At 66.3% G+C, this 114,540-nt stretch carries 100 protein-coding genes and 4 pseudogenes (2 of these 104 running past the window's edge); 57 read left to right on the top strand and 47 right to left on the bottom strand.

Translation table 11 applies throughout. From position 1 onward, the window contains the following. The 4 genes and pseudogenes from HWX08_RS18865 to HWX08_RS18850 all read left to right on the top strand — a co-directional run. Window positions 1-1,791, top strand: the 3' portion of a protein-coding gene (locus tag HWX08_RS18865; protein WP_174920251.1) for a GH92 family glycosyl hydrolase. Its footprint begins 711 nt before the window's first position; the window shows 1,791 of its 2,502 coding nt (coding positions 712-2,502); the start codon falls outside the window, past its left edge; it ends in the stop codon at window positions 1,789-1,791. Between the two features lie 67 nt (window positions 1,792-1,858). After that, a complete protein-coding gene (locus HWX08_RS18860; RefSeq protein ID WP_174920252.1) occupies window positions 1,859-4,504 on the top strand; it encodes a GH92 family glycosyl hydrolase in 2,646 nt (881 codons plus the stop codon). 178 nt (window positions 4,505-4,682) lie between these two features. Beyond that, window positions 4,683-4,955 (top strand): annotated as a pseudogene (locus HWX08_RS18855) (MFS transporter); the annotation flags it as partial. 14 nt (window positions 4,956-4,969) lie between these two features. Beyond that, window positions 4,970-5,797 carry an SDR family NAD(P)-dependent oxidoreductase gene (locus HWX08_RS18850; protein ID WP_174920254.1) on the top strand — a complete coding sequence of 276 codons (828 nt, stop codon included), beginning with the start codon at window positions 4,970-4,972 and terminating at the stop codon, window positions 5,795-5,797. An 88-nt stretch (window positions 5,798-5,885) separates the two neighbouring features. Here the strand turns inward: HWX08_RS18850 and surE are convergent, their stop codons facing one another. The 3 genes from surE to HWX08_RS18835 form a co-directional block, all read right to left on the bottom strand. Then, window positions 5,886-6,665 carry a 5'/3'-nucleotidase SurE gene (surE, locus tag HWX08_RS18845; protein WP_069258998.1) on the bottom strand — a complete coding sequence of 260 codons (780 nt, stop codon included), beginning with the start codon at window positions 6,663-6,665 and terminating at the stop codon, window positions 5,886-5,888. 174 nt (window positions 6,666-6,839) lie between these two features. Continuing rightward, window positions 6,840-7,148, bottom strand: a complete 309-nt coding sequence (locus HWX08_RS18840) for an AzlD family protein (protein ID WP_174920256.1) — start codon at window positions 7,146-7,148, stop codon at window positions 6,840-6,842. After that, window positions 7,141-7,875, bottom strand: coding sequence for an AzlC family ABC transporter permease (locus HWX08_RS18835; RefSeq protein WP_011356490.1), 735 nt, complete (start codon window positions 7,873-7,875; stop codon window positions 7,141-7,143). The genes HWX08_RS18840 and HWX08_RS18835 overlap by 8 nt, the downstream gene beginning before the upstream one ends. A gap of 124 nt (window positions 7,876-7,999) precedes the next feature. Between HWX08_RS18835 and HWX08_RS18830 the strand changes: the two genes are divergently transcribed. Then, a complete protein-coding gene (locus tag HWX08_RS18830; protein ID WP_006749370.1) occupies window positions 8,000-8,458 on the top strand; it encodes an Lrp/AsnC family transcriptional regulator in 459 nt (152 codons plus the stop codon). Between the two features lie 219 nt (window positions 8,459-8,677). After that, window positions 8,678-9,247 carry a hypothetical protein gene (locus HWX08_RS18825; protein WP_174920258.1) on the top strand — a complete coding sequence of 190 codons (570 nt, stop codon included), beginning with the start codon at window positions 8,678-8,680 and terminating at the stop codon, window positions 9,245-9,247. 211 nt (window positions 9,248-9,458) lie between these two features. Here HWX08_RS18825 and HWX08_RS18820 read toward each other — a convergent pair whose 3' ends face one another. The 3 genes from HWX08_RS18820 to HWX08_RS18810 all read right to left on the bottom strand — a co-directional run bounded on the left by HWX08_RS18820 (window position 9,459) and on the right by HWX08_RS18810 (window position 10,922). Next, complete coding sequence (locus HWX08_RS18820) at window positions 9,459-9,746, bottom strand: helix-turn-helix domain-containing protein (RefSeq protein WP_012365189.1); 288 nt, start codon at window positions 9,744-9,746, stop codon at window positions 9,459-9,461. Next, window positions 9,733-10,074 (bottom strand): type II toxin-antitoxin system RelE/ParE family toxin, encoded by a 342-nt coding sequence (locus HWX08_RS18815; protein ID WP_174920260.1) that lies wholly within the window; start codon window positions 10,072-10,074, stop codon window positions 9,733-9,735. Before HWX08_RS18815 ends, HWX08_RS18820 begins: the two co-directional genes overlap by 14 nt. A gap of 215 nt (window positions 10,075-10,289) precedes the next feature. Beyond that, entirely contained in the window at window positions 10,290-10,922 is a 633-nt protein-coding gene (locus HWX08_RS18810; RefSeq protein WP_012365191.1) for a LysE family translocator, read from the bottom strand. Window positions 10,923-11,433: 511 nt separating this feature from the next. On the opposite strand from HWX08_RS18810, the gene HWX08_RS18805 reads away from it, so the two are divergent. The 5 genes from HWX08_RS18805 (at window position 11,434) to HWX08_RS18785 (ending at window position 24,557) form a co-directional block, all read left to right on the top strand. Then, complete coding sequence (locus tag HWX08_RS18805; protein ID WP_425128438.1) at window positions 11,434-12,990, top strand: ShlB/FhaC/HecB family hemolysin secretion/activation protein; 1,557 nt, start codon at window positions 11,434-11,436, stop codon at window positions 12,988-12,990. 63 nt (window positions 12,991-13,053) lie between these two features. After that, window positions 13,054-16,314 (top strand): two-partner secretion domain-containing protein, encoded by a 3,261-nt coding sequence (locus HWX08_RS18800; protein WP_174920330.1) that lies wholly within the window; start codon window positions 13,054-13,056, stop codon window positions 16,312-16,314. A 593-nt stretch (window positions 16,315-16,907) separates the two neighbouring features. Further along, window positions 16,908-20,012 (top strand): ATP-binding protein, encoded by a 3,105-nt coding sequence (locus HWX08_RS18795; RefSeq protein ID WP_174920262.1) that lies wholly within the window; start codon window positions 16,908-16,910, stop codon window positions 20,010-20,012. Window positions 20,013-20,629: 617 nt separating this feature from the next. Then, the gene (locus HWX08_RS18790; RefSeq protein WP_012365196.1) at window positions 20,630-21,301 is read left to right on the top strand and encodes a response regulator; all 672 of its coding nucleotides are present in this window, start codon (window positions 20,630-20,632) and stop codon (window positions 21,299-21,301) included. Window positions 21,302-21,482: 181 nt separating this feature from the next. Next, window positions 21,483-24,557, top strand: a complete 3,075-nt coding sequence (locus HWX08_RS18785; RefSeq protein ID WP_174920264.1) for a hybrid sensor histidine kinase/response regulator — start codon at window positions 21,483-21,485, stop codon at window positions 24,555-24,557. A 342-nt stretch (window positions 24,558-24,899) separates the two neighbouring features. Here HWX08_RS18785 and HWX08_RS18780 read toward each other — a convergent pair whose 3' ends face one another. The 5 genes from HWX08_RS18780 to HWX08_RS18760 all read right to left on the bottom strand — a co-directional run bounded on the left by HWX08_RS18780 (window position 24,900) and on the right by HWX08_RS18760 (window position 30,977). Beyond that, window positions 24,900-25,442, bottom strand: coding sequence for a fimbrial protein (locus HWX08_RS18780; protein WP_069259007.1), 543 nt, complete (start codon window positions 25,440-25,442; stop codon window positions 24,900-24,902). A 228-nt stretch (window positions 25,443-25,670) separates the two neighbouring features. After that, complete coding sequence (locus HWX08_RS18775; RefSeq protein WP_174920266.1) at window positions 25,671-26,720, bottom strand: fimbrial protein; 1,050 nt, start codon at window positions 26,718-26,720, stop codon at window positions 25,671-25,673. Between the two features lie 26 nt (window positions 26,721-26,746). Continuing rightward, the gene (locus HWX08_RS18770) at window positions 26,747-29,452 is read right to left on the bottom strand and encodes a fimbria/pilus outer membrane usher protein (protein WP_174920268.1); all 2,706 of its coding nucleotides are present in this window, start codon (window positions 29,450-29,452) and stop codon (window positions 26,747-26,749) included. 114 nt (window positions 29,453-29,566) lie between these two features. After that, entirely contained in the window at window positions 29,567-30,331 is a 765-nt protein-coding gene (locus HWX08_RS18765) for a fimbrial biogenesis chaperone (RefSeq protein WP_084636091.1), read from the bottom strand. 103 nt (window positions 30,332-30,434) lie between these two features. Beyond that, window positions 30,435-30,977, bottom strand: a complete 543-nt coding sequence (locus HWX08_RS18760; RefSeq protein WP_069259011.1) for a fimbrial protein — start codon at window positions 30,975-30,977, stop codon at window positions 30,435-30,437. A gap of 412 nt (window positions 30,978-31,389) precedes the next feature. Here HWX08_RS18760 and HWX08_RS34710 point away from each other — a divergent pair, with 412 nt between their 5' ends. The 7 genes from HWX08_RS34710 to HWX08_RS18735 all read left to right on the top strand — a co-directional run bounded on the left by HWX08_RS34710 (window position 31,390) and on the right by HWX08_RS18735 (window position 39,288). After that, window positions 31,390-31,854, top strand: a complete 465-nt coding sequence (locus tag HWX08_RS34710) for a hypothetical protein (RefSeq protein WP_341773837.1) — start codon at window positions 31,390-31,392, stop codon at window positions 31,852-31,854. Continuing rightward, complete coding sequence (locus HWX08_RS18755; protein ID WP_341773836.1) at window positions 31,839-32,762, top strand: response regulator; 924 nt, start codon at window positions 31,839-31,841, stop codon at window positions 32,760-32,762. The genes HWX08_RS34710 and HWX08_RS18755 overlap by 16 nt, the downstream gene beginning before the upstream one ends. Beyond that, window positions 32,722-32,985, top strand: coding sequence for an Hpt domain-containing protein (locus HWX08_RS34705; RefSeq protein WP_341773835.1), 264 nt, complete (start codon window positions 32,722-32,724; stop codon window positions 32,983-32,985). The genes HWX08_RS18755 and HWX08_RS34705 overlap by 41 nt, the downstream gene beginning before the upstream one ends. 1,192 nt (window positions 32,986-34,177) lie before the next feature. After that, window positions 34,178-34,771, top strand: a complete 594-nt coding sequence (locus HWX08_RS18750) for a fimbrial protein (protein WP_174920271.1) — start codon at window positions 34,178-34,180, stop codon at window positions 34,769-34,771. 56 nt (window positions 34,772-34,827) lie between these two features. Next, window positions 34,828-35,544 carry a fimbrial biogenesis chaperone gene (locus HWX08_RS18745; protein ID WP_174920273.1) on the top strand — a complete coding sequence of 239 codons (717 nt, stop codon included), beginning with the start codon at window positions 34,828-34,830 and terminating at the stop codon, window positions 35,542-35,544. A gap of 122 nt (window positions 35,545-35,666) precedes the next feature. Further along, complete coding sequence (locus HWX08_RS18740; protein WP_174920275.1) at window positions 35,667-38,174, top strand: fimbria/pilus outer membrane usher protein; 2,508 nt, start codon at window positions 35,667-35,669, stop codon at window positions 38,172-38,174. Between the two features lie 52 nt (window positions 38,175-38,226). Next, entirely contained in the window at window positions 38,227-39,288 is a 1,062-nt protein-coding gene (locus HWX08_RS18735) for a fimbrial protein (protein WP_174920277.1), read from the top strand. Window positions 39,289-39,356: 68 nt separating this feature from the next. On the opposite strand, the pseudogene HWX08_RS18730 reads toward HWX08_RS18735, so the two are convergent. The 3 genes and pseudogenes from HWX08_RS18730 to HWX08_RS18720 all read right to left on the bottom strand — a co-directional run. Continuing rightward, window positions 39,357-39,498: pseudogene (locus tag HWX08_RS18730) on the bottom strand (helix-turn-helix domain-containing protein); the annotation flags it as partial. A gap of 886 nt (window positions 39,499-40,384) precedes the next feature. Then, a complete protein-coding gene (locus HWX08_RS18725; protein ID WP_174920331.1) occupies window positions 40,385-40,717 on the bottom strand; it encodes a DUF2322 family protein in 333 nt (110 codons plus the stop codon). A gap of 117 nt (window positions 40,718-40,834) precedes the next feature. Then, window positions 40,835-41,278, bottom strand: a pseudogene (locus HWX08_RS18720) (flavin reductase family protein); the annotation flags it as partial. Window positions 41,279-41,476: 198 nt separating this feature from the next. Between HWX08_RS18720 and HWX08_RS18715 the strand changes: the two are divergent. Both HWX08_RS18715 and HWX08_RS18710 read left to right on the top strand, forming a co-directional pair. Then, on the top strand, window positions 41,477-41,803 hold the full coding sequence (locus tag HWX08_RS18715; RefSeq protein WP_069259026.1) for a thioredoxin family protein: 327 nt from the start codon (window positions 41,477-41,479) through the stop codon (window positions 41,801-41,803). 10 nt (window positions 41,804-41,813) lie between these two features. Then, complete coding sequence (locus HWX08_RS18710; protein WP_069259027.1) at window positions 41,814-42,233, top strand: secondary thiamine-phosphate synthase enzyme YjbQ; 420 nt, start codon at window positions 41,814-41,816, stop codon at window positions 42,231-42,233. 75 nt (window positions 42,234-42,308) lie between these two features. Here the strand turns inward: HWX08_RS18710 and atsR are convergent, their stop codons facing one another. The 3 genes from atsR to HWX08_RS18695 are packed head-to-tail and all read right to left on the bottom strand — an operon-like array spanning window position 42,309 to window position 45,544. After that, the gene (gene atsR / locus HWX08_RS18705) at window positions 42,309-44,129 is read right to left on the bottom strand and encodes a hybrid sensor histidine kinase/response regulator AtsR (protein ID WP_174920278.1); all 1,821 of its coding nucleotides are present in this window, start codon (window positions 44,127-44,129) and stop codon (window positions 42,309-42,311) included. After that, the gene (locus HWX08_RS18700; RefSeq protein WP_069259029.1) at window positions 44,126-44,629 is read right to left on the bottom strand and encodes a putative pterin-binding protein; all 504 of its coding nucleotides are present in this window, start codon (window positions 44,627-44,629) and stop codon (window positions 44,126-44,128) included. The genes atsR and HWX08_RS18700 overlap by 4 nt, the downstream gene beginning before the upstream one ends. A 42-nt stretch (window positions 44,630-44,671) precedes the next feature. Further along, entirely contained in the window at window positions 44,672-45,544 is an 873-nt protein-coding gene (locus HWX08_RS18695; RefSeq protein WP_069259030.1) for a response regulator, read from the bottom strand. Between the two features lie 360 nt (window positions 45,545-45,904). Between HWX08_RS18695 and HWX08_RS18690 the strand changes: the two genes are divergently transcribed. The 3 genes from HWX08_RS18690 (at window position 45,905) to HWX08_RS18680 (ending at window position 48,584) form a co-directional block, all read left to right on the top strand. Continuing rightward, entirely contained in the window at window positions 45,905-46,492 is a 588-nt protein-coding gene (locus tag HWX08_RS18690) for a tetratricopeptide repeat protein (protein ID WP_069259031.1), read from the top strand. 121 nt (window positions 46,493-46,613) lie between these two features. Then, entirely contained in the window at window positions 46,614-47,441 is an 828-nt protein-coding gene (locus tag HWX08_RS18685) for a hypothetical protein (RefSeq protein ID WP_069259032.1), read from the top strand. Window positions 47,442-47,564: 123 nt separating this feature from the next. Continuing rightward, entirely contained in the window at window positions 47,565-48,584 is a 1,020-nt protein-coding gene (locus HWX08_RS18680; protein WP_174920280.1) for a hypothetical protein, read from the top strand. A gap of 211 nt (window positions 48,585-48,795) precedes the next feature. On the opposite strand, the gene HWX08_RS18675 is transcribed toward HWX08_RS18680, so the two are convergent. Beyond that, window positions 48,796-49,116: a hypothetical protein gene (locus tag HWX08_RS18675; protein ID WP_175807021.1), complete on the bottom strand. Its 321-nt coding sequence runs from the start codon at window positions 49,114-49,116 to the stop codon at window positions 48,796-48,798. Between the two features lie 474 nt (window positions 49,117-49,590). Here HWX08_RS18675 and HWX08_RS18670 point away from each other — a divergent pair, with 474 nt between their 5' ends. The 11 genes from HWX08_RS18670 (at window position 49,591) to HWX08_RS18620 (ending at window position 62,572) form a co-directional block, all read left to right on the top strand. After that, entirely contained in the window at window positions 49,591-50,997 is a 1,407-nt protein-coding gene (locus HWX08_RS18670; protein WP_174920284.1) for an undecaprenyl-phosphate glucose phosphotransferase, read from the top strand. A 218-nt stretch (window positions 50,998-51,215) separates the two neighbouring features. After that, window positions 51,216-52,268, top strand: coding sequence for a polysaccharide biosynthesis/export family protein (locus HWX08_RS18665; protein WP_226239528.1), 1,053 nt, complete (start codon window positions 51,216-51,218; stop codon window positions 52,266-52,268). Further along, window positions 52,265-52,756 carry a low molecular weight protein-tyrosine-phosphatase gene (locus HWX08_RS18660; protein ID WP_174920286.1) on the top strand — a complete coding sequence of 164 codons (492 nt, stop codon included), beginning with the start codon at window positions 52,265-52,267 and terminating at the stop codon, window positions 52,754-52,756. The genes HWX08_RS18665 and HWX08_RS18660 overlap by 4 nt, the downstream gene beginning before the upstream one ends. 7 nt (window positions 52,757-52,763) lie before the next feature. Then, window positions 52,764-55,013 carry a polysaccharide biosynthesis tyrosine autokinase gene (locus HWX08_RS18655; protein ID WP_174920288.1) on the top strand — a complete coding sequence of 750 codons (2,250 nt, stop codon included), beginning with the start codon at window positions 52,764-52,766 and terminating at the stop codon, window positions 55,011-55,013. 19 nt (window positions 55,014-55,032) lie between these two features. Further along, a complete protein-coding gene (gene wecB / locus HWX08_RS18650; protein WP_174920290.1) occupies window positions 55,033-56,211 on the top strand; it encodes a non-hydrolyzing UDP-N-acetylglucosamine 2-epimerase in 1,179 nt (392 codons plus the stop codon). A gap of 28 nt (window positions 56,212-56,239) precedes the next feature. Beyond that, entirely contained in the window at window positions 56,240-57,484 is a 1,245-nt protein-coding gene (wecC, locus tag HWX08_RS18645; protein WP_174920291.1) for a UDP-N-acetyl-D-mannosamine dehydrogenase, read from the top strand. 20 nt (window positions 57,485-57,504) lie between these two features. After that, complete coding sequence (locus tag HWX08_RS18640) at window positions 57,505-58,791, top strand: hypothetical protein (protein ID WP_174920293.1); 1,287 nt, start codon at window positions 57,505-57,507, stop codon at window positions 58,789-58,791. After that, window positions 58,788-60,038: a hypothetical protein gene (locus tag HWX08_RS18635; protein ID WP_174920295.1), complete on the top strand. Its 1,251-nt coding sequence runs from the start codon at window positions 58,788-58,790 to the stop codon at window positions 60,036-60,038. Before HWX08_RS18640 ends, HWX08_RS18635 begins: the two co-directional genes overlap by 4 nt. After that, window positions 60,035-61,051, top strand: coding sequence for a glycosyltransferase (locus HWX08_RS18630; RefSeq protein ID WP_174920297.1), 1,017 nt, complete (start codon window positions 60,035-60,037; stop codon window positions 61,049-61,051). The genes HWX08_RS18635 and HWX08_RS18630 overlap by 4 nt, the downstream gene beginning before the upstream one ends. Continuing rightward, window positions 61,048-61,812: a WecB/TagA/CpsF family glycosyltransferase gene (locus HWX08_RS18625; RefSeq protein ID WP_174920299.1), complete on the top strand. Its 765-nt coding sequence runs from the start codon at window positions 61,048-61,050 to the stop codon at window positions 61,810-61,812. Before HWX08_RS18630 ends, HWX08_RS18625 begins: the two co-directional genes overlap by 4 nt. 139 nt (window positions 61,813-61,951) lie before the next feature. Further along, complete coding sequence (locus tag HWX08_RS18620; protein ID WP_174920301.1) at window positions 61,952-62,572, top strand: heparin lyase I family protein; 621 nt, start codon at window positions 61,952-61,954, stop codon at window positions 62,570-62,572. Window positions 62,573-62,651: 79 nt separating this feature from the next. Here the strand turns inward: HWX08_RS18620 and HWX08_RS18615 are convergent, their stop codons facing one another. Continuing rightward, window positions 62,652-63,668: a 1-aminocyclopropane-1-carboxylate deaminase gene (locus HWX08_RS18615; RefSeq protein WP_174920303.1), complete on the bottom strand. Its 1,017-nt coding sequence runs from the start codon at window positions 63,666-63,668 to the stop codon at window positions 62,652-62,654. Between the two features lie 200 nt (window positions 63,669-63,868). On the opposite strand from HWX08_RS18615, the gene HWX08_RS18610 reads away from it, so the two are divergent. The 3 genes from HWX08_RS18610 (at window position 63,869) to HWX08_RS18600 (ending at window position 67,380) form a co-directional block, all read left to right on the top strand. Next, window positions 63,869-64,369, top strand: coding sequence for an Lrp/AsnC family transcriptional regulator (locus HWX08_RS18610; protein ID WP_174920305.1), 501 nt, complete (start codon window positions 63,869-63,871; stop codon window positions 64,367-64,369). Between the two features lie 255 nt (window positions 64,370-64,624). After that, entirely contained in the window at window positions 64,625-66,346 is a 1,722-nt protein-coding gene (gene poxB / locus HWX08_RS18605; protein ID WP_107310780.1) for a ubiquinone-dependent pyruvate dehydrogenase, read from the top strand. Window positions 66,347-66,789: 443 nt separating this feature from the next. Then, on the top strand, window positions 66,790-67,380 hold the full coding sequence (locus HWX08_RS18600) for a class I SAM-dependent methyltransferase (protein ID WP_174920307.1): 591 nt from the start codon (window positions 66,790-66,792) through the stop codon (window positions 67,378-67,380). A gap of 177 nt (window positions 67,381-67,557) precedes the next feature. Here the strand turns inward: HWX08_RS18600 and HWX08_RS18595 are convergent, their stop codons facing one another. From HWX08_RS18595 to HWX08_RS18585, 3 genes are all read right to left on the bottom strand, one after another. After that, window positions 67,558-68,697 (bottom strand): acyltransferase family protein, encoded by a 1,140-nt coding sequence (locus HWX08_RS18595; protein WP_174920309.1) that lies wholly within the window; start codon window positions 68,695-68,697, stop codon window positions 67,558-67,560. A gap of 247 nt (window positions 68,698-68,944) precedes the next feature. Beyond that, complete coding sequence (locus tag HWX08_RS18590) at window positions 68,945-69,157, bottom strand: hypothetical protein (protein WP_174920311.1); 213 nt, start codon at window positions 69,155-69,157, stop codon at window positions 68,945-68,947. A gap of 224 nt (window positions 69,158-69,381) precedes the next feature. Continuing rightward, on the bottom strand, window positions 69,382-70,371 hold the full coding sequence (locus HWX08_RS18585) for an RDD family protein (protein WP_174920312.1): 990 nt from the start codon (window positions 70,369-70,371) through the stop codon (window positions 69,382-69,384). 205 nt (window positions 70,372-70,576) lie between these two features. On the opposite strand from HWX08_RS18585, the gene HWX08_RS18580 reads away from it, so the two are divergent. The 3 genes from HWX08_RS18580 to HWX08_RS18570 all read left to right on the top strand — a co-directional run bounded on the left by HWX08_RS18580 (window position 70,577) and on the right by HWX08_RS18570 (window position 72,072). Beyond that, window positions 70,577-70,795, top strand: a complete 219-nt coding sequence (locus HWX08_RS18580) for a hypothetical protein (RefSeq protein WP_244122718.1) — start codon at window positions 70,577-70,579, stop codon at window positions 70,793-70,795. A gap of 223 nt (window positions 70,796-71,018) precedes the next feature. Continuing rightward, entirely contained in the window at window positions 71,019-71,369 is a 351-nt protein-coding gene (locus HWX08_RS18575) for a hypothetical protein (protein ID WP_069259039.1), read from the top strand. 142 nt (window positions 71,370-71,511) lie between these two features. Then, window positions 71,512-72,072: a hypothetical protein gene (locus tag HWX08_RS18570; protein ID WP_107310783.1), complete on the top strand. Its 561-nt coding sequence runs from the start codon at window positions 71,512-71,514 to the stop codon at window positions 72,070-72,072. Here HWX08_RS18570 and HWX08_RS18565 read toward each other — a convergent pair whose 3' ends face one another. Then, window positions 72,073-72,948, bottom strand: coding sequence for a LysR family transcriptional regulator (locus tag HWX08_RS18565; RefSeq protein WP_069259041.1), 876 nt, complete (start codon window positions 72,946-72,948; stop codon window positions 72,073-72,075). A gap of 161 nt (window positions 72,949-73,109) precedes the next feature. Here HWX08_RS18565 and HWX08_RS18560 point away from each other — a divergent pair, with 161 nt between their 5' ends. Together HWX08_RS18560 and HWX08_RS18555 are read left to right on the top strand one after the other, a co-directional pair. Then, window positions 73,110-74,438, top strand: coding sequence for a DUF3422 family protein (locus HWX08_RS18560; RefSeq protein ID WP_174920313.1), 1,329 nt, complete (start codon window positions 73,110-73,112; stop codon window positions 74,436-74,438). Window positions 74,439-74,461: 23 nt separating this feature from the next. After that, on the top strand, window positions 74,462-74,665 hold the full coding sequence (locus tag HWX08_RS18555) for a hypothetical protein (protein WP_174920314.1): 204 nt from the start codon (window positions 74,462-74,464) through the stop codon (window positions 74,663-74,665). Between the two features lie 107 nt (window positions 74,666-74,772). Here HWX08_RS18555 and cynR read toward each other — a convergent pair whose 3' ends face one another. Next, a complete protein-coding gene (gene cynR, locus HWX08_RS18550) occupies window positions 74,773-75,702 on the bottom strand; it encodes a transcriptional regulator CynR (protein WP_107310786.1) in 930 nt (309 codons plus the stop codon). Window positions 75,703-75,815: 113 nt separating this feature from the next. Here cynR and HWX08_RS18545 point away from each other — a divergent pair, with 113 nt between their 5' ends. The 9 genes and pseudogenes from HWX08_RS18545 to HWX08_RS18510 all read left to right on the top strand — a co-directional run bounded on the left by HWX08_RS18545 (window position 75,816) and on the right by HWX08_RS18510 (window position 85,637). Further along, window positions 75,816-76,475, top strand: coding sequence for a carbonic anhydrase (locus HWX08_RS18545; protein WP_174920315.1), 660 nt, complete (start codon window positions 75,816-75,818; stop codon window positions 76,473-76,475). A 30-nt stretch (window positions 76,476-76,505) separates the two neighbouring features. Next, window positions 76,506-76,976, top strand: coding sequence for a cyanase (gene cynS / locus HWX08_RS18540; RefSeq protein WP_069259046.1), 471 nt, complete (start codon window positions 76,506-76,508; stop codon window positions 76,974-76,976). Window positions 76,977-77,614: 638 nt separating this feature from the next. Beyond that, the gene (locus tag HWX08_RS18535) at window positions 77,615-78,736 is read left to right on the top strand and encodes an ABC transporter ATP-binding protein (protein ID WP_244122728.1); all 1,122 of its coding nucleotides are present in this window, start codon (window positions 77,615-77,617) and stop codon (window positions 78,734-78,736) included. 10 nt (window positions 78,737-78,746) lie between these two features. Further along, window positions 78,747-79,613: pseudogene (locus tag HWX08_RS34405) on the top strand (ABC transporter permease subunit); the annotation flags it as partial. Window positions 79,614-79,709: 96 nt separating this feature from the next. Continuing rightward, a complete protein-coding gene (locus HWX08_RS34400) occupies window positions 79,710-80,351 on the top strand; it encodes an ABC transporter permease (protein ID WP_425128495.1) in 642 nt (213 codons plus the stop codon). Further along, a complete protein-coding gene (locus tag HWX08_RS18525; RefSeq protein WP_069257757.1) occupies window positions 80,348-81,187 on the top strand; it encodes an ABC transporter permease subunit in 840 nt (279 codons plus the stop codon). The genes HWX08_RS34400 and HWX08_RS18525 overlap by 4 nt, the downstream gene beginning before the upstream one ends. Window positions 81,188-81,304: 117 nt before the next feature. Beyond that, window positions 81,305-82,891 (top strand): DUF3138 family protein, encoded by a 1,587-nt coding sequence (locus HWX08_RS18520; protein WP_174923035.1) that lies wholly within the window; start codon window positions 81,305-81,307, stop codon window positions 82,889-82,891. A 98-nt stretch (window positions 82,892-82,989) separates the two neighbouring features. Further along, a complete protein-coding gene (locus HWX08_RS18515; RefSeq protein WP_174923037.1) occupies window positions 82,990-84,309 on the top strand; it encodes an NAD(P)/FAD-dependent oxidoreductase in 1,320 nt (439 codons plus the stop codon). 26 nt (window positions 84,310-84,335) lie between these two features. Continuing rightward, the gene (locus HWX08_RS18510) at window positions 84,336-85,637 is read left to right on the top strand and encodes an NAD(P)/FAD-dependent oxidoreductase (protein WP_174923039.1); all 1,302 of its coding nucleotides are present in this window, start codon (window positions 84,336-84,338) and stop codon (window positions 85,635-85,637) included. Between the two features lie 110 nt (window positions 85,638-85,747). Here the strand turns inward: HWX08_RS18510 and HWX08_RS18505 are convergent, their stop codons facing one another. The 7 genes from HWX08_RS18505 to HWX08_RS18475 all read right to left on the bottom strand — a co-directional run bounded on the left by HWX08_RS18505 (window position 85,748) and on the right by HWX08_RS18475 (window position 92,637). Continuing rightward, window positions 85,748-86,422, bottom strand: coding sequence for a DUF799 domain-containing protein (locus HWX08_RS18505; protein WP_069257761.1), 675 nt, complete (start codon window positions 86,420-86,422; stop codon window positions 85,748-85,750). Between the two features lie 14 nt (window positions 86,423-86,436). Next, on the bottom strand, window positions 86,437-86,868 hold the full coding sequence (locus tag HWX08_RS18500; protein ID WP_069257762.1) for a DUF4810 domain-containing protein: 432 nt from the start codon (window positions 86,866-86,868) through the stop codon (window positions 86,437-86,439). Between the two features lie 57 nt (window positions 86,869-86,925). Continuing rightward, a complete protein-coding gene (locus tag HWX08_RS18495; protein WP_199855937.1) occupies window positions 86,926-87,597 on the bottom strand; it encodes a CsgG/HfaB family protein in 672 nt (223 codons plus the stop codon). A gap of 666 nt (window positions 87,598-88,263) precedes the next feature. Then, on the bottom strand, window positions 88,264-89,622 hold the full coding sequence (gor, locus tag HWX08_RS18490; protein ID WP_069257764.1) for a glutathione-disulfide reductase: 1,359 nt from the start codon (window positions 89,620-89,622) through the stop codon (window positions 88,264-88,266). Between the two features lie 245 nt (window positions 89,623-89,867). Then, window positions 89,868-90,092 carry a hypothetical protein gene (locus HWX08_RS18485; protein ID WP_027788932.1) on the bottom strand — a complete coding sequence of 75 codons (225 nt, stop codon included), beginning with the start codon at window positions 90,090-90,092 and terminating at the stop codon, window positions 89,868-89,870. Window positions 90,093-90,466: 374 nt separating this feature from the next. Then, a complete protein-coding gene (locus HWX08_RS18480) occupies window positions 90,467-91,588 on the bottom strand; it encodes a porin (protein ID WP_107314348.1) in 1,122 nt (373 codons plus the stop codon). Between the two features lie 350 nt (window positions 91,589-91,938). Continuing rightward, on the bottom strand, window positions 91,939-92,637 hold the full coding sequence (locus HWX08_RS18475) for a YoaK family protein (protein WP_069257766.1): 699 nt from the start codon (window positions 92,635-92,637) through the stop codon (window positions 91,939-91,941). 288 nt (window positions 92,638-92,925) lie between these two features. On the opposite strand from HWX08_RS18475, the gene HWX08_RS18470 reads away from it, so the two are divergent. Beyond that, window positions 92,926-93,264 carry a hypothetical protein gene (locus tag HWX08_RS18470; RefSeq protein ID WP_174923040.1) on the top strand — a complete coding sequence of 113 codons (339 nt, stop codon included), beginning with the start codon at window positions 92,926-92,928 and terminating at the stop codon, window positions 93,262-93,264. A gap of 40 nt (window positions 93,265-93,304) precedes the next feature. Here HWX08_RS18470 and HWX08_RS18465 read toward each other — a convergent pair whose 3' ends face one another. Further along, entirely contained in the window at window positions 93,305-93,832 is a 528-nt protein-coding gene (locus HWX08_RS18465; protein WP_043184629.1) for a chromate transporter, read from the bottom strand. After that, window positions 93,829-94,452, bottom strand: coding sequence for a chromate transporter (locus HWX08_RS18460; protein WP_174923042.1), 624 nt, complete (start codon window positions 94,450-94,452; stop codon window positions 93,829-93,831). Before HWX08_RS18460 ends, HWX08_RS18465 begins: the two co-directional genes overlap by 4 nt. A 96-nt stretch (window positions 94,453-94,548) precedes the next feature. Between HWX08_RS18460 and HWX08_RS18455 the strand changes: the two genes are divergently transcribed. Then, window positions 94,549-95,433: a transcriptional regulator GcvA gene (locus tag HWX08_RS18455; RefSeq protein WP_174923044.1), complete on the top strand. Its 885-nt coding sequence runs from the start codon at window positions 94,549-94,551 to the stop codon at window positions 95,431-95,433. A gap of 59 nt (window positions 95,434-95,492) precedes the next feature. Here HWX08_RS18455 and HWX08_RS18450 read toward each other — a convergent pair whose 3' ends face one another. The 13 genes from HWX08_RS18450 to HWX08_RS18390 form a co-directional block, all read right to left on the bottom strand. Beyond that, window positions 95,493-96,800: a solute carrier family 23 protein gene (locus tag HWX08_RS18450; protein WP_069257769.1), complete on the bottom strand. Its 1,308-nt coding sequence runs from the start codon at window positions 96,798-96,800 to the stop codon at window positions 95,493-95,495. Between the two features lie 303 nt (window positions 96,801-97,103). Further along, window positions 97,104-98,345 (bottom strand): flagellar hook-associated protein FlgL, encoded by a 1,242-nt coding sequence (gene flgL / locus HWX08_RS18445; RefSeq protein ID WP_174923046.1) that lies wholly within the window; start codon window positions 98,343-98,345, stop codon window positions 97,104-97,106. A gap of 22 nt (window positions 98,346-98,367) precedes the next feature. Then, on the bottom strand, window positions 98,368-100,350 hold the full coding sequence (gene flgK / locus HWX08_RS18440) for a flagellar hook-associated protein FlgK (RefSeq protein ID WP_174923048.1): 1,983 nt from the start codon (window positions 100,348-100,350) through the stop codon (window positions 98,368-98,370). A 206-nt stretch (window positions 100,351-100,556) separates the two neighbouring features. Next, window positions 100,557-101,312: a flagellar brake protein gene (locus HWX08_RS18435; protein ID WP_069257772.1), complete on the bottom strand. Its 756-nt coding sequence runs from the start codon at window positions 101,310-101,312 to the stop codon at window positions 100,557-100,559. Between the two features lie 220 nt (window positions 101,313-101,532). After that, window positions 101,533-102,516: a flagellar assembly peptidoglycan hydrolase FlgJ gene (flgJ, locus tag HWX08_RS18430; protein WP_069257773.1), complete on the bottom strand. Its 984-nt coding sequence runs from the start codon at window positions 102,514-102,516 to the stop codon at window positions 101,533-101,535. After that, window positions 102,517-103,701 carry a flagellar basal body P-ring protein FlgI gene (locus tag HWX08_RS18425; protein WP_069258090.1) on the bottom strand — a complete coding sequence of 395 codons (1,185 nt, stop codon included), beginning with the start codon at window positions 103,699-103,701 and terminating at the stop codon, window positions 102,517-102,519. It lies immediately after the preceding gene. Window positions 103,702-103,706: 5 nt separating this feature from the next. Continuing rightward, window positions 103,707-104,399: a flagellar basal body L-ring protein FlgH gene (gene flgH / locus HWX08_RS18420; RefSeq protein WP_069257774.1), complete on the bottom strand. Its 693-nt coding sequence runs from the start codon at window positions 104,397-104,399 to the stop codon at window positions 103,707-103,709. A gap of 20 nt (window positions 104,400-104,419) precedes the next feature. Continuing rightward, on the bottom strand, window positions 104,420-105,208 hold the full coding sequence (flgG, locus tag HWX08_RS18415; RefSeq protein ID WP_069257775.1) for a flagellar basal-body rod protein FlgG: 789 nt from the start codon (window positions 105,206-105,208) through the stop codon (window positions 104,420-104,422). A gap of 40 nt (window positions 105,209-105,248) precedes the next feature. Further along, on the bottom strand, window positions 105,249-106,007 hold the full coding sequence (gene flgF, locus HWX08_RS18410; RefSeq protein ID WP_069257776.1) for a flagellar basal-body rod protein FlgF: 759 nt from the start codon (window positions 106,005-106,007) through the stop codon (window positions 105,249-105,251). A 19-nt stretch (window positions 106,008-106,026) separates the two neighbouring features. After that, complete coding sequence (gene flgE / locus HWX08_RS18405; RefSeq protein ID WP_174923233.1) at window positions 106,027-107,265, bottom strand: flagellar hook protein FlgE; 1,239 nt, start codon at window positions 107,263-107,265, stop codon at window positions 106,027-106,029. Between the two features lie 33 nt (window positions 107,266-107,298). After that, window positions 107,299-108,045 (bottom strand): flagellar hook assembly protein FlgD, encoded by a 747-nt coding sequence (locus HWX08_RS18400; protein ID WP_069257778.1) that lies wholly within the window; start codon window positions 108,043-108,045, stop codon window positions 107,299-107,301. A 64-nt stretch (window positions 108,046-108,109) separates the two neighbouring features. Continuing rightward, window positions 108,110-108,535, bottom strand: a complete 426-nt coding sequence (gene flgC / locus HWX08_RS18395) for a flagellar basal body rod protein FlgC (RefSeq protein WP_069257779.1) — start codon at window positions 108,533-108,535, stop codon at window positions 108,110-108,112. Between the two features lie 41 nt (window positions 108,536-108,576). Then, window positions 108,577-109,065, bottom strand: a complete 489-nt coding sequence (locus tag HWX08_RS18390) for a flagellar basal body rod protein FlgB (protein ID WP_069257780.1) — start codon at window positions 109,063-109,065, stop codon at window positions 108,577-108,579. 204 nt (window positions 109,066-109,269) lie between these two features. Here HWX08_RS18390 and flgA point away from each other — a divergent pair, with 204 nt between their 5' ends. From flgA to HWX08_RS18375, 3 genes are all read left to right on the top strand, one after another. After that, window positions 109,270-110,508 carry a flagellar basal body P-ring formation chaperone FlgA gene (flgA, locus tag HWX08_RS18385; RefSeq protein ID WP_175807103.1) on the top strand — a complete coding sequence of 413 codons (1,239 nt, stop codon included), beginning with the start codon at window positions 109,270-109,272 and terminating at the stop codon, window positions 110,506-110,508. 118 nt (window positions 110,509-110,626) lie between these two features. Beyond that, a complete protein-coding gene (gene flgM / locus HWX08_RS18380; RefSeq protein ID WP_069257782.1) occupies window positions 110,627-110,956 on the top strand; it encodes a flagellar biosynthesis anti-sigma factor FlgM in 330 nt (109 codons plus the stop codon). A gap of 69 nt (window positions 110,957-111,025) precedes the next feature. Continuing rightward, a complete protein-coding gene (locus HWX08_RS18375) occupies window positions 111,026-111,466 on the top strand; it encodes a flagella synthesis protein FlgN (protein ID WP_069258091.1) in 441 nt (146 codons plus the stop codon). A 289-nt stretch (window positions 111,467-111,755) separates the two neighbouring features. On the opposite strand, the gene HWX08_RS18370 is transcribed toward HWX08_RS18375, so the two are convergent. Further along, window positions 111,756-113,606, bottom strand: coding sequence for a M24 family metallopeptidase (locus HWX08_RS18370; RefSeq protein WP_174922835.1), 1,851 nt, complete (start codon window positions 113,604-113,606; stop codon window positions 111,756-111,758). A gap of 395 nt (window positions 113,607-114,001) precedes the next feature. Here HWX08_RS18370 and HWX08_RS18365 point away from each other — a divergent pair, with 395 nt between their 5' ends. Further along, window positions 114,002-114,540, top strand: partial view of a helix-turn-helix domain-containing protein gene (locus HWX08_RS18365; RefSeq protein WP_069257784.1) — the 5' portion only. The gene runs 229 nt beyond the window's last position; only the first 539 of its 768 coding nucleotides appear in the window; its start codon is at window positions 114,002-114,004; the stop codon falls past the right edge of the window.

Below are 114,540 nucleotides of genomic sequence, written 5' to 3'. Positions count from 1 at the left end.
GAGGCGACGATCGCACTCGATCCGACCGTGCAGAACAACCGGTCCCAGGGCTCGACGAACGACACGATCACGCAGCAAGGCGATCGCGCGCTGTCGGGCACGATCGCGGGCAGCGGATTCTGCTGGGCAGGGCATGCGGTGCCGCTGTACTACTACGCGGAATTCAGCCGGCCGTTCGCGACGAAGCCGACGCTCGCGAAAAACAGCCCGGTCGCGCTGACGTTCGCGGTCGACCGCCGGCATCCGGCCGTGACGATGAAGCTCGGCATCTCGTTCGTCAGCGAAGCGAACGCGAAGAAGAACCTCGATGCCGAGAACGGCGGCGGCGACGCGCAAGGCAACGCGAACGGGCATTTCGACAAGGTGCGCGCGGCGGCGAGCGATGCATGGAACGCGCGCCTGAACGCGATCCAGGTGACGGGCGGCAGCGATGCCGACAAGACGAAGTTCTACACCGCGCTGTATCACGCGTCGCTGCACCCGAACGTGTTCAACGACGTGAACGGCGAGTATCCGGACTTCTACGCGTCGAACGGTGCACCGGCCGCGCCGACCCGCCGGGTCGACAAGGGGCGCACGATGTACGCGAACTTCTCGGGCTGGGACATCGACCGCGCGTTCATCCAGTTGCAGGCGCTGCTCGATCCGGTGCGCACGAGCGACATCGTGCAGTCGCTGGTGCTCGATGCGAAGGCGTGCGGCGCGTTCCCGCGCTGGGCGTACTTCAATACGGAGACGGCCGTGATGCCGGGCGATGCGGGCTCGATCATCGTCGCGAACGCGCATGCGTTCGGCGCGACGAATTTCGACACGCGGGCGGCGCTGTCGATCATGAGACGCAGCACGGCGCCGGGCGCCGCGTGCGCCGGCACGCCGGTGATGGGCAGCCGCGCGGACTACGACCGGCTCGGCTACGTACCCGCGTCGGGCAGCGGCGACAACCAGACCGCGTCGAACACGCTCGAATACGCGGTGCGCGACTTCGCGGTATCGCGCTTCGCGGCAGCGCTCGGCGATGCGGCGACGGCCGGCACGCTGCTGAAATCGAGCGGCAACTGGCGGAACCTGTTCGACCAGGGCGCGATTCGACCGAAGACGTCGGCCGGCGCGTGGGTCACCGACGGCTCGGGCTTCATGGAAGGCAATGCCGAGCAATACACGTGGTACGTGCCGCACGATCTCGCGGGCGTGGTCGCGCAGGCAGGCGGTGCGGCACCGGTCGTCAAGCGGCTCGACACGTTCTTCACGCACCTGAACATCGGCACCGAGCAGCCGTACTTCTACGTCGGCAACGAAGTGACGATGGCCGTACCGTGGGTCTATGCGTGGGCCGGCGCGCCGTCGCATACGCAGCGCGTGCTGCACGCATCGCTCGCGAACGAGTTCGGCGCCGGCGCGGCTGGCTTGCCCGGCAATGACGATCTCGGCGCGGTGTCGGGCTGGTACGTGTGGGCCGCGCTCGGCCTCTATCCGGTCGTGCCGGGCGTGAGCGGCGTCGCGGTGTCGAGCCCGCAGTTCGAGAAGATCGACGTGCGCGTCGGGCAGCACGACGGCGGCTACCGTCTGCTGCACATCGTTGCGCCGGGGGCCGGTTCCGCCGATACCGCGTCGTTCTACGTGAAGTCGCTGGCGCTGAACGGCGTGTCGTGGCCTGGCGCATGGCTGCCGCTTGCGCAGATCGCGAAGGGCGCGACGCTGTCGTATGCGATGACCGCGGATGCGAGCGCGACGACGTGGGGCACCGACGCATCCGCGATGCCGTCGTTCCCGCAGGCGGCCGGCGCGCCGTAACGGGCGTGAAGATCAACGAGCGGTTCTTGCCGGCAGGATCGACGCCAGGAAACGGAGGGACGAACGGATGAAGCTGCGTCATGTGGTGGGTATCGGGTGCGTTGCCGTGTTGTCGGGTTGCGGCGGCGATCAGGGTTCGACGGATGCGAGCGTGCTCGCGCAGCGGCCGAACGCGCAAGGCAGCCAGAACGACCAGGGCGATCAGAACGAGCAGGGCGGGAACGGCGGCGCGGCCAGGCGATCGGTGCTGCGCAGCGTCGATCCGATGATCGGCACCGCGAATCTCGACATCAACGCGGACTGGAGCAGCGGCGTGCGCGGCCACGGCCACGTCTATCCAGGCGCGACCGTGCCGTTCGGGCTCGTGCAGCTCGGGCCGGACACGACCGGCGGCTCGCACACGCTGCCGTGGAACTGGGATCGCACGTCGGGCTACCAGTACGACGATCCGTTCATCACCGGCTTCACGCATACGCACCTGTCGGGTACCGGTATCGGCTCGGGCGGCGAAGTGCGGTTCCTGCCGACGCTCGCACCGGTCGATACCGCGACGCTGGCGAAGGTCGCGGCCGATGCGTCGATCACCTACGACGCGTCGTTCAGCCACGACGACGAAACCGCGAGCCCCGGCTACTACCGCGTGAAGATGGCGCCGGTCGGCCGCGGCAACACGCCGTGGAACGTGCAGGGCGCGAAGATCGTCGCGGAAATGACGGCCACCGCGCATGCGGGCGTGCATCGCTACACGTATTTCCCGAGCGCGGCCGCGCAGAAGCGCAGCATGATCGTCAGCATCGACAACCCGATCGGCGGCTCGACCGCGAGCGGCAAGATCCAGGTCGTCGATGCGCAGACGGTCGCCGGCTGGCAGTTCACGAACAACTGGGCGAACAACAAGCCGACGTATTTCGTCGCGCGTTTCTCGAAGCCGTTCGATACGAAGCATGTCGCGTTCAGTGCCGACGGCTTCAAGGCATACCTGACGTTCGCCGACGGTGGCGAGGGCGGCGCGGTCACGGTGAAGGTCGGCATCTCGCCGTCGAGCATCGTGGACGCGCACGCCAATCTCGCCGCGGAAGTCGGCGCGAAGTCGTTCGATCAGGTGCGCGGGGCGGCGGAGCGCGTGTGGAGCGCCGCGCTCGACCGGATCCGGATCAAGGGCGGCAGGGCCGACCAGCGGACGATGTTCTACACGTCGCTGTACCGCACGATGCTCGCGCCGACCGTCTACAACAACGCGGACGGCAGCTACGTCGGCACCGATTCGACCAACGACGGCACGACGTCGCCGCCGACCACGAGCAAGCATGCGAATCCGGGCTTCGACTATTCGTCGACGTTCTCGCTGTGGGACACGTTCCGCGCCGAGTCGCCGTTGATGACGCTGGTGCAGCCGGAGCGCGTCGACGGCTGGGTGAAGTCGCTGCTCACGCAGTTCAGGCAGAACGGCAAGGGCGAACTGCCGGTTTGGCCGCTCGCGCAGACGGAGACCTTCACGATGGCCGGCCACCCGTCGATCCCGTTGATCGCCGATGCGTACCTGAAGCACCTGACGAGCGCGAACGTCGACGACATCTGGACCGCGCTGACCGCCACGCAGCGCGCGAGCGCGCACGGTTTCGACCAGTATCGCCAGAGCGGCTACGTGTATGCGGGCGACAACGCATCGGTGTCGACGACGCAGGACTACGCGTTCGACGACTGGGCGACGGCCGCGGTCGGCAAGGCGGCGGGCAAGAGCACGGCCGACTACCGGCCGTACCTGCAGCGCAGCCAGAACTACCGGAACGTGTTCAACCCGACGTCGAACGACGGCTGGACGTTCTCGCAGCCGAAGGATTCGCAAGGCAACTGGACGGCGGGCTTCGACCCGACGGCGGCGGAGAAAACGGACTTCTCCGAATCGAATTCGTGGGTCGATACGTGGAACATCTTCCACGACTTCCCCGGCCTCGTTGCGTTGCTCGGCGGGAAAAACCGGTTCATCGCGCAGCTGGACCGCACGTTCGATTCGGCCAACCCGCTGACCTTCCTGGGGGGACAGGGTTTTCCGGACCTGACCGGGCGCAGCGGCCAGTTTTTCGCGGGCAACGAGCCGGCGAACCACCTGCCGTACCTGTACGACGTCGCGGGCATGCCGTCGAAGACGCAGGACCGCGTGCGCACGGTAATGGACGACATGTACTCGCTGACGCTGACGGCCGGCGATCGCGCGCTGCTGAGCGGCGACAGCCTGAAGGCCGCGCTCGCCGACCCGCGCCGCGTGCGCGATTCGGCGATTCCCGGTAACGACGACTGCGGGCAACTATCGGCATGGTACGTGCTGTCAGCGCTCGGCATCTACTCGCTGAATCCGGTGGGCGGCGTGTTCTACCTCGGCACTCCGCTGTTCGAGGAAGCGACGATCGACATGCCGGTTGCGACGGCAGGCGGGGACGGAAACGCATTGAAGTTCGGCGCGACGCGGCGCTTCAAGGTGACCGCGCATACGGCCGGAGGCGGCGCGCCGTCGTCGGTGAATCGCTACGTCCAGTCGGTCAGCCTGAACGGCACGCCGCTGCATCGGCCCTACATCACGTACGACGAGATGAAGGCCGGCGGTACGCTCGACTTCGTGATGGGGGCGACGCCGAACGACGCATGGGTAGGGCCGTGGAACGGCCAGGATCCGAACAGCGCGCTCGCGCCGTCGCTGGCGTTGGCGGGCAAGTAGCGGCAACCCACGATAACCAACGACAACCGGCGGCAAGCATGGGCAGGAATCGTCATGAAGGTCGACCTCGTCGGCCCGAACAAACCGCGGCTCGCGGTAGGGCTGAACGAATTCGCCGGCTGGATCGCGGTGGAGGCGCCTGCGTTCGCAACCGGTTGTCTCGCGAGCCGCTGTGGGCTGGCGGCGCGTGGCGTGCGTGCCGCTCGGCCTCGGGATGGCGATGGTCTATCCGAGCCGGATCGCGGCCGTTTCCGCCGTGTCCGAACCCGGCTGGTGCGCGCGTGCGCTGAGCGTGTACCGGTGCCGGCGCGATCCCGGCCACGCGATCGGCACGCTGTCGGCGGGCCTGATGGCCGACCGCTTCGGCTTTGCCGCCGCGATTCTCGCGGTGGCGGCCGTGACGTTCGCGTCAGCGGGCGTCGGCGCGATTATGATGCGGGAACGCCACTGACAGGGTTCCCCGCTATGGACGCACCACTTCCGCCGATCGCCGCCCCGATTCCCGAAACGGAACCGGACCCGGAAACCGAAGCCGTTGCCGAGCCGCGCGCGTCGCGGCTGCATCGGCCGGTCGCGCTCGTCACCGGATCGACGTCGGGGATCGGCGCGGCCGTCGCGCGCCGCCTCGCGGCGGACGGCTACGCGGTGATCCTGCACTCGCGCAGCTCGGCCGACGTGGGGCGCGCGATGGCGCGCGAACTCGGCGCGGCCTACGTGCAGGCCGATCTCGCCGACGATGCCGAACGCGTGCGGCTGATCCGCGAAGCCGTCGCCGTGCACGGGCGCCTCGACGTGCTCGTCAACAACGCGGGCGTGAGCCGCGTGATTCCGCATGACGACCTTGCCGCGGCGACCCCCGAGGTATGGCGCGACATGCACGAGGTCAACGTGATCGCACCGTTCCGGCTCGTCGCCGAGGCGGAGGCCGCGCTACGGGAGGCTGCGTCGCACGGGCGGGCCGGTTGCGTCGTGAACGTCAGCTCGCATGCGGGTGTGCGGCCGAAGGGCGCGTCGATTCCGTATGCGGCGGCGAAAGCCGCGCTCAATCACACGACGCGGCTGCTCGCGCGCACGCTCGCGCCGGCGATTCGCGTCAATGCGGTGGCGCCGGGGCTCGTCGATACGGCGCTCACGGCCGACTGGACGGACGCGCAGCAGCGCTGGCGCGAGCACGCGCCGATGCGCCGCGCGGCGACGCCGGACGACATCGCGCAGACGGTCGCGATGCTCGTCGCATCCGATTACGTGACGGGCGAGATCGTGATGCTCGACGGGGGAATGAACCTGACTTGACGTGGAGAAGCGGAGAAGCAGCCACGCATCCGCGCGCAGTCGTCATGCGCACGATTGCCGCAGCCGCTTGCCCGCCGGCGTCTGCCGATCAGCCGAGGCTCGACCGCAGCCGCGCGAGTGCCTGATCGTGCGTGCGCTCGAATTTCAGCGGCGTGACGGCGACATACCCTTCGCCGAGCGCGACCGTCTCCGAATCCGCATCGTCATCGCGCGGCGCGCGGGCGAGCTTCAGCCAGTGATACTCGATGTCGCGCGGGTCGCGCCCCGACACGATCTCGACGCCTTGCAGCGTGCCGGCGCCCTGGTTCGTCACCTTCAATCCGCGCGCCTCGTCGGCGGGCCGCGGCGGGAAATTCACGTTCAGGCACGCATCGCTGTCCCAGCCGGCGGCGACGAGCCGGCGGATCACGTCCGGCGCAAGCGCGCGTGCCGTATCCCACGGCACCGCGTTGCGATCGGTGAACGCCTGGCTCAGCGCGATGGCCGGCACACCGACCAGCATGCTCGTCATCGCCGCGCCGACCGTGCCGGAAAACACCGTTTCGGTGCCGAGGTTCGCGCCGCGATTCACGCCGGACAGCACGATGTCGGGCCGTGCGCCTTTCATCAGATGGCTGGTCGCGATCGCGACGCAGTCGCCCGGCGTGCCGCGCACCGCGAAGCGGCGCTCGCCCTTGCGATGCACGCGCAGCGGTTCGTGCAGGCTCAGCGAATGCGACGTGCCGCTCTGGTCTTCCGCCGGCGCGACGATCCACACTTCGCGGGCCAGTTGCGTGGCGACCTGTTCGAGCACTTCAAGGCCGGGGGCGTCGATGCCGTCGTCGTTGGTGAGCAGCACTCGGTCGAACAGCGGGCGGGTTTCTTGCATCGGGATGATCCTCGCGGAGATGAGCGATGAGAGAGGTGCAGCGTGGCGCAAGTCACAAGGCTAGCACTCCCGCGTGCGCATCGTCGTGTCGCGCGGCCGGCGCGGACGTGAAAACGGGCGCATCGCGCGCCCGTTCGTCGTGGCCATCCCGCGTGCGCGGCGGGTCGGAACCGCTCAGCCGAGCAGGTAGCGCAACAGGCCGGCCGACACGACGCCGACGATGACGGTCGGCAGGATCGACAGGCGCGTGGCCGCGATCACCGTGATCGCGAGCGCGAGCAGGTCGGCCGGGCGCGTCGACACGAAGGCCGGCGCGATCACCGAGATCAGCACGCAGCCGGGCACGTTCTCCATCACCGACGCCATCCGCGGGCTCAGCGTGCGGTTGCGCAGCAGCACGTAGCCGAGGACGCGCGACAGATACGTCGTCGACGCCATCAGCACGATCGTCACGACCGTGCTGAAATCCGGGAAATCAGGCATCGCGCGGCTCCCACAGCAACGCGGCGATCAGCCCCGCGCACGCGCCGGCCGCGACGTACCACGCGCCGGGCACGGCCAGATGCGTGGCGGCGGCGACGACGAGGCTCACGAACCACGGGCGGCTCGCGCGCATCCCTTTCCACATCCCGCGCAGCAGCACCAGAAACACGGCGGTGAACGCCATGTCGAAGCCGTACTGCTCGACGTTGCCGATCGTCGGGCCGACCGCCGCGCCGAGCGTGGTCATCGAGATCCACGTCAGGTAGAGCCCCACGCAGATGCCCGCGTAATAGGGCACGCTGATGTGCGTGGCCGAGCGCGCGCGGGCGTCGGCGAGCGACATCGCCCAGCTTTCGTCGCACATGAAGAACAGCGCGAAGAACGCGCGGCGGCGCGGCAGGCGGCGGATATACGGTTCGAATGCGGCGCCCATCAGGATGTGGCGCGAATTCACGAGGAACGACATCGCGACGATCAGCGCGATGTGCGGCGGCGACGACCACAGATGGATCGCCGCGAATTCGGAGCCGCCGCCGAAATTCATGCCGGTCATCATCGGCACTTCGAACAGGCTCAGTCCTTTCTGCGCGGCCTGCGCGCCCAGGACGAGCGCGAACGGCACGAAACCCAGCATGACGGGCAGCGCCGCGCGCAATCCGCGACCCATCTCGGCGACATAGGCGGGCTTGTCGCGAAGCCCTGACGACGTTGAAACGCTACTGCTCATTACTCCTCCTTCGGGGGAGGAATTGTCTGCTTTTTTGACTCGAATCGGGTTGCGTTGTGGCCAGATTTTTCTCAAAATTTGGCATTGAACTCGTGATACGCAAATTTTTTGGAATTGAATGCCAATGAAACTTGACGCCATCGACCGCCGGATCCTGAGCGCGCTCCAGCGCGACGGCCGCATGCAGAACGTGGAGCTCGCGCACGAGGTCGGGCTGTCGCCGTCGCCGTGCCTGCGGCGCGTGCGGCTCCTCGAGGAAGCCGGTGTGATCGAGAAATACGTGGCCGTGCTGAATCCCGCGAAAGTCGGCAAGGGGCTGACGATCTTCACGCGCGTGTGGCTGAAGGGGCAGGACGCGGAATCCGTGAACCGCTTCGCCGATGCCGTCCAGCAGATGCCGGAAGTCGTCGAATGCCACCTGATGGCGGGCGACTGCGATTTTCTGCTGCGCGTCGTCGCGGCCGATATCGACGACTATCGGCGCTTCCAGATGGAAACCCTGACGCGCATTCCCGGCGTGCTGAGCGTGAAGACCGACATTCCGATGCAGAAGGTCAAGCTCACGTCGGCGCTGCCGACCTAGCGCCGAGCGGGTGCGACGCGATCACTCGACGAACGGTCACGGCTCGGTGACAATCGCTCGGTAATCTGGCGAGTCACGCCGCTTCGAACGTATTGCTCGCGCTACGGTGCGACGTTCGATGCGCAAGCAACTAACGGTCAATGTCGACGCGACCGGGCAGGCGCCGCGCACACCGAATCATGCGCCGGCGCGGATGCGTTCCTTCTTGTCGGGCCATTCATGCAGCCATTCAACAATCCGTGGAATTCGCTGGAAATCGTCAAGCTCGTGCTCGGCGTGCTGACGCCGTTGTCGGTCGCGTGCCTCGGCTGGCTCGTCGCGCGCCGGCTGAAGCGGCTCGAACTCGTGCAGTGGACCAACCAGCGGCTGATCGAGAAGCGGCTCGCGCTGTACGACGCGGTGGCGCCCCAACTCAATGCGCTGCTGTGCTTCTATACGTGGATCGGCTACTGGAAGGACATCTCGCCGGACGACGTGATCCGCGCAAAGCGCGAGCTCGATCGCACGTTTCACATCTATCGCTACCTGTTCGACGACGACGTGTACGACGCGTACCACACGTACATCCACGCGCTGTTCGACATGCACACGGGTCCGGGCCGCGATGCGCGGATCCGTTCGCTGATCCAGGCACCTGACGGCGACCGCAGCGTACACGGCTCGTATGAATGGAAGCCGGCGTGGTCCGATCGTTTCGCGACCGCGAATGTCGTGCCCAAGGCGGACGTGCTGCGGCATTACACGCAACTGATGGAACGGCTGCGCGTGGCGCTTGGCGCGACGCGCTGACCGCTCGGCATCGCGCGCCCTCCATGGCAGCGCCGCACGGTGACGCCGGCGAGCTTGATGGGCAGCCGGGAACTGCGCGTGGTGGCGGATACGCGCGATCGTGCCGACGATGCATGCGCGGGCGGGGATTAGGCGGGATGCGGGGCAGGCGGGCCGTCGGTCGCTCGCGTAACAGACGGCCGATTCAACCTTGTCCGGGCCTTGGTGCGACTCAGGCGAAAGAGATCACGAGTTTCTTGCCGCACGCGGCGGCATACTTGCGCAGCGTGTCGATCGATGGAGAGTGCCGGCCTGTCGCGAGCGCGCGTTCGAGCCGCGTGACGGCAGGCGCCTTCGTGCCCATGCGCTCCGCCACATCGGCTTGCGAAAGACCGGCGGCTCGCCGGGCGGCTAGCATTGCATCGAGCAGCGCGAATTCCTCGCGGTTCAGCCGGTCGTATTCGGCGCGTACCTTCGGATCGGACAACGCGCGCTCGCGCAGTGCCTTATAGGTTGCCACAACGAATCTCCTTCAATCGGCGGCGCGCGGTTTTCAGCTCTTTCTGCGGCGTTTTCTGCGTCTTCTTCACGAAGCAGTGAAGCATGACGATCCGCCGGTTGACGACCGCACAGTAAAACACACGGGCGATACCTTCCTGGCCCTTCAAGCGCATTTCATACAGCCCGTCGCCGATCGGCCTGGTGTGAGGTTCGCCCAGATTCGGGCCGTACTGCTCCGTACGGTCAGCGAGTGCGAAGAACCTGGCGGTCAGCGTCTTCGGCAACGCAAACACGCCTGCCTCGACTTGCTCGCTGAAGAAATGGATTTCATACGCGACGGTTCGCATAGTAACAAATTTGTTATTTCCTTGCAAGAAGGAGCGCCGTCGTGTCTGTCATGAGGGCGGCTCGTCGAATGCACGGAAGCACCGGAGAAACGTCTGGACGTTTCTCCGGTGCTTCGTTGCCGATGTGCGAGCCAGATTGTTTGCCGGTGGGCTGAATTCGACTAGTTGACCGAATGGATATCAGGCCTGCCGGTGTGCTTCGGGAGGTGGAGAGATCAGTTCCGTCCTGCCACTGCGAGTCGCGCCGCGAGTCCCACGAAGACCGTGCCGAGCAGGTATTGCGGCAGCTTCGACGGACGGCGGCGCGCGCCGATCCGCTGGCTCAGCCGGCTCGCGGAGAGAATCACCGCGCCGTTCACGACGAGCCCGATCAGGTTGAGCACCGTCGCGAGCACGAGAATCTGCACGGCGATCGAACCGTGCCCGGGGCGCACGAACTGCGGAAACAGCGCGAGCACGAACAGCGCCATCTTCGGGTTCAGCAGGTTCGTCGTCAGCCCCTGGCGGAAGATCGCCGCGGTCGAGTGGCGACGTTGCGACGCGACGGGCGACAGCGCGGTCGCGTCCGAACGAAACGTCTTCCACGCCAGATAGAGCAGATAGGCGGCGCCGGCGAAACGCACGATGTCGTATGCGATCGGCACCGCGAGAAAGAGCTGCGACAGCCCGAGCGCAGCGGCGAGCGCATGACAGTAGGTGCCCGCCTGAATGCCGGCGAGCGTCGCAAAGCCCGCGCGCCGGCCCTGGCTCACGCTGCGGGATGCGATCAGCAGCATGTCGGGGCCCGGCGTGGCCGTCAGCGCGAGACATGCGCCGGAGAACAACGCGAGCGTGGAGAAGTCGATCATGGGAATCCTTTTTTGCGTGGGCGGCGTAAAAAGATGCGCCACTTTAGGCGTGCCGCCGCAGGTGGTCAACCGTGCTCGCGCCGGGATCCGGCCGACGGCCGACTCGCTTCCATCCTTTCGATAAAGCAGAAGCCGTTTCCCCGATTCGGGCATGTCGCGCGGCTGCACCAGCAATTAACAATTCCGTCACGAATTTTCGTACGTGATCTAAATACATGCGAAATGTCCGTCTGTAGCATTCGGCGCTTGAGTTACAGCTGGCAAGTGCCTTGCCGGCAAGGTCCGAATGTGTTCCATGTGGGTAGATCATATGCAAGTCGCCGACCGCCGTCGGGCCGACATCGGTCGCGTCGAAGCGGCACGGTCACGCGAGGTCGGTTCGCGTTCGGTGTCGCGCGACCTCGGCGTGGTCCTGCGGGTTCGCCACGTAATGTGTGTGGCGCTGATCTGCGGTGGTGTCGCGAGTCTTTTCGAGTCGGTCCATGCACAAGTGCCGGATGCGGGGCGAGCGATGCGCGATATCGAGGCGCCGCGGCCGGATCTGCCGCCGGAAGCCGCGCCCGAACTGACGGTGGCACCGTCGGATGAGGCTGCCGAGCGCGCGCCCGAGTCGGGGCCTCGCGTGCTCGTTCGCGCATTCGCGCTCGACGGTAATACCGTGTTCGGCAACGACGAGTTGCAGCCGCTCGTCGCCGATCTTGCGGGCAGCACGCTGGGTTTCGCCGACCTGCAACGCGCCGCCGCGCGCATCACTGCCTACTATCGTCGCCATGGCTACGTGCTGGCGCGTGCCTACCTGCCTCGCCAGGACATCGACGACGGCGTCGTGCGTATCGAAATCGCCGAAGGGCGCTACAGCGCAATCACGATCCAGAATCATTCGCGCGTGTTCGATGCCGCGCTGCGCCAGCCGCTCGCGGTGCTGCATCCGGGCGATGTCGTACGCGGGTCCGCTCTCGAGCGCAGCCTGTTGCTGCTCGACGACCTGGCCGGCGTCGCCGCGCGCGGCACGTTGCGTCCGGGCGATACGCCCGGCACCACCGATCTTGTCGTCGACGCCGACAAAGGGCCGCTCGCGTCCGGGTCGCTCGAATTCGACAACTTCGGTGACGTCGCGCTCGGGCGCTACCGTGTCGGCGGCAGCGTCGACGTCAATTCGCCGCTGCGGCTCGGCGATCGCCTGAGCCTGCGCGGGCTGCTCAGCAACGAACTGCAGCGCTACTACCGTGCCGCGTACCAGCTGCCGGTCGGCCCCGCGTCCACGCGAGTCGGCGTCGCGTATTCGTCGCTGCGCTACCGGCTCGGCGGAGCGTTCTCGGATCTCGATTCCAGCGGCCGGGCGAGCGTGCAGACCGCGTACGTGACGCAACCGCTCGTGCGCGCGCGAAACCTGAGCGTCACCGCGCAGGCCCAGTACGAAAACAAGAACCTGCGCGACGACTACGGGATATTTGATGTCCGGCGCGACAAGAACATCGGCCTGTGGACCTTCGGCGTCAGCGGCAACAGTCAGGACGGCTGGCTGGGCGGCGGCCGCAACGGGTTCTCGGTGATGTTCGGTGTCGGGCGGCTGCGCAGCAACGATCCGTTCGAAGCGGATGCGCTGAAAAAATCGATCGGCAGCTTCACGAAGCTGAACGTGAGCGCGCTGCGGGTGCAGGCGCTGGGGCGTCGGTTCGAGTTGTACACGCAATTCAGCGCGCAGCTCGCGTCGCGCAATCTCGACGAATCGGAGAAATTCAGTCTCGGCGGCCCGTACGGCGTGCGCGCGTACGCGCTCGGCTCTGGCAGCGGCGACCAAGGCTGGCAGGCCAGCGCGGAGTTGCGGTATCTCGTCGCGCCGGGCTGGCAGGTCAGCACGTTCGTCGACGCCGGGCGCGTGCAGGCCGACAAGTTCCCGTGGTCGCGTGAGCGAAACATGCAGCACATGCAGGCCGGCGGTGTTGGTGCGAGCTGGTTCGGCGCGAAGCGCCAGGTGGCGCTGACGGCCGCGTGGCCGCTCGGCGCGGCGTTCGGCTCGCCGACCCGCGCGCCGAGCGTATGGGTTCAAGCCGCTCAGTATTTCTGAGCGTGCGTGATCGGTCCGTCCGGCAGGGCGGGTTTTATATGGCAGATTGAAGAGGATACCAAAATGAACAAGGCCTATTCACTGGTGTGGAACGAAGCACAGGGTGGCTGGTGCGCGGTCGGGGAAACGGCGCGCCGTCGCGGCAAGTCGGGCGGCGGCAAGCGCCTGCTCGCGGCGGGCGTGTCGCTGCTGGGGCTGGCTGCTGCGTCGGGCGCATACGCGCTGCCGACGGGCAGCGAGATCATGTCGGGGCAGGCCGACATCGCGAAGTCGGCGGACAACAAGACGATGTCGATCAACCAGCATACGGACAAGCTGATCACGAACTGGCAGGACTTCAGCGTGGGTAGCGGCGAGCGGGTATCGTTCAAGCAGCCGACGAGCCAGTCGATTGCGCTGAACCGGGTGGTCGGCGCGAACGGCAGCCAGATTCACGGCCAGCTGGACGCGAACGGGCGGGTGTTCCTGGTGAACCCGAACGGCGTGATGTTCGGCGCGGGCGCGCAGGTGAACGTGGGCGGTCTGGTGGCGTCGACGCAGAACCTGTCGGATGCGGATTTCCTGGCGGGTCGCTACCGGTTCGCCGGAGCCTCGGGCCAGTCGGTGGAGAACGCCGGGACGATCGCGGCGGCGGATGGCGGCAGCGTGGCGCTGCTGGGCGCGCGGGTGTCGAACACGGGCGTGATCCGTGCGCAGATGGGGCGCGTGGCGCTGGGCGCGGGCAATGCGTTCAACGTGAACTTCGACGGCAACGGGCTGCTGAACCTGCAAGTCGAAAGCGGGGCGGTGGACGCACAGGCGCACAACGGCGGACTGCTGAAGGCGGACGGCGGGGAAGTGCTGATGACGGCGCGCGCGGCAGGCGATCTGCTGGGTTCGGTGGTCAGGAACAGCGGCACGATCGAGGCGAAGGGCCTGAGCAGCCGTGCCGGGAAGATCACGCTCGACGGCGGCGAGGTTCAGGTCGGCGGGAAGCTGGACGCGAGCGCGCAGGACGCCTCGACGGCAGGCGGCACGGTAACGACGCGCGGCGAGCGCGTGACGGTGTCGCGCGACGCGCAGGTGGATACGCGCGCGGCGTCGGGTCGCACGGGCCTGTGGACGATCGAGGCGGCCAACGCCGGAGTCGGCGGTAACGCCGCGATCGACGGCGAGACGCTGTCGCGCAACCTGGGCACGACGAACGTGGCGCTGACCAACACGTCGGGCGACCTGACGGTGGGCGACGCGGTGAACTGGGCGAGCGACAACGCGCTGGCGCTGACGTCGAAAAAGGGCAGCGTCGACCTGAAGCAGTCGCTGACGGCGAGCGGCGCGAACGCGGGCGTGACGATGAACGCGGCGCAACGCGTTCGCATCGGCAACAACGTGGCGCTGACCGGCGAAAACGCGAGCCTGGCGTTGAATTCGGGCAGCGGTCATACGCTGACGGACGATGCGGTAGTCACGCTGTCGGGTCGCAATGCGTCGTTCTCGGCGAACGGCGAAGCGTATCGCGTGATTCACGATCTCGCGGGGCTGCGCGGCGTCGATGCCAACATGAACGGCCGCTACGTGCTGGGTAACGCGATCGACGGCAAGGGGGCGCAATTCCGCAGCCTCGGCGGCGACAGTGCGTCGTTCAGCGGCGTGTTCGACGGTCTGGGCAATACCATCGGCAATCTGTCGGTCTCGAATCCCGGCAGTGCGGTCGTCGGGTTGTTTGCGGTCAACACCGGCCGCATCGCCAACCTCGGGCTCGACAAGATCACGGCGCGCACGCCGGCCGGGTACACGGCGTCGCCGGTCAGCGTCGGCGCATTGGCCGGCTACAACCTGGGCGACATCACCAACGTAAAGGCGAAAGACGTCCTGGTGAGCGGCAACGGCCGCGCGATCCTCGGTGGCCTGGTCGGCAGCAATATCAGCGGACGGATCGATCGCGCATCGGTTTCGGGCCGCGTCGAAGGCGGCAAGGACGCGCTGTACGTCGGCGGTCTGGTTGGAGAAAACCGCACGGCCCTCCTGCCGGATCTGGGCGACGCGACCATCAGCAACAGCCGCGCCGACGTCAAGGTCAGCAGCGAGTCGGCCGGTGATACGGGCGGCCTGGTCGGTGTCAACCGCGGTGTCAACCGCGGCGTCATCACGGCGTCGACGGTCGCGGGTAGCGTCACCGCCCTGGCCCGCGATGCGCGTGTCGGCGGCCTCGTCGGTTACAACGAAGGCGGGGTGATCAAGGCTGCTTCTTCGTCTGCGAGCGTGCGGGCCGGCCACGATGCGACGGCGGGCGGCCTCGTCGGCTACAACGCCGCGTTGATCGACGCATCCGACGCGACGGGCGACGTGACCGTGGGCGACAACGGGAAAGCGGGCGGCCTCGTCGGGGAAAATCGCGGCAAGATCGCCGCGTCGACGGCGGGCGGCAGCGTTCAGGCCGGCAACGGCGCGATGTCGGGCGGTCTCGTGGGATTGAACGAAGGCGCGATCCGCGCATCCACTGCGCTCGGTAATGTCTCCGCGGGCGCCGGCAGCCAGCTGGGCGGTCTCGTCGGCCATAACGCGGACAAGGCCGAGATCCTCGCATCGGACGCACATGGCAAGGTGGAAGGGCGCAACAACGTGAAGGCGGGCGGCCTCGTGGGCTCGAACATCGGCAAGGTGGACGGTTCGTCGGCCAGCGGCGCGGTCAAGGTCGGTGCGCAGAGCCAGGCAGGCGGTCTCGTCGGCGACAACAACGGCCTCGTGGCCGCTTCCTCGGCGGGCGGCAACGTCTCGGCCGGCGACGACAGCATCGCAGGTGGTCTCGTCGGCTGGAACGGCGCCCTCGGCAAGGTGGTGAGCGCCTACGCAAGCGGGGCCGTGAATGTCGCCGGCAGGGGCAGGGCAGGCGGCCTGGTCGGCCTCAACTGGGGCAGCGTGTCGTCGTCGGGCGCGTCGGGCGACGTCGTTGCCGGTGCGGGCAGCTACGTCGGCGGCCTGGTCGGCCACAACCACACGATTGCTTCGATCGATGCGTCCGACGCCTTCGGTTCGGCGAAGGGCGGCGATGGCAGTTCGGTTGGCGGCCTGGTCGGTAAAAACGACGGCAAGATCGCGTCGTCGTCGTCGTCAGGCTCGGTGTCCGGCGGGCGCAATGCACGGCTGGGTGGCGTCGCAGGCGAAAACTTCGGCAACGTCGATCGTTCGAGCTCGCGCAGCCGTATTGCCTATACGGCCGGCTACGACCAGTTGTACGGTGGGCTGGTCGGCCTCAACTTCGGCTGGATGAGCGGCAATGGCGTGAGCGGAAACGCGGCGGCGGTGCCGCTCGCGGGCCTCGATTTCGGCGAAATCCGGAACTGATCGGTCCCGTTCGGGGAGGCGTGGCGGGTTGCCGCGACGCCCGCCTCCCCGGCGCGTCGCGTTGTCGTGACTTTGGTCCAACGCCCGTTCGGCACGGGTGCCGTGCGGGTCGGCGGGCCGGCGATGGCGGCACGCGCGCCATCGTCGTATCTGCCTTCGTCGCAACGATGCTTTGCAAGGGTTCTTCGCGTCGATCCGCGAAGAACCCTTTCTTTTGGGTGGCTAGCCGGGCGCGGCCGGAAAGTCGCGGGACAGTCGGTATGCGGTGCCGTCGTTACGCATCAAGGTAGCCGCGCGACCGTGCTATCCCTGAAAAACGCCAACTCATCGTGTTGCCTGAGCGGCTAACCCGCCGAACGCGCTGTCAACGCAATGCGAAACAAACGGCTCATATTTCCTACGGCGAAGTTCGTTCAAGTCCGAAATTGTGAGGCCGTTCGATGTGACGTGTACGAAATGGTTCGTACGATGCGGACACCCCCGCAGGCCTTTGGCATGATCGGAATGCCCCTTCTTTCCAGGTGTTTTCCGAGGCGGTCACGGATGTCGGAACGATGTCGTTCCGGTCGCGTTCGCGATCGCCGCCGCGCGCCATGTCGCAGAGCCCGCTTCAATCCCTTCGTCGTTACCAGAGCATTTCGGTGTTCGGCGGCGGCATCGTCGTCACCATCCTTGTCCTGATCGCTTGCGGTCTCGGGATGGCGTCGATCGTTTCGGGATATGTCGAAGGGGAGCGGCGCAACTACCTGAACGGCCTGGAGCAGACGCTGAACGAAATCCAGGTGAGCGAAACCTCGTTCCGCAACGGCGTCGCGAACGCGCAACTGATCTGGCAGGAGGCCAGCGCCGCGCCGGCGGCGGTCGTCGACACATTCTTCCTCGACGACCAGCGCGTCGCGACCCGTCCGCATCCGTCGCTCGTCATCGGCGTACCCGCGCAAACAGGCGATCGGGCCGAAGTCGCGCGCTATCTGTCGCTGTCGATGCTGTTGGCACGCATCTGCGCGGCCAGTTCGATCAATCGCGGGCGCACGCTCGAGGGCTACCACTACAGCACGCGCACCGGTTTGTTCGCGCTGGTACCCCATCGAAACCGCGACGATCCGGCGCTGGTTTCACCCGAAAGCCGCGCACGCGTGCTGGACGCGCTGCGCGTCGATTTCGAACGCCCGTATCCGGGCATCACCGACTCGCGCCCGCACGTGCGCTGGCTGGCGCCGTTCACCGATCCCGTGTCGGGGCAGCCGCGCATCCGGCTCGCGGCCGAGGCGCGCGACAACGGCAAGCCGTTCGCGGTGCTCGTCACCGAATATCCGCCCGATTACCTGCTGTCCTGGCTCGCCGACTATCGTCCCGAAGGCATGTTCTACATCACGACGGCCGACGGCCGGCTCGTCACGATGGATCCCGCGGCGCGCGAAACCGGTCGCGTGGAAAGCCTGTTGAAGCTGAACCCGTCGCGGGGCGGTGCGTCGGCGTTGGGGGCGCCTGTGTTCCGCGACGGCTTCCTGCTGTTTCACGGCAAGCTCGAATCGACGGGCTGGACGCTTGCGTATGCGCTGTCGTGGACCGACATCGCGGCCGGCGTCGCGCGCTCGGCCGGTACGCTCGGCGCCGCGACGCTGCTCGCGCTCGTCGTCATGTGGGGGTTGCTGCTGCGCTTTCATCGGCGAGAGTTCGTGCCGCTCTACGCGCACTCGCAACGCGTGTTCGACAGCGAAGCGCTGTGCCGCAGCGTGATCGAGATGGCGCCGATCGGGCTCGGCCTGATCGCGCGCGACGACGGGCGTTGCATGCTCGTGAGCCCCGCGCTGACGGACATGATCGGGCGGATCGGCGGCGACTATCACGCGCTGTCGAGCCAGGTGGTCGACGCCTGGCAGGCGCGCGGCGATGCAGGTGGCGAGCAGCACGGCGGCCTGCTGCTGGGCGACGTGCAAGCTGCGCCGCTGCACCTCGAATTCATTGCGTGCGGCGCACGCTATCAGGGCACGGACGTGCTGATCGTCGCGGTTGCCGACGTGACCGCCAAGCGGCAGCTCGTGCAGCGGCTGGAAGAGGCCGTGCGCGCGGCCGATTCGGCCAATGCCGCGAAATCGTCGTTCCTCGCGGCGATGAGCCATGAGATCCGTACGCCGCTGAACGTGATTCTCGGCAACCTCGAACTGCTCGAGCGCTCGGCGCTCGACGCGACCCAGCATGGCCGCGTTCACACGCTGCGCACGTCGGCGACGAGCCTGCTCGCGCTCGTCAGCGACATTCTCGATTTCTCGAAGATCGAGGCCGGCGCGATGTCGGTCGAATCGATCGCGTTCGACGTGACCGCGGTGGTCGAGCGCGAGCTGAACGCGTTCGCGACGATCGCGAAGGCGAAGGGGGTGCAGCTGTTCTGCGAGATCCATGCGAGCAGTACGCAACAGATGCGCGGCGATCCAACCCGGTTCGCGCAAGTGCTCCGCAACCTGCTGGGCAACGCGCTCAAGTTTACCGACGTCGGCCGCGTGACCGTGCGCGTCGCGGTCGTTGCCGACAGGCACGACGCACCGGAATTGTCGGTCGAGGTTGAGGACACCGGCATCGGCATCGCCGCTGAACATCGACGCAAGCTGTTCAATGCATTTTCGCAGGTCGATACATCGATCACCCGACGTTACGGCGGCACGGGGCTCGGGCTTGCGCTGTGCGACCGGCTCGTCACGGCGATGGGCGGCCGCATCGCGGTGGAGAGCAAGCTGGGCGTCGGCAGCCGGTTCAGCGTGCTTCTGCCGCTCGGCATGGACGTCGTCGCGCTCGACCGGCCGCGCGCGGCGCACGCCTACGCGCTGGCGCTGATCGCCGCGCATCCCGGGTGGCGCGATTTTGCGTTGCCGCATCTACAGGCATGGGGATTCGACGTCAGCGTGTACGACAGCCCGTCGAGTCTGCCGGCCGGCATTGCACGACACGGCGCGGTCGTACTGTTCGGCGATTCCGACACGTGGTCGCGAGCGGATCTGAACAGCCTGAGCGATTGCGCGCCGCTGATACTCGCGACACCCGATGGCCCGCTCGAACCGTATCGCGCGGGCGACACGGTACGCATATCGAGTTATTCGCTCGGCGGCTTGCGCGCCGCGCTGGCGCTCGGCGGCCAGATGGACGATGAAAGCGGGATCGATGCCGTATCGGGCGACGACCCGCGGCGTGACGATTCGCATGCTCGCGATTTGGCAACGGTCGCCGCATCGCGCGACGCGGCCGCGCACGGGAGTCGCACATTGCGCGTGCTCGTCGCAGACGACGAAACCATCAACGACTCGATTTTCAGCGAGCAACTGAACGCGCTCGGCTGCGCGGCAACCGAGGTCGGATCGGGGCGCGCGGCACTCGAATCGCTGGCCGGCGACGACTGGGACGTGCTGCTGATCGGCGACGACCTGCCCGACATGCGCGCGCAGCAACTGGCGGAAGCGGCACGTGGCGTCGATCCCGCGTGCGACGTGCTGGTCGTGACGTCGCATTTGACGCCCGAGGGCATGCACCGCTGCACGACAGCCGGTGTCCGACGCGTATTGACGAAACCCGTGACGCTCGGCCACCTGCGCGGCGCGCTTGCGCATGCGTGGCAGCGCCGTAACGCGACTTCGGCGAAGGAGCCGTGCGCGGCCATGTGCACATCGAGATCAACCAATCATGAAACAGCTTTGCATGACAAGTAACCGACAGCATCGTACGCGTCAACGCGTATCCAACATAACAAAGGCAGGGTGCCGACGCACGTTCACGTTGCGCGGCAGATTTCAAATCAATACTGGAGGGGAACATCGTGCGTCATGTAGGGAAGATATTCGCACTGTTGCTCGATTTCGCCGCACTTTCTGAGAAGTCTCGTCGGGAATTCCTGACGATGATGAACGAGTTTCTGCTCATGTCGCCGGTTCAGCGGCGCCGTACCCTGATCGAGTGGAAAAACAGGGTGGATGACAATACGCATGACCTACCAGGCGATTCGAGCCACCGATAGCGCGCCGTGCAGCGGCCCAGCCGAGCTGCGTGAGAGCGCGGCCGTCATCCCGTAACGGCTCCGAGCCGTCGTGATCTTCGGACAATCTGCACGGTGCGGCCGTGCGGACACGTCGTGTGCACGGCGAGCGCCGGCACATCGTCCGCCGTGCGGCCACGCGTTGATCGAAGGGTAAGCCGGGATTTATCTTAAAATTGAGGCATTATTTGTCCGGTGCGCCGAATATGGCTAGCCATCGACACGATGGCGCGAGCATGCTCCCGTCGCGGCGGGGACCGGATGCGTGACTGAAAGCCTCGGGGAAACAGGAACATGGACGAATTCTTTGTACGCGTGATGGTAGCCGACGATCATCCGGCGTCCGCGCTCGGTATCTCGCAGGCATTGCAGGGCAACAGCACGATCAAGCTCGTGGGCACCGTTTCGAATTCGACGGACCTGGTCGCGGCGCTCGACGCGCAGCAGAGCGACGTGCTCGTGCTCGACTACGTGATGCCGGGCGGCAAGTACGGCGACGGGCTCGTGCTGCTGTCGTTCCTGCAGCGCCGCTATCCCGCGCTGCATATCGTGACGATCACGATGATCGACAATCCGAGCGTGCTGCGCGCGATCCACAAGCAGGGCGTGAGTTGCATCCTCAGCAAGTCCGATGCGATCTCGCACCTGATCGGCGCCGTGCATGCCGCGTACGTCGGTGCGAACTACATGTCGCCGTATATCAAGCAACTCCTGCAGGATATCGAATCCGAGCCCGCCACTCGCGCGCTGACCACGCGCGAGATCGAGGTCGTCCGCTTGTTCGGCGCAGGCTACACGGTGGGGGAGATTGCCGCGCAGCTCCATCGCAGCAAGCAAACCATCAGTTCGCAGAAGTCGAGCGCAATGAAGAAACTCGGGATCGTCCGCGATGCGGATCTGATCCGCTATAACGACGAGCAGAATCTCTCCGGCGCGCCTGACGGCGATGCGTCGTCGTCGACGTGACGCGCGCGCGAGCCGGTTGCCGCTCTGGATCGGCTTCAGCGCGGACGCCGTCGAAGTGAGGCCCTACGTGTGGGTGGCGGCACGCCACGCCACGTGACTGCCCTGTTTGACAGGGAGGCGATGCGCCGGCATCGGCGAATGACGCGGCATGCCCGGCCACGAGCAACGAGATCGATACGACATGCCCGCAAAGCTCAAGAGACTTGTTTCGTACCCCGCCGTGGCCGGTCGCAAGCCATTCGAGCCAGGTCGCGTCCGGCGGCAGCAGCAGTTCCTGCTATATGCCAGCGGCGCGGCGATCTCGGTGTTCATTCTGGTGTGCGCGGCGCTCGTATTGTTGCTCGACGTGCAGGAGTCCCTCGAGCGCTTCCGGGTCGAGTTCACGCGGCGCAGGGCCGAACTCGTTGCCGAGGTGGAGATCATGAGGGCGCTCCGGAATCGCTACGTCGAGGACATGGAACTGCAATGGGCCAGCGTCGTTGAAAATCCGCGAAGCCTGCCCGGGGTGCTCGCCGGCAGGCACGGCAAGCAGACGTTCATCGGGCGCAAGGGGCGAATTGCGATCGCCGCGTTCGCCGATATCCCGCCGGTCGCATCAGCGAACAGTCACTTGGCTTACCTCGCGCGCTATCTCGAGCCGGTCGAGTTGACGGGCGTCCTGCCGCCGCCACAACCGGCCGATCCGGGCGGTACTTCCTATCTGATCGATCCGAACGGCGATTTCATCGTTGCGGCAGGGCGTCCGTTGGTGAAGCGAGCGCTTGCACTGCCAGGCGGTTTCGATGTGAGGGCCCTCGTCGAGCAATTGCGACCGATGACGAACGATACATCCGTATCGATGGCGCCCGTCGCTCGTCAAAACACGATTGCGCTCGAGCGGCGATTCGATCCGGTGCTCGGACGCTCCGTGCTGCGGATGGTGCAATGGGCACTTGGGGCGAACGGCAGGCCGGTCGTCTGGTTCGTCATCAACAGCCCGCCGCTGATCGAGGGGATACTGCGCTCGCCGGGTGCCGGCAGGGAATATGCGCTCGTCGATTCCGGCGGAAATCTCCTGCTCGGGCGGCAACCCGACAGCACGATGGTGGCTCGCGCACTCGAGCATGCGCGCCACGACGATGGCGAGCGAGCGGCCGCACATCGCGTCGGCATCAACTTCGTCGTCAGCGACAGGGTACCGCGATCGGACGACGTGGTGATGGCGACCATCTCGTGGCGTGCCGTTCTGAGCGACGTAGCGTTGCGCGCGAGCCTGACCGTCGCGCCCGCGCTCTTCGCAATCGTGCTGCTGTGGGTCGCAATCGTGGCGTTCGACCGGCGCGCACTGCGTCCGGCGAATCGGCGTGCGATTCGCCTGATCGAAAGCGAGGCGCTCAACCGGACGCTGATCCGCACGGCGCCGGCGGGGCTCGTGTTGCTGTCGTTTGTCGACGGCGAAACGATCATGCGCAACGACGCGCTGCTCGCATACGAGCAGGACGTGTCGGGCGAGCCGCTCGGCAAGCGCTTGTGGCGCGCGTACCGGGACGGCGCGCCCACGGGCAACGCGCGTACGCGCGTGACGCGGGAGCTGGCCGTCGAGCGCCCGGGGCACGGCACCGTTTATCTCGACGCGCACATCGTGCGCACCCGGTATCGCGGGATCGACGTGCTGCTGTGCACGTTGCTCGACATCACGGCCCGCAAGCTGGCGGAGGAGAAGCTGCGCGAGGCGCGCGAGGCCGCCGAGTTCGCGAACAAGGCGAAGTCGACGTTCCTCGCGACGATGAGCCACGAGATTCGCACGCCGCTCAACGCGATCATCGGCAACCTGGAACTGATGGAGCGCGCGCAGATGGCGGCGCCGCTGCGGCGCCGGCTGGGGACGATCATGTCGTCGTCCGATGCGCTGCTGCGTGTGATCAACGACGTGCTCGACCTGTCGAAAGCCGAATCGAACCAGATGGCGCTGGAAAGCATCCCGTTCGACCTGCGTCGTGTCGTGAACGACGTGGCCGCGATCTTCCGCCCGCTCGCGGATGCGAAGAACCTGGCGCTGACGTGCCGTATTGCACCGGATCTTGCCGACGGTTACGTGGGCGACTCGACCCGGCTGCGGCAACTGGTGTCGAACCTGGTCAGCAATGCGATCAAGTTTACGAAGCGCGGCGGCGTGACGATCGACGTGCGGCTTGCAAAGGCGAGCCCGGTCGGCCGTGGCGTCGAGATCGCGGTAAGCGATACGGGCATCGGCATTCCCGAAGACAGCCTGCCAACGCTGTTCGACGTCTATGTCCAGACCGATGCGTCGATCTACCGGCGCTTCGGCGGCACGGGGCTCGGGCTGCCGCTGTGTCGGCGCATCGTGACGCTGATGGGCGGCGCGTTGAAGGTCGACAGCCGTCTTGGCGAAGGCACGGTTTTCGTGGCTGCATTGCCGTTGCCCGAAGCGCCGTCCGGCTGGCGAGACGATGCGCCGGAACCCGGGACGTTCGTGGATGCCGCGCGCGGATACGACACGGAGATGGACGCCGAAGCAGGCGCGGAGTCCGACGATGAAGAACCGCTGCAAGTGCTCGTCGCCGAGGATCATCCGGCAAGCCGGGCGTTGCTGCGAGACCAGCTCGACGCGTTGGGCTACGACGCGACGATCGTCTCCAACGGCATCGAGGCGATGCGCGCCTTCTTCGAGCGACCGTACGACGTCGTGCTGACCGATCTCGGCATGCCTGAACTCGACGGCTTCGCGCTCGCGAACTTCCTGCGCGAGCAGGGTGCGCGGGTGCCCGTGATCGCGATGACGGCGCACGCGACCGACGAGGACCGCCGGCGCTGCGAACAGGCCGGCGCGGTGGAAGTCGTGCTCAAGCCGCTGTCGATCGAGACACTCGACGCTGCGTTGCGGCGGCATGCGGGACGCGATGCGACGTCGCCCGCAGCGGCGGCCGAGCGAATACCTGTCGCGCCCGCGATGACCGATGAGGTACGGCATCGGCTGCACGAGGCCACGCTGCATTCGCTCGCGGCGATCGGTGACGCGCTCGCGAGCGGCGACGTGGATACGTTGCGCATCGAACTGCATTCGATGCGCGGTGGTTTTGCGCTGGCGGGCGATGTCGATGCGCGTGACGCGTGCGCGCGCGCCGAACATGCGATGCAGGAAGGCGGCCCGGCAGCATTGACGCGCATCTGGCATTCGGTCGAGGATGCTGTTCGGCTGGCACTCGGACGGCTGTCGACGGGTGACGGGACAGGTTCGGATGGGGCGGAAAAATAATCCGGCGTATTGATCGTCGGATCGGGGCTCGTGGCCGTCGTATCCGGCATCGCTGTTTGAGCAGCACGACGCTCGCCGCGCGGACGCAAACGCGTTCCTACCTGTTCAAGCAAGGCTGAATCCCCGCGATAGCCGCGAGAAATGCCGAGGTGCGTGGCGGGGTTCGGCGTGAAGGATTGTCTTCCTGATCGACCACCGGCACATTGGAAACACGCATCGTTTTCGCCAGGATAACGGGCAATCGCCGCCTCGTTCCGGCGGGGTGTACTCCGAGTACGCGGACTGCGGCGAGCCCGCGCATCGGTAATACCCCGGCGCGCGAGGGGCGCGCCGGGGCATCGATTACTGATACATGATCGAGTACATGACCGACGTGTTCACCGTGCCCTGACCTGCGGCGCCGCCCGTCGCGACGTACTGCGCGTAGTACGGGAGTTCCGCCGCGCCGTTCGCCAGCGGGACGATCTTCGAGTTTTCGTCGGCCTTGCCGACCCCGATGTTGGTCGTGTCGCCGTTAAGCAGGCCGACTTCGACGTTTTTCGCCGTTCCCGATGCGTTGATCAGTTGACCGGTCGTCGAGTTGACCGTGGTACCCGGCTCGAAGTGCGTGTAAACATTGCCCGTCGCCGGCGAGCAGTTCTTCAGGCCGATCTTGAACGGCGTGCGGCCGGCCGTCGACCCACCCGAAGCGAGCGACGACGTCGACACCTTCGGCAGCGCGACGGTGAAGTCCTTGCCGCCGGTGCCGTTACCATCGATCGTGCAGGTCTGCGTTCCGATCTTGCCGTTGATCGTGATCGTGCCGTCCGCGGCGTGCGACACGGCCGGCAGTGCTGCCGCGGCAGCGATGGTGAGAGCGGCGATGCTGGAGAATGCGAGTTTCATATCAATTCCTCTAGTACTAGGAGATTTAAAAACGGACTCCGCCGTCGAGCCGTCCGTATGCCGTGACCGGCCGTACGGGCGACACCCGACTTCGTCCGTCAATGATCTTCCGATGCAATCCTGAAGGATTGCGAAACAGAAGCCTGCTTCAGCCATCGATCGAGCGATGACCGCCGTAGTGCACCGGCCGTTCGCGATTGCCTGACGACCGGTACGCTACCGAATCACTTACTGGTAGCTCATCGTGAACGTCGCGACACCCTTGACCGTTCCGCCAGACACCTGGCCGGTCGCGATGTATTGCGCGGACAGCGGAATGCTGGTCGTTGTCGCGGACGGCCCGACCAACCATTGGTTGGTATTGCCAGGCGCGATGGAATCCGGACCGTAACCGACGGGTTGTCCGTTTCTCAGGATGCGAAGCTTCACGCCTTTCGCCGACGAATCGGGCGTGAGGGTCAATTGATTGCCGGTATTGCTCTGATCGGTCAAATCGGTCAGTGTCACGTAAACTTTCGACCCGGATTTGCAGTTCAAACCGATATTGAATTCCTTATCCCCCGCTGTCATGCCAACAGCATTGAGTTTGCTTGCCGCGATGGGCTGTAATGGCACATTGACCGACGGCGTGGTGATCGTGCAAGTATTCGGCATGATGATCAGTTTTCCGGTTTTGTTGAACCAGTAGAACTGATACCTGACTCCGGAATGGGGGGCTCCCCGGCTTACTATACCTACGCTCCAAATGCCGGCGGGAAAGGTTGTTGGGAGCGATGCGTTATATATTTCGTCACTGAGCTTGATCAATTCGACTTTGACGCGAAATTGCCCATCAATCGGCTTGGTAGTCGGATTCGCGGGCGCCCAATCCTGTTGGGCACCGCCATACACCATCATGACCTCTCCAGTATCAAGATTGGTAAAGCGCAATCCTAGCGAGCGCGAAGTTGCAGAGTACGGAATGTAAACCACGCCAGGGATGTTGGATGGGGATCCGCGATCAACGAAATAGGTTTGATAGCCTCCGGGCGGGGTTGTGTTGGCTCCGCAGACATAATCCATTGGTTCCACCGTCGTTGTTGCCAAGACGGCACCGTTCGGTGTGTCATAGGAGACGTATACATTGCCGAAGGTGAAGATGCGTTGGTAATCGCTCGAATTTCCGTTGCCGAAACGGCAAAGATTGGTTTGCGCCAGGCTGGGGTTTGAATTAAACCAGCTTGCAAGGAAAATAATGGAAATAAAAAGATATTTGAATCTCATGTTTTCATGTTCCATTTATCGTGATTTCGATTGGATTCGACTCAGTGAAAGGCGGCGCTCAGTTGCGAGTCATCGCTCGAGCGGACCGTCGCGTCGCCGGTTTGATCTGAATCGGTGAAATGCCCGCGCGCCTCCGTTGCGACGGCGGCTTGCGGGAGCGTATTCCCCGGCACGGTGCGCGCGCATATCGCGTCGACCCGCGCGTACACTTCGGCCTTGTCGTGTTTGGTCGGCAAGCGGTAGCTGAGCGAGCAGACTTCGGTTGCGCGATTGCCCCATTTCGCCGTCAGCACACCGGTTTCGCCCAGGCCGCGGGCGAACAACATGCCGCCCTGTCCGGAAAATCCGATGGTCTTGCCTTCTGCATCGACCACCGTGCTCCCGAACGGCACCGGTTCGCCGTCCGGCTGACGCATCGTCAGCAGCACGGCTCGACCGGTCACCGTCTCGAACTTGAGCTTGACCACCGAGTTCGCTCGCGGCGCGATCTGCTGACTGGTCGTCAGCATTTCGACGTCGCTCGGAATGCCTTTCGGATCGAGCTCGATGGTGTTCATCTTGTACGGCGTCAGATACGGGAGCACCGCATAGCCGCGCCCGTCGATCCGTACGTCCGTGCCATTCGTGATGCGCGCGCCGACGGCGTCCTTCGCCTCGATGATCGCGGCCGTTTCGCCGAGGTCGTTGGCGAGCGTGATGCCGCCCGCATGGCCGACGATCGCGCCCGACACGCCGGCGGACACACTCGAGTAACCGCTGCCGCCGCTCGCGCTAGCGGAGAGCGTCGCGTACGGGCTGCGATACTGCGCATTGCCGCCACCGGACGTCGCGCCCCCGCCGGCGTTGACGTTCACGCCATACGAGAATGCATTGGCCGTTCCGACGGTACCGGTCAGCGCCATCTGCCCGGTTGCACCGTTGCTGTCGTGCGTGACGCTCGTGGTCAGTGTCGGCGCGTACGACCGCCTGCCGAGTGGAACCGTCACGTTGGCGTACACCTGGTTGTTCAGGCGGCCCGTATAGCCGTCGCGCTGCCTCGAAACGGACAGGTTGTAGCTCAGGTTGACGCCGCCGATCCGCAGGTTGTTGTTGTAGCCGAGCTGGAATTGCGTCGTCGTGCCCTGGCGGTTCCAGTAGCTGGCTGTCGAGCCCACTGCGAACAGGCTGCCGCGACCTTCGCCGAGCGTCTGGTTCAGCGTCAACTGAACCTGGTTGCGTTGCCGGTATGCGATGTTCGGATCCGCGCCGGCCGCGGCCCGCTCGCGGGCGTACGTCGCGTCGCGCAGTTCCCAGTAGCCGCGCGACGAGTAGCGATACGCGGCGACCGCGATGTTCGTGCCGGTTGCCTCGACGGATTTGCTGTAGCTCAAGCGCACACTCTGGCCGCTCGTCGCCGACACGCCCGGGATACGCGCGCTGGCGTGCGTGACGTCGATGGCGAGCGCGCCGGCCGGCGTGTTGAATGCCGCGCCGACCAGCCCGGCCAGATAGTTTTCCGCGACGATCGCGCCGACGTAACCCGTCAGCAGGTTGCTGATGCCGCGCTGATACGTGGCCTGTGCAAAACTCGGATGACGCTCGAGTTGCGGCTCGCGCAACTGGCCGAGCGCGACGCCGAAACGCGAGATGCCGGGACGCAGCGATTGCACGACAGCCGAGTACGGCACCGTGAAGCTGCGCTTTTTGCCGTCGGCCTCCGTGACGGTGACGAGCAGGTTGCCGCCGTAGCCCGTCGCGTACAGATCGTTGATTTCGAACGGACCCGGCGCGACGTTCGTTTCGTACAGCACGGCACCGTTCTGCGTGACCTGGACGTGTGCGTTGCTCGTTGCGACGCCGCGAATCACCGGTGCATAGCCGCGCATCGAATCGGGCAGCATCCGGTCGTCCGTTTCGAGCGTGACGCCGCGCATGCCCACGCTGTTGAACAGCGTGCCGTCGGTGTACGTCTCGCCGATCTTCAGCTGGCTGCGCCAGGCCGGCAGGTCGCGCTGCACGTAGGTATTGAGGCTTTGATAGCGGCTGTCGCCCTGCGATTGCGCGGTATAGGTGCCGTTGTGCCGGAAGTGCCAGTTTCCGATGTTGACGCCGGCATTCAGCCCCGCGTACGCCTGCGTGCTTGCATAACCCGACGACGCGTTGCGGTACACGTTCGTGTTGTACTTGAGCGTCGCGCTCGGTACGCCGTCGTCCCACAGTTCCGGACTCACGTAGCCGCGCGGATTGCGCAGCAGCGCCGCCTGCGGAATGCTCACGTTGAGGCGGAGTTCCGACATGTCGAATTCGTACGTGGCGTCGGCGACCAGCTTGTCGACGTCCGTGCACGCGCCGGCCCGAACCTGTGCCAACTCGGCGCGCGCGGTGTCGGTCAGTGCCTGGTCGTCGAGGCCGAGCCGGGTCACGAGCGTGCGATCGAAACACGGCCGTGCGTCGTCCGCTCCCGCTTCCGCGCTGAAGCGTACCGTCGAGCGGCCGCTCCATGTGTTGTTGACGTAGAGATCGACCAGATAGTCGCCCGCCGGGACCGGATTGCCTTTCGCGAAGCGGCCGAGATCGAGTCGCTGCCCGCGCGGCTTCATCATCAGCGTGTCGTTGAACTGAACCTGCGCTACGTCGAAACGATCTGCCGGTGCGGCCAGCGCGCCGACAGTCCAACTGCCGAGCGTTGCCATGACGAGCAGATAGCTCGGCTTGAGCGCGAAACGCGCCGGTGCCTCCAGTGTTCGATTGTGATGATCTGTTCGCATGAATTCGATGTATTAATGCCGCATCTGCATGATGCGAACGACGGATTGCCAGTGCCGGTGCGATTGCCACGCCGGCCGGTCAGCTACGAGTGATTCAGGGATGGTCGGGCGGCGTCAGTGCGCTTTTTTCGGCGCGTAGTTGCCTTCGATGCCTGCGCCGTAGTCGTTGAGGAACGTGTAGTCGACCTCGATCGGCCCCGCTGGCATCGACGGCACGTTACCGAGGTCGAATTGCTCGGTCGAGCCGGGTTTGACCATGCCGCCCTTGTCGTTGGTCCACGTGGCGCCGCCGGACTTGACGGTCAGCTTCGTGAACGTCACGTGGTAAGGCGTCGGATTCTTCGCTTGCAGTGCATAGCCGCCGCCGGCCTTCGGCGCGAAATTCCAGGTGACCTTCTCGGCCGACTCGTCGGCCACGCCCTGCAGCGCGGCGGGACGGAAGAACAACTTGATGCGCGAGCGGAACGCGAGCTGCAACAGGTTGGGGGCGTCCGGATCGTTGGCCGCCTGCGGCGGGACGTCGAGCACGTTGAGCCAGTACAGTGTTTCCTTGTCCTGTGCGAGCGGCGCCTTCGTGTAGATCAGCCGCAGGCTTTGGCCTTTCTGCGGATCGAGGCGGAACAACGGCGGTGTCAGCATGAACGGCACCTTCGACTCGTCAGGCAGCGCGTTCGCGTTGCCGTCGTCCAGCCAGGCCTGCACGAGCGAGGGCCTGTCGCCATCGTTGGTCAGCTTGACCGTGACCTCGCGCTCCTGTTCCGGATAGACCACGCGCGTTCCGTTGATTACCACGCTCGCATTCGCTGCGCCAATGCCGGACAGCGACGCGACCAGTGCCGCAGCGCCCACGCTCGAGCGCCAGTTCATTGACTTCCCCATCGCCGATTTCTCCTTGTAAATAGACAGATCACATACCGTCGGTCGGACGCGGCCCGTGCGCCGCGTTGCTCCGCGAGCCCGGGCCGCTGGTCGCGAGACCGGATTACTGATACGAGACCGAGTACATGACCGACGTGCCGACCGTGCCGGCCGTGGCGCTGCCGCCGGTCGCGACGTATTGCGCGTAGTAATCGAGGGTTGCCGCGCCACCCGAGATCGGCACGACCTGCGAGTTCTGCTGTGCCTGGGCCGCTCCGAGTTTGATGTTCGAACCGTCCTTGTTCAGCAGGCCGACCTCGACGTTCCTCGCGTCACCCGTCGCATTGAAAAGCTGGCCCGTCTGTGCGTTGACCGTCGTGCCAGGTTCGAAGTACACCGAAGCATTGCCCGAGTTCGGCGAGCAGTTGGACAGTGCGATGCGGAACGGCTTGCGACCGGCCGTCGACCCCGGCGTGGACAGCGACGACGTCGACACGTTGGGCAGCGTGACGGTGAAGTCCTTGCCGCCGCCGTCGCCCGAGATGTTGCAGGTCTGGGCGGTGATCTCGCCGGTGATCGTGATCGTGCCGTCCGCCGCATGGGCCGACGACGCAGCGGCGAGGAGACCCGCTGTCGCCATCAGGATGGAAAGTGCTTTTTTGGACATGTGATTACCTGTGGTTAATGGTCTTGCGTCGAGAGATGACGCACCGACGTTTCCTTTGCACTGCTGTTGCCGTTGCTGAGACACGCCGGTCGCAGCGGCAGGAAACAGGTGACATTGTTTCCGAGTAAGAGGGTTGAAAGAATTGGTCGAGTCCCAATGGATTGGTAAATGAGCTCGTTCTCGTACGAAATTTTTGTCAAACAACATCAGGTGCGAGGTGGTCGCACGAGTCGCACGAGTCGCACAAGTGACTGGCGTGAGATCAAGCTTGCGGCGCTACTGCGCGTCTTGATCTAGCATTTTTTGATCACGGGAAATTGATTCGGAATGCGTATGAGTTGGCTGATGTGTCGAGAGCGGAATGTGCCGGTTGACGGGTATGCCATTCGGCAAAGACCGATGGCCTGCTCGTATGAGCTATGCCAAACGAAACTTCCCGGCCTTGCCTGACATCTGTCTTAACCTGCTCGAGGCAGATACGACCATCAACGAAGACATCATGAATCGAAGACTCGAGACCAGCGCAGATGGCGGAAGCGTGCTTCCGTCGAGGCACGTCCGCAGGCAGTGCGCGTACATGCGTGATGCCGGCGCGTGCGGTCGAGCGCGCGAGATACGGCACCGTCTATCTCGATGCGCATTTCGTGCGCACCAGGTGCCGCGGGATCGATGTGCTGCCGTGCGGGCGCTGAAGTCAGAGTCGAACCGGATGGTGTTGGGACGCACCCCGTTCGACCTGCGGTGTGTTGTAAACGCCATCGCTTCGATTTTTCACCCGCTCGCGGATGCGAAAAACTTCGCGCTGACGTGCGGCATTGCACCGGATCTCACCGACGGTTACGGGGTTGATCCGATCTGGCTGTGCAACTTGTTTTGACAATCGTTGGCAATGCGATCAAGTTTGAGGGGTGCGGCGGCGTGACGCTCGACGTGCGGCTTGCAAAGGTTGGCCCGGCCGGCCGTTGCGTCGAAATCGCGGTAAGCGATACGGGTATCGGCATTCCTGAAGACAGCCTGCCGACGCTGTTTGGCGGCTATGCCCAGACCGATGCGTTGATCGACCGGCGCTTCGGTGGCATGGGGCTCGGGCTGCCGCTGTGCCGGCGCATCGTGACGCTGACAGTTGGGGCGTTGATTGCCGACAGCCGGCTGTGCGAAGGCGCGGTTTTCGTGGCTGCGCTGCCGCAGCCCGAAGCGCCGTCCGGCTGGCGAGACGATGCGCCGGAACCCGGGACGTTCGTGGATGCCGCGCGCGGATACGACACGGAGATGGACGCCGAAGCAGGTGCGGAGTCCGACGATGAAGAACCGCTGAAAGTGCTCGTCGCCGAGGATCATCCGGCAAGCCGGGCGTTGCTGCGCGACCAGCTCGACGCGTTGGGCGACGACGCGACGATCGTCTCCAACGGCATCGAGGCGATGCGCGCCTGCTTCGAGCGACCGTACCACGTCGTTCTGACCGATCTCGACATGCCTGTGCGCGGCGGCTTCGCGCTCGCGAACTTCCTGCGCGAACAGGGCGCGCGGGTGCCCGTGATCGCGATGACGGCACACGCGACCGACGAGGATCGACGGCGCTGCGAACAGGCCGGCGCGGTGGAAGTCGTGCTCAAGCCGCTGTCGATCGAGACACTCGATGCTGCGTTGCGACGGCATGCGGGGCGTCCCGGATCCATGAGTCGGGGGCGTCTCGATCAAGTCGCGCCTCCCGTCATGACGGACGAGATTGTGCGAACGTTGTACGTTGCATTCGCTGACGGCGATCGATACCGCGCTGTCGAATGACGATGCCGATCTGGTCAAGATCGAACTGCACTCGATGCGCGGCGGCTTCGCACTAGCGGGTGCCACGGAGGCGAGGTATGCGTGCGCGCATGCCAAAAAGGTCATGACAGAAGGCGGCATCGAAGCAATGAAGGCCGCGTGGCCGCCGCTCGAGCGGCAGATCGAATGTGCGCTCGAACGGCTGTCCGGGGTCGGACCGAGTGGATTTGGCGAGCCGGTCTGATTCGGGAACGGGCGTCGCGCCGCTGCGGGTCGGTATGGTGGCCACCGACCCAGGATCTTCATTGTGGGGGCGAGCTACTCGAACATTCGTGCGGTACGGTTCCGGGAGCGGCCGTCGGGCCGGCTGTGTCGACGCGTGCCCGTGTTGCAGTCGACGTTGTCGCGTTCCTGCAGTGTTTCATCAAACCATCCGTTGTCGTCCGGTGTGCATCGGGGCGCAATTTGACGCCCGGCAGGTATCTACATATCACCGTTTTCGTCCAGAGCGCGGTACTCGTCAATGCGATTCAAACCAAAACATCAATGGATCATTGACGCAATACTTAGCTCACGGGATCAGTCTCCGGTTCGTTCGGACGCTGAAGTCGACGGCCAGGCCGGATGGCTCAAGGAGCGCCCGTGAAAGATCGAAGGCCTTGATACACCGGCAGTGACAGGGTGCATCGCCGGGTCGATGCCGTCCCCGATATCCGCGTTGCAGGCAAAGAGGTAACTGAAATCGCGAAGGCAAGATCCGGCACAAGAGCGTGCCCGTGGCCTTCACGACGCACGGCTATGCGAGCCATGCGACGAAAGATGCAATCGGCAGTTCGTGCATTTTGTTAAATCCATTTGTCGATTGACGACCTGAATCCGCGGGATAAATAGATTAGTACATGTACTAGGCGAATGCGTCGAGCATATAGAACTTGTCCTATTTTTGGGTTGCTGCTTGGTTGATATTATTGTCACACCGGTTGAGTCCTATAAAAGCACAAGATTCAGATGAGAGGTTTTAATATTTATGAATTCGTCAATCTTGTGATTGTGATCTGGTCGGTGTTGCATTGTGTGAATGTTGACCTGTGGATTCGTCGGATCGTCAATCAGTCAATCAGACGAGACGAACTGATTCCTGAGTCTCCGCACTGAGCGTGACGAAAATCCCGGTGTGAAGTGTCGTGTCGCACACGACCCAATATGCGATCTGTCTTGACCAGCTCGTCGGTATCGTGAGGTGCCGCGGCAACGTGTCTGCGTATTCACGATTTTTAGAGCCTCGATCGGAGTGGAGATCGAACCTTTTTCTCAAAATAGTCGGGAGGTTATCGGCTGACAAATTCAACGAAGATTAGTTATGAAAATGATTTGTGTGAAGATTTGACTTTGGCGGATGGCCAGAGTTTATTTATTGAATAAAGGATAGGTTGGAAATGAAAAAAATCACGATGATGATGGCTGCCGCTGGTTTCGCATTCACGGCGATGAACGCAGCCCACGCTGCGGACGGCACGATCAACTTCACGGGCGAGATCGTTGCTGCATCGTGCGGCATTGCGGGTGGTAACGGGACTTCGGTGACCGGTGAAAAGGGCAAGCAGTCGATCGACGTCAAGCTGGGCAAGGTCAGTGTGGACGCGCTGTCCGGTAGCGCCGCCGGTGGGATTGCCGCTGGTACTGCGATCAACCTCAGTCTCGACTGCGGCGCGACCGCCAAGGGTCTGACGACGGTCAAGGTTCGCTTCGACCCTGCCAGTGGTTCGGGTGTGGACGGTAGCGACAACCGGCTGTTGAAGACGACCGGTACGGCCAAGGGCGTGGGCATTGGCATCTATAACACCGCAGGCACGCTGCTGAACCTGAACGCCAACGAGACGTTCGATGCGGATCTGGTCAATACCGGCACCCCGGAGGCGCCGGTCTATAAGGCCGACCTGGCGCTGCGCGCTGCCTACGTGAAAGCCGGTGCCGAGGTCGTGGCCGGTCAAGCAAACGGCACGCTGCCGTTCACGCTGACCTACGAGTAATCCACCTTCGGGCGGGGGGGCACATCCCTCGCCCGATCAACGATTTTCCATTCGATATGAAACGATTCCACTTTGCCGGGCTGGCCCTGGTCAGTTCGCTGTTGTTGTCTACTGGCGCTTCGTTCGCCGGCGTCACGCTCGACGGAACCCGCGTCGTGCTGGCCGCGCCGAGCAAGGAGGCGTCGATTCTGGTCCGCAACCGTGCGCCGGACGACGTGATGATTCAGTCGTGGATGGATGCGAGCGACGGAAAGTCGGATGTGCCGTTTGCGATCACGCCGGCGCTCGGCCGTCTCGGTGCCGAGAAGCAGCAGACGCTGCGTGTCCTTTACTACGGTCAGGGCCTGCCGGCCGATCGCGAGTCGGTGTTCTGGCTCAACGTGCAGGAGATCCCGCAGAAAGCCAAGACCGACAATACGCTGCAGATTGCCGTGCGTCAGCGCATCAAGTTCTTCTACCGGCCCGCCGGCTTGCCCGGCAAAGTCGAGGAGGCACCCGCGCAACTTCGCTGGCGGCTCGTTCAGCGCGATGGCAGCACGCAGCTCGAAGTCACCAATCCATCGGCCTACTTCGTCTCGCTGGCGTCAGCCAAGGTGCAAAGCGGTGGCCGGGACTATGCCGCGGCCGCCGAGATGGTACCGCCGTCCGCCACCCGCCATTTTGCCGTCAAGGATCTACCCGCTGGCGCCGTCGCAGCGGGTGCCAAGGTCCACTTCGAATCGATCAACGACTACGGCGCCGTCGAACCGCACGACGTCACCACCGGTCGTTGACGCGACCAGGTCGATAGATCGTATTCCTCTTCATCTTCGTTATCTCCGGGCCGGTGCCACGGGGAAGGGAGTGTTCGCGCTTGCGATGCCGCTCGGGAGGTGAATCAACTTAGAGAAAAGGTATGGAGAACTTCACGAAGGAACGAGACGTCTGGACGGCCGCGCAGATCGGCATGCCGTGTCTTGCGTTGCTTGGCCTGATGTTGCCGACGCACGGCCACGCGGTGGAGTTCAACGAAACCTTTCTGCGCAAGGGCGAAGGGCCGGTCGAGCTGAGCTATTTCGAGAAGGGCAGTTCGGTGCTGCCCGGCAGCTATGACGTCGACATCTACCTGAATCATACGCTGGTCAAGCGTCAGGACGTGGCGTTTCGTGCCGATGCCGACGGTACCGTCAAGCCGACGGTGACCCTCGGGATGTTGCGCACCGCAGGCGTGAATGTCGCCCGGCTGGAGAAGGACGGGCGCATTGCCGCAGGCGCGGATGACACGACGATCGTGGACCTGCCCGCCGTGGCGGACGGCGCTTCAGTGGAATTCGAGTCGAATACGCTGTCGCTGAACATCAGCTTTCCGCAACTGTATGTATCGCGAACCTCGCGCGGCTACGTGGACCAGTCGCTGTGGGACGACGGCATCCCCGCTTTGTACAGCGACTATCAAATCAGCTACAGCCGCAATGATGGTCACGGCCGCAGCAACGAATATTACTTCGTCGGTTTGCGCAACGGCTTCAATGCCGGCGGCTGGCGTTTTCGCAACGAATCGTCGCTCACCGGCACTACAGGCGCGGGCAGCCGTTTCTCCAGCAACCGCAGCTACGTGGAGCGCGACATCCGGCGCTTGCGCAGCAAGGTAGCGGCTGGCGAGCTGTATACGTCCGGCGACATCTTCGACAGCGTGCGCTTCGTTGGCGCACAGATCGGCACCGATCTCGGCATGCTGCCCGACAGCGAGGTCGGCTTCGCGCCGGTCGTGCGCGGGATCGCCGAGAGCAATGCGGTGGTGGAAGTGCGGCAGAACGGCTACGTGATCTATTCGACGCCGGTGCCGCCCGGCGCGTTCGAGATCACCGACATCTATCCGAGTGGCTCGAACGGCGATCTCGAGATCAGGATCACCGAGGCCGACGGACGCGTGCGCCGGTTCAGCCAGCCGTACTCGTACCTGCCGGTCATGGTTCGTCGTGGCAGCCTGCGGTATGCGTTCTCCGCCGGGCAGTTTCGCGCCCAGGGCCAGTCGAGCCCGAAATTCACGCAGGGCACGCTGGTGTACGGTGCCACTGACAACTTTACCGGCTACGGCGGCATTATCGCTGCGGAAAACTACGTGGCGGCCGCCCTCGGCATCGGCATGAATACGCGCATCGGCGGCCTGTCGCTGGACGTCACGACGAGCCGGTCGCGCACGTCGACGGGTACGCGGCAAGGTCAGAGTGTGCGGTTCCTGTATTCGAAGACGCTGTATTCGACCAACACCACGTTCACGATGGTCGGCTATCGCTATTCGACGGACGGCTACCGGACGTTGAGCCAGCATGTGGAAGACACGGACCATTCGTACGGGCCGCGCGTCGCGCGTCAGAAAAGCCGTCTGGACGTGAACGTCAACCAGCCGCTCGGGAGCGGCTCGATGTTCGCCGGCGTAGGCGACACGACCTACTGGAACGGCGAAGGGCGCAGCCGGCGCCTGCAGGTCGGCTACAGCAACAGCTACAAGAACGTCAGCTACAGCTTGTCGGCGTCGCACATCCAGGAGTCGGGGCCGTTCGCCCAGCCTGACACGCAGTTCAACGTGTCGGTCAGCATTCCGCTGGGCAAGGCGTCGAGCACGCATCGACTGTACGCGAATGCGGTGTCGTCGGCGCGCGGCGACTTCAACGTACAGACCGGCGTGTCGGGGTACCTGAACGACAGCAACACTGTCAACTACGGCGTGCAGGCGGGCTATAGCCGCGGCGGCGGCGGTTCGGGCGGCGTGAGCGCGGGCTGGGATACGCCGAACGCGAAGCTGACCGGCAACTTCACGCAGGATCGCTCGGGCCGGCATTTCGACGCGGGCGCATCGGGCTCCGTCGTCGTGCATGGCGGCGGGGTCACGCTCGGCCAGCCGCTCGGCGAGACGTTCGCGGTGGTTGAGGTGCCGAAGGTGCGCGACGTCACGTTCGGGGGAGCGCCGACGGTGCGCACCGACCGGCGCGGCTACGCGATCCTGCCGTATCTGCAGCCGTACCGTCAGAACTGGCTGAACGTCGATTCGGCGAGTATCGGCACGCATACGGAGATCGCCGACAACGCGAAGATGGTGGTGCCGACGCGCGGGGCGATCGTGAATACCCGCTTCGACGCGGAGTCGGGCCGGCGCGTGCAGTTCGAGCTGAGCCGGGACGCAGGCGGCAAGGTGCCGTTCGGCGCGCAGGCGTACGACGCGAAGGGCAAGCTGCTCGGCATGGTGGACAACCAGTCGCGCCTGCTCGTGTTCGGCATCGAGGACCAGGGCAGCATCGACGTGCAGTGGGGCAACAATAGCTGCAAGGTGTCCTATCAATTGCCGACGATGAACAAGGAACTGGCATACGAACGTCAAGCCGCAATGTGCCTGTCTGCGCGCACGGTGGCTGGCGCGCAATGATCCGCGTTCCAACGGCTATTCCTGTCCCGATCCTGAAATACAAGGAACTCAGATGCTTTATCAAACACGTCTCGAATACATTTCTGCGATATCGACTCGCAATACCCGTTTTCTCCGAACGGCCGTGTTGTCGCTCATGCTGCTAGTCGGCGTGGGGGTCGGAGAGGCCCAGGCCGTATGTACGCAGGCCGGAGGGAAGATCACCCCGGTAACGTTTCCGCAGTTGCCTGCAAGCCTGACGCTGGCGCCCGCTGCCATTGGCCAAGTGATGGCCTACTATGAAGTTCAGGCACCATTAGCCAATCCGCCTAGCTTCTTGTGCGCTAAAGGCGATATTCTTGGTTTGAGCAACATGACGGTTTCGTTGCCGCTACAGGACCAGAGCAAGAAAATCTACGAATCCGGGCTCCCCGGCATTGGCATGCGTTTTAGCTTCAAGGCAACCGTTAATTGGGGTTTACTCACGGAGCCACCCTACGAAGGGACAACCACAGGCTCAGGAGTTCTAATATATCCATTCGACATCATGCGTGTGGAGTTCATTCGTACTGCGATGGATGTTGGAAGTGGCAGCATTACGCCGTTTGATTTGAGTACCTCCTTTTACATCGGCACCAATCCGAGGACCACTATCCCTATTACGGGTACACAGATGAAGACCACGCTGGTGAACAAGATCTACTTCAGCAGTTGCTACAACCAGTCGTCTGCACCCACCGTGAATCTGGGGCGGCCCTCCATCAGTGAACTCAAGCAGGGCGCCACGCTTCAGAAGGATTTTTCGCTGGATATCCGCTGCGATGGCATGAACTCGACCACCAAGCCACCGGTGTCCATCTACTTCAAGGGCAACTCGCCGCGCGACGGCTTGCTGCTCACGGACGGACAGGGCGAAGCCGGCAGGGCGCAAGGCGTCGGCGTGGCGCTTACCAACTCCAACGGGGTGGCCCTGCCTTTCTCCAAGGCGAAAGCGATGCCAATGAGCTGGACGAGCAGCGGCACCAACACCGAGTTCTACCACTTTTCAGGCAAGGCGCGCTACGTCGTCAGCGGCGGAGAGGTCAAGGCGGGCAAGGCGGATGCCACGCTGACTTATGTGCTTGAGTACAACTGAGTCCGGTCGGCATGCAGGTGCACGACGCCATGACGAAACGGGTTGTCGTCAAAGCCGAACGAGGGTGCCTTGCGCGTGACGACCGAGAAGCTCGGACCGAGTGACGTTCTCGATCGTCGTGTTGTGACTTCGCGGCGGAATGCCGTTCCGGTTCAGGCAATCGCGCACCTTGTTGGCGGTGATGAGATCGATGTTGGCGTACCGTCGCATCCGGCGCGCGCAGGTCGCCGACCGCACCACGGATTCGAACGCCGGGTCATTCGGCGCCTCGCACACCAGTATCAGCGTCGCGAATTCTCGCGAGCTCAGCATGGCCGCCTCCCGTCGCGCATGGAGCCGCCGCCAGCGGGCGTGACGCGGAAAAACGCAACAGGATGGAACATGCGTCCGGACGCCACTACCCGACGACGGGGCGGCTTCGGTCGGCTGGTCGGGGCGGGCCGGTCCGCGCGGCGCAACACGAATGGATTGCGGGCAACGCGTACCCGAACGCCGATTGGCGCGTAGCGACCGTAACCGTTGCGCGCTGCCCGCCGGCCAGCCCGAAAACCCGTGATGACGTGGGCAATGTGCCGCTGTCGGCGGTGGGTCTTCGCTAGCCGATCGAAGGTGAAGAAAGGATCGTTCATGATTCGCTCCCGGTTGAACCTCGCACGAGGGACGAACCGGGCCACGCGCTCCAGTTCGCCGACCCGCGCGAGATCTCGCTGGCAAACAAATCGAAACACGCAGCGCGTGAGCCGCGACTGCTTGAGCGGCACCTAACATAGAGCAGGAAACGCAAATTTCAAGCGCGGTTTCGCGACGATGCTGGTGGCACGGAGCGGCGACCGTCAACGCCATATTGTCGCTCGTCATCGGCACGGACACGATTCCAATGCGTCCAGTCGCAATTTCGACGGCATACACCCCGACGGCGTCCTCGGGTCGATCACCAGCCATCTGAACGCGATGACGATCAAGGTTGCCGCGAGTGGGGGGCGCTGAGACATCGGGCGCACAGATGAATGTCAAACTTCCGTAACTCGTCGGCACCCATCGACGAGATGCGTGGGCGTGCTGCGCATCGAGGCGGCATCATCGCCCCGCCTGTCGTTCAGCCCTTCTCGACGACGTCGATGCGCAGCGCGTCGCCGCCGGCCGCGATCGCGAGCAGGCGATCGACGTTCGGGTGCGCGCCGGGGCGGTTGCGTGCGTCGGCGGTGTGCTCCGCGAACACCGCGAGGCCATGCTCGGCAGCCTTCGCGTCGAGCGCGCCGAATGCCTGCTTCAGGTAATGGTAGACCGCGAGCGAACCCTGCTTGCCCGGCTGGTTCTCGATGCTGGCGACCACGTCGCCGTTCGCGCCGACGAGATCGATGCGCGCGATGCCGTCGATGGCCGGCAATTGCGCGAGGTTGTCCTTGAATACTGGGGTAGCTTGAATCACTGAAAACACTCCGTCGGTTCGGTCATCGGCCAATGAGTATGGCCGGCCGTATTTTATCCGATCGGTCTCGGCGCACCGGCCGGCGCGGGCCGTCACATCGCGCTTCATCATCGCCCGGGCGTCGGCCGGCACGCCCGCATCGCGCGAACGCTCGATGTCGGGGCTGCGATACGCGCGCTCGGGAATCGCGGCGAGCCTCGACGCATGCAACTGCCGCGGCGCCAGACCGTAAAACTTCTGGAAACTCATAATCAGCGGCGACCATCTGTCCGGATCGATGCGGTCCGGATGGCCGTCCACCAGCAGGTCGGGATGCACGTGCACACGCTGGATGCGCACCTCGAACAACGTGATCTTCCCGAGCAGGTCAGGCGTTTCATCGGAGAGGCCGTGCGTGGCCGCGACGACCCATTCCAGGTGAATCGGGCACTCGAGCGCGCGCGGCGACGACACGGTCTGCGATGGCGTTTCCGTCAGCCCCGCCGTGCCGAACTTGTCAGGCTCGTACATGTAGCCTCTCGCGCGCTTCGATTCGGGCACCGGATGCGTGCCCGTCGTGCGATCCGGGATCGACGCCGCGGCGACGCACGGAAATTGCTCGCAAAGCAGCGCATGCAATGCACGGCAACGGCGCGAGCATGCGCGGCGCAAACGGCCGCGAGCACATCGGCATCGCGCATGCTTTTCCGCTACAGTAAGAAATCGCAGGCCGCGCGCCTGCCGCGCGACCGCATTCCGGAATTGCACATGAGGGCCCCGATGGACACGCCACAACGCTATACCGCCAACGCACCGACCCGCGAGGAAGTCGAAGCACTCGCCGGCGCGACCGTCATCGAATTCGGCGCCAACTGGTGCGGCATCTGCGCGGCCGCGCAGCCCGCGATCGTCGAATCGTTCGCCGCGCATCCCGCCGTGCGTCACCTGAAGATCGAGGACGGGCCGGGCCGTCCGCTCGGCCGCTCGTTCCGCGTCAAGCTGTGGCCGACGCTGGTGTTCCTGCGCGACGGCGTCGAGGTTGCGCGCGTCGTGCGGCCGGCCGATGCGAAACAGATCGAGGCCGACGGCTTCGCCGCGCTGGCCTGACGTCACGATCATGCAACAGGCCATCACGCATATCTCCGTCGACGCGCGCGGCAGCGGCCTCGTCGAGTTCACGCAACAGGTGCGCGCCTTCGTCGACCAGCAGTCGATTCGCACGGGCCTGCTTACCGTGTTCTGCCGGCATACGTCGGCTTCGCTGCTGATCCAGGAGAACGCGGATCCGTCGGTGCGGCGCGATCTGGAACGCTACTTCGCGACGCTCGCGCCGGAAGACGAAAGCCGCTATGAGCACGACACCGAAGGCCCCGACGACATGCCCGCCCATTTGCGCACGGCGCTCACGCAGGTGCAGCTGTCGATTCCGGTCGAGCATGGCCGCATGGTGCTCGGCACCTGGCAGGGGATTTATCTGTTCGAGCATCGTCGTGCGGCGCACCGGCGCGATATCGTGCTGCATCTGATCGGCGAATAGGCGGGAATGTGAGCGGGAACGCATGATGCGGCGCCGGCGCGCAATGCAGTGCGCGTTTGCACGCGGCATGCCGAATCAGCCGAGCAGCTTCTCGACAAGGGCGCCGAGTTCGCGCAGGTGTACCGGCTTCGGCAGGAATGCGTCGAACATCCGCTGGTTCTCGCGCAGCGCTGCCGATTCATACGCGCTGACGCCGAGGATCGCCGGATGCCGGCCGTCGGTGTCGGGTTGCGCAACGGCGCGCATGCGCCGGGCGACTTCGAAGCCGCTCAGGTCGGGCAGTTCGAGATCGAGCACGACGATGTCGTAACGGCTTGCGCGGAAGCGCGCGATGCCTTCCTGCCCGGTGTTGCACAGCTCCGTGTCGAGGCCGAGCGCCGACAGCATCGCCCCGAGCGTTTCGCGCGCGTTGTCGTCGTCGTCGACCACCAGTGCGCGCCGGCCGCGGAGCGCGGCCGCGTGCGGCAGTGCGGGCGTATCGCCGGCCGCGTGGCCGGCGGTGTCGGTGCCGGGCACTTCGGCCGGCAGCGTCACGACGAATTCGCTGCCTTCGCCGACCACGCTGCGCACGTCCACATGCCCGCGCAACGTCGTCACGATTTCGCGCACGACGGCGAGCCCCATGCCGATCCCATCCACATGCAGACCGACCGCGTCGTTCGCGCGGTAGAACGGCTCGAAGATCTTCGACAGGTGCTGCTTCGCGATGCCGGTGCCCGTGTCGCGCACCACGATCTTCACTTGCGGGCCGGCCGGCGCGTCGACGAGCGTGATCGACACGTCGATCGATCCGCCGGGCGTGTACTTGACCGAGTTCTCGATCAGGTTCGACAGCACCTGGCGCAGCAGCTTGCGATCGGAGCGGATCGCGAGGCCGTGCGGCTCGACCCGTTGCGTGACCACGATCCGCCTGGACGCGATCTTCTCGCGCAGCGGGTCGAACACCTCGGCGAGCAGCGACGCGATGCCGACGGTTTCCTGTTCGGCGAGGCGCTTCGTCGAGCGCAGCTTGATGTAGTCGGTCAGATCCTTGACGAGCGCTTCGAGCGACAGCGCGGAATTCTGCAGCCGCCGGATCGTCTTCAGGTTCGCGTCCGACTGCGGGCGCGCGAGCAGGATCTCGACCGACCCGCAGATCGCCTGCAGCGGCGTGCGCAACTCGTGGCTGACCATCCCGAGGAACGCGTTTTTCGCCTCGATCATCTCGAACGCGCGGTCCGACGCCTTGCGTTCGGCGTCGAGCGCCGCGTCCTGCCGTTCGAGCAGGTCGTCACGCGTGCGCATCGTATAGAACAGCAGCAGGAACAGCGCGCACAGGATCACGCCGAGCACCATGCCGAGAATCAGGATCGCACGCTGCTTTTCCTTCAGCTGATGGAACGTGAAGTCGCGCTGCGCCATCTCGATCGCGCGGAAGTAGTTCGCGAGGGCGTTGACCTTCGGCCAGTACGCATTGACCTCGTCGATCACCTGTTGCGCCTGTTTCGGCGCGTCGCGCAGCAACGGCACTTCGCGTTTCAGGCGCGTCATGAATTCGCCCAGCGCTTCGATCTCGTTGCGCGCGCGCGGGATGCGCAGCCAGTATTCGGACACTTCCGACGGCCGCTGCAGAAAGCCGAACGACACCGACAGGCTGTCGAGCTGCATCTGCACGTGATTGAAATCGTCGTCCTGATGCGTCGCGTAGAGGATCAGTTGCCGGTCGAAACGCGTGTAGACGTTCCGGTATTGCGACGCGGTCCAGAACACGCCTTCGCGCGGCCCTTCGAGCACGCCCTCGTTGACCGACGTGGCGAGGAGGTCCCACAGCAGGAACGCCCACGCGGCGAACCCCATGATCCACAGCGAGCCGAGGACCAGGATGATTTTTCTATTTTTCCATCGCCCGCGCTTCATTTCACCGTCAGGCCGATGATCTGCCACGCGAACTTGGCTTCGCCGAGCGGCGTCTTCAGTTCATCGGGGTACTGGTCGCGCGGATACATGATCCACAGCGGGCCGTAGTTGTCGTTGCCGAGCACCTTGCCGTTCATCGTCCGCGCGAGGATGACGCCGTAACGATCGGCATCGGACACCGGAATCGTGAACGTGTACTCGTCGATGCAGCGGAATTCGATCTGCGTGCCATGCGCGCCGACCATCTTCAGGATGTCGGACAGGCGCGGGCCGGTGAAGGTCGCCCTCGGCGTCCAGCTCGTCGACGTGACGATCGTGTGCTGCGGCAGCGCCATCAGCGCCTGCTCGGAGAACACGTACGCCGTCTTGCCCTGCTGGTTGTGCTTGTCGATCTTGCCGTCCACGGTGAACGTGAACGACGAAGCGGCCCAGCTCGCGGCAGCCATGCCGAGCAGGCAGGCCGTCAGCAGGCGCTTGATCCAGATGGTCGAAATTCGCATGTCGTGCCCTCGGTCGTGCGGTGGTGGTTTGCTGTCGTGCTCTCAGTTCGCGGCGGCGGCGGCCGGCAGCGTGATCTTCAGTTCGCGCGCCACTTCGGCGAACAGGATCGGCAGGCGCACCGGCTTCTCCTCGCAGCGCGCGTTGTAGTGCGACACGATGTGCGCGATTTCGTCCTCGCTCGCTTCGCCGGTCGAAATCTTGCCGGTCAGCAGGAAGATCGGCGCGCCGCTGTTCTCGCTCGAGCGGATGCCGCGCACGAGTTCGGCGGCCGTCTGGTCGCCGAGCATCCAGTCGAGGATGTAGCCGTCGAAATCCTCGACTTCCAGTGCCTTGCGGAACGTCGCGCCGTCGAAGTACGGAATCGCGTTCACGCCTTTTTCGATGAAATATTCACATACCGTTTCGGCGACGTCCTGCGAATCGTCGACCACCGCGATCCGCGCCGCATAGACGTTCGGCTGCGTCGAGCGCAGCTCGATGACGTCGACCGGGTACGTGCGGCCCTCGCGCGCGTGCTGACGCTCGGTGATCAGCCATTCGCCCTGCCACTGCAGCGCGACGAAGTCCGTCTCGATCTGGCTGCTGGCCTTGGTCGAGATCGAGGCGCGACAGCGCAGGCGCCGCGATTCGATCACGAGCGTCGCGTCGATCATCTCGGCGGCGGCAGGCTGCGTGCCCTTGTCGTCGAGCAGGATCGCGGGCGGCACGCCGAAGTGCGTCGCGATGTCCTGCAGCTGCGACAGGTTCCACGGGATCAGGCCTTTCATCTTGCGCGTGACGACCGAGAAGCTCAGGCCGAGCACGTTCGCGATCGTCGTGTTGTGACTGCGCGGCGGAATGCCGTTCCGGTTCAGTAGGTCGCGCACCTTGTTGGCGGTGATGAGATCGACGTTGGCCTGCTCGCTGTTGGACATCTCGATGGGGTCTCCAGGGGTTTTGGCGAGGGAGAGCATATCAAAACTGACGCGTCATGCAACCTTTGAAAACGCGAATGACCTTGACATGCCATTTTTCTTCATTATTATTGCTCACCACGTCACTATTGTTTGTCGCGTCATGTTTGGGGATCGATGCCGGCCACGATCGGCAAGCGAAAAGCGACAGCCATGCAGCAGTGACCGAACGATTCGAAGAGAGAGCCTGAGAGAGCCCTGGAGTGCGTGTCGGCGTCGACGGATTGTATCCGTTGCGCCGCGCGCCGCCGGGTGTGCGCTCCCGGGGGTGGGATAGCGCGAAGAATTGCGGCGCCAATAAAAAACTTGAGGAAGGTAACGATGTACCGCCGTTTACTCGCACCGGGGCTGCTGTTGCTACTGGCCGCGTGCGCGCAGGATCCGTCGATCACCAGCAGCACGGTGCGGATCTGCGACGACACGGGTTGTTTTGATCGCCCCAAAGATCAGGTGTCCTATCAAAAAAGGGACGATTCGGAGGAGCGCGACGATCCGCGCATCGCTGCGCTGAAGCAGACGGCGAAGACCCAGCCGAAGGCCGCGTACGACCTCGGCCTGCGTTATTTCCGCGGCGACGGCGTGCGCCAGGACAGCTACCAGGCGCTCAAGTGGATGCGCGAGGCCGCCGAGCGCGGCGACCTGCAGGCGCAGAAGGCGCTCGGCAGTTTCTACCTGTTCGGCCTGGAGGAAATGGGCTCCGACGCGCGCGAAGCGGAGAAGTGGCTGTCGATCGCGGCGGCCCGCGGCGACAAGGAGTCGAAGAAGCTGCTCGACCTGGCGCGCAAGGCGAAGAAGGAAGACGAAGAAGACTGGAAATGGCGCACGCAATGGCGTGACGTCTATTACGGCTACTGGAACTCGGGCTATCCGTACTACGGCGTCTGGCAGCAGACGTACTGGTACTACTGACCGGGCATAAAGCAACGGGGGCTGCAGCGGGGAGACCACCATCGCGCGCCACGCCGGGGGGCTTATCGAAGTTCGCACGAACACATAAGCCGAACAACGACTCTAATCGATCGACAACGACATGAAGACCAACCTTTCCCAACGTCTCACCCAAGGTGCGCTGGTTGCAGCGCTTTGCGCGTCCGTCGCAGGTTGCGGCGGCATGGTGACGCCCGGCGGCCAGAACGCGGGCGTGACGGGCGCCGCGGCCGGCGGCGCGAGCGCCGGCGCCGATACGGGGCTGCAGCGCTGCACGTCGCCGCTCGGCACGATCGCCGTCGACGACGGCCGCAACGCCGACTGGTGGGGCCCGTTCGGCAGCGCGACCAAGATGACGACGATCGACCCGCTGCTGCGCCTGGCCGTCCAGCAGTCGAACTGCTTCGTGATCACGTCGATCGGCAACCAGAAGAGCGACGCGCGCCTGTCGCGCATCACGCAGCTGCAGCGCAACTCGGGCGAATACCGCGCGGGCTCGAAGCAGCAGAAGGGCCAGCGTGTCGCGGCCGACTACTACATGGAACCGCAGATCGTCATCAACGATTCGCCGATCGGCGGTATCGGCAGCATGATCGGCGGGCTGATCGGCAACAGCGCGGTCGCGGCGGTGGCCGGCCACCTGCAGACGAAGGCGTCGGTCGTCACGCTGACGCTGTTCGACGTGCGCTCGGCCGTGCAGATCGCGGCGTCGGAAGGCAGCTCGACGGCGACCAACTACGGCGCGGCGCTGGGCGGCTTCGGCGGCGGCGTGGGCGGTGCGCTGGCCGGCTTCTCGTCGACGCCGGAAGGCAAGGCGACGGTCGTCGCGTTCATCGACGCGTACAACAAGATGGTCGTGGCACTGCGCAGCTACAAGGCGCAGGACGTCAAGGGCGGCCTCGGCCGCGGCGGCCAGTTGCAGGTCAACTGACGTCCCCGGGCCGGCGGTGCGCCGCCGGCCGATTCCTGATGCTTGATTCGTGATGGTCCGTGCGTGCGGAACGATTCGCGCGTGCCGGTTGCGTTCGTCCTGTTCGTTTGAAAGGTGATTCCGATGAAAGCCGTTGCATTGATCGCATTGACCTGTCTGGCGCTGACTGCTTGCGGCGGCGACGATAATTCCTCGCCCGCGGCATCCGGCGGATCGGGCACGAGCAACAACGGCGGAAGTGGCGGCACCGGCGGCACCGGCGGCACGGGTTCCGGCGGGACGGGAAGCGGCGGCAGCGGTGGCTCGGGCGGCAGCACGCTGACGCTGCGCTACGACGCGCAGCCGACCGCGGCGGATCAGGCGAGCTTCCTGACGCTGCTCAACAGCGAAGGCGCGAAGGGCTATCGCTATCTGGGCGACTACTTCTACAGCGCGTCGAACGGCGGGTCGCGTTCGATCTTCGTGAACGACGGCGCGGCGCAGACGTACACGTACCAGTTGCAGGCGGCGCCGTCCGACATGACGGGCTTCGTCAACCAGGCCAACGCGCAAGGCACGAGCGGCTACCGCTACGAAGGGCCGCTCACGTACGGCTATCTCTATCGCAAGGACGGCGGCTCGTCGGCGACCTATACGTACGCGACGACGGCGTTGCCGGCCGACACGAACGCGTTCCTCACGCAGGCGAACGGCCAGGGCCAGTCGGGCTACTGGTTCCTGGGCCCGATGATGGTCGGATCGGTGCAGGCGAACGTGTACATGAAGAACAACGCGTCGAACGCGACCTATATGTACGATGCGCTGGTGCCGGCGACGAACGTCAGCGACTTCATCGCGCAGGCCAACAGCGAAGGCGCGAAGGGTTATCGCGCGAAGGGCGGGATGTTGTTCGGCAGCACGATCTCGTGGGTCTACGTGAAGGACCAGACCCAGTCGCCGACCTTCACGTACCAGTCGGCCGCGATCCAGTCGACCAGCGACAGCTTCGTCCAGCAGTCGAACAATTTCGGCGCGCAGGGCGCCGCGTACCTGGGCGATCTCGCGCTCGGCACGTCGACGCCGGTGATGGCGTCGTTCTACTTCAAGCCGGCCAACTGCACGGGCTTCCTGTGCACGACGCTGAATCCGCTCACGCAGAACTGAGCGAGCACCTCCGGCGCAGCAGCGTCGCGCGGGTCGTTCACGGCTGAATGACCCGCGCTCGCCGAATCGAGTGCCTCACGTGCGCCACGTCATCCGTGGACGCATCTTTTGCCGCCGGCTTGCCGGCGGCGTTCCGTTTACGCGTCGGATTGCGCCCCGCACGCGATCTCGCTGCGAAATTTCGATCACGCTCAAAGCAGACTTTCTTGTTCTAACACGCGAGCCGAGCGTTGACGCTGACGTTGCCGCGATGGATGCGCACGAGCGGCATCGTGACGAGCGCGCGGCACACGCGCGCCCTTTTGTCACTGTCGAGATCCTCGAATTCGTCGCGGAGCCGGGACGTCATGTCGGAATAGACGACGTCGATGCACGTCGACACCGGGTCGGCCGGCACCCGAGATGAAGCGCGGAAGTGACGCTGGCGCGCGTTGCTCGTCAGGACGCGCAGCGAAAACCGACCACCCACGCGTAGCGGCGCATTGACGCCGCACTTATCGCAACGGCGACACACGTCGCAATCGTCGGCCATCGTGTCCGCGGGATGGTGGTGCTTCCACACTGTCTCGCGAAGTGACCCGATGCGCATCGCACCGCGTGCTTGACCAATTGACATCAATCAATCTGCCATGTAGGCAGGGGCCTCATTGGCAAATAGGACAAGAAAAGTCTCTATATCAATTTTTTTAGGACTTGAACGATTTAAAACGCCAGATCGTGGTGGCAGTATCCAAGTCTTACATCGTCTCGATAAGCGATGAGCTCGTGGTAAGCGGAGAGCGTCGGTCTCGTTGAAGTTGTCAGGTCACGTCCACCAGGTTCGAAAATCAACGGTTCGTAACATTTGATTGAAGGCCTGTGTCAATCGAATCAGGTTCGCATTGCTAAACAATAGATGAAATCGATCAACGGTTCGGGAGTCGATCCGTGCCGGCGTGGCATGCATTGCGTGACGATGCGCTGCAGTTCCATTGCCGATCGACCGCGACGGTGATCGCCCAGGGTTATGCCTTCGTTAAACCAAACTAGATACACCCCCGCCGTTCGCGGAAAAGCGTCGCGGTTCAGGTTGCTGGATGCCGCGCTGCTTGTCGCTACCGCATGGGCGGCGAGAAGCTGGCTGGGCGGCTCGCCGTCTGCCGAATCGGATGCCGTGCTGATGGCCGTTTCGATCGCGTGCGCGCTGCTCCTGTTTCCGTTGGTCGGCTTGTACGGCGATCCCAAGTGCCGCCTGTCGTGGCGTCGCGTGTGGCTCGCGCCGGCCTGTCTGGCCGTCGCGTTGTGTGTCGGCGCGGTTTCCGTCACGGCGCACGACCGGCAATTTCCGATCGCGCTCGACTGGGTAGCCGGCTGGTTTGCGTTGTCGGCGGTCGCGCTCGTCGTGTCGCAGGCCGTGCGGTGGTGGCTCGGCGTTGGCGCGGCGGCGCGGCATGCGCGGCGCAAATCGGTTGCGCTCGTCGGGCATCTCGAACGTTGCCGGACGCTCGTTGGCCGCGATGCGCGTGAAACGTGGCGGCCGTTCCGGATAGCCGCAATCTTCGACATGTCCGGTCCGTCGCCGATCGGGCCGGAAGAACAGGCCGTGCATCGTGACCTGGCCAAATTCGTCGAGCACGTGCGTCGCGCACAGGTCGGGGAAGTCTGGATCGTGTTGCCGTTGTCGGAGGCCGATCGTGTCGGCGAGATCGTCCGCGCGTTCGCCGAGGATCTGGTCGACATCCGCTTCATGCCGGATCTCACCGGTATGACGCCGCTTCATCCGGACGGCGCGATTCGTGGCCGCGCGCTCGATCTCGTCTCGTCGCCGCTGTCCGCGCGGGCGCTGGCGGGCAAGGCGATGTTCGATCGCGTGTTCGCGGGCCTGGCGTTGATCGGAATCGCGCCGCTGATGGCCGTCGTTGCGCTGGCGGTCAAGTTGTCGTCGCCGGGGCCGGTGCTGTTCCGGCAGCAACGCAGGGGTGCTTACGGGCGCGTCTTCACGATCTACAAGTTCCGGACGATGCGCATGTGCGACCCGCGCGAGCCTGGCGAAGTCCGGCAGGCGACGCAAGGCGACCCGCGCGTCACGCGTGTCGGCGCGCTGCTGCGGCGCACGAGCCTCGACGAACTGCCGCAGTTCTTCAACGTGCTGAAGGGCGACATGTCGGTGGTCGGGCCACGCCCGCATGCGGTGGAGCACGACCGCTTCTACCGGCACCTGGTCGACGGCTATATCCAGCGCTACCGGATCAAGCCGGGCATCACCGGCTGGGCCCAGGTCAACGGCCATCGCGGCGAGACGGATCGCATCGAGAAGATGCAGAGGCGGATCGAACACGATCTCTATTACCTGAATAACTGGTCGTTTGCGATGGATATGCGGATCGTGGCGGCGACCGTTTTGTATGGATTCACGCATCGCAATGCCTATTGAATGACGCGTCGACGTACGGTGTCTGGACAACGGAAATGGAAACAGGAAAACGGCCCGGCTCACGGGCGCAACGATTGCGATCGGCGATGACGGTCTTGCCCGTCGTGCTGCTGTGTGCTTGCGCGGTCGAACCGGGCATGCATATGAACCTCGCGGATGATGCGCCTCACGATGATGGTATCGCGACGCAGACATACGAGGGCGGCTTGACGGTGTCGATGCATCGCATCGTTGCGGCATCGCTCGGCCAGCCGAAAAACGCACCCGCTTTGCGTGAAGCGGCGGCGTCGGTACCGATCGGGCCGATCGACGGCGAGTTGATCGCGGCCCAGCGGCGCGAGGCGCGCACACAGGATGAACGCATGCGCGCGGCGCTCTTTGCCGCGCCGGCGCCATACGCGATCGACGCGGGCGACGTGCTGCAGATCACCGTGTGGGATCACCCCGAACTGGCCGCGGCGCAGGGCAACCCGGGCACGCAACAGGTGCGCCCTGCCGATCCGCCGGCGGGCTTCGTGGTCGATCAGGCCGGCAACCTGGCTTTTCCGTACGTGGGCGAACTGCATGTCGCCGGCATGAACACGAGCGAGATTCAGTCCGCGCTTCGCGCGCGGCTGTCGAAGTGGTTCGTCGCGCCGCAGTTGACGGTGCGCGTTGCGTCGTATCGCGCGAATCGCGTCTACATCGACGGCGAAGTTCATGCGCCTGGCGCGCAACCGCTCAACGACACGCCGATGACGTTGTTCGAAGCAGTCGCGCGCGCGGGCGGCTTCACAGCTGACGCCGATCAGAGCCGAATGACGCTCGTGCGCGACGGCGTCGCCTATCCGGTCGACCTGTCGGGGCTGATTCGCGAGCGCGTCGATCCGTCGCGCATCGTGCTGCGCAACGGTGACCTGCTGCAGGTCGGCGCGCGCGACCAGTTCGGCGTGTACGTGATGGGCGAAGTCAACAAGCCGACGACGGCGCTGCCGCAGCGCAACGGCCGGCTCACGCTGGCCGACGCGCTGTCGCAGGCGGGCAGCGTGAACCAGGGCACGGCCGATCCGAAGCAAACCTACGTGATTCGCGCCGGCGCGGACCGGCAGGCGCAGGTGTTTCATCTGGATGGCAGGTCGCCGGTGTCGATGGTGCTCGCCAACGAGTTCGAGCTGCAGCCGCGCGACGTCGTGTACGTCGACAGCACGAAGCTGGCGCGCTTCGGCCGCGTGCTCGCGCAACTGCTTCCGGCCATCAACGCGGGCCTGACGGCCGCGATCGTCACGAAATGATGAAACGGATCCTGGTGGTGTGTACCGGCAACGTATGCCGCAGCCCGGCCGCGCAGGCGCTGTTGTCGCGCGCGCTGCCCGGTCGCACGGTGGAGTCGGCCGGCGTCGCGGCGATCCGCGGGACACCGGCCGATCCTGTGATGAACGCGCTGTTGATCGCGCGTGGCTTCGACCTGTCGGCGCATCGGGCCCGATGCGTCGATGACCGGACCTGCCGGTGGGCCGACCTGATTCTGGTGATGGAGGTCGCGCATCGCCACCTGATCGAGCGGACTTTCCCGATGACGCGCGGCCGTGTGTATCGCCTGACCGAGCGCTACCGGATCGACGTTCCTGATCCGTACCGCCGAAGCCGCTACGTCTACGACTACGCGACGAAGCTGATCGAGTACGGCGTTGCCGATTGGGCCGCGCGAATCGCCACCTTCGACCCGAACCTGCAGCAGCATCCGGATACCGGCACGGATGCGCCGGAACACTTGCAGTGAGCCTCAAATGAACGCATCGAACCCACGCCAACCTCATTTACGCGACGCCGATGAACTCGACGTGCGCGGCATCCTCGACCTGCTGATCCGGCACGCAGGCCGCATCGTCGCGGTCACGGCGGCGTGTGCCGCGCTTGGCGCCGGCTATGCACTCGTCGCGAAGCCGGTCTACAAGGCAGACATTGCCGTGCAGGTCGAAAGCGGCGGCTCGGACCTGCGCAGCATGGCGGAGGGCGGGCTCGTCGGCGGCCTTGGCGCGCTGTTCGACGTGAAGTCGACCGACGACGGCGAGATGGAAATCCTGCGCTCGCGGCTCGTGACCGAACCGGTCGTCGACGGTCAGCATCTGCACATCGAAGCGCGTCCGCGCCGCGTGCCCGTGATCGGCTCCGCCGTCGCGCGCTTCAATCGCGGGCTGTCGACGCCCGGCCTGTTCGGGATCGGCGGATTCGTCTGGGGAAACGAGCGCATCGATGTTCCGGCATTCGACGTGCCACGCGACTTCCAGAAACATGCGTTCATCGTCACGTCGCTTGGCGACGGGCGCTATCGTCTGTCCGGCGGCGATCTCGATCGCGACGTGGAAGGCGCGATCGGCGAGCCGCTGCGCGTGAAGACGGCCGCAGGCGACGTGACGCTGCGGGTGGCCGGCATCGAAGCCGAAGCGGGCGCGCAGTTCGTCGTGAAGGCGGACTCGAGGCAGGTCGTGCTCGCCAAACTGCAGAAGAAACTGGCGATAGCGAATCGCGGCAAGGATCAGTCCGGCGTGATCGGCGTGTCGTACGAAAACCATGATCCGGAGCGCGCGGCCGCCGTGCTGAACGCGATCGCCGACAACTACGTTCGGCAGAACGCGAGCCGCAAGGCAGCTACCGCCGAGAAGTCGCTGGCGTTCCTGAGCGACCAGGTACCGACCGTGGAGCGTCAGTTGCGCGCCGCCGAAGATCGCCTCAATGCATACCAGGCCCGCCACGAAATCGTGGACCTGACCGAGCAGGCGAAGGCGATGCTGACGCAATCGACCGCCGCGCAGATGTCGCTGTTCGAACTCGAACAGAAGCGGCTGGCGTTGGCGTCGACGCTGACGCCGGCTCACCCGGAACTCGCGGCGGTCGACCGGCGGATCGCCGCTGCCAAGGCGCAGATCGGGACGATCAACGACACGATCCGGCGTTTGCCCGACGCGCAGCAGAACGTCGTACGCCTGCGCCGCGATGTGACAGTGCAAACGGAGATCTATGTCGGCTTGCTGAACAGCATCCAGCAGCTTCGCCTGGCGACCGCGAGCAAGATCGGCAACGTGCGCGTGATCGATCGCGCAATCGTGCCGGACGAGCCCGTGCGGCCGCAGCCGACGCTGGTCACGGTAATTGCCGCACTGATGGGGCTCGTGCTCGGCACGTGCGCAGTCGTCGGCCGCGCGGTGCTGTTCGGCGGCGTGACCGATCCCGCGGAGATCGAGCGCGACACGAACCTGAACGTGATGGCGACGATTCCGCACAGCGTTGCGCAACGCCGGCTCGCGCGGCGCGACGCTGCGGCAAGTGAGGCGACGGTCCTGGCGCTGGCGCGACCGAACGAACCCGCGGTCGAGGCGCTGCGGAGCCTGTGCACGGCGCTGCGCTTCCAGTTGATGGACTGGCCCGACGGCAACCGCGTGCTGATCACGGGACCGTCCGCGGATGTCGGGAAATCGTTCGTGTCGGCCAACGTGGCCGCGCTGCTCGGACAGTCGAACAAGCGCGTGTTGCTGATCGACAGCGACCTGCGTCGTGGCGAGCTGGCCAGGCGCTTCGGCATGCGGCCCGAGATCGGCCTGTCGACCGTCCTTCGCGGCGGCGGGACCGCCGCCGCCGCCATCGTGCGCGACGTCGCGCCGAACGTCGACCTGTTACCGGCCGGCCCGCACGTCGACCGGCCCGTCGAACTGCTGTCGTCCGATCGTCTGTCTGCGTTACTGACGCACGTTGCACGCGATTACGACGTCGTGCTGCTCGATGCGCCGCCGCTCCTGCCGGTGACGGACGCCGTCGTCCTGGCCGCGCATGCGGACACGATCCTTCTCGCGGCACGCGCCGGCGTGACGACCTCGGGCGAACTGCTCGAAGCGGCGAAGCGGATCGAACGCGCCGGCGCGCGCGCGACCGCGGTCGTGTTCAACGGCTTCCGGCCGGGGCTGCGTTCCGCCCAGTACGGCAACTACGGCGCGTACGGGTATGACAACGCCGATTCGCAAACCGCTGCGGATCGCACGTGATCCGCCGACGGAGATTCCGATGACTCATCACCACGAAAACATCCTCGTTACGTTCGGCACCCGCCCGGAAGCCATCAAGATGGCGCCGCTCGTTCACGCGTTGCGGGCGCGCGAAGGCGTGCGTTGCGGCGTCTGCGTGACGGCCCAGCATCGCCACATGCTCGATCAGGTGCTCGACCTGTTCGGCATCGTGCCGGATTTCGATCTCGACCTGATGCGCGCCGGGCAGACGCTGGGCAGCCTGACCGGGCACATCCTCAATGCGCTCGACCCGGTGCTGGAATCGTTCCGGCCCGATCTCGTGCTCGTGCACGGCGATACGACCACGACGCTCGGCGCGACGCTCGCGGCGTACTACCGGCGCATTCCGGTCGGTCACGTGGAGGCCGGGCTGCGCACCGGCAACCTGTATTCACCGTGGCCGGAAGAGGCGAACCGGAAGGTGACGGGCGCGCTCGCGCTGCATCACTTCGCACCCACCGAAACCTCACGGGCGAACCTGCTGGCCGAAGGCGTCGAAGCCGACCGCGTGCACGTGACCGGCAATACCGTGATCGACGCATTGCTGACGATTACCGAGCGCCTCAACCACGACGGGGCGCTGGTGCAGCAGATGCGCGAGCGGTTTCCGTTCGTCGAAGACGAGCGGCGCATGATTCTCGTGACCGGCCACCGCCGCGAGAACTTCGGCCGCGGGTTCGAGCAGATCTGCGAAGCGATCGCGACCATCGCGAAGCGCTATCCGGAGTGCCGCGTCGTCTACCCGATGCACCTGAATCCGAACGTGCGGGAACCCGTCACGCGGCTGCTCGGTGACATCGGCAACGTCATGCTGATCGAGCCGCAGGAGTACTTGCCGTTCGTCTATCTGATGAGCCGCGCGTGGCTGATCCTGACCGACTCCGGCGGGATCCAGGAAGAGGCGCCGTCACTCGGCAAGCCGGTGCTCGTGATGCGCGACACCACCGAGCGGCCGGAAGCCGTCGGGGCGGGCACGGTCCGGCTGGTCGGCACCGAAGTCGAGCGGCTGGTCGGCGCGGTGGTCGAGCTCTGGGAAGACGGCCGCACCTATCGCGCGATGAGCCGCGCTCACAACCCGTATGGCGACGGCCGTGCAAGCGAGCGGATTGCGGATCTGCTGGTCTCGCCGCCGATCCTGACGCAGGGGCCGGCATACCTTGCCGGCTCGCCCTGCTGAATCCCCCGACGTCTGGAGAACCTCATTCATGTCATTCGAAACCGTTTCCGTCATCGGGCTGGGCTACATCGGCCTGCCCACCGCGGCGGCCTTTGCCGCGCGCCGTAAAAGCGTGGTCGGCGTCGACGTGTCGCAGCACGCGGTCGACACGATCAATCGCGGCGAGATCCATATCGTCGAACCCGAACTGGACATGCTCGTGCATGCCGCCGTGACGCAAGGCTACCTGCGCGCGACGGCAACGCCCGAGCCGGCCGATGCGTTCCTGATCGCGGTGCCGACACCGTTTGCCGATGGCAACAAGCCGGACCTGACCTATATCGAGGCCGCATGCCGGTCGATCGCGCTGGTGCTGAAGAAGGGCGACCTGGTGGTGCTGGAGTCGACTTCGCCGGTCGGGGCGACCGAAAAAATTGCCGCGTGGCTCGCGGCGCAACGCCCGGACCTGACCTTTCCGCAACAGACCGGCGAGCGCTCGGACATCCGTATCGCGCATTGCCCCGAGCGCGTGCTGCCGGGCCACGTCGTGCGCGAACTCGTGGAGAACGACCGCGTGATCGGCGGAATGACGCGCAAATGCGGAACGCGTGCGCAGGAACTGTACGAGGTGTTCGTGCGCGGCGAGTGCATCCTGACCGATGCGCGCACTGCCGAAATGTGCAAGCTGACCGAGAACGCGTTTCGCGACGTGAACATCGCGTTCGCGAACGAGCTGTCGGTGATCTGCGACCAACTGGACATCAACGTGTGGGAACTGATCCGGCTGGCGAACCGCCATCCGCGCGTCAGCGTGCTGCAGCCGGGGCCGGGCGTGGGCGGCCATTGCATCGCGGTCGATCCGTGGTTCATCGTCGATTCCGCGCCGGAGCACGCGCGTTTGATCCGAACCGCGCGCAACGTGAACGACGACAAGCCGCATTTCGTCTACGAGCGCGTGCGGCAGGCGGCGAGCCGCTTCCGCGAGCCGGTGATCGCGTGTCTCGGGCTTGCGTTCAAGGCGGATATCGACGATCTGCGCGAGAGCCCGGCGATGGAGATCGTCGAAGCGCTGGCGCGGAACGCCGGTGCGACGCTGCTGGTCGTCGAACCCAACATCGCCGCGTTGCCGGCATCGCTGGAAGCGAAGACCCGGTTGTGCGATCTGAACACCGCGCTGGCCGAAGCCGACGTAATCGTGATCCTCGTCGATCACGCGCCGTTCCGGCGAATGGACCCGGTGCGGCTGCAGACCAAGGTCGTGATCGACACGCGCGGCGTACTGGCGCGTGGGTAACGGGCGGGCGCACAAACATCATGCTGCGGAATGCCGACGCCGAAAAGCTGCTGGGCCGTGTCGAAGCGCTTGTCTGTACCGGCGCGCCCGGTCTTTATCGCGTGCTGACGTTCTGGGTCATCCAGCGGATCTATTCGCTGGACGAGCTTGGGGCTGCGGCGTCCAACCTGTCGATCGCGCAGATGATCGGCTTCTTCACGGCCATCGGCTGGGCGACGCTGATTCTGGTACGCGTACCGGCGACCGACGGGAAGCAGGCGGCGCGCGGCGCGTTCTACTCGTTGGTGTCGATGGCGGGATGGACCGCCGTGGCCGCCACGTTCGCATGTGTGCTGGTGTCCGCGACCGGTCTCGTCGCGTTCGATCTCGGCGGCGTGGTCGCGCTGATGTGGGGCTGGACCGTGTATCAGCTCGCGCGACATTTCTTCGTGTCGTACCGCCGCTACCGGATCACGATCGCGTTCGACTGCCTGCTGATCGTGGGCTCGTGCACGATGCTGTGGATTGGCACGCGCCACGGCCATTCCGCGTCGTCGTGCCTGGCCGTTGCGCTGGTCGTGGTGGCCGTCGCGATGTTCGCCGCGATCGGCGCACCCGATCGTCGCGCGTTTTCGATGCGCATCGACGTGAAGGGGCTGCAGTTCGGACTGACCAATTTCCTGTCCGGCGGCATCGCGCTGGTGACCGTACCGGTGGCGAAGGCGATGTGCGGTGCGTCGTTCGCGGGGATGCTGTCGTTGTTTTCTTCGGCGACCGCGATCGGCAACCTGCTGCCGCGCGCCATTTCGATCGCGCAATTGCCGGACCTCGTGAAGCGGAAGAAGGACAAGGCGCCGCTCGATGCGACGCTGGGCGCGATGCGGCGCAATATCGACCTGTCGAATCTGGTCGTACTTGTCGCGAATCTTGCGATGGTGGCAGGACTGACATACCGATACGGGCTCGACGGCGACGGCGTGTCCGCGGTGCTCGCGGGCGGCGTGCTGCTGTCGATCCAGTGCGCAGCCGGCGTGCTCGGTGTCGTCAGCAGCAACGTGATGATGGTGTTCGAGCAGAGCGCGGTCACCGCGCGGATCAACATCGGTACGTCGGTGTTGTTCGTCGCATTGCTCGGCGGCTGCGTCGTCATCGGCGGCGAAACCGGGTTCTTCTGCATGCTGGCGTCCGCGGTGGTCGTGACGCTGATCCGGAACGCGATCGTCGTGATGCATGCACGGCGGGTATGCACGGCCTATGCGGAGTCGATCGGGGCATTGGATGCAGCCGATACGAAAGCGACGCCGGCGGCGTCGGGAGCGCGTCCATGAACGCGGCCGCCCGATTCCCGGCGATCGTGCCGCATCGTCGATCGCGCGTCGCCGACCTGGGCGCCGGACTGCTGGCGCTCGCTTACTTGGTCTTCTGCGTCAGCGACACGCTGCTCACGCTCGACGACGATCGTTCTCAGGTCGTAAAGATGAGCGCGTTCGGCCTCGTGTTCGCGGCGATTCTGCTGCGCCCGCGCTTTCACCGGCTGGCCGTCGTCGCGCTCCCCATCGCCGTGTCGCTTTGCATCGGGATGCTGCTGTCGTTCAACGTCCATGCAGGGGTCGAGGAACTCGTCCGCTTCCTCTTTCCGGTCGCGATCACGGTGGCGATCTTCCCGTACCGCGACCGGCTCGACGTGCTGGTCAGGACGTTCATCGGCGTGGTCGTGAGCAACGACCTGTTCCAGCTGTATTTCTATGTGTCGTACGCGATCGGGTTGCCGCTGTTCATGCCGGTGCGGATCGACTCGGGATTGTTCCTGCGTGCGCAGGGGTGGATGGGATTCTTTTCGGAATTCAGCTTCATCAATCTCTGCGCGTTTCTGCTGTGCCGCTGGTACTGGTCCGGCCGTCGCGCGGCAATCGCGTCGTGGGGTTTCCTGGTGTTCGCGCTGCTCGGCTTCTCGTTCAAGCTGTTCGCGGCGCTGGCGCTCTATCCGTTCGTGAGGAACGTCAGGGATGTGCGTGCGTGGCTGGCTGTCGCCGGCATCGCGGGCATGATGCTCGTGCTGATGGCGATGGGCGTGCTGGATGCGCTGTTGAAGGTCGGCATGGCGAAGATCCTGTTCTACGTCGTCGCGGGTAATTCGGCCCGCGCCGAATCCTATCGCGTGATGTTCGAGTCGATCCGCAACGGCAATCTGCTCGGCGAAGGGCTGGGCAGCTTCGGCGGCCCGGCATCGGTGAAGTTCTCGTCGCCGCTCTACCAGCTCTATTACTTCGACTGGTACGGGCTCGGCGGGTTGTTGAAGACCACCGATACGTTCTATCCGCACCTGTTCGTCGAGATGGGCACGTTCGGCGCGCTGGCGTGGCTGGTTTTCGTGCTCGGATACGGACAACGGCGATGCAAGCCGGCTGTCTGGTTCTACATCGTCGGCGCGTTCTGTTTCGACAACATCTTCTCGATGGCATTTGTGTCGCCGTCTTACGTATTTTCCGCGCTGCTGGCGATGTATGCGTTCTCGTGGGGGCGGCCCCGCGTTGGCCCGGCGCATCGCGGCGGGGCGGTGGAGGTTCGCTCATGAAAATTCTCGTCGTTACGAACATGTATCTCGGCAGCAACCGCGCGAGCCCCTGGCAAGGCGTGTTCGTGACCGAGCAGGTCGAGGCGCTGCGACGGTCCGGCGGCTGCACGGTCGATGTGATCGTCATCGAGGGGTATCGCGACAAGCGTGAATACCTGCGCTCGACCTGGCAGGTCTGGAAGGCCGCTCGTGCGGGCCGGTACGACGTCGTGCATTACCACTTCGGCCTGAGCGCGTGTTCCGCACCGCTGATCCGGTTGTTCACGAAAGCGCGGGTTGTCATCACGTTCCACGGCACGGACATCCTGGGGCCGCTCTGGATGCGCGCGGTGTCGAAATCGATGGCGTGCTTCGCGCATGCGTGCATCGGTGTGAGTGCGGAGATTTCGTCGCGTCTGATCCGGCTGCGCCGCCGTTGCGTGACGATTCCGTGTGCTGTCAATGAGACGGTCTTCGCTGAGGATCGCGACGATGCGCGCATGAAATCCGCCGTGCCGATCGTTGTTTTCCCGTCGTCGCCGAAGCGGCCGGAGAAGAACTATCCGCTGTTTTCGCTGGTGCTGCGGCAGCTTGCGGAACAGCACGGCATCCGGGTGCAGGAGCGGCATATCGACGGTCTCGATCGCGGCGAGGTGCGCGACCTGCTGGCGCGTGCCGCGTGCTTGCTGATGACGTCGACCCGGGAAGGGTCGCCGCAATCGGTCAAGGAAGCGATGGCGCTCAATCTGCCGGTCGTATCGGTCGATGTCGGCAACGTGCGGCAACTGCTCGACGACGTGTCGCCGGGCATGGTGGTGTTCGACCACGACGCGGGCCGTCTCACGAACGAGCTTGCCGAAGTGTTGGAAGCTGGCGTGCGATCCAATGGGCGCGAGAAGCTTGTGGCGCTCGGTTACTTCTCCGCGGATGTGTCGGCGAAGTTGAAAGAGCTGTATGCATTGCTGCACCGGTCGTCGCGATTTGCCAACGATAGTGCGGATGTTAAAAAAAATGATGGCGAGGCCTTGCAATGAACCGCGCTGAATTCTTTTCGTGCCCGATCCATCTGATGTCGATGAACGATACGGTGGACTGGATCGGCGCGAGAGTCGAGAACCGGCAATTCACGCAGCACGTCGTCGTCAACGTCGCGAAGATCGTCAACCTGCAGCGCGATGCGGAACTCGCCGCGTCGGTCTGCGAATGTGACATCGTCAACGTCGACGGCATGGGTGTCGTCTGGGGCGCGCGGCTGCTCGGCATCCCGGTGCCGGAACGCGTCGCGGGCGTGGATCTGTTCGATCGGCTGCTAGCGCTGGCCGAAGCGAAAGGGCTGCCGGTCTATTTGCTCGGCGCGACGCCGGAGGTTGTCGAGCGGGTCGTCGCCGTGACGGCGACACGCTATCCGCGGCTGCCGGTCGCCGGATATCACCACGGCTATTTCTGGGACGACGAACAGGCGGTCGTGGACGACATCCGCCGGTCGGGTGCGCGGCTGCTGTTCGTCGCGATCACGTCGCCGCGCAAGGAAAACTTCATCAATCGCTGGAAATCGCAGTTGGGCGTCGATTTCGTGATGGGCGTGGGCGGGACGTTCGACGTGGTGGCCGGGAAGGTGAAGCGGGCGCCGCCGTGGATGCAGCGCAGCGGGCTGGAGTGGGCGTTTCGCGTGATCCAGGAGCCGGGGCGGATGTGGAAACGCTACCTGTCGACCAACAGCCGCTTCCTGGCAATGCTGGCGCGCGCGTATGTGTCGCGGCTGTTTCGGCGACAAGGGGAGTGGAATGCGCGGTAGATTCGTCGTTGCCGCATGCGTGCTCGTCGCATCGGTTTGCCACGCGGGCCCGGAAGGCGGCAAGCATGACGATGCGCGCCTTTATCGGTCGGACTGGGCGCGCGGCATCGATTCGCGGCTTCGTTTGCAGGAGCCGGTGATGCAGAACATCACCACCGCCGAAATTTCCGGTATTCACGGCACGCTGTTGAGGGTGACGATGAACCGCTCGCAGGATTTCAGCAGCGTGGCGAGCGGCACGCCACGTTCCGAGATCAGCTTCTCCCCGGTGTTTCGCTTCGTCAACGGTCGCGACTACGAGGTGCGCTGGTCGACGGTCATTCCCGCCGACTACCGGTTCGATTCCAGACAGCCGGAACTCATCGCGCAGTTGCATCAGGGCGGCAGCGACGGGTCACCGCCGTTTGCGTTGCTGCTGAATAACGGGAAGTACGAAGTCGATGTGCGCGGCGCGCCGGGTATGCCGAGCCAGTCCATTGTGTTCGGCGACCCGTCGGCGGATCGCGGGAAGCCGGTCTGGTGGGTGCTGCGGTATCGACCGGACGATCAAGGCGTCGACGCGCTGACCGATGTTTTCCGCAACGGCGAACGCGTCGTGCATGTTACGGGCGTACCGAACGCGTATCCGGACGATCGTGACGCTTACTTCAAGCTCGGCCTCTACAAATGGTGGTGGAAGACCCGCCCGTCCGATGTGATCGAGCGAACGATGTATTACGGCGACATCGAGATGAAGGTACTGCGCGAGACGGCCCGATGAGCGGGGCTGAACCTGGCGGATGCCGTGCCGGTTCGACTGAGGCGTGACGCAGGTGCGCCGCACCTCCGCCCGGCCCGCCTCACCCCTGTCGGAAAATCTCCGCATACGCGCTCAACGCCGGCACGCCGCCGAGGTGTGCATACAGCACCTTCGAGCCCGGCTCGAATTCCCCGCGTCGCACCTTGTCGATCATCCCGTGCATCGATTTCCCTTCATAGACGGGATCAGTCAGCACGCCTTCGAGCCGCGCGCATAACCGAATCGCCTCGAGCGTGCCGTCGTTCGGCAGCCCGTATTCGGGGCCCGCGTAGCGCGTGTCGAGCACGACGTCCTGCTCGTCGATGCGACGCCCGAGCTCGACGATTTCAGCCGTATGCCGCGCAATGCGCGTGATCTGTGCATGTGTTTTGTCGGGCGTGGCCGACGCGTCGATCCCGATCACGCGATCCGCGCGGCCGTCGGCCGCGAAGCCGACGACCATGCCCGCCTGCGTGCTGCCCGTGACCGAGCACACGACGATGTAGTCGAACTTGAAACCGAGCTCGGCTTCCTGCTGCCGCACTTCCTCGGCGAAGCCGACGAAGCCGAGCCCGCCAAGCGGATGCTCGGAGCAGCCGGCCGGAATCGGATACGGCTTGCCGCCCGCCTGCCGCACGCTCTCCATCGCTTCTTCCCAACTACGGCGGATGCCGATGTCGAAGCCGTCGGACACGAGCCGCACGTCCGCGCCCATCATCCGCGACAGCTGGATGTTGCCGACGCGGTCGTACACGGGATCTTCGTAGTTGACCCAGTGCTCCTGCACGAGCACGCACTTCATCCCGAGATGCGCAGCGACGGCCGCGACCTGACGCGTCTGGTTCGACTGGACGCCGCCGATCGACACGAGCGTGTCCGCACCCTGCGCGAGCGCATCGGGGATGAGGTATTCGAGCTTGCGCGTCTTGTTGCCGCCGAACGCGAGGCCGCTGTTGCAGTCCTCGCGCTTCGCATACAGCTCGACCTTGCCGCCGAGATGCGCGCTCAGGCGTTTGAGCGGCTGGATCGGGGTCGGGCCGAAGGTCAGCGGATAGCGGGGGAAACGTTGCAGGTTCATCGACAGGCTCCGGATGGCGGGTGGATGAGTGAGGAAACGGCGGGCGTCGTTCGGATGCGGCCTTCGGCGGCATCCCGGTGGAAAAATGATAGGCACGAAGGCGGGAAATGAGCTTGCGAAATAAGTCGTACCAACCTACGTTATCGACGATATGAATACCTTTTGAACAATTTCGATTCGTCAGAATGGAGCATGGCGCAATGAAATTAGAACGAAACCCCACCGCGGCGGCCAACGTCGCGGCGCCGCTCGACCGCATCGACCGCGCGATCCTGCGGCAGCTGCAGCAGGACGCGTCGATCTCCAACGTGAGCCTCGCCGCGAAGGTGAAGCTGAGCCCGCCGGCGTGCCTGCGGCGCGTCGAGCGGCTCAAGGAGATGGGGCTGATCCGCGGCATCGTCGCGCTGCTCGACCCGAAGCCGCTCGGCGCGGGGATGCTGGTCGTGATCGGCTTCGTGCTCGACCGCTCGACGCCGGAAGCGTTCGCGGCATTCGAGAAGGCCGCGCAGAAGGTGTCGGGGTGCGTCGAGTGCCACGTCGTGACCGGCGAGTTCGACTATTTCATGCTGGTGCGCACGCGCGACAACGACAGCTTCAACCGGCTGCACGCGGAACAGTTGCTGTATCTGCCGGGCGTGCGGCAGGTGCGTTCGTTCATGGTGTTGAAGGAGATTCTGTCGACGCATGCGTTGCCGCTGTAGGCGCGAGCGCCGCGAACGCGCGCCGCGTCGGCGCGCGCCCCGTTCGCTGTCCATTCGCTTCGTCCGCTTCGCTCGCCGACGACCTCCCGACCGTCGTTCGACGCCGCCGAAAGGGACCGAACGAAATCCGCATCGGCGTGCCGCACGTTCACGACGCGAGTTGAACCGATCGCGTATGCTCGTCCCGTCGACGGCGCTGGCAGGCCGCCGCAGCCGGTTCATTCGTGTGACGACCCATCAACGAGCGAGGACAGCATGGCTAAACAGACGATGGCGGAATACCTGGCGAAGACGCTCGCCGCAGCGGGCGTCGAACGCATCTGGGGCGTGACGGGCGACAGCCTGAACGGGCTGTCGTTCAGCCTGAGCCAGATCGGTTCGATCCGCTGGATGCATACGCGGCACGAGGAAAGCGCCGCGTTCGCGGCTGGCGCGGATGCCGCGTCGACCGGCCGGCTCGCGGTGTGCGCGGGCAGTTGCGGCCCCGGCAACCTGCACCTGATCAACGGGCTGTACGACTGCCACCGCAATCACCAGCCGGTGCTCGCGATCGCCGCGCACATTCCGTCGACCGAGATCGGCCTCGGCTACTTTCAGGAAACCCACCCGCAGGAACTGTTCCGCGAGTGCAGCCATTTCGCGGAGCTGGTGACCAACGCGTCGCAGTTTCCGCGCGTGCTCGCGCGCGCGATGCGCACCGCGATCGACGAACGCGGCGTCGCGGTGATCGTGCTGCCGGGCGACATTGCACTCGGCGACGGCCCGGACGAGGCGCCCGCGTGGAGCGAAGCGGCGCCGCCGTCGATCCTGCCGGCCGACGCCGATCTCGACCGGCTCGCGGCGCTGCTCAATGCGTCGGAGGCGGTCACGCTGCTGTGCGGCAGCGGCACGCAAGGCGCGCACGACGAAGTGGTCGCGCTCGCCGACACGCTCGGCGCGCCCGTCGTGCATGCGCTGCGCGGCAAGCAGTTCGTCGAATGGGACAACCCGTTCGACGTCGGGATGACCGGGCTGATCGGCTTCAGCTCCGGCTATCACGCGATGGAATCGTGCGACACGCTGCTGATGCTCGGCACCGATTTCCCGTACCGGCCGTTCTATCCGGCCCACGCGAAGATCGCGCAGATCGACTGGAAGGGCTCGCAGCTCGGCCATCGCGCCCCGCTTGCACTCGGCCTCGTCGGCACCGTGAAGGAAACGGTCGCGGCGCTGCTGCCGCGCCTCACGCGCAAGACCCAGCGGCGCTTCCTGGAAAACGCGTTGAAGCATTACGCGGCCGCCCGCAAGGGGCTCGACGATCTCGCGGTGGCCGAGCCGCCGGGCCGCGCGATCCATCCGCAATACCTGACAAAGATCGTCGACGAAGTCGCGGCGGACGACGCGATCTTCACGGCCGATGTCGGCACGCCGACGCTGTGGGCCGCGCGTTATCTGACGATGAACGGCAAGCGGCAACTGCACGGTTCGTTCAACCACGGCTCGATGGCGAACGCGATGCCGCAGGCGCTCGGCGCGCAGGGCGCGCATCCGGGGCGGCAAGTCGTGTCGCTGTCGGGCGACGGCGGGCTGTCGATGCTGCTCGGCGATCTGCTCACCGCGCGCCAGCTCAAGCTGCCGGTCAAGATCGTCGTGTACAACAACAGCCTGCTCGGTTTCGTGTCGATGGAGCTGAAGGCCGCCGGCTATCTCGACACGAACGTCGATTTGAGCCCGACCGATTTCGCGGCGATCGCGAAGGGCGCGGGCATCTTCAGCGTGCGCGTCGAGCATTCGGAGAACGTCGAGGAAGCGCTGCGCCTCGCGTTCGCGCATGACGGGCCGGCGGTCGTCGACGTCGTCACGTCGAAGTACGAGCTGGCGATGCCGCCGAAGATCGAACTCGCGCATGCGAAGGGATTTAGCCTGTTCATGCTGCGCGCGATCCTCAGCGGGCGCGGCGACGAGATCGTCGAACTGGCCAGAACCAATCTGCGGTGATGTGTGCGCCGCGTGCGACGCTTCGGCGGCGCGCGCGGCGTACCGCATCGATGATGCGTGCCGGGGGCGTTCGTAGTCGCAGGATGAATTGAACAGCCCAGGAAGCCGGCAATCGGGATTCGCGCCGGCGACGCTTCCGACGGAGGCACGCTATTGGCCATCCGGTTTGACGCGTCGAGGTCGGGATCGCCGGCGAGCGCTATCCCGCGCACGTTCAGCCGCGCATCGGTCGCCGATCTGGCACGAATTGGTCGGCGGAATCAGGGACAATCTTCACGTCGTCTTAAGTTTGCATTTCCTAGAATCGATGGGTCGTCGCGCTTCCCGCGGCGGTCCGATTCGTCCAGGAGGATGCGCATGCCCAAGCCCCGTGTCGCGATAGCCCTGTTCCACGCAGCCGTCGGCACGTCGAGGCCAGCGGCGCGACCGTTCAGGGGTTGCCGATGATGTGGCCGAACGCGTGGCGTGTGTCGGCGCTGTTCGTGCGCGAGTGGGTCGGCCGTCCGGCCGCGGTGGGTGCGTTGTGCCCGAGTTCGCGGCAACTGGCGCGCGAGATGGCCGATGCGGTGCCGGACGGCGACGGGCTGGTCGTCGAGCTCGGCGGCGGCACCGGCGCGATCACCGCTGCGCTGCTTGCACGCGGCGTCGCGCCGCAGCGGCTCGTCGTGGTCGAGCGTTCGCCGGCGTTCGTCCAGCATCTGCGGCGACGTTTTCCGGGCATCTCGATCGTGCGGGGTGACGCGCGGCAGCTCGAACGGCTGTTGCCGCCCGATGCGCGCGTCGACGCGATCGTGTCGTGTCTGCCGCTGCGCACGCTGCCGCGCGAAGACGTGACGGCGATCGTCGGCCAGTGCCGTCGCGTACTGTCGGCCGACGGCGTGATGATCCAGTTCACATACGACCTGCGGCCGCCCGGCCGTCATCCGCTGCGCGATTCGGCATTGGTCGGCTGCGGCAGCCGGATCGTGTGGGCAAACATTCCGCCCGCGCGCATCGTGACCGTGCGCCGCGCCGCCGCCGAACAGGCCGGTTGACCCGGCCGCGCGCGAGGCGACCGGACGCGGCGCCTCGCCGTGCGCTTTCATTTTTCATACCGATCCTTCCGGTTTCCATTCACGTTGCCGTCACACCGGGTTCCCGCCGTCGCCTTTCATTTCGAAAGCATCAACGGCAAGGTGCACCGGCAACATGAATCGAATCCGGATGGCGTGCTACACGCGTGCGCTGTCCGCTACGCGAGCAGCAGGCCGCGATGCGAGCCGCTTGATGAAGCGGTCGAGCGGCGTCGCATAGCCGCGCGCAATAACTGCGCTCAGGATGGCCGACAACGCCAGATACGCGATCAGCAACAGCAGCTTCGTGTCGCCCTGCATGGCCGACGGCGGCCAGAACGTGCGCAGCGCGCCGAGCACGATCAGGTGGAACAGGTACAGTTCGTAGCTGAGCCGGCCGCTCCAGCGCAGCGGCGCGAGTGCGCGGCCGTGCGCGGGTTCGCGTTCGGCATGCGCGCCGATCAGCAGCACGGCGGTGCCGAGGGCCATCGCGGTGACGCCGGGCACATGGCTTTGCGCGATCGGCCACGCGAGATAGAGCCCGGCCATCGCGATTCCCGTGAGCCATTGCACCGGCGTGGCCGCGAACACCTGCCAGCGCGCGCGTTCGGCGAGCAGTGCGGTGCAGCAGCCGATCGCGATGCCGTCGAGGCACGCGAAGTACGCATAGAGGAACCCGCCTTCGTCGCCGGTGTGCGTGAAGCGGTACACGGGGCCGATTGCGGCGATCAGCAGCCAGAACGCGACCAGCCGCGTGTCGCGGCGCAGCGCGATGCACAGCAGCGGAAACGACAGGTAGAACACCTCTTCGACCGACAGCGACCACAGCACGCCGAGCGCGTAGTTGACCCAACCGTACGCACCGATCAGCACGTTCATCCAGAATGTGAGGGACGCAAGATTCACGAGCCAGAACGACACGGCGATGCCCTGCGGCGCATGATTCGTGAAGATCGGTACGCCGGCCGCCGCGAGACCGTTGACGAGCGCGAGCAGCAGAAGCAGGCACGGCACGATCCGCGCGATGCGCGACACGTAGAACGCGCGCACGTCGAGCGCGCCGAGGCTACCCCAGCGGCGGCGTGCGTTCGACGTGATCAGGTAGCCGGAGATGACGAAGAACATCGTCACGCCGTAGTTGCCGTTGCGCGCCACCGCATGCACCGCATCCCAGCCGACTGCGCGCGCGAGCGACGTGTCGCGCAGCGAGTACGGGATGTTGAAGTGATGCAGCAGGACGAGCACGATCGACACGCCGCGCAACAGGTCGATCCGCGCGTTGCGCGGGCCGGTGCTCATTGCGGGCTGCCCGGTTCGGCGAGGGCGGAGCGCGCGGCTGGGAGGCCGGCGGCGGATGGGGACCGGGTGCGGCGCCAGTGCTTCAAGTGACACTCCTTCGGATGGGGCGGCACACAGTGTATCGACGGATCGTCGGCTGTCGACCTGTCACGGTTGACGGGGTGGCTGGCGTTTCACGACACGGGATGACACGATCGAACCCGGATATCCGCGGATAGCGTGCAGTCACGGGGCAATGCGCCGTTGCTCAATTTCCTGCGACGACGTAATAGATCCCGAGGCATGCAACGGCGAGTAGCGGGAGCGCGATGACGATGAACGCAATACGACGGATGCCGTGCAGGCGAGTCAGGCCGACATACAGGCTGAGGGAGCCGAAAAAAAGCGTCACTGGCCAGTAGATGGCGCCGTAAAGGATCGGGATGACCCAGATCGGCAGGTCGATGCCAATGTCACTCATTCAGGATGCTCCGGTGTATGTATGGACGTGTGTTCCATCTTGTTCAACGGGCGCAGCGATTCGACGTGGCGACGCCCGATGCGCGCTTCGCATGGGCCTGCAATCGCCGCAATCACTGGCCGCGTGCGCCGGCGCCGGGATCGTTGCTTGCGCTGCGCGCCCTTCGCTTTCGTCCGATGGACGGGCACGGCTCAATGGGGTGAGCGGCGGTCACGCTTGCATCGTCACGTCGACCCGGTGCCGACAGTTGCGGCCCATTCGGCAGGCGAGCGCCCCATGAAAAACTGGTTTCGCCACGTCGCAATGCCAAGACTGACTGCGCGGACACTGACCACGTTGACGAGATCCTGCTGCCGCAGCCAGGCCGATGCAGAAAGCGCTGCGTGAGCAACAGCGGTCGCCCCGGCCTTGTTCAGCATCGTCGGCGTACTCGTGACCACGGTGATGGTGGCGACCGTTTTCGCCGTCTGGCCCGCTGGGCCGACCGCACGCATGTTGCCGATCCAGACGCCGCTCTGGAGCACGCCCGGAACGCTGGATGCCGCACGCTGGATCTGATGGATATCGGCCAGGCGATTGTCATCGATCAGCCGCGTTGCCGCAAAACGACTGCCGACGAACAAAAGCACGCCAAGGACAGCCAGGATTGCCCAGTGCTTTCGGCTAACCGGAGCGGCGTCCTCGACAGGGGCCGCGACTCGCACGACCCTGCTGGCGGTGAGCAGATCCTGTACGGACTGGCGGCTCGGCCTGTTGAACGCGAGCAGATACAGCAATGCGATGCCCCAGAAGAACATGATCGCGCCGTTTGCGGTGGCGAGCCATTCCATGCCCGGCTCGTGAAGCGCGGGCAGGTCGATGAAGGCGATGCCGCCGAGTATCAGCGGAACGGCGATCAGCGCGTACCGTGCCCACGCGCGAAGGTACCCGGGACCGGATCCGTCAGGGGCTACGCTATCGGCGACGCGGATCTGCATCACCCGCTTGCCGAGCGACTGGTGCCGATTCCGGCCCTCGAGCAGGCCAAAGTAAATGGAACCGATCAGGAAGCCGATCAGCCTTCCCCATTCGCCAATCGTCGAAAGGGCATCGAAGAACAGAATCGCGATCGCCAGCCCGATCAGTCCGAGAATGATCGAATCGATCGAAAAGGCGGCGGTTCGTCGCCAGAAACCGGCAGCGCCGTGCGATTTTTGGTGTTCGTTGCGCTCCATTGGCGTAGCCCCCGATACGTTGTGTTCGTCGAGCCATTTGGGCTCGTTGCGGCGCGTGGCCGCAGTATTGCATTTCCCCGTACCGCCACGGCGGTGACACGCAGATCATATAGACCAGCCTGCCGTGGAACTGCAAACTATTGTGAGCAATGCGCAAGCGCGAGCGTCCTTCGTCCCGCAAGCGGCTTGTCTACGATCGACCCGAATGCGGTACGGCGTGCGCTGCCGGATGATCGATCGCTGCACGCTGCCCGGGAACTGGCGCGTGCTCGACGACGCGGACGGGTTGCCGCCGCTGCCCGCGGCCGACCTCGAACTGCATCGGTCGCCGGGTATCTGCGATCCGCTGACCGACGATCTCGTGTCGCTGCGCGAGTCGATGGTCGACGCGCGGCGGCGCGCGTCGCTCGAAGCGTTCGTGTAGCGGGGCCGGGCGGCCGCGGCGCCAGCCGACGCCGACGCGAGCCGTGGCGCGCAGTTACCGTGCGTGCAGGCGGAACGTGCCGCCTGCCGCCGGCTTCCTGCCGGTGCGTGATATGTCCCCATGCCGTTTTTTGCACCGGCGCCCCGTTTTTTTGCACGCCGTTTATGCGGGCTCTTCTAAGCTCGGGATGTGTCGAACAGCCGAGACGGCTTCCGTCCGCTCCATGACCTTCATCCATCCCGTTCCCACCTTCGATGTCGCCGGCCGCCAGTTGCGCGCCCGCGCTCACCCCGATGTCATCCCGCTTGCGCCGCCGCGCCCGCGCCTGCAGTTGCCGGTCACGCTGACGGCCGACTCCGGCGAACACGCCCGGGCCCGGCTCGCGGCGCTGCTGCATTCCCCGCTCGGCGTGTACGTCGTCAGCGCACGGGCCGTGCGCGACGTGATCCACGTGCGCTTCGACATCGCGCCGGAAGACCTGGAATTCACGCTGCACATGCTGATCGCGCAGCAGACCGACGCGGTGATCGGGCCGGTCGCGCGGCGGTTGCGCATTGCACCGAGCACGCGGTGACGCAAGGAACGATTGTTGCTCGTTCCCGTATGGCTTGTCCGCACCGCCGCCCGAGCGGCTGGCGCCGTTGCCGCCCGCCGGCAGGCGACGGACAGGCGTGCGGCGCCGCGGGCGCGGCGCCGATCATGAATACGGAGGGGTCATGGGCCTCATGGAAGCAGTGCATATCGCGCGGCCGGAAGGGCGCCGCACACGGACCGCGTCGTTGCCGTCGGGCCAGCAGCTCGCGCGTCAGCTCCTGACGACGGTGCGTGTGGCCGAAGTATTGCTGCATCAGGCGATCGTCCTGCCGCCGCGGCATCAGTGGTCGGTCGACACCGAGCGGGTCGACGCGATGGGCGGTCCGCTCGAGGCGTGGGAGACCTGCGTGACCTGGCGTATCGGCAAGGTGTTCCCGGCGACGGTCAGCCCGGCCGCGCGCGTGAACGATCCGCATCAGGTGGCGGTCGAGATCCGGCTGTGCCTGCCCGAACAGGCGTATGTGGCCGAGCGGCGCGTGAGCATTTTCGGCCATCACCACGGAAACCGGTTCGGCGCGACGCTGTCGGTCGCCTCGGGCGCGCAGTGGGGCTGGCAGCGTGCCGAGCATCTCGCGCCGGCACAGCGGCAGGTCAGCGGCGCCACGCTCGAAGCGCTTGTCGACGCGATCGCCGCGAACGTCAATGCGGCGCTGGCCGCGGCCGGGTTCGGCCCGACCCGCTGATCACGCGTCGCCGGCCTGCCCGGTCTGCCGCTGCAGGTCTTCCATCAGCTGTTCCGCGAGAAAGTCGCACGGCGGCCGCTTCGACTTGGTGCTGCGCGCGAGGATCAGTTCGAGCGGCGGCAGGTCGGGCAGCCCGTGCGAGCGGCCGAGCATCGACAGTTGCGCGGGAATCGCGCAGCGCGCGAGCGGCGCGACCGCGAGGCCGGCCTCGACCATGCTGAGCAGCCCGAGCAGGCTCGGGCTTTCATAGGACGTGCGGTACGGCACCTTTGCGCGCTCCAGGCTGCGGATCGCGTTCTCGCGCGCGACGCTGCCCGGCATGAACACGGCGATCGGCAGCGGCCGCTCTTCCCACACGCGCGGCCCGTTCGTCATCGCGGCCCACGCCATCGGCTCGTGCCGGATGAAGTCGCCGGACAGCCCCTTGATGCGCGTGCCGCAAACGAGATCGACGGTGCCGTCCTTGATCAGCGGCGCGAGCGCGCTGCTCGGCAGCCCCATCACCTGGATCTCGACTTTCGGATAGGTCGCGGAGAATTTCTTCAGGACCGACGGCAGCAGCGACGACGCATAGTCGTCCGGCACGCCGATCACGACTTTACCCGTCACTTCCGGCCGCACCACGGCCGCCCATGCCTCGTCGCGCAGCGCCAGCATTCGTCTGGCGAATCCCAGCAGCACCTCGCCCTCGCGCGTGAGCACGATGCTGCGCGGCTTGCGCACGAAGAGCGGCCGCCCGATCGCGTCCTCCAGGCTCTTGATCTGCATGCTGACGGCCGACTGCGAGCGGTTCACGGCTTCGGCGGCGCGGGTCATGTTGCCGGTCTCCGCGACGGCGACGACGGTGGCCAGCACGTCGTGATCGAGCATCTTCATGGGTATCAGGAAAACTGAACGTAACGATCAGCATTATGCGTTTTTATTGTTGCTGTGTGTCTGCCATAGTGCGATCACGCTGACGTTACGCCCGAGGGCAACGCGGCGTTCGGGCCGGTCGATCCGGCGTGCGGCACTGAACAGGAAAGCGTGGTGTATCGATGATCGACCATCCGTTGCGCGCGGCACTGGCTGCGGAATTGCATGCGCGGCCGTTCCTGCGGCTTGCGGAAGCCGTGTCGCTCACGCATTACGCGATCTACGCGGACGGCCAGCCCGACATCCACGAAACGCTGCTGCACGCGCTGTGCTGCGATACCGGCCTCGCCGCGCCGCACGAAGGGGCGACGCACCACGCGGTGCAGTCGCCGAGCGGCTGGCATCTGAAGTGGGAGCGCCACACCGAATTCTCGACCTTCACGTTCGTCGCACCACGTCGCGACACCGGCTATTTCGACGATCTCGCGATCGAAGGCATTCCGGCCGCGTGGTTCGCGCGGCTCGCCGGTATCCGCTTCGTCGCGGTGCGCATGGAGTTGCTGTCGGGCGACGCCGCGCGGCTCGTCTGCGGTGACCTGCGCCGCTGGATCGACGGGCCCGCGCTCGTCGGCAGCAACGTGCTCGGCGGCGGCAAGGTGTTCTGCGACTGGCACGTGCGCGACGACGGCTTCATGCGTTTTCTCGTGGTCGACGAGGATTTTCGCGAGGAGCAGGGCGGGCGGCTGCTGCAGCGCCTGTATGAAATTGAAACGTACCGGATGATGGCGCTGCTCGCGTTGCCCGTCGCGCGCCGGATGAGTCGCGAACTCGACGAGATCCACGCGGCGCTGCACGCATTGATGCAACAAATGGACGCGAGCGGCGCCGACGGCGACGACACCGCGCTGCTCGTCAAGCTCACGCATCTTGCGGTGCGGGTCGAATCGCTGTCGGGATCGGGCGCGCGCTTCAGCGCGTCGCGGGCGTACGAAAAGCTCGTGCTGGCGCGCATTCACGAACTGCGCGAGGAGCGCATCGAAGGGATGCCGACGATCGCCGAATTCATGGAGCGCCGCTTCGCGCCGGCGATGGAAACCTGCCGCAGCGTCTGGGCGCGCCACGAGCAGATCGCCGCGCGCATCGCGCGGGCGGTCGACCTGCTGCGCACGCGTGTGAATCTCGCGCAGGAAAAGGACGTGACGCGCCTGCTGGCGGGAATGGAGCGCACCGCGCGCAACCAGCTTCACTTGCAGCATGCGGTCGAAGGGCTGTCGGTGGCCGCCATTTCGTACTACGTGCTGTCGCTCGCGACGGCGGCGTTCAAGGCGCTGCACGTGATGAACCTGCCGGTCGATCCCGAACTGGCGGAGGGCCTGCTGATCGCGCCGGTCGTGTTCGCGGTGATTCACATCACGCGGCGCACGCGTGCGCAGCTTGCGCGCTCGGAGGCCGCGCACGACGGCGCGCCGGTGCATGCGGCGGCTTTGAATCAGGTTGGTTCGGGTTTCTAAAAAAATCACGTAAAGGAGTGGAGATGACTTTTTCGCAGAAGCAATCGGGGTTTTACAGCGGTTTCGATGCCGCATTCGACGAACCGGCACCCGATGATTCGGGCGCATCCGGCGAGCCGCGCGTGACGTCCTATCAGGCCGTGCTGCAGGAGCCGATGACATCGCTCGTCGGGAATACGATCGACCGGCCGGACGTCGCGGCTGTCGCGATTCTCGGATACAACTGACGCACGTTCCGTTCGCGTCGGTTCAACGCCGCGCGCGCGTTTCGTTCGAGTGACACGTCGGACTTCCGCGCGCGGCGGCGTGGCCTGCCGCGCCGCATGGCTGGCATTCAGCCGGCTGTCTTCTCGCGCGTCGCACGCGCATGGCCTTTCCCCTTCGGTTTTCCCGCCCCGTACGCGAGCGCCAGTTCGACGAACGCGCGCGCGGCCGCGCTCCGGTATGCGCCCTTGCGCTGCAGCAGCACGGCCGTGCGGCGCAGCACGGCCGGGTCGAGCGCAACGGCGGCGAGGTCGTCGTGCCCGGTCGCGATCGTCGCGGGCAGCAGCGTCGCGAGATTCGTGCGGCGCACGATCTCGATCACCGCACCCAGCGAATTCGCTTCCATCGACACGCGCGGCCGCACGTCGTGCTCGCGGAAATAGCGGTCGATCTGCACGCGTGTCGCGAACTCGGCCGTGAGCAGCACGAGCGGCGCGTCGTGCAGCGCGCGCAGGCCGGCCTTGCGTTTCCCGGCGAGCGGATGCCGGCGGTTCACGACGAGCGCAAGCGTTTCGACCAGCAGCGCGTGCGCTTCGATATCGGCCGTCTGCACGCCGTCGAACGCGATGCCGACGTCGAGCGCGTCGTCGACGAGCAGCGCCTCGATGCGTTCCTGCGACATCTCCTGCACCGACAGCGACACGTCCGGATAGCGGCCGTGAAATGCCTCGACGAGCGGCCCGACCAGATAGCTCGTGAAGGTCGGCGTGACCGCGATGCGCAGCGAGCCGCGGCTCAGATCCTGCACGTCGTGAATCGCGCGCCGGCCTTCCGCGAGATCGTGCAGCGCCTGCCGCGCATAGCGGAAATACACGTCGCCGGCGTCGGTCAGTGTCGTCACGCGCCCGGTGCGGTCGAACAGTTGCGCGCCGAGCGTCTCCTCGAGCTGCCGGATCTGCTGCGACAGCGCGGGCTGCGACACGTGCAGCGCGGCGGCCGCGCGCGTAAAGCTGCGGTGCTCGGCGACGGCCAGAAAGTAGTGGATATGGCGCAGCAGCATGGCGATTCCTATAAGACTGGCTTATCGACTGGATCATAAATCAGTCTTTTACGTTATCGGAAGTCCGGCGTAACCTGCCCTTCATCGAATTCACCTGCACCGGAGAACACACGATGAAGGACATCATCGACGGCTTCCTGAAGTTCCAGCGCGACGCCTATCCGGCGCGCGCCGCGCTGTTCCGCGACCTCGCACGCAGCCAGAACCCGCGGGCGCTGTTCATCTCGTGTTCGGACAGCCGGCTCGTGCCCGAACTCGTCACGCAACGCGAACCGGGCGACCTGTTCGTGATCCGCAATGCCGGCAACATCGTGCCGTCGTACGGCCCCGAGCCGGGCGGCGTGTCGGCGTCGGTCGAATACGCGGTCGCCGCGCTGCGCGTGACCGACGTCGTGATCTGCGGCCATTCCGACTGCGGCGCGATGACCGCGATCGCCACCTGCCAGTGCATGGACCACATGCCGGCCGTCGGCCACTGGCTGCGCTACGCGGATTCGGCGCGCGTCGTGAACGAGGCGCGCACGCATCGCAGCGAGCGCGAGCGGATCGACTCGATGGTGCGCGAGAACGTCGTCGCGCAACTGGCCAACCTGAAGACGCATCCAGCCGTGCGGCTCGCGCTCGAAGAAGGGCGCGTCGCGCTGCACGCCTGGATCTACGACATCGAATCGGGCTGTATCGACGCCTACGACGGCGCGACCGGCCGGTTCGTGTCGCTCGCGGACCATCCCGATGTCCGCGCCACTCCCGCGACGCTCGCCGTCGCGGCCTGAATCGCTCCCACCCCACCACGAGGAATTGCCATGATCCAGTCCCAGCACAGTCAGACAGCCCGCCACGCGCTCGCGGAGGCCGTCGTGCTCGCGAAGGCGCGCAAGAACCTGTCGTTCGCGCAGCTCACCGAAGGCACGGGCCTGAGCGAAGCGTTCGTGACGGCCGCGCTGCTCGGCCAGCACGCGCTGCCGGCGGACGCCGCGCGCAGCGTCGCCGACAAGCTCGGCCTCGACGACGACGCGGTGCTGCTGCTGCAGACGATCCCGCTGCGCGGCAGCATCGACGATCGCGTGCCGACCGACCCGACCATTTACCGCTTCTACGAAATGCTGCAGGTGTACGGCACGACGCTGAAGGCGCTCGTTCACGAGAAGTTCGGCGACGGCATCATCAGCGCGATCAATTTCCGGCTCGATGTGAAGAAGGTCGACGATCCGGAAGGCGGTTCGCGCGCGGTGATCACGCTCGACGGCAAGTACCTGCCGACGAAGCCGTTCTGACGCCGGCGCGGCGCCGCAGCAGCGCCGCGCAGATTCCCGCTCGACGTGATAGGCGAAGCCGATCGCGGCGCGCCGGTTGCCGATCGTGCAGCAGAAGCACGGCGATGCGATCGCCGTCTACCCGCGCCGGCAGAAACTGAACGCGGCGTGACGTGACCTGTGCAGCGCCCCGGCCGCACATGGCAGCCGCCCGGCTGCTCGTTTTCCCCACCCTCCGTTTCGCCCGGCGGCGCACCGTGCCGCCGGGCGCCCGCGCCGGTATGCGGCGCCCGGCTTTCCGGTCTCCCAAACATCGATCCCGTTCAATGTCCGGAACGGAAATCCGCGATCCAAAAGGTTTTTGACGGGTTTAAAAATTCGCACTGGAGACGACGAAAACGTGCGGAAAGCCCGATGAAAACCGATGAAGTCTGCATGACAGCCGGCGCGGCGACCCCGACACGTTGCGCCTGATCTTTGCCGATCGACGCGCGGTGCCTCACACCTGTTTCGTTGCGCCATTCGTTCCGGACGAGGAATCGCTCGATCCCTCTGCGCCGGCACTGCGATCGCCGACCGATCGCGCCTGACGCCTGAGATTCGCTTACTGCTTAAAACGGACCATCATGAAACGGGATTCATTCAGTACACCTGATGCGATGCATCGTCCGGCGACGGATACGCTCAAGCCGAACGACGCTTTCGTGCGCATCGAAAACGTCGTGAAGAAATTCGGCGACAGCACGGCCGTCGACAACGTGAACCTGACGATCGCGAAGAACGAACTGTTCGCGCTGCTCGGCAGCTCCGGCTGCGGCAAGTCGACGCTCCTGCGCATGCTCGCCGGGCTGGAAACGGCCACCTCCGGCAAGATCTTCGTCGACGGCGAAGATCTTGCCTCGCTGCCGCCGTACCGCCGCCCGGTGAACATGATGTTCCAGTCGTACGCGCTGTTCCCGCACATGTCGGTCGAATCGAACGTCGCGTTCGGCCTGAAGCAGGAAGGCACGCCGAAGAACGAGATCAAGGAACGCGTGGCCGACGCGCTCGCGCTCGTGCAGATGAGCAAGTACGCGAAGCGCAAGCCGCATCAATTGTCCGGCGGCCAGCAGCAGCGCGTCGCGCTCGCGCGTTCGCTGGTCAAGCGCCCGAAGCTGCTGCTGCTCGACGAGCCGATGTCCGCGCTCGACAAGAAGATCCGCCAGAAGACCCAGCTCGAACTCGTGAACATCATCGAGAAGGTCGACGTGACCTGCGTGATGGTCACGCACGACCAGGAAGAGGCGATGACGATGGCCAGCCGCCTCGCGGTGATGAGCGAAGGCAAGATCGTGCAGATCGGCTCGCCCGGCGAAGTCTACGAATACCCGAACAGCCGCTTCTCGGCCGAATTCATCGGCTCGACCAACCTGTTCGAAGGCCGCGTGGTCGAGGACGAACCCGATCACATCTTCGTCGAAAGCGACGACCTCGAAACGCGCATGTACGTGAGCCACGGCGTGACCGGCCCGCTCGGGATGCCGGTCGGCATCTCGGTGCGCCCGGAACGCATTCACGTGTCGCGCGAGAAGCCGGGCTCGAAACACAACTGGGCGCGCGGCGTCGTCACCGACATCGCGTACATGGGCAGCTACTCGCTGTACCACGTGCGCCTGCCGAGCGGGAAGACGGTCGTGTCGAACCTGTCGAGCTCGCACCTGATGAACGACGGTGCGCCGGCGTGGAACGACGACGTGTTCGTGTCGTGGTCGCCGGCCAGCGGCGTCGTGCTGACGCAGTGAGGACACGATGATGAGAACCTCCGCTTCCACACCTTCCGCGCCGGTATCGACGGGCGCCGCGGGCGCCGGCGCCGGCCGCGCGCGCCCGGGCCGCTTCGCAGCGCTGTCGCGCTTGTTGCCGTCGGGCCGCAGCGTCGCGATCGGCGTGCCGTTCCTGTGGCTTGCCGTGTTCTTCGCGCTGCCGTTCGTGCTGGTGCTGAAGATCAGCTTCGCCGACCAGGTGATGGGCATCCCGCCGTACACGTCGCTCGTCGAGTTCAAGGACGGCGTCGTGCACTTCGCGCTGCAGCTGTCGCACTACGCGTTCCTGCTGCAGGACGACCTGTACATCGCGACCTACCTCAGCTCGCTGAAGATGGCCGCGGTGTCGACGGTGCTGTGCCTGCTGATCGGCTATCCGATGGCGTACTACATCGCGCGCTCGGAACCGAACCGCCGCAACGTGCTGATGATGGCCGTGATGCTGCCGTTCTGGACGTCGTTCCTGATCCGCGTGTACGCATGGATCGGCATCCTGAAGGACGACGGGCTGCTGAACCACACGCTGATCGCGCTGGGCATCATCCACACGCCGCTGCGCCTGTACCACAGCGACGCGGGCGTCTACATCGGGATGGTCTATTCGTACCTGCCGTTCATGGTGATGCCGCTGTACGCGCACCTGGTGAAGATGGACCTGACGCTGCTCGAAGCTGCGTACGACCTGGGCGCGAAGCCGTGGGTCGCGTTCACGCGGATCACGCTGCCGCTGTCGAAGAACGGGATCATCGCCGGCAGCCTGCTGGTGTTCATCCCGGCGGTGGGCGAGTACGTGATTCCGGAGCTGCTGGGCGGCGCCGACACGCTGATGATCGGNTACACGTCGCTCGTCGAGTTCAAGGACGGCGTCGTGCACTTCGCGCTGCAGCTGTCGCACTACGCGTTCCTGCTGCAGGACGACCTGTACATCGCGACCTACCTCAGCTCGCTGAAGATGGCCGCGGTGTCGACGGTGCTGTGTCTGCTGATCGGCTATCCGATGGCGTACTACATCGCGCGCTCGGAACCGAACCGCCGCAACGTGCTGATGATGGCCGTGATGCTGCCGTTCTGGACGTCGTTCCTGATCCGCGTGTACGCATGGATCGGCATCCTGAAGGACGACGGGCTGCTGAACCACACGCTGATCGCGCTGGGCATCATCCACACGCCGCTGCGCCTGTACCACAGCGACGCGGGCGTCTACATCGGGATGGTCTATTCGTACCTGCCGTTCATGGTGATGCCGCTGTACGCGCACCTGGTGAAGATGGACCTGACGCTGCTCGAAGCTGCGTACGACCTGGGCGCGAAGCCGTGGGTCGCGTTCACGCGGATCACGCTGCCGCTGTCGAAGAACGGGATCATCGCCGGCAGCCTGCTGGTGTTCATCCCGGCGGTGGGCGAGTACGTGATTCCGGAACTGCTGGGCGGCGCCGACACGCTGATGATCGGGCGCGTGATGTGGGATGAATTCTTCAACAACATGGACTGGCCGATGGCGTCCGCGGTGACGGTCGCGATGGTGATGCTGCTGCTGGTGCCAATGGCGCTGTTCCAGTACTACCAGGTCAAGGAACTGGAGGACGCGAAATGATCAAGCCGAGCAAACCGCTGTCGACGGGCGTCCTCGCCTTCGGCTTCCTGTTCCTGTACATCCCGATCATCAGCCTGGTCGTGTACTCGTTCAACGAGTCGAAGCTGGTGACGGTGTGGTCGGGCTTCTCGCTGAAGTGGTACGCGGCGCTACTGGACGACGACGAGCTGCTGAACGCCGCGTGGCTGTCGTTGAAGATCGGGCTGATGACGGCCACCGCGTCGGTCGTGATCGGCACGTGGGCGGGCTTCGTGCTCGCGCGCTTCGGCCGCTTCAAGGGCTTCACGCTGTACACGGGGATGATCAACGCGCCGCTGGTGATTCCGGAGGTGATCCAGGGTATCTCGCTGCTGCTGCTGTTCGTTGCGCTGGAGCAGATGTTCGGCTGGCCGAAGGGGCGCGGGATGGTGACGATCTGGATCGGTCACGTGATGCTGTGCGTGTCGTACGTGGCGATCATCGTGCAGTCGCGGGTGAAGGAGATGAACAAGTCGCTGGAGGAGGCGGCGCTGGATCTGGGCGCGACGCCGCTGAAGGTGTTCTTCGTGGTGACGCTGCCGCTGATCTCGCAGGCGCTGCTGTCGGGGTGGCTGCTGTCGTTCACGCTGTCGATCGACGACCTGGTGCTGTCGGCGTTCCTGTCGGGGCCGGGCTCGACGACGCTGCCGCTGGTGGTGTTCTCGCGCGTGCGGCTCGGGCTGAACCCGGAGATGAATGCGCTGGCGACGCTGTTCATCACGGCGGTGACGATCGGCGTGATCGTCGTGAACCGGATGATGATCATGCGCGAGCGGCGCCGCATCGCCGACATGAAGGCGGCGTTCGCGGTGGCGTGATGCGCCGGCCGCCTCTTCGCAGATAACAAGCACTACAGACAAAGCAACACGCGCCGCCCCAGGGGGGGCGCGCGATTCGATTCCGATTCGACAGGTGCACGACAAGGAGAATCCGCAATGAAGAAGAAACTGATCTGCCTGCTGGTGGCCGGCGCGTTGCCGGGCATCGCGCTGGCCGGCTCGACATCCGCCGAGATCAAGGCGCTGCAGGCGCAGGTCGCGGCGCTGCAGAAGCAGATGAAGGCGATGCAGGCGCAACTCGCCGCGAAGCCGGGCGGCACGGCCGTCGCGACGTCCGGCGCGAGCGCCGGTACGGCCGGCGGCGGCAAGGTCGTCGCGACGGCCGCCGATCCGGGTTCGCCGGATTACGGCAAGGCGCAGGCCACGCTGACCAACGACGAGGTCAGCGAGATGAAGCAGCAGATCGCGAACCAGCAACTGAAGGTCGATTCGCTGACCGACGCGGCCAGCACGGGCCCGCTCGCCGGCCTGTCGGTCACGGGCTACATCGACCCGACCTACATCTACAACCGCGCGGCCGGCACGTCGTCGTTCCTGTTCGCGAACCACGAGAACGCGTACAACTACTTCAACAGCACGTTCGGCGATCTCTACCTCGACATCAAGAAGACGTTCGGCGTCGGCCCGATGGCGCCGTCCGCGGAAATCACGCTGATGCCGAACCGCGGCAACGGCATCACGCTGCTGCAGAACTCGCGCGGCTCGATCACCGACAACCTGCTGAACACGGCGGTCATCAACGTGCCGATCACCGCCGAAACGACGCTGGTCGCCGGCCTGATCCCGAGCTTCGGCGGCTACGAGGTGCAGCAGTCGAACCAGATGCTCACGCTCACGCACAACCTGCTGTACGATTTCTCCGACCCGGGCAGCTACGTCGGTATCGGCGCGAACTACACGAAGGGCAACTGGGCGTGGAAGTTCTTCCTCGGCAACGAGCAGTACCGCACGTACGGGTCGGTCACGCAGACGGGCACCAACGCGCTCGGCGATCCGATCACCACCAGCAACAAGGTGCCGACCTTCACCGCGCGCGCGGACTACACGTGGTCGAGCGCGCTCGACCTCGGCGGGTCGTTCAACATCGGGCGCCAGACGCTCGCGAGCGCGATCGATGCGGACGGCACCGTCCACTACGGCCCGGGTGGCGCATCGCCTAGCGCATACGGTTCGTTCTTCTTCGGTGAACTCGACGCGACCTACACGCTCGCCGATATTCAGTACAACGCGGAAGTCGACTACGGTCGTCAGCAGCATGCGGCGTTCAACGGCGGGCTCGCGCAGTGGTACGGCCTGTCGCTGCTCGCGCACCGCAAGTTCAACGCGCCGGTGGTCGGTCGGATGGGCGTGACGCTGCGCTACGACCTGCTCGCCAACTCGAAGAACGGCGGCGGCGGCGGCGGCATCGCGCTGAACGGCAACGGGATGGACCCGAGCAACGGCTTCGGCGTCGACGCGGACTGCCTCGCGATGTCGAAGGCCGGCGGCGGCCTGGGCTTCGAGTGCAAGGGCGCGGTGCGCCAGGACGTCGCGCTCGACCTGCTGTTCTATCCGACCCAGCAGATCACCGTGAAGGTCGAATACCGGCATGACTGGGCGAACAACAAGGTGTTCCTGCGCAACGACGGGTCGTACGGCAAGTCCAACGACCTGCTCGCCACGCAGTTCATCTATTCGTTCTGACGCGGCTCGCGCGGGACGCCGTGCCGCGCGCATGGCGTCCCGCGCCGTTTTCCGGGCGACTGCGCGCAGGATGCAGTCTTTTCGAGGGAGTGAGTTTCATGACGCAGTCTTTCACCCGCCGCGCCGATGCGCTCGCGCACGACTCGTACTACGAAGCGACGGCCGTGCGCCCCGCCGAGGACGACCGCGCGGCCGACGCTCCGGCGCTCGACGGCACGATCGACGTCGACGTCTGCGTGATCGGCGCCGGCTTCGCCGGCCTGTCGACGGCGCTCGACTGCCGTGCGCGCGGGCTGTCGGTCGCGGTGATCGATGCGCACCGGCCCGGCTGGGGTGCGTCGGGCCGCAACGGCGGCCAGGCGATCACCGGCTTCGCGAAGGACGAGGAGATCGAGCGGCAGCTCGGCGCCGACGGCGCGCGCGCCGCGTGGGCGCTGTCGCTCGACGGCGTCGCGCTGATCGCCGAGCGGATCGCGCGCTACGGGATCGACTGCGATTTCACGCGCGGCTACCTGACGGTCGCGACCAGGCCGCGCCGCGTCGACGACCTGCGCACGTGGATGAGCGCCGCGACCCGGCGCTGGGGCCATCCGTCGCTTGCATGGCTCGACACCGGCGAGATCCGCGCGCGCATCGCATCGACGCGCTATCTCGCGGGCGTCTACGATCCGCTGTCGGGCCATCTGCATCCGCTCAAGTATTGCCTCGGCCTCGCCGATGCCGCGCGCCGCGAGGGTGTCGCGCTGTATGCGCACACGCCGGCGCTCGACGTCGTGCGCGGCGCGCGGCCCGTCGTGCGGACGCCGTCGGGCGACGTGCGCTGCCGCTTCGTCGTGTCGTGCTGCAACGCGGGCCCCGGCGGCGTGCTGCCGGCCGCGACCGCCGCGCGCATCGCGCCGATCGCGTCGTACATCATCGCGACCGAACCGCTCGGCCACGCGCGCGCCGACGCGCTGATCGCGCAACGCGAAGCCGTGTGCGACAACAACTTCTTCCTCGACTATTTCCGGCTGTCCGCCGACCACCGGATGCTGTTCGGCGGCCGCGCGAATTCGGCCGGCGCATCGCCCGCCACGCTCGCCGACACGATCCGGCGCCGCATGGTCGGCGTATTCCCGCAGCTCGGCGACGTGCGCGTCGACCACGCATGGGGCGGCTTCGTCGACGTCACGCGCAACCGCGCACCGGATTTCGGCGCGCTCGATCCGAATTTCTTCTACGTCCAGGGCTTCAGCGGGCACGGCGTCGCGCTCACCGGTATCGCCGGACGCGCGGTCGCCGGCGCGATCGCGGGCGACACGCGCGCGTTCGACCTGTTCGCGCGCTTGTGCCACCGGCGCTTTCCCGGCGGCGACGCATGGCGGCAACCCGCGCTCGAACTCGGGATGCTGTACCACCGCGTGCGCGAGCTGTTCTGAGCCCAACTTCTTCCGTTCTCCCGATCATGCAGACCTTCGCCAACCAGCCGCACGTCGCGTCCTACTACGCGGCGACCGCCAACGATACGACCCGCCACGCGCCGCTCGCCGGCACGACCGATGCCGACGTGTGCGTGATCGGTGCGGGCCTCACTGGCCTGTCCGCCGCGCTCAACCTCGCCGAGCGCGGCCATTCGGTGACCGTACTCGAAGCGTCGCGGGTCGGATGGGCGGCGAGCGGCCGCAACGGCGGCCAGCTGATCGGCGGCTTCGCGTGCGACATCGACACGTTCGCGCAGTTCATGCCGGAATGCGACGTGAAGCGCATCTGGGACATGGGGCTCGAAACGCTGTCGCTCGTGAAATCGCGCATCGCGCAGCACGACATCGACTGCGCGCTGGTGCCCGGCTACCTGACCGCCGCGAACACCGCGCGCGACGCCGATGCGTTGAAACGCTGGCGCGACGAAGCCGCGACGCGCTTCGGCTACGACCGGTTCCGCTTCGTCGAAGCCGACGCACTCGGCGACTACGTGCAGTCGGAGCGCTATTGCGGCGGCCTGTACGACCCGGACAGCGGCCACCTCCATCCGCTGAACTACACGCTCGGCCTCGCGCGCGCAGCGACCGAAGCGGGCGTGCGCATCCACGAGGACAGTTGCGTGACGCGCGTGCGCGACGTCGCGGGCGGCCACGTCGTCGAGACGGGCGGCGGCAACGTGCGCGCGCGCTTCGTCGTGCTCGCATGCAATACCTGCGTCGGCTCGGTCGCACCCGCATTGTCGAAGAAGATCATGCCGGTCGGCACCTACGTGATCGCGACCGAGCCGCTCGGCGACGCACGCGCCGCCGCGCTGATGCCCGCGCGCGCGGCGATTTGCGACAGCCGTTTCGTGCTCGACTATTTCCGGCCGGCGCCCGACACGCGGCTCGTGTGGGGCGGCAAGGTCAGCTATTCGACGCGGCAACCGCGCGACCTCGCGGCGGCAATGCGCGCGGACATGCTGAAGACGTTCCCGCAGCTTGCGGACGTGAAGGTCGACTACGCATGGGGCGGCTTCGTCGACATCACGATGAACCGCGCGCCGCACTTCGGCCGCCTCACGCCGACGACGTATTTCGCGCAGGGGTTTTCAGGGCACGGCGTGAACACGACCGCACTCGCGGGCAAGCTGATCGCCGAGGCGATCGACGGGCAGGCGAGCCGCTTCGACCTGTTCGACAAGATCCGCCATCGCGACTTTCCAGGCGGCGAAGCTCTGCGCACGCCGGCGCTGGTACTCGCGATGGGCTGGTACCGGCTGCTCGATGCGTTCGGCATGCATTGAGCGTGACGACACGTCGATACGTCGATACATCGATATGCAGATGCAAAAACAGCCGCGCACTTGCGCGGCTGTTCGAGCCGATGGCAGGACTTCGACGCGTCGGCCGCGTATCAGTCCGTGCCGTACTTCGGTGAGCGCGGCCCGTATAGCAATCCGTTCGGCGGCCCGGCCGACAGCAACCGGCTGCTCGTCAGCCCGGCCACGTCATGCGCTTCGTCGGTCAGCGAATGCGCGACCTGCTTGACAGCCGCCTGCACCAGCGCGCCGACGACCCCGAACGCATTGACGCTCATGTTGTTGCCGACTTCCTTGCCGGTCGCGCGACCGTCGCCTTGCCAGAGGACGTCGCCGGTCTTCAGGTCGACGAGCTTCGCCGATGCGGAGACGATCGTCGTACTGTCGACCACCTGATAGACGGAGCCGTACTGCGTGACCTTCGAATACAGCGCGGCGTCCGCGCCGAAGATTTCGCGCAGCTTCGCGGGCGACGTGCTCTGGATATCGGTCGCGTTCGTCAGGCCGTTCTGCTTGAACGTCTCGTCCATCACCGCGACCGGCACCACGTAATAGCCGGACTCCGCGAGCGGCTGCGTCATTTGCGACAGCACGCCGTAGGTCGCGCCGACGTCGGTAGTCTCGTTCACGGGCGGCAGCACGAGAATCGAGCGCGGCTGGCTCTTCTTGAACGCCGTGTAATCGGGGCGCTTCACCGGTTGCGCGCACGCGCTCAGCAGTGCGGCGATCGACAGCACGGACAACAGCTTGAATGAAAGTGTCTTGAACATGGCGGGCGCGTCACTCACTGTTTGACGGGGTTCGAATCGGCGGCCTTGCGGGCGGCGACCGTCTGGCCGGCGGCCGTCGGATTCGCGGCTTTCGAGTCACCGGCCTTCTTCTTCATCAGGAAATCCATGTACGGCGCGGACTCCGGGAACAGTTGCTTCTCGGCCTGCAGCTCCTGCCCGGCCTGCTGCATGTTGCCGACGCTCGCATACAGCATCCCGAGATGCGCATGGAACCCCGGCGGCGGCGTATGGCCCTTCGCGCGAATCTCCTGCAGCGCCTTTTCGAGTGCGTCGATCTGCTCCTGCGGCGACTTCTGCCCCTTGAAGTATTCGTACACCTGCGGCTGATAGCCGTTCCATTGATAAAGCGGCGGCGTGGTCGGCGCCGCGCAGCCCGCGAACAGCATGACGGCCGCCGTCGCCGGCAGCCAGATTCCCCGTTTCATGGTCTTGTCTCTTCTGGTTGATGTGATGATGAGTTCAGGCGGTACCGCACGCGCCCGTTACTTCGCCGCCTTCAGCGTACCGGCATCGACCTGGTCGACGAGATGGTTCACGGCTTCCTGGATCGCGAGGTCCAGCACCTTGCCGTTGAGCGTCGAGTCGTAGCCGGCCGTGCCGCCGAAGCCGATCACCTCGCGGTTCGACAGGCTGAATTCGCCCGCGCCCTGGCTCGATGCGACGACTTCCGACGTCGTCGTGTCGACGATGTTCAGATTGACCTTCGCGTACGCGACCTGCGTCTTGCCGCGACCGAGGATGCCGAACAGCTGGTGATCGCCGACGTCCTTGCGGCCGAACTCGGTCACGTCGCCCGTCACCACATAGTTCGCGCCCTTCACGGCCTGCGCCTTCTTCATGAAGCCGGCTTCCTGCCTGATCTCGTCGAGGTTCTCGCGATCGAGCACGTTGAAGCGGCGGCTCTGCTGCAGGCGCGTGACGAGGATCGTCTTCGCCTGGCCGCCGAGGCGGTCGATGCCGTCCGAGAAGATGCCGCGCATGTAGCTCGAGCGATTGTCGAACTTGCCGACCGCGATCGCGACGGGCTTGCCCGCATACGGCTTCTGCGCGCTGCTGACGGCCGGCACGTCGAGCGTGCGCGACGATTCGGTCGCGCAGCCGGACAACGCTGCGACGACCGCTGCCGCCACGAGGACGGTGCGTCGTGTCTGAATGTTCACTGCTGGTCTCCTTGGAGGGAAAGAAGGCGCCGAGCGGAGCCGCGGGCTCGCGGACGAGCCGGCGCTCGAAATGATTGCGGCGCGAACGGGCGTGCGCGCGTCGGTGCGACGCGCGCACGCATTCGTCGCCGGGCTGGCGATCGCGACTACGGATGGGCGGGTGTAGGCAGCAGGCGCGCTGCAACCCGAAGCGGATGCGCGACGCGATACGCGACGGATGCGCGTGCGTGCTTGATTGCGTGATGCTCGTGATTGCGCTGTTGATCGCGCATGATCGACCCCCGGATATGATTTTTCGCGATCATATCAAGCCTGTTTATCGAGACGGGGTATCTTGATAATAGTTGACGATTTTCTTACTGATACGCAAAGCGCGACCGGATTCGCGCCAACCCGTTGCCGGACAGCGGTGATCCGGTATCCGAGCAGCGCACTTCGATAGTTTGATTTTTGCCGATACGCATCGCGCTCCGGTCGGACAATATCGAGATACATCGCGCGCAGCTCGACTTGCGTTGCCGATCACTTGAAAACGATCACCCGTATTAATCGGGCTTTTCCGCGCCGGTAAATCGCGCGCCGGCCGATTCCCGACCCGGCGATTCCGCGATCCGGCACATCACAGACGCACGCGCGCTGGCGCGCGCGTGCCCGCTTTCGCTAGCCGCCCACCTTCTGCCGCATCGTCACGAACTCCTCGGCCGCGGTCGGATGGATGCCGATCGTGTCGTCGAACTGCGCCTTCGTCGCGCCCGCGCGAATCGCGATCGCGATGCCCTGGATGATCTCGCCCGCATCGCGGCCGACCATGTGCGCGCCGACCACGCGCTGGCTGTCGCGCGCGACGACGAGCTTCATCAGCGTGCGCTCGTCGCGGCCCGACAGCGTATGACGCAGCGCCTTGAACGACGTGCGGTAGATGTCGACGTCGCCGTCGTACAGGTCGCGCGCGCTCGCCTCGGTGAGCCCGACCGTCGCGACCTCGGGCTGGCTGAACACGGCCGACGGCACGTACTCGTGATCGGCCGCGACGCGCGAGCCGCCGAACAGCGTGCGCGCGAGCAGCGCACCGTCGCGCGTCGCCACCGGCGTGAGCTGCGGCCGCGACGTGACGTCGCCGATCGCATGGATCGACGGCACCGACGTCGCCGAATACGCATCGACGGCGATCGCGCCGCGCGCGTCGAGCAACACGCCCGCCTGTTCGAGCCCGATCCCGTCGACGTTCGGCACGCGGCCGGTTGCATAGAGCACCGCGTCGTACGGCCCGTGGCGCGCATCGCCGACGCGCACGCTCAGCGTGCCGTCGTCCGCGCGCTCGATCGATTCGATCACCGCGCGCGCGTGGATCGCGACGCCCTGCTTCGTCATCTCGTCGGTCAGGAACTGGCGCACGTCGTCGTCGAAGCCGCGCAGGATCTTCTCGCCGCGATAGAACAGGTCGACGTGGCTGCCGAAGCCGTTGAAGATGCCCGCGAACTCGACCGCGATATAGCCGCCGCCGACCACCGCGATGCGCTTGGGCAATGCGGCGAGCGACAGCGCCTCGCGCGACGTGATCGCGTGCTCGATGCCGGGGCGCGACGGCAGCGACGGGCGCGAGCCGGTCGCGATCGCGATGTGGCGCGCGCGGAACCGGCGCTCGCCGATCGCGACCGTGTGCGCGTCGACGAGCGTCGCGCGCCCCGCGTGCATGTCGACGCCCGATTGCCGCAGCAGGTTGATGTAGATGTCGCTCAGCCGGTTGATCTCGCGATCCTTCGCGGCGATCAGCGCGGGCCAGTCGAGCGTGCCGGCACCGAAGGTCCAGCCGAAGCCCTTCGCGTCCTCGACTTCATGCGGATAGTGCGATGCGTAGACGAGCAGCTTCTTCGGGATGCAGCCGCGCAGCACGCAGGTGCCTCCGATCTGCTCTTCTTCCGCTATGCCGACGCGCGCGCCGTAGGACGCGGACATCCGCGCGAGCCGCACGCCGCCCGAGCCGGCGCCGATGACGAACAGGTCGTAGTCGAAATCCATCGCATTCCCTCATCGCAGTTCGGATGGAGGGACGATAGCAAGATTCCGGCAATCGTGCGGCGCACGGTGCAGGCGCGGCGCGTGCCCAATAAAAAACGGCGAGAGACAGGGGCCTCTCGCCGGTCAAACCGGCTGCCGGGTGTGCCATGCGTCACCGATCGACCGCATGCCCGACCTGCCGGCTGCGCGGCACCGGCCGGCCCGGGCGCGCGAAGGGCGCACCCAGGGCCGGCCAGCCGCCATGCTCATGCCTGCGACGTGTCGCTGCCGTCCGTCGCCTGCGTGTCGTCTGCCTGCTGCGGCTGCTCTTCCTTCTTCTCGAGCATGCCTTCGATCGCTTCCGCGCCCTTGAAGCCGGCGACGGCGGCGGCCGCCTTGGTCAGCAGGCCCGCATCCGGATCGAGCTTTTCCGCGCCTTCGACGGCGGCGATTGCGCCGGCGATTTCACCCACGGTGTTCAGGATACCCATCGTCATCCCCTTTCGAGAAAATCGTGAGCGCATCGTCCCACGAAAAAAACCGGTGCACCGCGATTGTCATCGCCGGATACACAAGTTACGCACCAGGCCGGCCGCACTCGCCGAGCGTGACCGGAACGCCGCACGCGCGGGCCGCACGGCACGCAACGGGCGATGCACGCAGCGTAGCCGAAAGGCCATGCGCGCACTGTCAAAGTATGTTCTGGATTGCCGACGGATCGCTTACGGCGCGGGGCGCGCGCAATGGAGCATTCGCCGAATAGTCGTGCACGCGCATGAAGGTCGCGCGACGAAAAAAAGAGGCGCCTCGCGGCGCCCCTTCGATGCATGCCGGACGACTGCCGGCACGTGCGTTCCGATGTTCGTCAGAAGATATTGCGCAGGCCGATCGCGATGCCGGTCTGGTTGCTGCGACCCGGCAGCTCGACGTTCGCCGCGCCGTTCGTCTTGTTGAAGTCGACGGTGCCGTAGACTTCCGTGCGCTTGCTCAGCGCGTACTCGGCGATGCCGACGACCGCGTAGCGGTTGCCGCTCGCGAGCGTGCCGTTCGTGGTCATCGCATTGCGCATGTGGTCGTAGTAGAACGCGCCCGTCAGCGTCAGCGGCGCGCTGACCTGCCAGCTCACGCCCGCGAACGGACCGTCGTCGATCCGGCCGGTGCCCTTCGCGACCGGAATCGTCTGCTGCGCGAGCAGGCTGTCGACGAAGCCGGTGTCGTCCTTCGAGCGCAGGTAGCCCGCGTAGATCTTCGCCTTGCTGAACGCGTACACGACGTTCGCGTGGTAGATCGTCTGCTTGCGCGCCGAGTTGTCGCTGTTCTGCTGCGCGCCGGCCGCGATGCTGAGCGGGCCCATCACGTACGACAGCGACACGCCCCACGCATTGCCCTTGCCGAGCGAACCCGGGATCTGGCCCGAGAAGCCGCCGGCGCCGGTCGATTCGTAGTTGGTGCCGGTCGAGTACATTGCCTTCGCGGTCAGGCCGTCGAACTTGCCCGTGTACTTGATCTGGTTGTCCGCATACAGGCCGCCGCCGAGTGCAACCGGCAGCCACGCGTTTTCGAGGTAGTTGCCGACCGTCAGAGGATCGTAGGTGTCCGACAGCAGGTCGAACAGCGGCGTCTTCTGGCGGCCGAGGGTCACCGTGCCGTACGGGCTCTGCAGGCCGACGTACGCCGCGCGGTTGAACAGGCGGCCACTGTCGGCGAATGCGCCGTTCTGCAGGTTCACGCCGCTTTCGAGGTTGAACACGGCCTTCAGGCCGCCGCCGAGATCTTCGGTGCCGTAGATGCCGAAGCGGCTGTTCGTGATCGCGCCGTTGGTCATCGACAGCAGGCCGTCGTTCTTCGCGTTCGCGTTCGTGAGGTAACGGATGCTGGCGTCGGCGACGCCCCAGAGCGTGACCGAGCTTTGTGCGGCCGCGTACTGGCTGGCAAATGCGAGCGCTGCGCCCCCTGCGATGGCTGCGAGTCGGGTGGTCTGCTTCATGAGCTTTCCTTTTTGTAGGTGTCTCCATTCATGGCCGGCCGCGTGCGCAGCCGGGTGGCGATCGCTCGCGTTCTTGGCGCGCGCGATGTGGGCTGAATCATATGACGAGTGCCATCGCTGAAAGAAATTGAAATGCGCGGTCACGGCGGAACTGTCGCCCGCGCACAACGCTGCGCGCGGCGGGCGGGCGCGGGCGCGTTCGGACTCCGCCCGGCAACGGGCGATCGCGCCGTTTACGGTGTGTCGGGTCTGAAAGGATCGCGCAGCCGACGCCGCGCGACACGCACACACGCGCGGTATGCGCACAGCGGGCACGTGGCGCACGCAGCGGCGCGCCCCGCCACGCACGCTCACACCGCTGCCGGACCGCCGTCGGCCGTGTGCCGGCGCCACGCGCGCCGCACGATTTCCGCAAACGCGCCGACGAGCAGCAGCACCGCGCCCCACAGCGCGAGTTCCGGCACGAGCCGCGTCACGAGGCCGCCGACCACCGCGCCGGCCAGGAAACAGAAGCTGATCGTCGCGAGCAGCGCCGAGTCGTGCAGCGCACCCGCGTCGTAGCGCGGGATCAGCCCGACGAACAGCTTCTGCGCGGCGCGCCGCAGGTTGCCGGTGGTCATCACCGACGTGTACGACAGTTCCTCGAGATGGGTGAACGACAGCGTCTGCAGCGTCGCGACGAACGAGATGCCCGGAATCAGCCACGCGCTCGACGCGCCGACGACGCCGCTCGCGGCCACGCCGAGAAACGCGATCTCGACGAGCAGGCTCGTGAACGCCGTGTGCTTCATCCAGCCGCGCTGCGCGGCGAGGCCGAGCAGGTGCGCGACGAACACCGCGATCACGAAGCCGCCGAGCGGCGGCACGTGATGCAGCGCGGCGGCCCATTCGCCGGCCGACAGGTTGATGCCGAGCAGCGCGACGTTGCCGGTCATCGTGTTCGCGAACACGTGCCCGTGGCCGACGTACGTGTACGCGTCGAGGTAGCCGCCGGACAGCGTCAGCAACGCGGCGACGGTGAGATTGCGGCTGGCGCCGTCGAGATCCATCGATCCTCCCGTGGTGGGCGCCGCCGCGCCGCGTACGGCGGGCGGCGCGAAATTCGGTGCGGCCGGCCAACGCGCAACGCCGCCGCCACCGCTGCGCGGCCGCGCATCGCCGCGTGCCGCGCGCCAATATAATGCTCGCCGTCGACAGGCGGATTCCCGCCGCGCACCGCAGCCTGACGGTGCGGGCCGCGCGGGCTTCGCCGCCGCGGGACCGGCCGAGTATACCGGGCGGCCTGCCGCCGGTTGCGCGCCGGGCGCCGCCCCGCGCTTTCCCATTGAGCCTTTCGAATGACACCCTCGACGTTCTTCCTGCGCTTCACCGTGATCCCGTTCGCCGCGATCGTGCTGGTGGCCGTCTGGGCGTTCAACCGCGAATCGGGCGAGATCGACGCGCGCCAGTACGCGGCGCTGGTGGCCGCCTATCCATCGTTCACGCCGAAGCTGAAGCACGAGGTGGCCGACGCGCTGCGCGGCGGCAGGCTCGCGAAGGCCGACTACGGCGCGATCATGCGCGATGCGCTCGACGCGGGTTACGTGGTCGACTGGCCCGCGGCGACCGACGACGTCGACAGCGAGCGCGGCCGGTTACTCGGGATCGTGAACGGCGACCTGCCGGCGTCTCGATAGCGGGCCGGCGCCGGCTGCGGCCGGCCGCGGGCGAAACCGCTCACTGCCCGATGCCGGTGAGCCCGATCAGCGCACCGCCCGCGAGCAGCCACAGCGGATGGATGCGCGTGCGCCACGCGAGCACCGCGCAAGCGGCCGTGATGCCCCACTGGATCGCGGTGCGGTTCGACGCTTCGGAGATCAGCACCGCGCTCGCCGCGACGAGCCCGGCCGTGACGGGCATCATCCCCTGCTGCACGTAGCGGCGCCACGGCCGGTCGCGAAAGCGCTCCCACGCATGCAGCGCGAGCACGGTGACGATCGACGACGGCCCGAACTTCGCGAGCGACGCGACGAGCAGCCCGCTCCAGCCGGCCACGTGCCAGCCGACCAGCGACACGATCATCATGTTCGGCCCGGGCGCCGCCTGGGCCAGCGCGAACAGCGCGGTGAATTCGTGCGCGCTCATCCAGTGATGGACGTCGACGACCTGACGCTGCATCTCCGGCAGGATCGTGTTGCCGCCGCCGAACGCGAGCAGCGACAGCTGGCTGAAGATCGTCGCGATTGCGATCAGCGTGTCGTTCACGGCCGGCCTCCGTGCTGCGTGTCGCGCGCCGCGGCCGGCGCCGGCTGCGGCGCGGGTGCGTCGCGGCGCCGCGACGCGAGCCAGATGCTCACGGGCGTCAGCACGAGCATCGCGGTCAACAGCGGAATGCGCAGCACCGCGATCGCGACGAACGCGAGCGCCGCGATGCCGGCCGCCGCGCGCGCATGCCTCAGCGGCTTCGCGACCTTCACGGCCATCGCGACGAGCAGCCCGGCGGCCGCGGCGGCGAGCCCCGTGAACAGGTGCTGCACGCGCGGATCGTTCTGCGTCTTCGCGTACAGCACGCCGAGCGCGACGACGACGAGCGTCGGCCCCGCGATCAGCCCGAGAATGCCGGCGAACGCGCCGGCGACGCCGCGAAAGCGCATGCCGACGGCCACCGACAGGTTGATCACGTTGCCGCCCGGCAGGAACTGGCACAGCCCGAGCAGATCGGTGAATTCGTCGGCGGAGAGCCACTTGAGCTCTTCGACGATGGTGCGCCGCGCGAACGGCAGCGCGCCGCCGAACGACATCAGGCCCAGCGACAGGAAACCGGTGAACAGCTCGGCGAGGCCGATGCGGCGCGGGGAGGCGGCAGGCGGGGAAGCGGATTGCATGGGGCTCCTTATCGAACGGTGACCCGAGGTTACCGCCGTCCGACCGGCCGGCAAAACGATTTTATCGGCGCGCCCTTGTGATCTAGAATCACAAGCATGGCACGCGATCTCCCGCCCTTTTCCGCGCTTCGGGCCTTTGAAGCCGCGGCACGACATGAAAGCTTCAGCGCCGCCGGCGACGAGCTGCATGTGACTCACGGTGCCATCAGCCGGCAGATCGCCGGGTTCGAGGCGTGGCTCGGCAAGCCGGTGTTCCACCGTTACGGCAAGCGCGTGAGACTCACCGACGAAGGCCGCCGCTACCTCGACACCGTGCGCGCCGCGTTCGACAGCATCGCGCACGCGACCGAGCAGTTGCGCCACACGGGCGCCGCACGCGTGCTGCGCATCAACGCGCTGCCGACCTTCGCGATGAAATGGCTGCTGCCGCGCCTGTCGCGGTTCCAGCGCGACGTGCCGAACGTCGAGCTGAAGCTGTCCACGTCGAACGCGCCGCTCGATGCGCTCGACGGCTTCGACGTCGCGATCCGCCGCGGCCCCGGCCACTGGCCGAACTGCACGAGCGGCCACTTCCTCGACGAAAGCGTGATTCCGGTGTGCAGCCCCGCGTTGCTCAAGCGCGCGCCGATCGCACGCGCGGACGATCTCGCGCGCCACGTGCTGCTGCATTCGGATACGCGGCCGGAAGGCTGGCGCGACTGGTTCGCGGCGGCCGGCGTGGCGATGAAGGGGCGCAAGCGGCAGTCGTTCGATCACTTCTACCTGGCGCTGCAGGCGGCCGTCGACGGCCTCGGCGTCGCGCTCGGCCCGTTGCCGCTGATCGACGACGAACTCGCGAGCGGCCGGCTCGTGATGCCGCTGGAAGGGCCGCGCATCGCGACGCGCAGCTACTGGTGGATCGCGCCGCGCGCGCCGGCCGACGATCCGCTCGTCGCGCAGTTCTGCGCGTGGCTGCAGACACAGTCGAACGTCGGCGCGTAGCGCAGCGACGTTCGCCGCGGAAAACGACGCGGGCGGCAACGCACCGCCCGCCCGAGCGCTCAGACCACCGGGCCCGGCTCCTTTTCCCTGCGCAGGATCGCGTACAGGATGATCGCGCCGAACGTCGCGGTGCCGATCCCGCCGAGCCCGAAGCCGCCGATCTTCAGCGAGAAGTCGCCGGCGCCGAGCACCAGCGTGACGGCCGCGACGATCAGGTTGCGGTTGTCGGAGAAATCGACCTTGTTGACGACCCAGATCCGCGCGCCCGTCACCGCGATCAGCCCGAACACGACGATCGACACGCCGCCGAGCACGGGGCCCGGAATCGTCTGGATCACCGCGCCGAACTTCGGCGAGAAGCCGAGCACGATCGCGATCAGCGCGGCCACCGCGAACACGAGCGTCGAGTAGATCCGCGTGACGGCCATCACGCCGATGTTCTCCGCGTAGGTCGTCACGCCCGTGCCGCCGACGCTGCCGGACACGATCGTCGCGAGCCCGTCGCCGATGAACGCGCGGCCCACGTAGCGATCGAGGCTCGTGCCCGTCATCGCGCTGACGGCCTTGATGTGGCCGAGGTTCTCCGCGACCAGGATCACCGCGATCGGCGCGAGCATCAGCATCGCGTGCGGATCGAACACCGGCGCGCGGAAGCTCGGCACGCCGAACCACGCCGCATGACCGACGATCGAGAAATCGATCGGCTTGCCGAGCCCCAGCCCGTTGGTCGCGATCGCGTAGATCACGTACGCGATCACGAGCCCGACGAGGATCAGCAGGCGCTGCACCATGCCGCGCGAGAACACCGCGACGCCGCCGACGCACAGCACCGTGACGAGCGCCATCACCGATTCGAAGGTCGACGCGGACACGCCCTTGACCGCGATCGGCGCGAGGTTCAGCCCGATCACCGCGACCACCGCGCCGGTCACGACGGGCGGCATCAGCGTTTCGATCCAGCGCGTGCCGATCGCCTGCACCAGCGCGCCGAGCGCGACGTACACGACACCGCACGCGACGATCCCGCCGAGCGCGACCGGGATGTTCGGGTTCGGGCCGCTGCCGCCGTAGCCGGTCACCGCGATCACGAGGCCGATGAACGCGAAGCTCGACCCGAGGTAGCTCGGCACGCGGCCGCCGACCAGCACGAAGAACAGCAGCGTGCCGATGCCCGACATGAAGATGCACAGGTTCGGGTCGAAGCCCATCAGCAGCGGCGCGAGCACGGTCGAGCCGAACATCGCGACGACGTGCTGCACGCCCATCGCGACCATCTGCGGCCACGCCAGGCGCTCGTCGGGGCCGACCACGCGCGACGCCGCGCCGGTCGATTGCACCCGCCAGCGCGGGAAGTAGGAATCGGACATGGGGAAAAGGGCTCCTGTCGGTCGCCGGCTGCAGAAGATGCGCCGGTCTGGAATCTGGCGCGAGTTTACGGAGCGGAAATGGGGCTGGCAAGCGCGCTGATGCGCGGGCCGGCAAGGCCGAAGCGCGGCTTGCCGCGTGGGTGAAACGGGGCACGATGAAAGGGCCCGATGAATGGGCCCGATGAATGGGCCCGATGGCGCGATCCGGTATCGCGCCCGTCCGCGCGGGGACATGCGCGGGCGGTGATCGACACCGGCCGCGCATGCAAGCGTGCGCTCACATCGCGGCCGGCGCGCCGTGCATCAGGGGTTGATGTACTGGAACAGCGACAGGTTCTGCAACTGCGCGTAAGCCTTCTGCGAGCCCGTCAGCGCGTTCTGCATCTGCAGGAACTGGCTGATCGTCGTCACCATGTTGGTGCTCGTCAGGTCGGACAGGTTGCTGGTGACCTGCAGCGACGCGGTCTGGTTGACGGCCTGCATCGCCTTGACTTCCTGCTCCCGGCCACCGACCGATGCCTGAATCGTCGTGACGTTGCGCATCGTATTGCCAAGCTTGGTCGAGCCGGTCATCAGCGCGTTCTTCAGCGCCGCGGCCGCCACCGGGTTGCCCGTCACGGGCGTCTTCAGCGCCGCGACCATCGCGTCGAGCGTCGAGAACACGTCCGAGCCGCCGCTCGCCTGCGGCGCCGGCTCAACAGCAAACGTGTCGCCGGCGGCCGGCGTGCCCGACACCGCCACCGTCATTCCGCTGCCGAGCGAGATCGCCGAGCCCGACGAATAGGCCTGCGCCGGCGTCGTGGTTGGCGGACTGACCGAGTTGTCGGTCACGGTGTAGGTCGGCGCGGCGGCCGTGCCGCCAAATGTGATCGAGAACTGATGGCCGTTCGTCGCGAACGACGGGTTCGTCACCGTGACCGCGCCGATTGTGCCGGTGCCCGTGTTGCCCGCGCGAGCCGACGGCACCGGCGAGCTGCCGATCGTCGGCACCGACATGAAGACGGCCGCGCCCGTGTCGCCCTGCGACACGGTGCTCGAATCGGCGATCTGCACCTGGCGCGTGCCGGTGTCGCCGACATAGGTGACGCTGCCGCTCGGCGTCGTCGAAAACGGCGCCGCCGAATTCTTCGTGCCGGCGAACAGGTAGTTGCCCGCGCCGTCGTTGGTGTTCGCGAGCGTCATCAACTGGTCGCGGTAACCCTGCAGCTGCGTTGCAAGCGCCGAGCGGTCGCTGTCGGACAGCGAACCGTCGCCGGCGCGCACGAGCAGCGACTGCGCGCTCGTCAGCACGCCGCTCACGTTCTGCAGCGTCTGGTCCTCGGCCTGCAGCGACGCGAGCGCCGCGCTCTGGTTGGTCGCGTACTGCGACAGCGTCGCCGACGTCATCGACAGCTGCACGGCCTGCGCCGCGCCGGCTGGATTGTCCGCCGCCGTCTGCAGGCTCACACCGCTCGAGATCTGCTGATACAGCTGCGCAAGCTGGGCCTGCTGATCGTTCATTTGTGAAACGTTCAGCTGGAAGAACTGGGCGCTGGAAATCCGCATCGCTTCTATCCCTCGAATCCGGTCAATTGAACAGGCCGAGCACGGTCTGGAACAGCGTCGCCGCCGTCTGGATCACCTTCGCGTTCGCCTGGTAGAACTGCTGGTACTGCATCAGGTTGGCCGCTTCCTCGTTGGTGTTCACGCCCGACACCGACTGCTGCGCCTCGGTGATCTGGCCGATCAGCCCGGTCTGCGCGGCGCTCGACGACTTCAACTGGGTCGTCGTGTTGCCGATGCCGTTCACGTAGCTCGCATACGCGCCCGTGAGCGTCGTCGTGCCGTTGCCGAACGCCTTCGCGTTGACCAGCTTCGACAGCGCGAGCGCGTTGGAGCCGTCGCTGGTGCCGCCCGCATACGGCCCGATCGTGAACGAGTCGCCGGTCGCCGGTGCGCCGGACAGCGTGACGCTCACGCCGTTGAGCGCGCCCGCGGCCGTTCCCGACATCGTCATCGTCGCGCCCGCCGCCGGATCGTACGGGACGGTGTCCGTCGGGCTGTTGATCGTGACCGACGTCGGCGGCGTGGTGCCGATCGTCACCGTGGTGCCGACCGGGAAACCCGTCAGCGTTTTCGCCGTCGCGTCATAGGTCAGCTTGGTCGTCGGCACTTGATAGCCCGCGGTTACGCCGCCCAGCGTGATCTTGCCCGTGCCGGTGTTGGTGCTCGCCGCCGACGTGACGGCCGGCGATGCTGCCGCGATCGCCAACGCGCTCGTCGTGGCGAGGCCGAAGCCGTTCAGCGCGCCGCGCGTCGGCAGCACGGTGAACTTGTCACCGGCACTCATCGAGCCCGACGGGATCGAGAAATTCAGGCCGCCGAGCGAAACAGGCATCGGCCCCGCCTTCTGGTCGACCACCGCGCCGCTCGCGCGGTCGGTCAGCGTGTAGTTCGCGCCGTCGTAGGACAGCGTGTAGTCGCTTGTCGTCGGCTGCGACGCGTTCGCGAACGACACGGACAGCGACGCGTTGCCGGTATTGCCCTGGTTCGCGTACACGGTCGGCGACGGCGTCGCGAACAGGTTGCCGCCCTTGTTGCCCGACAGGTCGATGCCGAGTGCGTTCTGCGCGTTGACCTGCGCGGCGAAGCTGGTCGCGATCGCGCCGAGCTGGGCCTGTGCGGGGTCGAGCGTCTGGCTGCGGAACGCGAGCAGGCCGCCGAGCGTGCCGCCCGACAGCGACGAATCGGGCAACACCTGGTTCGGCCCCTGCGGCTTCGCGCCGGCGATCCCCTGCGACACGACGGTCAGCTCGCTCGGATCCGACGGCGACGTGACGGCCGCAAGCTGGTAGCTCTTGTCGGCGACGACGAGAGGTTGGCCACCCGACATGAATACGCTGTAACCGCTGTCGTTGCGCACGACCTGGATACCGGCCAGGCCCGACAGGTTCGACACCGCGAGGTCGCGCTGGTCCAGCAGCTGGTTCGGCGGCTGCCCTTGGCTGCTCGCCGCCGCGATCTGCTGGTTCAGCTGCGCGATCTGCGCGGTGTACGTGTTGATCTGCGACACGGTGCTGGTGAGCTGCGTGTTCACGCTCTGGCGCAGCGCGTCGTACTGCTGGCCGGCCGCGTTGAGCTGGTTGGCCAGCGTCTGCGCGTTGCTGATCGCGGTCTGCCGCACCGACGGGTCGGACGCGTTGTTCGCGACGTTCTGCAGCCCGGTGAAGTAGTTCGTGATCCCGGTCGAGATCCCCGCCGTCGGGCTGCCGATGTAGTTGTTCAGCTGCGCGACGAGCGTGTACCACGTCGACAGCGCGCCGCCCTGCGTCTGCGCGGTGTTCATCTGGTCGCTCAGGTACTGGCTGTACTGCCGCTGCACGGTGACGGTGTTCACGCCTTGCGGCATGTAACCGCTGCCCGAATACTGGCTGCTCGCTTCCGCATACACGGGCCGCTGGACCGAATAGCCGGGCGTCGCCGCGTTGCTGATGTTGTTGCCGGTCGTCGTGAGGCCCCAGAGCGCGGCATTCAGGCCGCTGACGCCGAGGTTCATGAGTGTGTTGGACATGCGCGATCCTGATGAGCCGGCCGCGCTGCGGCCGCCGGGTTGCGTGACTCCCGGTATAACGGCCGCGATTTCGGAAAATTGAGGGAAAAATGCACGCGCGACGCGCGTGCGCGCGTCACGGGTCGAAGCGTGCGGCGGACCCGGCCGCCGACGGTGCGCCGACGGTGCGCGGGCCGCCCCGGGCGGGGCCGGCCGACGCGTGCGCGTCAGGCCCGCGCGAGCGAGCGGCGCTTCATCTCGAGCTGCGTGATCAGCCGCTGCAGCGTGTTCTCCGCGCTGCCCGGCAGCGACATGTAGCGAAAGCCGAGCTGGTAGCGCCGCGATCCGTTCGGCATCTGCGTCGAACGCTGCGACACGAGCTGCAGGTCGAGCGACAGCTTGCCGTGGCCGGTCAGCTCGAGCTCGACGTCGGGCAGCAGCGTGCCGACCTCGAGCGTCTCGACGCGTTCGTCGGCCGTGCGCAGCCCCACGCCGCCGAGCGACAGGTTGTGCACTTCGAACAGGAAGCTTTCGCCGTCCGGCAGCTTGCCGCGGCACAGGAACGGATCGACGATCGGCGCATCGACGCGGAAATATTCGCGGCGCTGGATGCACGTCAGCACGTCGGGGAAATCGGCGACGAACGCGGGCAGCCCCTCGTAGCGCGTCTCGCGCGGCGTGCCCGTGGAGAATTCGACGCGCACGCCCTCCGGCGCGGCCGCGAACGTGCAGTGCGATGCGCCGAGGATGCCGGCGTTCTGCTCGGCCAGCGCACCCCAGTCGAACGTGAACGTCCGCGCGCCGACATCCACCTCGAGCAGGCGCGTGACGAGCTGGCCGCCCGGATACTGGACGGTCAGGAAATCGCCGCGGTTGACGAGGTTGCGCAGCTGCACGCCGATTTCCAGCGGATTGCGGCGGGCATAGTCGGGCCCGGAGTGGCCTGCATCCAGGCTGGGGTCCGTCGACGTTTCGATATTCATGGCTAGCCGGTCTTTCTTGTCATGGGCGCCCGTGCAACCGGTGCGCGATAAAACCGGGCCAGAACGGGGGCCCGGTCGCAGGTCTCTCACACTTAGCGGCAGTGCTGACCGAAAGTTTAGATCGAATTCGGGGATTATTTTCGCGCAAACGTTGAAACCGCGCGCGGCGGGCTGCCGGGCGCGGTCCAGAGGGTGCAGCGGGCGGTCGCCGACGGGGCCGTCAGCCGATCTGCTGCATGATCGAAATCAGCTTCTTCGCGTAGTTCGGATCGGTCGCGTAGCCGGCCTTCTGCATCCCGTGCGCGAAGCCTTCGACGCTGCGGCTCGCGCTCAGCACGCCCGCATAGCGCGGATTGTTCTTCAGCAGGTTCGCGTAATCGGTCATCGCGTGCTCGTACGAATCGTACGCGCGGAATTTCGCGACCACGCGGCGCGGCGTGCCGTTCACGTATTCCGTCGTCAGCGCCGACACCGTGCGGCCGGTCCAGCCCTTGGTCGCCTTGATGCCGAACACGTTGTAGCTCGTCGAGCCGTCGCTCGCGCGGATCTCGCGCTTGCCCCAGCCCGATTCGAGCGCGGCCTGGCCGACGATGAAGCGCGCCGGGATGCCCGTCGACGCGCTGGCCGCCTGCGCGGGGCCCGCGAGCCGGTCGACGAACGCGTCGGCGTCCTGCACGCCGCTCGCGCCCTTCAGCGGCGGCGTCAGCGCGCTGCCGGCCGAGTAGCCGCGCGTGCCGGCGAGCCCGCCGTTGTTCGCCGCGTTCGCGTAGGCCCGCGCCATCGCGTTCATCGCGGCGAGGCCGCCTTCGTTGCCGGCCCCGCCGAGGCCGGCCGCGCCCAGCCCGGCCGCGCCGACGTCGGCCGCCGAGCCGCTGCCCGCGCCCTGCCCCGCGTTGCGCAGCAACTGCTTCATCAGCGCGTCGGCGACGCCGATCCCGCGCGTCGACATCTGCTGCGCGAGCTGCTGGTCGAGCATCGACGTGTACATCTTCGACGTATGCGAATCGAACAGCCCGCCGTCGGGCGACGCGTCGCGCATGCTCTTGAGCATCATCTGCGTGAACATCGCGTCGAACTGGCCGGCGACCGCCTTCGCGCCGGCCTGCGGCGACTGCTTCGCCTGCGCGCGCAGTGCGTCGAAACCCTGCACGTCGAGCGCAAAGCGCTGCGTGAGGTCGTTCGCGTTCGGGAGCGTGGCTGCCATTTAGATGATCTCCAGGTCGGCGCGCAGCGCGCCGGCGGCCTTCATCGCCTGCAGGATCGACATCAGGTCCGCGGGCGTCGCGCCGAGCGTGTTCAGCGCCTTCACGACGTCGGCGAGGTTCGCGCCGGCCGTCACCATCTTCAGCGCGCCGTTGTCCTGCTTGAGCTGGATCTGCGACTGCTGCGCGACCACCGTCTGCCCGTTCGAGAACGGCCCCGGCTGCGACACCACCGGCTGCGTGTTGACGACGACCGACAGGTTGCCGTGCGCGACCGCGCAGCTCTGCAGCGTGACCATCTGGTTCATCACGATCGAGCCGGTGCGCGCGTTCAGGATCACCTTCGCCGCGGCCTTGTCCGGGCTCACGTCGAGGTTCTGCAGCCGCGCCATGAACGCGACCTGCTGCGCCGAATCGGCCGGCGCCGCGAGCTGAATCGTGCGGCCGTCGAGCGCGGTCGCGGTGCCCGGGCCGAAACTCGAATTGACCGCGGACACGATCCGCTGCGCGGTGCCGTAGTCCATGTCGTTCAGCTGCAGCTGCAGCACGCCGTTCATCTGCGCGATCGCGTTCGGCACCGAACGCTCGACGATCGCGCCGCCGACGATCCGGCCGGCCGCGAGCTGGTTCACCTGTACGCGGCTGCCGTTCGCGCTCGCGCCCGCGCCGCCGACCGCCATGTTGCCCTGCGCGAGCGCATAGACCTGGCCGTCCGCGCCCTTGAGCGGCGTGAGCAGCAGCGTGCCGCCGCGCAGGCTCTTCGCGTTGCCGAGCGACGACACGGTCACGTCGAGCGCCTCGCCGGGCCGCGCGAACGGCGGCAGCGTAGCCGTCACCATCACGGCCGCGACGTTCTTCAGCTGCATGTTGTTCAGCGACGACGGGCCGCCGTTGGCCGAACCGTTGTTGATCGAGATGCCGAGGTTCGCGAGCATGTTCGCGAGCGTCTGCGTCGTGAACGGCGTCTGCATCGTCTGGTCGCCCGTGCCGTCGAGGCCGACGACGAGGCCGTAGCCGATCAGCGGGTTGTCGCGCACGCCCTGGATCTGCGCGAGATCCTTCAGGCGTTCCGCGTGCGCGGGCGCCGCGCCGAACATGCACGCCGCGGCCACGGCCGCGAACGCGACGGCGAGCCGCGCGGCGGTGCGCGCGCGGGCCGGCAGGCGGTGGAAAGGCGTGTTGCGCATCGTCGTCACCACGGCGCGATGTTGAGGAAGAAGCGCTGCAGCCAGCCCATCGTCTCGGCTTCGTTGATGTAGCCCTTCGACGAGTATTCGATCTTCGCGTCGGCGACCTGCGTCGAGTAGACGGAGTTCGCGCCCGAGATCGTGTTCGGGTTGACGACGCCCGAGAAGCGCACGAATTCGTTGCCCTGGTTGATCAGCATCTGCTTCTCGCCGCTCACCACGAGGTTGCCGTTCGGCAGCACGTTGGTGACGGTCACCGTGATCGTGCCGTTGAACGTGTTCGCCGCGCTCGCGCCGCCCGTCGCCGCGAACTTGTTGTTGCCGGCGGCCGACAGGTTCGCCTTCGCGAACAGCCCGCCGAGGAAGCCGGCCGTCGGCACGCTGAAGTCGGTGTTGCCCTGCCGGTTCGTGTTCGCGCCCGACGACTTGGTCGCGTTGATGTTCTCCGCGATCATGATCGTCAGGATGTCGCCTATGTTGCGCGGCCGCTGATCCTCGAAGAGCGGGCGCCCCGCGTAGCCGGGGTTGTAGATCGAGCCGGGCGCCTGCATCGACATCGGCACCGGCGGCTGCGCCGTCATCGGCTGCTGGATGATCGGGTCGCGCGGGATCTGCGCGCAACCGGCGGCGAGCGCCGCCACCGCGACCGCGCACGCGGCGCGGACGGTGGCTGACGGGAGGAGGCGAACCTGCTTCATGGCGACGACGGGTGTTCCGGTTAGCTCTTCATCTGCGTGACGGTCTGCAGCATCTGGTCGGACGTCGTCACGGCCTTGCTGTTGATCTCGTAGGCACGCTGCGTCTGGATCATGTTGACGAGCTCCTGCACGACGTTCACGTTCGACGCTTCGACGTAGCTCTGGTTGAGCGTGCCCGCGCCGTTCAGGCCCGGCTGCGACACGTTCGGCGCGCCCGACGACGTGGTTTCGGAGAACAGGTTCTCGCCGCGCGCCTCGAGGCCGGCCGGGTTGATGAAGGTCGCGATCTGCAGCGAGCCGATCTGCACCGCATTGGTCGAGCCCGGCTGCGTGATCGACACGACGCCGTCCTTGCCGATCGTGAGCGACGTCGCGTTCTGCGGAATCGTGATCGCCGGCAGGATCTGGTAGCCGCTCGACGTGACGAGCTGGCCCTGCGCGTTGGTCTGGAACGAGCCGTCGCGCGTGTACGCGTTCGTGCCGTCCGGCATCAGCACCTGGAAGAAGCCCGCGCCGTTGATCGCGACGTCCTTCGAGTTGCCGGTCTGCGTGAGGCCGCCCTGCGTGTACAGGCGCTCGGTCGCGACCTGCTGCACGCCGGTGCCGAGCTGCAGGCCCGACGGCAGCTCGGTCTGCTGCGTCGAGTTCGCGCCGGGCTGGCGGATGGTCTGGTACAGCAGATCCTCGAACACCGCGCGCGACGCCTTGAAGCCGTTCGTGCTGGTGTTCGCGAGGTTGTTCGAAATCACGTCCATCTGCGCCTGCTGCGCATTCATGCCGGTGGCGGCGATGTAGAGCGAACGATTCACTTGTCAGGTCTCCTGCGTGGGCTGGCGTAAGGTCTGGCGCTCAGCTGAAATTGAGCAGCTGGTTCGCCGTCTGCTCGTTCTGGTCCGCCGTCTGGATCAGCTTCGACTGAAGCTGGAACGCGCGCGCGTTGTCGATCATCGCGACCATCGCGGTCACCGGGTTCACGTTGCTGCCTTCGAGCGAATTCGGCGTGACGACCACGTTCGGATCGGCGTCGGCCGGATTGCCGTCGGCGGTGCGGAACAACCCGTCGTTGCCGCGCGCGAGCGTGGCCGGATCGGGATTCACGAGCTTCATCTGGTCGACGATCGCGACCGCCGTCGGCGGGTCGCCCGGCATCAGCGCGGACACCGTGCCGTCCTTGCCGATCGTCACTTCCGCGTTCGGCGGCACCGAGATCGGGCCGCCGTTGCCGATCACCGGCAGGTTGCTCGCGTTGACGAGCTGGCCGTTCTCGTCGACGTGCAGGTTGCCGGCGCGCGTGTACGCCTCGCTGCCGTCGGCCGCCTGCACGGCCAGCCAGCCGGCGCCCTGGACGGCGACGTCGAGCGGGTTGCCGGTGCGCGTGATCGGGCCCGGCGCGTAGTCGGCGCCGGGCGTCGACGCGAGCACGTAGGTGCGCGTCGTCGTCGGGTCGATGTTGCTGCCGTCGCCGAAATTCATCGGCACCGCGCGATACGTCGCGAGCTGCGCGCGAAAGCCCGTCGTCGACGCGTTCGCGAGGTTGTTCGCGACGATCGCCTGCTGGTCGAGCGACTGCGACGCGCCCGTCATCGCCGTGTAGATCAGTCGGTCCATGGCTGCCGGTTGTCCGCGCTTACAGGTTGATGAGCGTCTGGTCGACGGTCTGCTGCGTCTTGATCGTCTGCGCGTTCGCCTGGTAGTTGCGCTGCGCGGTGATCAGGTTGACGAGCTGCGACGTGAGGTCGACGTTCGAGTTTTCCAGCGCGCTGCCCTGCAGCGTGCCGTGGTTCGTGCTGCCCGGCGCCGAGATCTGCGGCACGCCCGACGCGGCGCTTTCCGCATACTGGTTGCCGCCGAGGTTCACCAGCCCGTTCGGGTTGTTGAAGTTCGCGAGCGCGATCTGGCCGAGCACGGCGGTCTGGCCGTTCGAGTAGTTGCCGGTCAGCTTGCCGTCGGTGCCGATCGTGTAGGTGGTCAGCGTGCCGCTCGCGTAGCCGTCCTGCGCGAGATTGTTCACGCCGTCCTTGCCGCCGTACTGCGTCGTGCCGGTCAGGTCGAGCGTGATGTCCTGCGGCGTCGCCGAGCCGTCGGTGTTCGGCACCTTTAATTGGAACTGGCCGACCGACGCGGTCGGCGTGGGCGGCGTGCCCGTCGTCGTGCTCTGGATCGCGCCCGACGCATTGAAGTTGACCGTGCCGAGATCGTTGATGGCGCCCTGCACGCCCGCATACGCTTCCCACGTACCGGCCGCCGACTTCACGAAGTACATGTTGACCGCCTGCGAGCCGCCGAGCGAGTCGTACACCTGGATCGACGTCGTGTAGTTGTAGGTCGTGTTGTCGGTCGCGCTGAACGGCGTCTTGGTCGGCACCGTGTCCTGCGAGTTCAGGTTGAACTGGGCCGAGATCTTGGTCGTCGCGGTCGGCGCGATGTTGGTCGTCGGCGCCTGCAGCGGCACGGTCTGCGCGGTGTTGATCACGCCGCCGGCGTTCGCCGCATAGCCCATCAGGTTGCGGCCCTGCGAGTCGACGATGAAGCCGTTCTTGTCGCGCTGGAACGTGCCGTCGCGCGAGTACGTCGTCACGCCGTTGTTCGACATCTGGAAGAAGCCGTTGCCGTTGATCGCGACGTCGAGCGACGAGTTCGTCGTGTTGATCGTGCCCTGGCCGAAGTTCTGCTCCACCGCGTTCAGCGCGGTGCCGATGCCGATCTGCGTGTTGGTCGACGTCGCGACCGAGTTCGCGTACATGTCGGCGAACTGCGCGGTGCTCGACTTGAAGCCGACCGTGTTCGCGTTCGCGATGTTGTTGCCGATCACGTCGAGTGCGTTCGACGCGCCCGCGAGGCCGCTCAGACCCTGTTGATAACCCATTTCGGTCTCCGTTTCGAGAATGCTCGATCAGTATCAGTTGGTGGTCGTGCCGCCGGACGAGGACGACGCGGTGTTCGGGAAAATCGACGCGACCTGGGTCAGCCCCACCGTCGTGCCGTTCGACAGCACGAGCCCCGCCGTGCCGTCGGCCTGCTTGATCACGCTCTGCACGGTCGACGCCGCGAGCGTCGTGGCCGGCTGCGGCGTGCCGTTGCTGTCGGTGTACGACGCGCTGACGGTGTACTTGCCGTCCGGCAGCGCATTGCCCGCCGCGTCGGTCGGCGTCCAGTTGAACGGCACGGTGCCGGCCGACTGCGCGCCCGCGTTGATCGTGCTCACCACGTTGCCCGCCGCGTTCTTCACGGTGATCGTCAGGTTCGACACCGAGCTCGCGAGCGACACGCCGAACGGCGACGCCGCGCCGCTCTTCACCGCGACCGCATTGCCCGGCGCGAGCACGTTCGTGCCGATCAGCAGCGCGGCCTGCGTCTGCTGGCCGGCCGTGAGCTGCGTCGACAGCGACGTGAGCGACGTGTTCAGCTGCGCGATGCCGCTCACCGTGTTGATCTGCGCGAGCTGCGACGTCATCTGCGAGCTGTCGACCGGGCTGGTCGGGTCCTGGTTCTGCAGCTGCGTGACGAGCAGCTTCAGGAACGTCGCCTGCAGGTCGCTCGCCGACGTGCCGTTGGTCGACGACACTTTGTTGGTGTTCATCGTGTCGGTCGGCAGGTTCGACACGCTGGTGCCGTTGCCGCCAATCGTCGTGTTGGAGGAAGTCATCCTGGGTGGCCTTCTGTCGGGACTGTCGATACTGTCGGGTCTGTAACGTCGGTCGGCGCGCGGCTTACGAGCCGATCGTCAGCGTCTTGAGCATCAGCGTCTTCGCGGTGTTCAGCGTCTCGACGTTGGCCTGGTACGAACGCGACGCCGAGATCATGTTCACCATCTCCTGCACCGGGTCGACGTTCGGCATCTGCACGTAGCCGTTCGCGTCGGCGGCCGGGTTCGACGGGTCGTAGGTCGACTTCATCGGCGACGGGTCGTCCATCACCTTCGTCACACGCACGCCGCCCACGCCCTGGCCCGACGCGGTGCGCGCGCCGCCGATCGGGTCGGTCTCGAACACGACCTGCTTGGCCTTGTACGGCTTGCCGTCCGGGCCGGTCGCGCTGTCGGCGTTCGCGAGGTTCGACGCGGTGACGTTCAGGCGCTGCGACTGCGCGGACAGCGCCGAACCGGCGACGCCGAAGATGTTCATCAACGAAGGCATGGAAGCTCCTTTTGCTCGGATGCGGAGGGCGCTGCGCGCCGTCACTGGTTCGTCGTGATCGCGGCGATCATCGCCTTGATCTGCTGGGTCATCACGGTCATCCCGGTCTGGTAGTGCAGCGCGTTGTTCGCGAACTGCACGCGCTCGACGTCGAGATCGACCGTGTTGCCGTCGAGCGACGGCTGCAGCGGCATCCGGTATTGCGCACGGCCGTAGTCGTCCGACGGGCCGCCCGTCGGGATCAGCCTCGCGGTGCCGGCCATGTGGCCCGCCGCCGTCGACACCATCGACATCCCGCTCGTCACGCCGGCCGGCTGCGTCATCGGCAGTTGCCCGGCGTTGCTCGGCGCGAGGCCGCCGCCCGCCTGCTTCAGCGAACGCGCGAGCGTCGACGCGAAATCGACGTCTCGGGCCTGATAGCCGGGCGTGTCGGAGTTCGCGATGTTCGACGACAGCAGTTCCTGCCGGTAGGCGCGTACGTCCAGCGCCTGTCGGCCGAACGCGAATTCCGCATCGAGTTTGTCCAGCATGTGTGCGTCTCTCCGTATGAAGCGCTGCACGCCCCTCGCGCCGGATGGCGACCCGAGAGGCTTTTTTCCATGACAGCGATGGTAGGCGCCGGACGCAACCGGCAATCGGGCGAATAACGCGGCAAAGGCCCCCTCTATTCATCGTTTGCGCGCTGGCCCCGCTCCCTAGAATGCGAAGCGGAACAACGGATCGGGGATACGGCGATGACGGGCAGCGCACTTCGCGAAAGGCACGGGCGGCGCACGCACGTCCGGCGCGCGCTTGCGCTCGCCGCGGCGCTGTGGATCGCCGCGCCGGCCGCGCACGCGGACGACGGGATGATCGTGATTCCGGGCCGCGGCGAGACGGCCGAAACCGCGCTCGCGCACGCCAGTGCGGCGAGCGGCGGGCAGTTCGGCGGGAATGCGGCGACGGCGGCGGGTTCGGGCCCGGCGCCGGACGCGGCCCGCGCGCCGAGCGGCACGGGCGCCGCCGCCGGCGTGTCCGGCGCCGGCTACGCGGCGCAACCGGCCGGCACGATGGTCGTGACGACCGTCCCGCCGCCCACGCCCGCCCCGGCCCCTGCGCGTCGCCCCGTCTACGCAGCCGCCCGCATGAACGCCGGCACCGGCTACGGCACGCCGCGCGCCGCCGATCCGGGCGCGATCGCGACGGTCGTCGCCGGCACGGCCGACCCCGCGTCGAATTCCGCACGGCCGGCCCCGCAGCCGGCCGTCGCCGCGCGCGTGGCCGCGGCCCGCGTGGCGTCGGCCGCGCCGGCGCCGCGCGCGGTGCCGGCTTCCGCCAACGCGGCCCCGGCCCAGCCCGCGACGCCGCCCGGCCAGCAGGACCCCGAGACGATCCGCCGCGCGGCCCTCGCGTTCCTGCAGCAGCAGATCGCGGGCCTGCCGGGCAAGACCACCGCGACGGTCACGACCGCGTTTCCGCGTGGGCTCGTCAGTTGCACGACGCTCGAACCGTTCCTGCCGACCGGCGCGCGCCTGTGGGGCCGCACGACGGTCGGCGTGCGCTGCGCGGGCGAGCGGCCGTGGACCGTCTACCTGCAGGCGAAAGTCGCCGTGCAGGCCACCTACTACGTCGCCGCGCGCCAGATCGCGCCCGGCGAGCCGCTGTCCGCGGCCGACCTGGTCGCCCGCGACGGCGACCTGACCGTGCTGCCGCTCGCGGTGATCACCGATCCGGCGCAGGCGATCGGCTCGACCGCGCTCGCGCGCATCTCGGCCGGGCTGCCGCTGCGGCAGGACATGCTGAAGAGCGCGGCGTCGGTGTCGGCCGGCCAGACGGTGCGGGTCGTCGCGGCCGGGCCCGGCTTCACGATTTCGGCCGAGGGCAGCGCGCTCGCGAATGCGGCGCCCGGCCAGTCGGTGCGGGTGCGGATGGCGGCGGGCCAGATCGTCACGGCGATCGTCAAGGACGCCGGCACCGTGGAAATTCCGCTGTAGGGACGGACCGCGCCGCAAGAATGTAAAGAATTGTTTATTCGGAGCATTTCGGGCTCGCGATGCTAAAGTTCGGGCCGACCCGGCCGTTATCTGGGTCAAACCGAACAGGAAACCCATCGTGAAGATCGATTCCACTCCGAACCCGAGCCCCCTGGCGCCGACCGGCAACGGCGCGACCCGTGCGCAATCCGGCGCGGCCTCGTCCTCGTCCGCGCAGGCGGCCGACGCGGAGTCGACCGGCGGCGACACGAGCGTGAACCTGTCGGGTCTGTCCGGCCAGTTGCGTTCGGTGTCCGCGTCCGGCAACGGCGATATCGACACGGGCCTCGTCCAGTCGATCAAGGACGCGCTGAACAACGGCACGTTGACGATCGATGCGAACAAGATCGCCGACGGCGTATTGAATACCGCCCGCGAGCTGCTGCAACAGCAGCGCCCGGGCAGCTGAAGCCGGCCCTGCCGGTCTCCCCCCGGTTTGCCGGCGCGCCTGACGCGCCGGCGCGACGAGCATGACGCGATGAGAGAAGAGCTGCTGGCCACGGTCAACGACGAACACGCGACGGTCGAAGCGTTCGCGTCCCTGCTCGCCTACGAGGAAAAGGCGCTGACGATGGCGCAGCCGCTCGAGATGCTGCCCGGCATCGTCGAAAAGAAAAGCGAACTGATCGACCGGCTCGCGCAGCTCGAACGCACGCGCGACACGCAGCTTGGCGCACTCGGCTTTCCGGCCGGCAAGAAGGGAATGGACCAGGCCGCCGAGCGCGATGCGCGCCTCGCCGGCCGCTGGCAGTTGCTGCAGCAGTCCGCCGAACGCGCACGCCAGGCCAATGCGAACAACGGGATGCTGATCCGGATCCGGATGGACTACAACGAGCGCGCGCTCGCGGTGCTGCGCTCGGCGCCCGCGCCGGCCGGCGTCTACGGCCCCGACGGGCGCGTGTCGGCGCTCACGCGCTGACCCACTGATTGATCGGCGGCCGCACCGCCGCCATACTTCCCGCCTCTCGCCGCCGTCCGCGGCGTCCCACGCTTCGACAGACCGGGCCCGAGCCCGGCACGTACCATCCCCTCCGATACACGGCCGCGCAGCCGCGCCGCCGTCCCGTCACAACAATCAGAAGAGGGCTGCCGGCGCGTGTTCTGGGACACGCTGCACCCGACCACGCGTACGCACGCGTGGCTCGCCGAGCGGATCGCGCCGTTCGTGCGCGCGCGCCTGCTGGACTGAGCTGCGCGGGCGGCGGTGCTTACAGCAGCGGACACGCGGTGACCTGCGTGCCGCGCGCCGCGCACAGCCGCTCGTAGTCGCGCAGGTACGCGCGCTCGCCGTCGTCCAGCAGGTCGAGATCGATCAGGTCCCAGTCGTAGCCGACCGTCACGATGTTCTCGAACGACACGGTATCCGGCTGCGCGTCGTCGCGGTGGATGATCACGATGTTCTCGATCCGCACGCCGCCCTTGCCCGCCAGGTAGATGCCCGGCTCGACCGAAATCACCGCATTCGGCACGAGCCCGTATTGCGCGCCCGGCGCGAACCGCACGCCGCCCTCATGCACGTGAATCCCGACGCCGTGCCCGGTGCCGTGGCCGAAATCGTGGCCGTGGTCGCGGCAGACCTGCCGCACGAGCGCATCGACGTCGCCGCCCTTTGCCGTGCTCGGGAAGCGCGTGACGAGCCCCTTGATGCAGGCCTTCAGCGCAACCGTGTAGATCTCGCGCTGCCACGGCTGCGCGACCGTCTCCGGCCGGGTCCGGCGCAGCACCACGCGCGTGCAGTCCGTCGCGAAGCCGGCTTCGTAATACGCGCCGCTGTCGAGCAGCACGAGTTCGCCTTCCGCCAGTTCGACGTCCGCGCTCGCTGCCGTGTAATGCGCGAACGCGCTGTTCGCGCCGTTCGCCGCGATCGACGGAAACGTCAGCGCCACCGCCGAGCGCGCGCCGTACGCGTCGTTGATCGTGCGCGCCAGGTCGTATTCGGTATGGCGCACACCCGGCTCGCCGGTCTTCGCCCAGCGCATCGTCTCGGCGATCGCCGCGGAGCTGCGCGCGAACGCGTCGCGGAACCGGTCGAGCACGGCCGGCGTCTTCGCGGCCCGCATCGCCTCGACCGGGTTGAAGTCGGCATGCCGCGCGTGCGGCCACACGCGCTTCACCGCATCGACGAGCGCGCAGTTCACCGATTCGAAGCCGTAGCACACGTGCTCGACCGCGAACGTCGCGAGAAAGCGCTCGAGCGCCGCGACGTCGCGCCGGATCACGTGCAGCGCCGGATACGACGCGAGCGACACGTCGCAGCGGTCGCAGCCTTCCGGCAGGAACAACGCCACCTGGCCGCCGACCGCGAACAGGAAGCCGAGATGCGACGACGCATTCGGGATGTGATAGCCGCGGCTGTTCAGCAGATACGCGAGATCGTCGGACGCGCAGGTGAAGAATGCGGTCTTGCCGTCCGGTGCGCCGGTATACGCGGCGAGCTTGCGGTTCAGCGCGTCGAGGTTCTGCGCGACGCTCACGCCGGTCATCGATTCCGGCACCTCGAAGATTGGCCGCTCGACAACCCAGCCCGGCAACGCGATCGCGCGATCGATCTCGCGATCGACGAGGCTCGTCCAGTCGAGCGACACGGCCTGCGTCCGTTCGAACAGACGATCGCGCTGCGCGACGCTGATGCGCCGCGCGTCGTAGCCGACCCGTGCGAGCCGGCTGCCGTGGGCGACCAGCCAGTCGGCCATCGCCTGCCAGATCGTCACGTTCATCCCGAGCTTCTCGATGCGCACGCGCGCCGGGTCGCACTGCTGCTCGGCCTGCAGGTGATAGCGGCCGTCGACGAACAGCACGAACGGCGGCAGCCCGAGCGCCTGCGCGGTCGCCGCGCTCAGGAAAAGCCCACAGCCGGCCGAGCCGTCGAAACCCGTCAGCGCGTAGCGCGGGTTGTTCGCGAGCGGCAGGTACTCGGTCACGTATTCGTCCTGGGACGTGACCAGCACCGCGTCGAGCCGCAGCGCGTCGAGCAGGCGCGACAGGCCCGCCTGCGTGTCGACGACGGACGCGTCGTACGGGGGAAGGCCGGAGAAGCTGTATTTGAGTCGATCGATCATCGGAAGCCCGTTGTCATGGTTGTCGGCGGCCGGCGGTGACGCGGCGTGACGTGGCGGGGTGCAGGCCCGAGGCCGGCCCGGCGCGATGCCGGGCCGCCGTGCCGCTGCGGCGGCGGGCCCTTTAAAAATTTTCGTCCCACTTAACTTTTTTTGATACGCGCGACAGAATCTAGAGCACGCTGAAATCGAGGTCAAGCGCAAATTTTCGTAGGGCTAAAATCGGCACGACACCCGCGCACCCCGGCACAACGCGAGTTCGCCGGCGAACGCTGCGCGGTACAATGCGCGCGCATCGTCGTCCCGACGGCCGTGCTTCGTGCGATGCGCGGCAGTCACCGTCCGGCGACCGCACGCCCGGCCGCTCGCCTCCCGACTCGTTGCCACGAAAGAGATTCATGGATTCAGACCTCATGCGTATCGGCCAGCGCATTCGCCGCCTGCGCCGGGAAGCGAAGAAGACGCTGCTGGAAGTCGCGACCGAAGCGAAGCTGTCGGTCGGGTTTCTGTCCCAGGTCGAGCGCCACCTCACGGGCATCTCGCTGTCGTCGCTCGTCAACGTCGCGAAGGCGCTCGACGTGCCGCTCGGCGCGCTGATCGACCAGCCGCGCCAGGCGCAGCCCGATTCGCACGAAGGCAGCCGCAAGCCGTATGCGCTCGACGCCAAATCGCAGTGGTACGAACGCCTTTCGACCACGTTCGACGGCAGCCAGATCAATGCAGTGAAGGTGCAGATGATGGAAGGCTACTGCTCGGAATGGGTCGCGCACGGCGGCGACGAATTCGTGTACGTGCTGGCCGGCCTGATCTGCTACACGGTCGGCAGGAAGAAATACCCGCTGTCGCCCGGCGACTCGCTGCATTTCGACGCACGCAAGCGGCATCGGGTCGCCAACGTCGGCGACGGGCCGGCCGAGGTGATCACGGTCGGCACGCT

The organism is Burkholderia metallica, assembly GCF_902832845.1.
Classification (GTDB): domain Bacteria; phylum Pseudomonadota; class Gammaproteobacteria; order Burkholderiales; family Burkholderiaceae; genus Burkholderia; species Burkholderia metallica.
This window is presented reverse-complemented; position numbering and strand designations above follow the sequence as displayed.

What these genes read in the sequence shown, in the direction of transcription:
- HWX08_RS18625 (WP_174920299.1), top strand. Translation starts at nt 61,048, where the DNA reads ATGAACCGCGCTGAATTCTTTTCGTGCCCGATCCATCTGATGTCGATG.
- HWX08_RS18500 (WP_069257762.1), bottom strand. Translation starts at nt 86,868, where the DNA reads ATGAAACGGGGAATCTGGCTGCCGGCGACGGCGGCCGTCATGCTGTTC.
- HWX08_RS18835 (WP_011356490.1), bottom strand. Translation starts at nt 7,875, where the DNA reads ATGAGCAGTAGCGTTTCAACGTCGTCAGGGCTTCGCGACAAGCCCGCC.
- HWX08_RS18575 (WP_069259039.1), top strand. Translation starts at nt 71,019, where the DNA reads ATGACCTTCATCCATCCCGTTCCCACCTTCGATGTCGCCGGCCGCCAG.
- cynR (WP_107310786.1), bottom strand. Translation starts at nt 75,702, where the DNA reads ATGCTGCTGCGCCATATCCACTACTTTCTGGCCGTCGCCGAGCACCGC.
- HWX08_RS18470 (WP_174923040.1), top strand. Translation starts at nt 92,926, where the DNA reads ATGACACCCTCGACGTTCTTCCTGCGCTTCACCGTGATCCCGTTCGCC.
- HWX08_RS18610 (WP_174920305.1), top strand. Translation starts at nt 63,869, where the DNA reads ATGAAATTAGAACGAAACCCCACCGCGGCGGCCAACGTCGCGGCGCCG.
- HWX08_RS18425 (WP_069258090.1), bottom strand. Translation starts at nt 103,701, where the DNA reads ATGCGCAACACGCCTTTCCACCGCCTGCCGGCCCGCGCGCGCACCGCC.
- HWX08_RS18555 (WP_174920314.1), top strand. Translation starts at nt 74,462, where the DNA reads ATGACTTTTTCGCAGAAGCAATCGGGGTTTTACAGCGGTTTCGATGCC.
- HWX08_RS18840 (WP_174920256.1), bottom strand. Translation starts at nt 7,148, where the DNA reads ATGCCTGATTTCCCGGATTTCAGCACGGTCGTGACGATCGTGCTGATG.
- HWX08_RS18715 (WP_069259026.1), top strand. Translation starts at nt 41,477, where the DNA reads ATGGACACGCCACAACGCTATACCGCCAACGCACCGACCCGCGAGGAA.
- HWX08_RS18370 (WP_174922835.1), bottom strand. Translation starts at nt 113,606, where the DNA reads ATGATCGATCGACTCAAATACAGCTTCTCCGGCCTTCCCCCGTACGAC.
- HWX08_RS18655 (WP_174920288.1), top strand. Translation starts at nt 52,764, where the DNA reads ATGAACGCATCGAACCCACGCCAACCTCATTTACGCGACGCCGATGAA.
- flgL (WP_174923046.1), bottom strand. Translation starts at nt 98,345, where the DNA reads ATGCGGATTTCCAGCGCCCAGTTCTTCCAGCTGAACGTTTCACAAATG.
- flgC (WP_069257779.1), bottom strand. Translation starts at nt 108,535, where the DNA reads ATGCCTTCGTTGATGAACATCTTCGGCGTCGCCGGTTCGGCGCTGTCC.
- HWX08_RS18860 (WP_174920252.1), top strand. Translation starts at nt 1,859, where the DNA reads ATGAAGCTGCGTCATGTGGTGGGTATCGGGTGCGTTGCCGTGTTGTCG.
- cynS (WP_069259046.1), top strand. Translation starts at nt 76,506, where the DNA reads ATGATCCAGTCCCAGCACAGTCAGACAGCCCGCCACGCGCTCGCGGAG.
- HWX08_RS18805 (WP_425128438.1), top strand. Translation starts at nt 11,434, where the DNA reads ATGCGCGATATCGAGGCGCCGCGGCCGGATCTGCCGCCGGAAGCCGCG.
- HWX08_RS18640 (WP_174920293.1), top strand. Translation starts at nt 57,505, where the DNA reads ATGCTGCGGAATGCCGACGCCGAAAAGCTGCTGGGCCGTGTCGAAGCG.
- HWX08_RS18390 (WP_069257780.1), bottom strand. Translation starts at nt 109,065, where the DNA reads ATGCTGGACAAACTCGATGCGGAATTCGCGTTCGGCCGACAGGCGCTG.
- HWX08_RS18660 (WP_174920286.1), top strand. Translation starts at nt 52,265, where the DNA reads ATGATGAAACGGATCCTGGTGGTGTGTACCGGCAACGTATGCCGCAGC.
- HWX08_RS18695 (WP_069259030.1), bottom strand. Translation starts at nt 45,544, where the DNA reads ATGTCCAACAGCGAGCAGGCCAACGTCGATCTCATCACCGCCAACAAG.
- HWX08_RS18775 (WP_174920266.1), bottom strand. Translation starts at nt 26,720, where the DNA reads ATGGAACATGAAAACATGAGATTCAAATATCTTTTTATTTCCATTATT.
- HWX08_RS18690 (WP_069259031.1), top strand. Translation starts at nt 45,905, where the DNA reads ATGTACCGCCGTTTACTCGCACCGGGGCTGCTGTTGCTACTGGCCGCG.
- HWX08_RS18830 (WP_006749370.1), top strand. Translation starts at nt 8,000, where the DNA reads ATGAAACTTGACGCCATCGACCGCCGGATCCTGAGCGCGCTCCAGCGC.
- HWX08_RS18545 (WP_174920315.1), top strand. Translation starts at nt 75,816, where the DNA reads ATGAAGGACATCATCGACGGCTTCCTGAAGTTCCAGCGCGACGCCTAT.
- atsR (WP_174920278.1), bottom strand. Translation starts at nt 44,129, where the DNA reads ATGAAGCGCGGGCGATGGAAAAATAGAAAAATCATCCTGGTCCTCGGC.
- wecB (WP_174920290.1), top strand. Translation starts at nt 55,033, where the DNA reads ATGACTCATCACCACGAAAACATCCTCGTTACGTTCGGCACCCGCCCG.
- HWX08_RS18520 (WP_174923035.1), top strand. Translation starts at nt 81,305, where the DNA reads ATGAAGAAGAAACTGATCTGCCTGCTGGTGGCCGGCGCGTTGCCGGGC.
- HWX08_RS18785 (WP_174920264.1), top strand. Translation starts at nt 21,483, where the DNA reads ATGCCCGCAAAGCTCAAGAGACTTGTTTCGTACCCCGCCGTGGCCGGT.
- HWX08_RS18810 (WP_012365191.1), bottom strand. Translation starts at nt 10,922, where the DNA reads ATGATCGACTTCTCCACGCTCGCGTTGTTCTCCGGCGCATGTCTCGCG.
- HWX08_RS18745 (WP_174920273.1), top strand. Translation starts at nt 34,828, where the DNA reads ATGAAACGATTCCACTTTGCCGGGCTGGCCCTGGTCAGTTCGCTGTTG.
- HWX08_RS18685 (WP_069259032.1), top strand. Translation starts at nt 46,614, where the DNA reads ATGAAGACCAACCTTTCCCAACGTCTCACCCAAGGTGCGCTGGTTGCA.
- HWX08_RS18795 (WP_174920262.1), top strand. Translation starts at nt 16,908, where the DNA reads ATGTCGCAGAGCCCGCTTCAATCCCTTCGTCGTTACCAGAGCATTTCG.
- HWX08_RS18630 (WP_174920297.1), top strand. Translation starts at nt 60,035, where the DNA reads ATGAAAATTCTCGTCGTTACGAACATGTATCTCGGCAGCAACCGCGCG.
- HWX08_RS18675 (WP_175807021.1), bottom strand. Translation starts at nt 49,116, where the DNA reads ATGGCCGACGATTGCGACGTGTGTCGCCGTTGCGATAAGTGCGGCGTC.
- HWX08_RS18535 (WP_244122728.1), top strand. Translation starts at nt 77,615, where the DNA reads ATGCATCGTCCGGCGACGGATACGCTCAAGCCGAACGACGCTTTCGTG.
- HWX08_RS18850 (WP_174920254.1), top strand. Translation starts at nt 4,970, where the DNA reads ATGGACGCACCACTTCCGCCGATCGCCGCCCCGATTCCCGAAACGGAA.
- HWX08_RS18600 (WP_174920307.1), top strand. Translation starts at nt 66,790, where the DNA reads ATGATGTGGCCGAACGCGTGGCGTGTGTCGGCGCTGTTCGTGCGCGAG.
- HWX08_RS18740 (WP_174920275.1), top strand. Translation starts at nt 35,667, where the DNA reads ATGGAGAACTTCACGAAGGAACGAGACGTCTGGACGGCCGCGCAGATC.
- HWX08_RS18565 (WP_069259041.1), bottom strand. Translation starts at nt 72,948, where the DNA reads ATGAAGATGCTCGATCACGACGTGCTGGCCACCGTCGTCGCCGTCGCG.
- HWX08_RS18580 (WP_244122718.1), top strand. Translation starts at nt 70,577, where the DNA reads ATGCGGTACGGCGTGCGCTGCCGGATGATCGATCGCTGCACGCTGCCC.
- HWX08_RS18435 (WP_069257772.1), bottom strand. Translation starts at nt 101,312, where the DNA reads ATGAATATCGAAACGTCGACGGACCCCAGCCTGGATGCAGGCCACTCC.
- HWX08_RS18800 (WP_174920330.1), top strand. Translation starts at nt 13,054, where the DNA reads ATGAACAAGGCCTATTCACTGGTGTGGAACGAAGCACAGGGTGGCTGG.
- flgJ (WP_069257773.1), bottom strand. Translation starts at nt 102,516, where the DNA reads ATGGCAGCCACGCTCCCGAACGCGAACGACCTCACGCAGCGCTTTGCG.
- surE (WP_069258998.1), bottom strand. Translation starts at nt 6,665, where the DNA reads ATGCAAGAAACCCGCCCGCTGTTCGACCGAGTGCTGCTCACCAACGAC.
- HWX08_RS18560 (WP_174920313.1), top strand. Translation starts at nt 73,110, where the DNA reads ATGATCGACCATCCGTTGCGCGCGGCACTGGCTGCGGAATTGCATGCG.
- flgE (WP_174923233.1), bottom strand. Translation starts at nt 107,265, where the DNA reads ATGGGTTATCAACAGGGTCTGAGCGGCCTCGCGGGCGCGTCGAACGCA.
- HWX08_RS18485 (WP_027788932.1), bottom strand. Translation starts at nt 90,092, where the DNA reads ATGGGTATCCTGAACACCGTGGGTGAAATCGCCGGCGCAATCGCCGCC.
- HWX08_RS18760 (WP_069259011.1), bottom strand. Translation starts at nt 30,977, where the DNA reads ATGTCCAAAAAAGCACTTTCCATCCTGATGGCGACAGCGGGTCTCCTC.
- HWX08_RS18510 (WP_174923039.1), top strand. Translation starts at nt 84,336, where the DNA reads ATGCAGACCTTCGCCAACCAGCCGCACGTCGCGTCCTACTACGCGGCG.
- HWX08_RS18525 (WP_069257757.1), top strand. Translation starts at nt 80,348, where the DNA reads ATGATCAAGCCGAGCAAACCGCTGTCGACGGGCGTCCTCGCCTTCGGC.
- HWX08_RS18450 (WP_069257769.1), bottom strand. Translation starts at nt 96,800, where the DNA reads ATGTCCGATTCCTACTTCCCGCGCTGGCGGGTGCAATCGACCGGCGCG.
- HWX08_RS18515 (WP_174923037.1), top strand. Translation starts at nt 82,990, where the DNA reads ATGACGCAGTCTTTCACCCGCCGCGCCGATGCGCTCGCGCACGACTCG.
- HWX08_RS18670 (WP_174920284.1), top strand. Translation starts at nt 49,591, where the DNA reads ATGCCTTCGTTAAACCAAACTAGATACACCCCCGCCGTTCGCGGAAAA.
- HWX08_RS18615 (WP_174920303.1), bottom strand. Translation starts at nt 63,668, where the DNA reads ATGAACCTGCAACGTTTCCCCCGCTATCCGCTGACCTTCGGCCCGACC.
- HWX08_RS18590 (WP_174920311.1), bottom strand. Translation starts at nt 69,157, where the DNA reads ATGAGTGACATTGGCATCGACCTGCCGATCTGGGTCATCCCGATCCTT.
- HWX08_RS18570 (WP_107310783.1), top strand. Translation starts at nt 71,512, where the DNA reads ATGGGCCTCATGGAAGCAGTGCATATCGCGCGGCCGGAAGGGCGCCGC.
- HWX08_RS18475 (WP_069257766.1), bottom strand. Translation starts at nt 92,637, where the DNA reads ATGGATCTCGACGGCGCCAGCCGCAATCTCACCGTCGCCGCGTTGCTG.
- HWX08_RS18825 (WP_174920258.1), top strand. Translation starts at nt 8,678, where the DNA reads ATGCAGCCATTCAACAATCCGTGGAATTCGCTGGAAATCGTCAAGCTC.
- HWX08_RS18735 (WP_174920277.1), top strand. Translation starts at nt 38,227, where the DNA reads ATGCTTTATCAAACACGTCTCGAATACATTTCTGCGATATCGACTCGC.
- HWX08_RS34400 (WP_425128495.1), top strand. Translation starts at nt 79,710, where the DNA reads ATGGCCGCGGTGTCGACGGTGCTGTGTCTGCTGATCGGCTATCCGATG.
- HWX08_RS18665 (WP_226239528.1), top strand. Translation starts at nt 51,216, where the DNA reads ATGCATCGCATCGTTGCGGCATCGCTCGGCCAGCCGAAAAACGCACCC.
- HWX08_RS18460 (WP_174923042.1), bottom strand. Translation starts at nt 94,452, where the DNA reads ATGCAATCCGCTTCCCCGCCTGCCGCCTCCCCGCGCCGCATCGGCCTC.
- HWX08_RS18780 (WP_069259007.1), bottom strand. Translation starts at nt 25,442, where the DNA reads ATGAAACTCGCATTCTCCAGCATCGCCGCTCTCACCATCGCTGCCGCG.
- HWX08_RS18700 (WP_069259029.1), bottom strand. Translation starts at nt 44,629, where the DNA reads ATGCGAATTTCGACCATCTGGATCAAGCGCCTGCTGACGGCCTGCCTG.
- poxB (WP_107310780.1), top strand. Translation starts at nt 64,625, where the DNA reads ATGGCTAAACAGACGATGGCGGAATACCTGGCGAAGACGCTCGCCGCA.
- HWX08_RS18595 (WP_174920309.1), bottom strand. Translation starts at nt 68,697, where the DNA reads ATGAGCACCGGCCCGCGCAACGCGCGGATCGACCTGTTGCGCGGCGTG.
- HWX08_RS18375 (WP_069258091.1), top strand. Translation starts at nt 111,026, where the DNA reads ATGAGAGAAGAGCTGCTGGCCACGGTCAACGACGAACACGCGACGGTC.
- flgF (WP_069257776.1), bottom strand. Translation starts at nt 106,007, where the DNA reads ATGGACCGACTGATCTACACGGCGATGACGGGCGCGTCGCAGTCGCTC.
- HWX08_RS18635 (WP_174920295.1), top strand. Translation starts at nt 58,788, where the DNA reads ATGAACGCGGCCGCCCGATTCCCGGCGATCGTGCCGCATCGTCGATCG.
- HWX08_RS18455 (WP_174923044.1), top strand. Translation starts at nt 94,549, where the DNA reads ATGGCACGCGATCTCCCGCCCTTTTCCGCGCTTCGGGCCTTTGAAGCC.
- HWX08_RS18765 (WP_084636091.1), bottom strand. Translation starts at nt 30,331, where the DNA reads ATGGGGAAGTCAATGAACTGGCGCTCGAGCGTGGGCGCTGCGGCACTG.
- flgH (WP_069257774.1), bottom strand. Translation starts at nt 104,399, where the DNA reads ATGAAGCAGGTTCGCCTCCTCCCGTCAGCCACCGTCCGCGCCGCGTGC.
- HWX08_RS18620 (WP_174920301.1), top strand. Translation starts at nt 61,952, where the DNA reads ATGCAGAACATCACCACCGCCGAAATTTCCGGTATTCACGGCACGCTG.
- HWX08_RS18505 (WP_069257761.1), bottom strand. Translation starts at nt 86,422, where the DNA reads ATGTTCAAGACACTTTCATTCAAGCTGTTGTCCGTGCTGTCGATCGCC.
- flgK (WP_174923048.1), bottom strand. Translation starts at nt 100,350, where the DNA reads ATGTCCAACACACTCATGAACCTCGGCGTCAGCGGCCTGAATGCCGCG.
- HWX08_RS18710 (WP_069259027.1), top strand. Translation starts at nt 41,814, where the DNA reads ATGCAACAGGCCATCACGCATATCTCCGTCGACGCGCGCGGCAGCGGC.
- gor (WP_069257764.1), bottom strand. Translation starts at nt 89,622, where the DNA reads ATGGATTTCGACTACGACCTGTTCGTCATCGGCGCCGGCTCGGGCGGC.
- HWX08_RS18770 (WP_174920268.1), bottom strand. Translation starts at nt 29,452, where the DNA reads ATGCGAACAGATCATCACAATCGAACACTGGAGGCACCGGCGCGTTTC.
- HWX08_RS18750 (WP_174920271.1), top strand. Translation starts at nt 34,178, where the DNA reads ATGAAAAAAATCACGATGATGATGGCTGCCGCTGGTTTCGCATTCACG.
- HWX08_RS18585 (WP_174920312.1), bottom strand. Translation starts at nt 70,371, where the DNA reads ATGGAGCGCAACGAACACCAAAAATCGCACGGCGCTGCCGGTTTCTGG.
- HWX08_RS18400 (WP_069257778.1), bottom strand. Translation starts at nt 108,045, where the DNA reads ATGACTTCCTCCAACACGACGATTGGCGGCAACGGCACCAGCGTGTCG.
- HWX08_RS34710 (WP_341773837.1), top strand. Translation starts at nt 31,390, where the DNA reads ATGAGCTATGCCAAACGAAACTTCCCGGCCTTGCCTGACATCTGTCTT.
- flgA (WP_175807103.1), top strand. Translation starts at nt 109,270, where the DNA reads ATGACGGGCAGCGCACTTCGCGAAAGGCACGGGCGGCGCACGCACGTC.
- HWX08_RS18790 (WP_012365196.1), top strand. Translation starts at nt 20,630, where the DNA reads ATGGACGAATTCTTTGTACGCGTGATGGTAGCCGACGATCATCCGGCG.
- wecC (WP_174920291.1), top strand. Translation starts at nt 56,240, where the DNA reads ATGTCATTCGAAACCGTTTCCGTCATCGGGCTGGGCTACATCGGCCTG.
- HWX08_RS18815 (WP_174920260.1), bottom strand. Translation starts at nt 10,074, where the DNA reads ATGCGAACCGTCGCGTATGAAATCCATTTCTTCAGCGAGCAAGTCGAG.
- HWX08_RS18680 (WP_174920280.1), top strand. Translation starts at nt 47,565, where the DNA reads ATGAAAGCCGTTGCATTGATCGCATTGACCTGTCTGGCGCTGACTGCT.
- HWX08_RS18480 (WP_107314348.1), bottom strand. Translation starts at nt 91,588, where the DNA reads ATGAAGCAGACCACCCGACTCGCAGCCATCGCAGGGGGCGCAGCGCTC.